Origin of the sequence: Litoreibacter janthinus, assembly GCF_900111945.1 — a bacterium.
Taxonomy (GTDB): Bacteria; Pseudomonadota; Alphaproteobacteria; order Rhodobacterales; family Rhodobacteraceae; genus Litoreibacter; species Litoreibacter janthinus.
This window is the reverse complement of record NZ_FOYO01000001.1, coordinates 1668113-1780915: the sequence shown is the minus strand read 5'-3', so window position 1 is coordinate 1780915 and position 112803 is coordinate 1668113. Positions and strand designations below refer to the sequence as shown.

The window sequence follows — 112803 nt, the reverse complement described above, 5'->3', positions numbered from 1 at the left end:
CGGCGCGCTACTTGGCGCGGTCGTGGCTAAACGCAAAGGCGGAAACCGTCTGGACATGGCGCAATATGCGGGCGGGTTCGCCATCATCTTTGGCCTCATCGGCCTGTTTGTCGCCATCTATCTGGCCCGCGCCGCCGTCGCAGCCTAATGTTCCTGCCCTTTTTCGACAATCTGCGGGCGGCTAAAATCCCTGTCAGCTTGCGCGAATATCTGGCCTTCCTCGAAGGCATGCAGGCGGGGCTTGTCACCTATGACATTGACGGATTTTACTACCTCGCCCGCACGGTGATGGTGAAGGACGAGCGGCATCTCGACCGCTTTGATCGCGCCTTTGCGCATACCTTTCAAGGGCTTGAGCAGATCAGCCCTGAAGATGTGCTGGAAGCGATGGACCTCCCCGAAGACTGGCTGCGCAAGATGGCCGAAAAGCATCTCAGCGCAAAAGAGCGCGCCGAGATCGAGGCGTTGGGCGGGTTCGACAAGCTGATGGAAACGCTGAAAAAACGGCTGGAAGAACAAAAAGGCCGTCACCAAGGCGGCAATAAATGGATCGGCACCGCTGGCACCTCCCCCTTCGGCGCCTACGGCTACAACCCCGAAGGCATTCGCATCGGCCAAGACGGCTCCCGCCATCAACGTGCAGTGAAGGTCTGGGACAAGCGCGAGTTCCGCAACCTCGACGACACGATCGAGCTGGGCACGCGCAACATCAAAGTCGCGCTGAAACGCCTGCGCAAATGGGCCCGTGACGGGGCCGCCGAAGAGCTGGATCTGAACGGCACGATCCGTGCAACAGCGGAACATGGCTATCTGGACGTTGTTACCCGCCCCGAGCGGCGCAACGCCGTCAAAGTCCTGCTGTTTCTCGATATCGGCGGCTCCATGGACCCACATATCCGTGTGGTGGAAGAACTGTTCAGCGCCGCCCGAACCGAATTCAAGCATCTGGAGCATTTCTACTTTCACAACTGCCTTTACGAAGGCGTCTGGAAGGACAATTCCCGTCGTTGGAACGATCAAATTCCGACCCATGAAATCCTGCGCACCTACGGCCCCGACTACAAATGTATCTTCGTGGGCGACGCTTCCATGTCCCCCTACGAAATCGCCTACCCCGGCGGGGCAAATGAACATATGAACGCCGAAGCCGGACAAGTCTGGCTGGAACGCGCCCGCGACCAGTGGCCCAGCCACCTGTGGATCAACCCGCTAGAGCAACGCTTCTGGCGCTACACCCAGTCGATCACCATGATCCAGCAAATCTTCGGCGCGGACCGCATGGTGCCGATGACCCTGCAAGGTATTGAGGCTGGCATGAAAGCCCTTACCCGCGGCTAAAAGCCAAGCACCGTTCAGTGCAACGGAGTTGGCTGGTGAATAATGGGTGGCCCATCATCGTAGAGTTTGGGGGAAACAGGTCGAGGTTGCCGGCTCGGGCTTCGGTTAAAGTCCGCTTTGCGGACGAAGCGGGCTTTTGCTGCTTTGGCCTCTATGTCCGCTCTACCTTTGCAATGCGGTCGACCAACTCCGCCCTGCCGTTCTATTGCCCGCTCGCCGTGTACAGCCAAATGTCTGTTCTGTTCGATGAAAATACTAACCGTTGGCTATTCATAGAAGTCAGCCTCTTGTAATATTGACAACTATTGAAGCGGCACTTTAGTCTTCTGCTCAAAAAAGTGCCTGTGAGTTCATGTATTTAGTTTTTTCTTGCCTAACTTGGTTTGCAGTTTCCTTCATTCTTTTGGGTGGTGGTGCCGAGCCGCTCGCGGTCATGTCCTTCACTATTTTGTATTTCTTTTCCTTCGGTGTATGGGGAATTCTGTGGATATTCTTAAGTGAATTGATCACACGCAGATTGGGAAGACGATGGCCTTACCCGTCCTATGCTCTTTTGGTCAGCTTACTGTACGTTTTTGGCTACGCCGTGATGGAGGACGTACCGCTAGAGGTCAGCCTGCCCTTTGTCCCAGTAATAATACTATATCTGATAAAACTGTGGAACCTCGGAAGCAGAGTTCCACAATAAGGTTATGAGTCGTATGTCAGACAGAACATGCTGCCATGAATGACCGGTATGCGCGTTTTCTGGTCATCCATGCAATGCGCAGCATCAGTCAAGCTGGGCTCAAAGCAGACACTCCGCACAAAAAAAGCCCCCCCGTTTCCGGAGGGGCCTTTGGCCTTGGGAGAAGACCATCAGGGAACTTAGTAGTTAACGCGCTCAGCGGCGGAGTCGTTGCTCAGTGCGAAGAAGGACAGCAGATCGCTGGATGTTTTGGTCGCTTGGCCAGCGGTCACGTCAACGGTGCTTTCAGCGACCGAGTCGTTGGCTTTTGCGCCAGCCAGCTGGGCTTCGTAAATGTCGCCGTTCGACGTGTCGCGGATGATGGTCTCGGCGGCAGAGTTATTGTCTGCGGCGAAGAATGCTGCGACGTCGCTGACCTGAGCTGCATAAACGGGAGCGGAGACGGACAGTGCGATTGCGGCTGCGATGATAGTTTTCATAATATGTACTCTCTTTTCATTTTGTTTTCAGGCTGTTGCCCGATGTTTGTGTTGGCGTGTTGCCGTTTGATGAGACTAATATGGGGTATCCACCTTCGCGCCTCAACGCTGATTTGTAGGATTTTCACCCCATTTCTGCGCATCTATGCACATATGAATATCTACCCCCGCGCATGACGTAACGCGCCCGTGAGAAACCGATCACGACCCGTGAGAAGGCTGAAACAGGTGTAAAATGCTCGCCTGAAAAACAAGAATCAGAACACGAAAAAGGGCCTCTGATTCCAGAGGCCCCTTCGTCACCGGCGAGGGAGGACGCCGGTATGTAGATCTATGTTACTCGATGCGTGCTGCGCGCTCGGCTGCAGAGTCTTTCGAGGTGGCGAAGAAGGACAGCAAATCCGCATCGGCGCGTGTCGCTTCATTTGCTTGGCTTTCGACCATACGCTCGGCGGCGCTTTCGTTGGCCAATGCACCGCGCAGTTGCGCTTCATACACATCGCCGGTCGAGGTTTCGTTCACAATACGCTCGGCTGCGGAGTCATTGCTCATTGCGAAGTAGGCCTCTGCGTCAGATACCTGCGCAAAAGCAGGTGCAGAAATTGTCAGGGCGATGGCGGTTGCGATAATGGTTTTCATTTTAGTACTCACTTTCGATTTGTCAGACCTGTCGCCTGCTTGATTTGGGTGAGGCGTCTTTCATCCTCGTTATGCCCCTCAACGTCGCGTTTCCGCGAAACGTTCCGCATGTGTCACACGTCTCACGGCCCTGTGAAAAAGCCCGAATTTTTCGTGACCAAACTGGACCGAAGGACGCCTCGCCCTAGGGGAATAACCTTGCCAGCCTGCCCTATGCGCCCCATATCAGTCCTATGTTGAAGCTGACGCCCATTCTGATCGCCATCATCTATGCGCTGGTGATGTATAAGTTCTCCGCTTGGAACACCGCGCGCGCGTTGGACCAGCAGTCGTCGCTTCTGAAAGATCCGGAGTTGGACAGTCTCAACCTCGACATGGCCATGGCTTTGGACCTGCCAACGATCAAGGTGCACATCTACGAGATCGAGCCGATCAACGGCCTTGCCGCACCTGACGGCCGCATCTTCATCACGCGCGGTTTTTTCAACAAGTATAAAGACGGCTCTGTCACCGCCGCCGAAATGGCGTCTGTTATCGCGCATGAGCTTGGACATGTGGCCTTGGGCCATTCGCGCCGCCGGATGATCGACTTCTCTGGCCAGAACGCCATCCGCGTGGCCCTGGCTACGGTTTTGGGCCGTTTCCTGCCCGGTGTGGGGGTCTGGATTGCAAATATGCTGACAACCATGCTCGCCGCCCGTCTGTCACGCAGTGACGAATACGAGGCCGACGCCTACGCGTCTGCCTTGCTGACCAAGGCTGGCATCGGCACGGCACCGCAAAAATCTCTGTTCAAGAAACTCGACACGCTGACGGGCAGCCTCGGCTCCGGCACACCGGCTTGGTTGCTCAGCCATCCTAAAACCAAAGAACGCATTGCCGCCATCGAGGCGCGAGAGGCGAAGTGGGGCGTCCCGCAGGCCTAACCTACTGCTTTGCCCAGCCGCGGCAGCCGCGCGCGCTTCATCAAACCGCGCAACGCCAATTCCTCGCCCGACATTTCGCAGGCAACCTTGTGCACATTGCGCACGACCTGTTCTACCGCTGCAGGTGTGTCCAACCATAGCTCCATAAGGAACTCGTCGGGGCTCTGTCGTTTGAGCCCTTCAAAGGCAAGTGTCTGGCGCGGAAAGTCCTTGGCATTCAGTGTCACGATCACATCGGCGGACCCAGCGATTGCAGCGGCCAGCACGTGAATGTCGTTCTCATCGGGCAAATGCAGACGTATCATGTCCCCATCGCGTGGGCGCACGCTGGCGTTGGGATACTGCGCTTTCAGCACGGCCACCTCGCCACGCGCCTGAACCTCGGCGTCAGCGCCCAGCTTCACGGTTGCGCGCGCCCACTCCTCCAGAATGCGCTCCGACCAGAGCGGCTCGTAAAGCCCCAGGCCCGCGCATCCCACCAGCACTTCGCGCAGCACGGTGGGATATATCACGCAGGCATCAAGCAGCGCACGCATCAGTCGAGCCGCAGGAAGATGGCCTTAAGGTATCCGCTTTCCGCCAAGGCGGGGTGCAGCGGGTGGTCGGCTCCTGCAGAGCCTGTGTGGATAATCTGTGCCTGACGTCCTGCTTTACCCACGCCCCGCAACGATGCTTGGCGGAACTTGGTCAGGTCGGCTGCATGGCTACAGGAGCACAGCACAAGATAGCCACCCGGCTTCACCAGCTTGGCCGCCATGGACCCGACGCGGCTATATGCAGTCAGACCGTTTGAGAGCGCTTGCTTGTTCGGCGCGAAGGCCGGTGGGTCGGCGACGACGACGTCGAACAATTCGCCTTCTTGGGCCAGCGCTTCCATGACTTTGAACGCGTCGCCTTTGCGGGTGGAGAACTTCTCCGCCACGCCAGAGGCCTCGGCCCCCTTTTCTGCCAAAGCCAGTGCGGGCTCGGAGCTATCAACGGCGACGGCAGAGGACGCGCCCGCCGCCAAAGCGGCCAGCGAGAAGCCCCCGACGTGAGAGAACACATCCAGCACCCGCCCGCCACGTGGCAGCTTGGCGGCCCATGCGTGATTGTCGCGTTGATCAAAGAACAGGCCGGTCTTTTGGCCTTCGACTACGTCGGCCATGTAAGTTGCGCCGTTCATCGGGACGTCGATCAGGCCTTCATGCCCGCCAACCAATGTCGTGGACACGTCGTCCAGACCTTCCAACCCGCGTGCGCGACCTGCTGCGTTTTTGATCACGGTGGTGGCACCAGTGACCTCGACCAATGCCGCAGCCAGACCGTCGCAGGCGGTCTCGGCCCACGCGGCGTTCGGTTGCATCACCAGCACATCGCCGAAGCGGTCCACAATAACGCCCGGCAGGCCGTCAGCCTCTGCATGGATCAGCCGGTAATACGGGGCGTCATAAAGATGGTCGCGCAAGGCGAGGGCGCGGCGCACGCGCGTCACGAGCCAATCCTGATCCAGCTCGGCGGCGGGATCGCGGTCCATGACGCGGCAGATGATTTTCGATTCAGAGTTGATGGTGACGACGGCGATCTGCTCGCGGTCACTATCTTCCAGGATCGCCAATGACCCGGGCTCCAGACGCCGCGTGCGGCGGTCGGTGACCAATTCGTCTGCATAGACCCAAGGGGCGCCACCACGGATGGTGTTGGCGTTGGCCTTCGGCTTCAGGCGGATTACGGGATAGGGTGAAACGGAAAAAGGGGAAGATGTCATATCCTCCCCTTAGTCGGTATTTTTGTCAGGCGAAAGCCCGCCTGTGCATCTTGACCTTACTGGATCACACCGGTGTTGATGTCGCGGCCCTTCACGGCAGAGCTGCTCACAACGCGCATTTCAACTCCACCGTTGAAGCTTTGGCGCATGATGCCAGCCAGATGGCTTTGGATGCGAACTTTCTGGGTCAGGCCCTTACGCTCTGCGGCAAAGGCTTGCTCGCCGCCATAAGCTTTCAGGTCAACTACCATTTCGATCGGGCCGTGCAGCGCCACACCGGTTGCCGCGTCAATCACCGTCAGGGTGAATACAAGGTTGTGCACGCCGCCCACAGAATAACGCGCCTTTTCCGTCAGCGCGTGGAAGCGATGCATGTTGATATCAAAGTAAACAGGGCGCGTACCGTTCAGATGCGTCAGACCAGCGGTCACGCCGTCATCGACGATTTTGGCCACTTGCGCGCGGCGATCCCCGAACGGGTCCTCGCGCCAAACAATATCCGCAACAGGATAGTAACGGTTCGCTTCGGAGACACGCAGGTCACCGCTCACTTGGACGCGCACATCGGCAAGACGCCAGTCAGCGCTTTGCGCTGTCAGCTCGGCACCCACAACCGGGGCAGCGTCAGGCGCATTCCGCGTCGGTGTTTCGGAGAGCGGGCCTGAACCGGCACAGGCGCTCAGTCCAACGGCAACAGCGAGGGCGGCGATCATCTTGGTCAATTTCATTGTCTCAGCCTTTCCAGCGCACCGTTCTGGCGCGCGTGTTTATTAGAGATTAAGGGCAGGATGACTGTGAAATCGGGCCAAAATGAGAAAATCCCGGTCCGCTTTGATGGCGGAACCGGGATTTTGAATGCGCATTGCTACGCCCCAGCGGGGCAGTTTGGCAATGGAATTAGGCGGTTTTGGAGCCGGCCAATACTGGAGTCGTGAATTTGGAAACGATCCAAGCGCGGGCAGAAGCGATCATTGCGGCGGTGTAGTCGGCACGCATTTTACGGGCTTCAAGCTCGATGGCTTCAAGGTCGATACGGGAGGAGTCAAAATCGGTCATATCTAGGGTCCTGTTTGTCTGTTCGTTGATACAAAGATAGGTCAGCGATGCTGCCTCGACACCTCCCAAAACCCGAAATGCCGCCATGCAGCATTTGCATATCTCCCGCCTAACCCTTTGACCTTACGTTATCCTTCACGCATCTGCGCTGCGGCCGCCCGCGCGCCTGATACGATCCATGACAGCTCGGACCCCAGAACGTACATGGTAAACCCATATGGTTCGAGCGAGCGACCAGTCGCGGCATCCGGCGCCCAAGTGGCATAGGTAATCCCCGCCTCGCGCGCCGCGTCACCGACTGTGGTCATGGCATTGCGCAGGTTGTCATTGTCGGTTGACGTCTCACCGTAAGACACCGACAAATCCGAAGGGCCAATGAACACGCCGTCAACGCCCTCTGCGCCCGCAATCTGTGCGATCGCGTCCACGCCTTCCGGCTCTTCGATCTGGACGATCACCACGGTTTCACGGCGGGACTGCTCCAGCACATCCGCCATAGAACGCGTCGCGTAGCCCGCCCAACGCGTAGAGCCCGCAAAGCCACGTCCGCCAAGCCCGAACCGTGTCGCCTTCGCCACCGCGCGCGCCTTCTCGGCGCTGTCCACATGGGGCACCACGACGCCCACGGCGCCTGCATCCATCGCTTTCAGGATGTCGTCGGCACCAGCCGACGGCACCCGCACCAAGGTTGGAAAGTCCAGCGCCCGCGCCACCGCGAGGCAGGCATCCATGCGCATCCGGTCCCAAGAGGAATGCTCCGCGTCCAGACAAATGAAATCCAGACCGGACACCGCTAGAACCTCGATAATCTCAACCGACGGCGTTTTGACAAACGTGCCCAGCAGCTGCTCGCCGGACAACATCCGTTCCTTAAAATTCGCAAACCCCATGTCTCGTCGCTCCCTGAAACGTTTGCCCCCATAAGAGGGATAAATCGCAGGACTGGCAACCAACCCCGTGGCTGCTACGTTGGGGGGTATGGTTATGCAATTTCGCCCCGAGGGGATTTTTTGCCCCGCTGGGGACTTCTATATCGACCCGTGGCGTCCGGTCCCCCGTGCGCTGATCACGCATGGCCATTCCGACCACGCCCGATGGGGCCATGGCAGCTACCTTGCCACCGAAGCCGCCGCCCCGGTCATGCGGCTGCGCTTGGGCGACATCACGCTTGATACGATCGCCTACGGCGTGTCCCGCCAGATTGGTGAGGCCAAGGTGTCGTTTCATCCGGCCGGCCACGTCCCCGGCTCTGCCCAAATTCGCGTTGAGGTGGCGGGTGAAGTATGGGTCGCGTCCGGCGACTACAAAACCACTGATGACGGCTTTTCCGAACCATTCGAGCCTATCCCCTGCCACGCATTCATTACCGAAAGCACGTTCGGGCTTCCGGTCTTCAAATGGGACACGCAGGACGACGTAATCGCCCAGATCAACGCATGGTGGGCGGCAAACAAGGCTGCGGGTCGCTTTTCAATCCTCGGGGCCTACGCCTTAGGTAAGGCCCAGCGCATTCTCGCGAATGTCGATACCTCAATCGGCCCGATCCTGACGCACGGCGCCATCGAGAACACCAACGAGGTGCTTCGCCTTCAGGGCTTGCGACTGCCCGAGACAATCCGCGTAACCCCTGAGACCGACCTCAAAGCCCTCCGAGGCGCTCTGGTTCTCGCCACACCGTCAGCCATGAACAACACATGGGTGCGGCGCTTCGGGCAAGCCTCCACCGCGTTTGCCTCCGGCTGGATGTCGATGCGCGGGCACCGCCGCCGCCGGTCTGCCGACAGGGGCTTTGTGATGTCGGATCACGCGGACTGGGACGGCCTGAACGCCGCCATCAAGGCCACGGGGGCGGAGCGTGTCTTTGTCACCCACGGCTACACCTCGCAATTCTCCCGCTGGCTGACCGAACAAGGCTACGATGCGGGCGTGGTCGAGACCGAATACGAGGGCGAAAGCCTGGATACGGCCGATACGACGGAGACGGAGGGCACCGAATGATTTCGCAAGAGCAAAAAGCCTTCAACGCCTTCGCGCGGTATGTGCAAAAGCCGATGTTGGCCCATATCCACAACCAACGGGTGTTGAACGGGGCTTTGACGCTCATGGCCTTCGCCATCAAACCGCTCAGCGGAACGCGGCAAGCGCATATATCGCTCGCAGGCATCCCCACTCGGCGCATGACCCCACCGCAAGCAGCCGGAAATACGCTGCTCTATATCCACGGGGGCGGCTTCACCATTGGCGCGTCGCTGAACTATCGCTGGCTGGCCGCGCGTATTGCCGACCAGATCGGCGCAACCGCCTATTTGCCCGACTACCGCCTTGGGGACCGCCACCCTTATCCGGCGGCGCCAGAGGATTGCCTATCCGCCTATCGCGCCTTGCTTGATCAAGGCGACCCCGCGACGATTGTGCTTGTCGGCGACAGTGCGGGTGGATGCCTGCTGCTCAACACCCTAACCCGCGCGCGAGACGCGGGCCTGCCGCTCCCCGCAGCGATTGGGCTCTTCTCGCCGGTAACGGATCTGTCCGGCTCTCTACCCAGCGTCAAAACTTTCCGCGATACCGACATGGTGCTGCCCGCGACATGGATCAAACGCGCGGTAAACCTGTATCTCGACGGGCATGACCCACGCGACCCGCAGGTATCCCCACATTTTGCCGACCTGACCGGCCTTCCCCCCGCACTCATTCAGGTGGCAGAGGGAGAGATATTGCGCGACGACGCGATCGCCCTGTCGGAAAAGCTGCCCAAGGCGCAACTGGACCTGTGGCACGGCGTGCCTCATGGCTGGCAACTCGCCGCAGGCCGCAGCCCGGAGGCTGATGAAGCCGTCGCGCGCATGGCTGCGTTTTTGAACGCTCAACTGCCATGAAACGCTTTGCCGACCTGTTCACTGCGCTGGACCAAACCACCAAGACCAACGCCAAGGTGGCAGCACTTGCCGCGTATTTCCGCGCCGCGCCCGACAGCGACAAGCTTTGGACCATTGCACTGCTTTCCGGTCGTCGCCCCAAGCGTGGCGTGACGACAACATTGCTGCGGGAATGGGCGGCAGAGGTCGCGGATATCCCGCTCTGGTTGTTTGAAGAAAGCTACCCCATCGTCGGGGATCTGTCAGAGACCATCGCTCTTGTCCTGCCTCCTGCAACAGGCACCAGCGACCGCTCGCTCACCGACTGGCTGGAAACCGTGCGTGATCTTGGCGGCTTGGAGCCCGAGGCCAAGAAGCAGGTGGTGCTTGATGCTTGGGCCTCCCTGCCCCCGATCGAGCGTTTTTTGTTCAACAAGCTGATCACCGGCGGGCTGCGTATCGGGGTAAGCCAGAAGCTGATGACCCGCGCGTTGGCAACGGCGACTGACATCGAGGAAGCCACCCTCGCCCACCGCCTCATGGGGGACTGGACGCCCGCCACGACCTCGTTTCACGACCTGATCGAAGCCGATGACCCCGAGGCTGACGCGTCCAAGCCCTACCCGTTTTATCTGGCTTACCAGTTGGAGGATTTCGACGCACTTGGCGCCCCTTCCGATTGGCGGGCGGAGCGCAAATGGGACGGCATTCGCGGCCAGTTGATTATCCGCCAGCGCCAACCCTACCTGTGGTCACGCGGGGAGGAGTTGATCACCGACCGCTTCCCCGAATTCGCCATCGCCCCCGATTTCATCCCAGACGGAACCGTATTCGACGGGGAGCTTTTGGCATGGGACTACGACGCCAACGCCCCGCAAAGTTTCAACGCCCTGCAAAAGCGTATCGGACGCAAGACAGTGCCCAAAAAGCTGCTGAAAGACGCGCCTGTGATCCTATACGCCTACGATTTGCTGGAACATGGCGGCGAAGATCTGCGCGCCCAGTCTCTGGATGCACGCCGTGCGCAGCTATCGGCGCTGATCGACGCCCTCCCCGCAGACGCGCCTTTGCGGCTGTCCAGGCAACTGCCATTCCAAACTTGGGGCGACCTCGCCGCCATCCGAGACACTTCGCGCGACAACCTTTCCGAAGGCTTGATGCTCAAGAAGGGCGACAGTCCGTATTTGGCGGGCCGCAAAAAAGGGGATTGGTGGAAGTGGAAGGTCGACCCGCTGACCATCGACGCGGTAATGATCTACGCGCAGGCAGGATCCGGCAGACGCGCGGGGCTATATACCGATTTCACCTTCGCAGTATGGAACGGCAACGAATTGACCCCGTTTACCAAGGCCTATTCCGGCCTGACCGACGCCGAATTCCGCAAGATCACCGCATGGGTCAAAAAGAATACGCTTCAACGCTTTGGCCCCGTGCGGCAGGTGACGCCAGAGCATGTGTTCGAGATCGCGTTCGAGGGCATCCAAGCCTCCCCCCGCCACAAGTCCGGCGTCGCCCTGCGCTTCCCGCGGATGCTGCGCTGGCGGCATGACAAACCCGTTCAAGAGGCCAATACTCTGGATGATCTCAAGGACATGCTGGCCACCTACGGATGACGCGACGTTTTTGTTGCCAAGACGGCTGACGCGGCGAAACTGACGCGAACGTCACCTTGCCGGAGCCATCCCATGACCACCCACCTCGACGCCCTTACCGCCCTTTTGCACGAAAAGGCCAAAGGCGCCATCAAAGGCACTGCCAAATTGGTGATTACCGACCAAGGATCGGTTGTGTTGTCGGAAGACGGCGCGGTGCAATCAGATGCTGATGCAGACGTCACCCTGAAAGCCAGCGAAGCAGTGTTCCGCGCCATTCTGGACGGGGATCAAAACCCGATCACCGCCGTTATGACGGGCAAACTGAAGGTGGATGGGAACCAGATGCGGGCCCTGAAGGTCAGCGAAATCCTGACCTCCTAGGCCGACCTCAGCACCTGCGGCCGCTCGCCTGCGGCCCACGCGCGGGCGGCGTCGCCGAAGGCCTTGAACAGCGGTCGCGACACAGGGTCTTCCGCCGCGCGGTACTCAGGGTGCCATTGCACCGACAGGCTGAACCCCGGCGCGTCCTTGATGTAGATCGCCTCTGGCGTGCCGTCGGGGGCCAGCCCGTCGACTACCACGCGCTCACCGGCGGTTTTGATCCCCTGCCCGTGCAGCGTGTTGGTCATCACCTCGCGCGCGCCCATCAACTGATGGAAAGGCCCGCCCTCGGTGAAGCTCACGATGTGGCGCAGTTCAAACTTTTCTTCCAGCGTGCCGTCGGGCGGCATACGGTGGTTCATCCGGCCCGGAAGATCGCGGATTTCTGGGTACAGCGTGCCGCCCATAGCGACGTTCACTTCTTGGAAGCCGCGGCAAACGCCGAAAATTGGCTGCCCACGTTCAATGCAAGCACGGATCAGCGGCAAGGCGATCCGGTCGCGTGAGCGGTCAAAGGCACCGTGGGCCTCTGTCTCCGGCTCGCCATATTCTTCGGGGTGGACGTTCGGGCGACCGCCGGTGAACAGGAACCCGTCGCAGGCGTCCAGCAGGTCTTGGACATTGGTCAGAGAGGGGCAGGACGGCACAATCATCGGCAGCGCGTCCGCGACCTCTGCAACGGCCTTGCAATTCATGCTGCCTGCGGCATGGGCCGGATATTCGTCATTAATCAGGTACGAGTTGCCAATGATGCCAACTACGGGGCGTGCCATAACTCTTTAACTCCGCTAAATCTTCACGCTCTGTCTAGCGCAAGTGACTTCGCAGGTATAGATGCGCCCGCGCACAGAAGCTCTGCACGCGGGCAATTAGCACACGTCTTAGGCAGGTGACGTTGCGGGAGCTTAGGCTTCGCCCATTAATCCGGCAGCTTCGATCCCCGCCATCGCGGCAATTGCGTCATTGTCGGAGGTGTCGCCAGTCACGCCCACGGCCCCGATCACGTCACCCTTCTTGTCGCGCAACAGCACGCCACCGGGGACCGGAATGACAGCGCCGCCAAAGACACCGTTCACCGCATTCATGAAGTAAGCCTGCTGCTCGGCCCGCGCCATTTGTGCAGAGCCGGACATGCCCAGCATCACTGCGCCGTAGGCTTTGCCGCGCGCGATATCGAAACGGCCCGGGGACGCGCCATCTTCGCGCTCGAACGCTTGGACATGACCGCCCGCATCCAGCACCACGACCGAGAGCGGTTTCAGCTCAAGTTCTTGGCCCTTTGCCAGCGCCTTGCGCACAATCGTGCGTGCCTTGTTCAGAGAAACTCCAGCCATTTCGGGCCTCCTATCAAATTGTGTATCAGGGCCGGCCCGTTACAGGCTGGCTTTCAATTCCAGACGACGAGCATGCAGCACAGGCTCGGTATAGCCGGAGGGCAGAACACGGCCCTTGAACACCAGATCGCAACACGCTTGGAACGCGATCCCGTCAAACCCAGGGGCCATTGGCGTATAGCTCGGGTCACCCGCGTTTTGCTCATCGACCACGGCGGCCATCTTCTGCATGGCGCCCATGACGGCCTCCTCGGACACCACACCGTGATGCAGCCAGTTGGCCAGCGCTTGGCTGGAAATCCGGCAGGTGGCGCGGTCTTCCATCAAGCCCACATTGTTCATATCCGGCACTTTGGAGCAGCCGACGCCCTGATCGATCCAGCGCACGACATAGCCCAGAATACCTTGGGCGTTGTTTTCGACTTCGCGCATGATCTGGTCTTCGGTCCACATCCGATAAGTGGCCAGCGGAATGTCGAGGATGGTTTCCACATGCGCACGGCGACCACCCGCTTTCAGCTTCGCCTGCACGGCAAACACATCCACCTTGTGGTAATGCAGCGCGTGCAGTGTCGCGGCGGTGGGCGACGGAACCCAAGCGCAGTTTGCGCCAGCTTTAGGATGTTCGATCTTTTGCTCCAGCATTGCCGCCATCAGGTCGGGCATGGCCCACATGCCCTTGCCGATCTGCGCGCGGCCAGACAGGCCGCATTCCAGACCGATATCGACGTTGCGGTTCTCGTAGCCGCCGATCCAAGCCTTGCGCTTGATGAAATCCTTGCGAGAGAACGGCCCCGCTTCCATTGAGGTGTGGATCTCGTCGCCCGTGCGGTCGAGAAAGCCGGTGTTAATGAACGCGACGCGCGACTTGGCGGCGCGGATGCATTGCTTGAGGTTCACCGTCGTGCGGCGCTCTTCGTCCATGATCCCCAGTTTCACGGTGTTCGCAGGCAGGCCCAGAACCTTTTCCACGCGGGTGAAAATCTCGTCGGCAAACGCCACCTCTTCCGGCCCGTGCATCTTTGGCTTCACGACATAGACGGAACCGTGATGCGAGTTGCGCAGGCCGTCGGTCTTTTGCAAATCGTGCATGGCAATCAGCGTCGTGACCATCGCATCCATCAAGCCCTCGAAGACCTCGCCGCCGTCACGGTCGAGCACGGCAGGGTTGGTCATCAGGTGGCCCACATTGCGCACCAGCATCAAGGCGCGACCTTTGACTGTCAGTTCGCCGCCATCTGGCGCGGTGTATGTCAGATCGTCGTTCAGCTTGCGGGTGATCGTTTTGCCACCCTTCTCCATGACCTCTTCAAGATCGCCCTGCATCAGGCCCAGCCAGTTGGAATAGGCTTGCACCTTATCTTCGGCGTCCACGCAGGCGACCGAGTCTTCGCAATCCATAATCGCCGACACAGCGCTTTCCATGCGGACATCAGCCAAACCTGCTTGGTCATGGCTGCCGATCAGGTGCGTTCGGTCAAATACCAGCTCCACATGCAGGCCATTGTTGCGCAGCAACACAGCGCTCGGAGCCTTAGGGTGACCTTTGTAACCCACGAACTTTGACGGATCGGCCAGTGGCATATCGTCTACAAGCAACGCGCCGCCGCTCACATGATAACGCCGCGCGTCGGCGTGGCTGGTGCCTTCCAACGGGAACGCCTCATCCAAGAAGACCCGCGCACGGGCCACGACCCTCGCGCCGCGGCCTTTATCATAGCCTCCCTTTGGCGCGGGGGTGCCCATCGCGTCGGTGCCATAGAACCCGTCATACAAGCTGCCCCAGCGCGCATTCGCAGCGTTCAGCGCGTAGCGCGCGTTGGTGATGGGCACCACCAGCTGCGGTCCGGGGACAGATGCGATTTCAGGGTCCACATTCGAAGTGTCGATCTGGAAATCGTCGCCCTCGGGCAGCAGATATCCGATTTCGGTCAGGAAGGCTTTGTAGGCGGCATGGTCATGCACCTGATTTTGGCGCGCCACATGCCAGCCGTCGATCTGCCCTTGCAGCGTTTCGCGCTTTTCGAGCAGCTCTGCGTTGCGGGGCCCCAACTCGTGGGCGATCTCCGAGAAGCCTTTCCAGAAGTCGTCAGCAGAAACCCCCGTGCCGGGAAGCGCCTTGGTTTCGATGAACTCGGCCAACTGGCTGTCCACCTTCAATCCGTGCTTGTCTTTGCGCGTAACGGAGCTTTCGGTCATCTTGGGGTCCCTTTCGCTGGGCGGGGTGAGCGCCTGAATACAGTCGTAAGCTATCTAGAAAAAAAGTTTCCGATAGGCAACAAGTTTGGTAAAATAAAATTACCAATATCAAGAGGGCTTTGAGTTCCGGTTCGTGCGACACCGGTCAGAGCAATAGCGCACCTCGTCCCAGACGGAGGCCCATTTCTTGCGCCATGCGAAGGGTTTGCCGCAGGTCGCGCAGGTTTTCACCGGCAGATCAGATTTCTTGCGCATACGGCTCATGAGACATGATTTATAACAAAAAACCGGCCTGCCAATGGCAGACCGGCCCATAGTTGCGATGATGCTCGAGGGGAACTACTCAGTCACAACCACGGATGCTTCTCCGGTGCGACCATCAATTTGAACTTCGGCGCCGTCTGGCTCCCCGCCTTGATAGACAGTCCAGCCGATCAGCGCGACGAACAGCACCCCTGCAAACAGCAGACCTGCGCCCATTCCGGATAGCGGTCCGGCGTGACGGGTTTTCTGTTTCTCCAGATTGGTGTTTGGCGACGACATTGGTGGTCTCCTTCCGTTGTATCTGTGCGGCACGCGCTATGCGGTTGCGCGGCTTGCTTCACAGACATAACGTGCCGGCGCGACATAAGTTCCCTGATTTGTCGAACGGAGCCCCCATGAAAGACGCCAGCCCTGCCACTCCCCCCTTGGAAATCTTCCTGAGCGACTACACACCGCCCGCATATCTGGTCGACACAGTAGATCTGACTTTCAAGCTGGACCCGACCGCGACCCGTGTGCTGTCGAAAATCGCATTCCGTCCAAACCCTGATGCGGTCGACAAAACGTTCTACCTGCATGGCGAACAGCTCAAACTGATCTCCGCTACCATCGATGGCAAAGACGCGCAGGCCAAAGTCACTGATCTGGGCCTGACCGCGCAAGCCCCAGATGCGCCTTTCATCTGGGAGGCCGAGGTCGAAATCAGCCCGTCCACCAACACCGCGCTGGAGGGGCTCTACATGTCGAAAGGCATGTATTGCACCCAATGCGAGGCTGAGGGTTTCCGCAAAATCACCTACTACCCCGACCGCCCCGACGTGATGGGTGTTTTCACTGTGACAATCGAGGGGTCCGAGAAGGTTAAGCTGTCCAACGGCAACGACCTAGGCGATGGGAAGTGGCACGACCCATGGCCCAAACCCGCCTATCTTTTCGCGTTGGTCGCAGGCGATCTGGTCAACTTGCACGACACGTTCACTACGAAATCGGGCCGCCATGTGGATCTGAACATCTATGTGCGCGACGGGGATCTGCACAAAACCGCGTTTGGTATGGATGCCCTGAAGCGCTCGATGACATGGGACGAAGAGGTATATGGCCGCGAATATGATCTCGACCTGTTCAACATCGTTGCTGTCGATGATTTCAATATGGGTGCAATGGAAAACAAGGGGCTGAATATCTTCAACAGCTCTGCCGTTCTGGCCTCGCCCGACACCTCGACGGATGGCAATTTCGCGCGGATCGAGACGATCATCGCACATGAGTATTTCCATAACTGGACCGGAAACCGCATCACCTGCCGCGACTGGTTCCAGCTTTGTCTGAAAGAGGGTCTGACCGTCTTCCGCGATCAACAATTCTCGGGCGACACACGCGGTCACGCGGTCGAGCGCATCAATGACGTTCTGCAATTGCGCGCCCGCCAGTTCCGCGAAGACAACGGACCGCTGGCGCACCCCGTCCGGCCCGAGAGCTTTGTCGAGATCAACAATTTCTACACCGCCACCGTCTATGAGAAAGGCGCCGAAGTGATCGGCATGCTCAAGACCCTGATCGGAGACGACGCCTATTACAAAGGCTGCGAGCTTTATTTCACCCGCCATGACGGGCAGGCCTGCACCATCGAGGACTGGCTGAAATGCTTCGAGGACACCACCGGCCGCGACCTCACCCAGTTCAAGCTGTGGTACCAACAAGCAGGCACACCGCGTGTCAAAGTCGGCGAAAGCTATAAGGACGGCACGTACACGCTGACCTTCACACAATCTACGCCCGCGACGCCCGGACAGGACACCAAGGATCCGCGCGTCATCCCAATCGCCGTGGGATTGTTGAATGACGCAGGCGAGGAAATCCAAGCGACCCGAATTTGCGAGGTCACCGACGAAATCCACAAGTTCCGCTTCACCGGTCTTGACGCAAAGCCTGTGCCTTCCATCAACCGAGGCTTCTCCGCGCCAATCATCTTGGAGCGCGACCAATCCAACGAGGAACGCGCATTTCTGCTGGCCCATGACACCGACCCGTTTAACAAATGGGAGTCTGGTCGCGCACTGGGCCGTGATGTGTTGGTCCGCATGGTCACCGAGGATGCCACGCCCGATCAAGCCTATCTTGATGCGCTGGAGGCCGTGGCCCGTGACGACACGCTCGCCCCCGACTTCAAGGCGCTGTGCTTTTCCGGTCCGTCCAATGACGACATCCAACAAGCGCTCGTTGATGCTGGCGTAACGCCGGACCCGACCAAGATTTTCCTTGCGTCCCAGACCTTCAACCTGTCCATCTCGCAATCCCTGCAAGACCTGCTGCCGCGCATCTACGCGGAGATGCAGATCGATGGGCCCTACCGCCCTGTGGCTGAGGATATGGGCAAGCGAGACTGGGGCAACGCCGCCCTCGCCATGCTGTCGCGTCTTGACGGCGGCGCGCAGGCGGCCAAGCAATTCGCAACCGCTGACAACATGACCCAGCAACTCTCGGCTTTGGGATGCTTGTTGCGCGCTGAGGTCGGCGAAGAGCAAAACCAAGCCTTCTACGACCAATGGAAGAACGACCGCCTTGTGATGGACAAGTGGTTCTCCATGCAGGTGATGTTCGCCAAGCTCGACGCCGCCCCTAAGATGGCCAAAGCACTGACCGAGCATCCCGATTTCGACATGACCAACCCCAACCGTTTCCGCGCGGTGTTCGGTGCATTGGCGGGCAACACGGCGGGCTTCCATTCGCCCGATGGCTCTGGCTACGCGCTACTGGCGGACTGGCTGATCAAGCTTGATGCCAAGAACCCGCAAACCGCCGCCCGCATGTCCACCGCCTACGAGACATGGAAACGCTATGACGCCGACCGCCAAGGCATGATGCGCGACGCACTGGAGCGGATCAAAGCCGCCCCTAAACTGAGCGGTGACCTGTCGGAAATGGTGACAAGAATTCTGAACGCCTAAGGTCTTAGTTCAGCCCAAACCCCTGTTACCGATGGCGGAACATAAGCAACGAGACGAAGAACAAGCCAGTTTTACTGGCCATTCTTGGTGCCTTGGGTGCCGTGGCCTATTGGTATTTCCGATTGCGCGGCATCAGCGATGCCGGCCGAGATTTGGTCAATGTAGCTTTTCTGGAGTTGGACGACCTCCCGTCGCAAGAGACACGCATCGCGATGGTGCGCGAGCTGCAAAACGCGGCCCATGTCAGTTTGCACGACGCCGAGGAACTGGTGATCCTTGGTCGCTGGCTGATGACGGAATGCGGCGGACCGGAGCCTGCGGTGTCCCGCCTGTCGCGAAAGCTCCACAAGTTGCGCGGGACCGAGCATCTTGCCCCGTTGATGCAAGTGATCAACGCCATCGGCACCTCCGGAAACGCGCCCTTGTCAGAGCGCCAGATCAGCGCGCTCGACGACATTAAATGCGCCTTCAAAGTTTGATCCCGCTAATTGGTGAGTCGCGCAGCCGCTTTCCTAACCCACTGAACTTGCCACTAAAGCGGACCGTGCATCCCGCTGCGATCTGTGCGATGCTGCACCGCAGCACAACTTATTCGTGGATCACGTCATGTCAGGCACAGCGATCACAATCGCCCAGCAAAAAGGTGGAAGCGGTAAAACGACGCTAACCGCAAACCTCGCAGTGGCCTTCACGCGGCTGGGTAAGCGGGTGGCGATCATCGACACCGATCCGCAAGGCAGCCTTGGGCGCTGGTTCATGGCCCGCCGCGACACGCTGGAGGACCCGGGTATGGAGTTCTCGACCGCTTCCGCATGGGGGATCGAATACGAAGTCGGCAAGATGCTGTCCGATTTCGATCTGGTCTTGGTAGACACGCCGCCAAAAGCCGATAGCGACTTGCGGCCTGCCCTGCGCAAAGCCGCCCTTACCCTTGTCCCCGTGGCCACCAGCCATCTGGACCTTTGGGCAACGGAAGGCGTGCTGGACCTTGCCCGCCGCGAAAATACGCCCGCGCTGATCGTGCTGAACCGGACGCGCTCCGGAACGCGTTTGGGCCGTGACATTGCGGAGGCAGCCGCCAAGATCGACGCGGGGCTGGCCGAGGCGAGCCTCGCCAACCGTGTCGCCTATGCAGAGACCTTCGGGAAAGGTCTCGCGGTGCAAGATATCGCAGCCAAAAGCCCCGCTGGTCTGGAAGTGGCGGCGTTGGCGGATGAGGTTCTGGCGCATCTGTCGCAATAACCCTTCGCAGTTTTCTGATGACTTGCGCCGCACGCCATAAATCCGCCAGACTTGGATTGTTGAAAGCCCTTCAGGATTGATTTCAGGAGACCCCAATGGCCCGCAAGACCAAAACCGTGCTTATCACTGGCGCAAGCTCCGGCATCGGGGCAGCGACCGCTGTGCTGGCCTCCAAAAGCGGGTATGACGTGGGCATCCACTACAATACCGACCTGAAAGGTGCGCAGCTTGTCGCCCAGATGTGTGAACAGGAAGGCGCTGTCACGCACACGTTCCAAGGCGACGTCGCCAACCCAGAGGATGTCGAACGCATCTTCGAAGAATTCGACGCCGCTTTCCCGCAAATGGACGCGTTGGTGAACAATGCCGGCATCGTGGACAAGCCGCAGCGCGTGGAAGAAATGTCCTATGAACGTCTGCGCCGCATGGTCGATGTGAACCTGATCGGCGCGATGCTGGTGGCCCAGCAGGGTGTATTGCGCATGTCGAAGGCCTTCGGTGGCGATGGCGGCGTGATCATCAACACCGGCTCTGCGGCGGCACGCTTGGGCTCTGCCGGACAATATGTGGACTACGCGGCGACCAAGGCGGGCATCGACATCTTCACCAAAGGCATAAGCGATGAAGTGGCACCGGACGGTGTGCGCGTCGTCGCGATCCGCCCTGGCCTGATCGAAACCGCGATCCACGCGAAAGGCGGCCTGCCCGACCGGTGCGACGACCTTGCCGACACCGTGCCGATGAAGCGCCCCGGCGATGCCGAGGAATGTGCCCACACCATTCTGTTTTTGATGGGCGAAGGCGCAAGCTACATCACCGGCACATCCGTCGACGTGTCAGGCGGTCGTTAAAAAACCTTCCTAACTCTGGAACTCTTGCTCCGGGCAGTCGTTGTGTTGGCAGAACCAATGCAATTGCAAAGGAGCAAGACATGCCAAATATCGAAACGTCGAAAATCCTGATTCTGTCGACCCACGGGTTCGAGCAGTCTGAACTGGAATTTCCCCGCGACCAACTGCGCGCCAAAGGTGCCACTGTCCACGTAGCCACCCCTGATGGGGCAGCCATCAAAGGCTGGAACGATGGCGACTGGGGCCGCGAGGCGGAGGCCGACCTGTCGTTCTCTGAAGTAAAGATTGAGGACTATGATTGCCTCGTTCTGCCCGGCGGCCAAATCAATCCCGACCTTCTGCGCGTCAACACTGAAGCCGTGAACTTGGTGCGCGGCTTTGTCGAGCATGACAAGATCGTCGCCGCGATCTGCCACGCGCCATGGCTGCTGATCGAAGCGGGTGTCGCTAAGGATCGTGAGATGACCAGCTACCATTCGATCCGCACGGACCTGAGGAACGCTGGTGCCAATGTGGTCGACAAAGAGGTCGCCATTTCCAACGGCATTATCACCTCCCGCAGCCCCGAGGATCTGAAGGCTTTCGTGTCCAAGATCGTTGAGGAAGTGGAAGAAGGCGAGCATCACCGCGACGCCGCCTAACGATTGATACTGAATACTCCCTGCTGAACTTGGCCTGCCTTCCTTCTTGGAGGCAGGCCCTTTTTTGTTCAACAGATCCGGTTGCGCCTAATCGGCCAGAGCTTCGGGCCGTTGGGTCGGCTCAATCTCCACGAGGCGCTGTTCCAGCGGGATACGCTGCGTGATCGACCGCGGACGCGGGATGGGCTTGGTGTCGCTGAGCAGCTTGCAGTATTTCTGCCCGCGCAACCAAGATGCCATTTCGCGGCGCTTGCCGGATTTGGTCATCGGGCCCCAATCGGCCGCTACTCCGCCCAGCCGACCATTCGCTTTTCGTGCCACCGCGTTGTCGCGCAAAACGGTGTGGGTCATGATCCGGACTGCACAGCTGAGATTGGCAGAGCCGTTCTTCAAGGCCTCCCCCGACCCTACGCGGCATTTGTAGCCCCGCGCGGTGCCGGGCAGGATCTGTGTCAGCCCGTACCATAAGCCGCCACCGCCGACAGCACGCGGCTTCCACGTGCTTTCGTGTTTGGCCAGCGCGCTCAGGAAGCCGTTCCAGAACGCCGCCCGCTTCTCCAGCCCGTTGTTCTCGTAATTCGGGCACCAATCCGCAATGTCGCGCGGCACAGTCTTGAGCAGCGGCAGGCCATGGCCCTTCAGCGCCTCTAGCGTCGTGCGTGTCCAAAGCCGCCCCTCGGATCGAAAATCCCAGCGGGCACGCGGAATGTGATCCACACGCGGGATCGGACGCACCGGCTCTGGGCGGCGGGCCGCCTGATAAGCGACTTCGACCAAAGCGGCTCCATCCACAGGGTCAACCTTGGGGAGGGGATCCTGCGCGACAGCAGATCCGGCCGCGAAACAAGCGGCAATTATAAGTGCGTGGCAGCGCATGGAGAAAATGAAAATCAGAGATCGTTAACCCTGACAACAAAATGTTCAATCCGGGCACCCATCGTTTCGATTTGGGCAACAAACCGCCGTTCTTCAAAGGGTTGTCGACTGACCTTAAGTCAATTGCGGGGGCCAAAACAGGGTCAACACACAAGACGATGTGCCGTCCTGCAAACTCAAATCCCCCGTGCCACCCCTTCGGGACAATGAGCATGAAGGGGTCTTTGTCACCTTGCCCGACCTCCGGAATTTCACTAGAACGCGGACGACCCAGTGGAGACCCCCTCATGCTAGACCTGACCTACGAGACCCCGAAGCCCAAAGTGATTGCTGGTGCAAAGCAGGATTGGGAGCTGGTGATTGGCCTTGAGGTGCACGCGCAGGTGGCCACCAACGCCAAGCTGTTCTCGGGTGCGTCGACCAAATTCGGGGCAGAGCCGAACTCCAACGTCGCCTTTGTGGACGCAGGCATGCCCGGCATGTTGCCCGTGATCAACGAGGAATGCGTCGCACAAGCCGTGCGCACCGGCCTTGGGCTGAAGGCCCAGATCAACCTTTACTCTGCCTTTGACCGGAAGAACTACTTCTACCCCGACCTGCCCCAAGGCTACCAGATTTCGCAGCTCTATCACCCCATCGTGGGCGAAGGCGAAGTGCTGGTCGATATGGGTCCGGGTGTGGCGCGTATGGTGCGCATCGAACGCATCCATTTGGAGCAGGACGCGGGCAAATCCATCCACGACATGGACCCGACGATGTCTTTTGTGGACCTCAACCGGACCGGCGTCGCGCTAATGGAAATCGTCTCCATGCCTGACATCCGTGGGCCGGAAGAGGCCGCCGCCTATGTGTCCAAGCTGCGCCAGATCATGCGCTATCTGGGCACCTGCGACGGCAACATGCAAAACGGCAACCTGCGTGCCGATGTGAACGTGTCTATCTGCACGCCGGGCGACTACGAGAAATACCAAGAGAGCGGTGACTTCGCGCATCTGGGAACACGTTGCGAGATCAAGAACATGAACTCGCTGCGTTTCATCCAGCAAGCGATTGAGGTCGAAGCCCGTCGCCAGATCGCCATCGTCGAAGGCGGCGGCAAGGTTGACCAGGAAACCCGACTCTACGATCCGGACAAGGGCGAAACGCGCTCCATGCGGTCCAAGGAAGAGGCACATGACTACCGCTACTTCCCCGACCCCGACTTGCTGCCGTTGGAGATCGAGCAGGGCTGGATCGACGACCTAGCCGCCCATCTGCCAGAGTTGCCAGATGAAAAGCGCCTGCGCTTCATCAGCGAATTCGGATTGTCGGAATATGACGCCTCCGTGTTGACCGCCGATACCGCCGATGCCGCCTATTTCGAAGAGGTTGCCCAAGGCCGCGATGGCAAGATCGCTGCGAACTGGGTGATTAACGAGCTGTTCGGCCGTCTGAAAAAGGACGACGATAAGGCCATCGGTGACAGCCCTGTCTCCCCTGCCCAACTTGGTGGCATCATTGACCTGATCGCGTCGGACGCCATTTCCGGCAAGATCGCCAAGGACCTGTTCGAGATTGTTTACTCTGAGGGCGGCGACCCTGCCGAGATCGTCGAGGCGCGCGGCATGAAGCAGGTGACCGACCTTGGCCCGATTGAAGCCGCCTTGGACGAGATCATCGCCGCCAACCCCGCGCAGGTGGAAAAGGCCAAAGAGAATCCCAAACTGGCAGGCTGGTTTGTGGGTCAGGTGATGAAGGCGACGGGCGGCAAGGCCAACCCGAAAGCCGTGAACGAGCTGGTGGCGAAGAAGCTGGCCGGTTGAGAACTCTAGACCCAGTCGCCCGACAGAGATGTTGGGCGACTGTTTTGGGTCCTAACGTACTTTTTCCAGAAGGTCGGAGGGGATTAGGGCTTTGAGCCGCAACGGTGGGCTCTAATCTTAAGAGTAGTTCGTCAAAGGATCTTGAACTGGCTGCGAATGGCGGCGTCTTGGTCGCTCGATAGGTATTCAGGATGGTGATCCGCCAAGATGCGGCGCGCGCGTTCCCGCGCTACTGTCCTCGCGTCTTTTGCTCCGTTTTCGGCCCATGTGCGTGGCTCTTCGCGATTGGCAACGGACGGATAAAAATAGTCACGTTCCATCGCAGCAATCGTGTGTTCCCCCCCAAGGAAATGACCCGGGCCAAGAACCGCCTCGTTGATCGCATCAAATCCAAGGTTTTCTTCGGATACTTCGATCCCACGCAGCGCACGATAGGTATGCGAGTGCATCTCGTCGTCTAGAATGAAGGCTTCAAAACTGGCCCCCAGCAAGGACGCGGTCATGCCTGAACTCTCGTAAATCAAATTGCCACCCGCAAGGGCCGCGGCAAGCGAGCTTATCCCCTTTTCAGCGCCGTATTGCGCGTCGATTGCTTTGGCGTCCGTCATCGAACACGCCACGCCGGATGGCAGTCCCAACCAGTTCGACAGTTGCGCCGAGGCCGCATTTAGAACAGCGCTTTCCCCGCTCCCACCCGAGAAGGCGCCAGTGCGCAGGTCAACAACCAATGGCCAGTTGGAGAAGACCATCGGAAATCCGGGTTTGATCGCGTGAACCATAACGAGACTTGCCAGCGTTTCAGCTAAGGATTGCGCCAGAAAGCCAGCCATCGTTGCAGGCGCAGTCGCACCGGCTTGGGCGGCCGTGATGCATGACATCGGAATGTTGTGCTTGATGCACTCATAGACGACATCCACCGCGTCTTCCCCGTACCGCATTGGCGAAATCACGGGGCTGATATGCGCTTTCATGAAGGGGCGTTTTGAGAATTCGCCTTCGCCACCCGCCGCGATGTCGAGCATTTTGACGATCGGATCTATGTGTTCAGCCAAGGTAAACGACGTCGCCGTGGGTTTCGTCGTATTGCGCAACAAGGCGTAGGCGGTGTTCACGTCCAGATCGAAATTGTCGGGCACATCGGTCGCAACGCAACAGCGTGTATACCAACTTACATTCGCCAACGTGTCTTGCAGTCGCGTGAAATTGTGAAGGTCGGCAAGCGTTGACGGACGGTAGATACCGTCCTCCAAATCCAGCGTTTGAACGGCGGCACCGCCGGTCCCGAAATAGACCTTGTTGCCACCCACCTCGATCGAGCGGTTGTCATCGCGACCATGCAAGGCGAATGTCTTGGCCGCTCGCGCGATTGCATCCTCAACCAGAGGTGCCGGAAAGGTCACGCGACCTTTGCCATTGTCCTGCGCGCCAGCCGCAAGAAGGTCACGCCGAAGCCTGTCCGGAACTTCTCCCATTCCAAGGTCGGACAGCAGCTTTAAGGCGGTCTTGAATATACGAGCCAGATCAACTTCGGTCAGCGGCTTATATGAGCCGCCGATCTGACCTGGCGGGCACGGATCGACAATCGGTTTGGCTGCACGTTGAATAAGGCGTTGCGCGCGACCACCGCTGCGCCTCGTGGCTTTGCCCGTGGCGTCGGTCATGTGTTTGCAACTGCTGATGGGCGGTGCTTCATAAGTTGAAATTGGTAGGGCACAGCCGATAATTTTGACAGTGTTTTTTGAGGACAGGGATTCACGACGCTCACTTCGGGTTCTGCGCAATGAACGGCGGCTTCTTCCGAACCGCTTCTCTTTGCGACCTCTGTCGAATGTCAGCGGCGGCCGGGTTGGCATGTCAATTGATGTCGGAGGTCGGGACGAGCCGAGCGGCTTGCACTGTTTGGCGTGCTTACGCGTTTGATTTGTTTCAGGATAGGTGCCATCAAACGGCATGGAATTCTTGGACGTGAGTCATAACTCGACGCTTGTCGTAGCCTCGGTGGTGATCGCCATGGCAGCGAGCTTTACCGGTTTGACACTGTCCAAAGACCTTTCCAAACAAAGCGTATTGCGTCGCAAGGGATCTGTCGCCGCGTCCGCCGTCGCCTTGGGCGGCGGCATTTGGTCGATGCATTTCGTGGCGATGCTTGGGATCCAAATGCCGATCCTGTTTTACTATGACGCGGCCATCACGCTCGCATCGGCTTTGCTGGCAATCCTGATTGTCGGGACGGCCTTGCTGCTTTTGCATTTCCGCAAAAGGACACCACTCACAGTTTGTGCGGCGGGGGCCTTGGTAGGCTGCGGCATTCTTGCGATGCACTATATCGGCATGGCGGGGCTTCAGTTGTGCCGCGCCGTGTATACGCCTTTGGGGATTGGTCTGGCGGTCATCTGTGCAATCGGGTTGTGCATCGCGGCGTTCTGGATTGCCTATGGCCAGCGGACAAATCGCAGCATCTTGCTTGGGACGCTGTGTTTTGGCTTTGCCGTCAGTGCGGTGCATTTCATCGCCATTGCCGGAACCCGTTTCGTGGCGGTCCCGACATTGAATGAGTTCGGCCCGGTGATGAGCAATGAAGTGCTCGCAATCGGAGTAATCATTTCAAGCTTCGTGATCTTCGGAGGATTCTTGTGGATGGGCGTGACATTCCTTGTCGCGACCCCGCCGCAACAGGTCTCGTCGACGGTCCCCGAACCTGTCACGCCAAAGCCAGCCGCGCCCGAAGCCGCCCCCATCGCCCTGCGCATCCCATGCGAGCGCAACGGCGTCACACTTCTGATCGACCCTGCTCAGGTTGCCTTTGTGCGGGCCGAAGGACATTACACCAATGTCTATACTAACGACGCCCAACTGTTTTGCGTCTGGCCCATCACCGAAGCGGTCACACGTCTGACCCCGCTCGGGTTTATCAGAACCCACCGCAGCTATTTGGTGAACCCGACGCATGTGAAACAGTTCGAGCGTCTGAAGGACAACGGCGTCTGCCGTTTTGCCTCTGCCGATTTGCCGTCAGTTCCGGTGAGCCGGTCGAATCTGAAAGCCGTTCGCGACGCACTCGGCCTATAGCCATTCGCAACTCGAGCGGCCAAAGGCGCAGTTCGTGCAAAACACCTTGTATTTCGGTCGATAGCGCAAGCGCCCGCATACGACTGAGTCCAGCCTGCCCTTCTGACACGAAATTGCGGAACGGGAGGCGAAGCAATGATACCAGCGGCATTCGAGTATTACAGGCCGACAGACCTAAAGGGCGTGATCGCCCTTCTTCAAGAACATGGCGATGATGCACGCGTGATGGCGGGCGGACACAGCCTCATCCCGATGATGAAACTGCGCATGGCAGAAGTGCCGCATCTGATCGACCTTCAGGGCATCGAGGGGCTGGGGGGCATTACGATTGCCGATGGCACGGTCCGCATCGGTGCGATGACCACTCAGCACGAGATCATCACCTCTGCGTCGCTCACCGCCGCCGCACCAATCATGAAAGAGGCCGCGCTTCAGATTGCGGACCCACAGGTCCGCTACATGGGCACAGTGGGCGGCAATGTGGCGAATGGCGACCCGGGCAACGACATGCCCGGCCTGATGCAATGCCTGAATGCACAGTTCCATCTGACCGGCCCTGACGGGGATCGCACCGTCGAAGCACGCGACTTCTACGAGGCGGCCTACATGACCGACCGCGAGGATGAAGAGGTCCTGACAGCTGTGACCTTCGCTGCACCCGTGGGCGGCTATGCCTATGAAAAGCAAAAGCGGAAGATCGGCGACTATGCGACGGCTGCGGCTGCCGTTCAGATCAGCAAGGAGGGCGGGAAAGTCGCCACGGCGTCCATCGCCATGACGAACCTCAGCGACACACCGATCTGGTCCGAAGCTGCGGCGGACGCACTCGTTGGAACCGATTGCGGCGAGGCCGCGATCAAGGAAGCGGTGACTGCCATGCTAGGCGACATCGACCCGACAGAGGACAACCGCGGCCCCGTCGCATTCAAACGCCACGCCGCTGGCATCGTCCTTGGCCGCGCCATCACCCGCGCTTGGTCTCGGGCATAGGGAGGAACACACCATGTCAAACAAGATGCACGTCAAATTGAACGTGAATGGCGAGGATCACGAATTCCTCGCAGAACCGCGCGAGCTGCTGATCTACGCGCTGCGCGAAAAGCTCAACATCACCGGCCCGCATGTGGGCTGTGAGACATCGCATTGCGGTGCCTGCACCGTCACGATGAACGGCAAGTCGGTGAAATCCTGCACTGTATTCGTGGCGCAAGCCAACGGAGCCGAAGTCACCACGATCGAAGGCCTCGGCTCGCCCGATGCGCTGCATGTGCTGCAAGAGAACTTCAAAGAGCATCACGGCCTTCAATGCGGGTTCTGCACACCGGGTATGATCACCCGCGCGGCCAAGCTGCTGGAAGAGAACCCGAACCCGACCGAGGAAGAGGTCCGCTTTGGCATCGCGGGCAATATCTGCCGCTGCACCGGTTACCAGAACATCGTGAAATCTATTCTGTCAGCAGCGTCTGAGATGAACGCAGCCAAGGAGGCGGCACTATGAAGGACGAAATCACACGCGAAGATCGGGTCGCTGGTCTCAAGGGCATGGGCTGCTCGCGCAAGCGGGTGGAAGACGCGCGCTTCACCCAAGGCAAGGGCAATTACGTTGACGACGTGAAGCTGCCCGGCATGTTGCATGGCGACTTCGTGCGCTCCCCCTATGCGCACGCGCGGGTCAAGTCGATCAACATCGACGCGGCAATGGCGCTGCCTGGTGTGGTTGCGGTGCTGACCGCCAAGGACCTTGAACCGCTGGGCCTGCATTGGATGCCAACGCTGGCTGGTGACAAACAGATGGTACTGGCAGACGGCAAGGTGCTGTTCCAAGGCCAAGAGGTGGCGTTCGTAGTGGCCTCTGACCGATACGTTGCCGCTGACGCGGTGGAACTGGTCGAAGTGGATTACGAAGAGCTTGAGGTGATCGTCGACCCGTTTGAGTCCCTTCAATCGGATGTCGTCCTGCGCGAAGATCTTGACCCGACTGCACCCGGTGCGCATGGCCCCCGCAAACATCACAACCATATCTTCACGTGGGAAGCGGGCGATCAGGAGGCCACCGAACAGGTGATCGACAACGCCGAAGTCGTGGCCGAGGCCGAGATGTATTACCACCGCACGCACCCGTGCCCGTTGGAGACCTGCGGAGCGGTCGCCTCAATGGACAAGGTGAACGGCAAGCTGACGGTTTACGGCACCTTCCAAGCGCCACATGTGGTGCGCACCGTGGCTTCCCTGCTGTCTGGTATCGAAGAGCACAACATCCGCGTGATCTCGCCAGATATTGGCGGCGGTTTCGGCAACAAGGTGGGCGTCTACCCCGGCTATGTCTGCGCGATCGTTGCGTCCATCGTGACGGGGGTCCCGGTGAAATGGGTCGAGGACCGGATGGAAAACCTGATGTCCACCGCCTTCGCACGCGACTACTGGATGAAGGGCAAGATCAGCGCCACCAAAGAGGGCAAGATCACCGGTCTGCATTGCCATGTGACGGCGGACCACGGTGCGTTTGATGCATGTGCCGACCCGACCAAATTCCCGGCGGGTTTCATGAACATCTGCACGGGCTCCTATGACATCCCTGTCGCCTATCTGGGCGTGGACGGCGTCTATACCAACAAGGCTCCGGGCGGTGTGTCCTATCGCTGTTCTTTCCGTGTGACCGAAGCGGTGTATTTCATCGAGCGGATGATCGAAGTCCTTGCCATCGAGTTGAACATGGATCCGGCGGAGCTGCGCTCGATCAACTTCATCAAGAAAGAACAGTTCCCCTACACGGCGGCTTTGGGCTGGGAATACGATTCCGGCGACTACCAAACCGCATGGGACAAAGCCTTGAAAGCGGTCGACTACAAGGGCCTACGCGCGGAGCAAGCCCAACGGGTTGAGGATTTCAAAGCAGGGAAAACCCGCAAGGTGATGGGCATCGGGCTGTCGTTCTTTACCGAGATCGTCGGGGCCGGACCGGTCAAGAACTGCGACATCCTCGGAATGGGGATGTTCGACAGCTGCGAAATCCGCATTCACCCCACCGGATCGGCTGTGGCGCGTCTGGGCACCATCTCTCAGGGTCAGGGCCATGCCACGACCTTCGCGCAGATACTTGCGACCGAGATCGGTCTGTCCGCTGACAGCATCACGATTGAGGAAGGCGATACAGATACGGCGCCCTATGGTCTTGGCACTTACGGGTCCCGCTCCACGCCTGTTGCGGGGGCCGCCACGGCGATGGCCGGCCGCAAAATCCGCGCCAAGGCGCAGATGATCGCCGCATATCTCCTTGAGGTTCATGACGACGACGTAGAATTCGACGTGGACCGGTTCGCAGTCAAAGGCGCGCCGGAGCGGTTCAAAACGATGAAGGAGATCGCTTACGCCGCCTACAACCAAGTCATCCCGGGTCTTGAGCCGGGTCTGGAAGCGGTCAGCTACTACGATCCGCCCAACATGACCTATCCGTTTGGTGCCTATGTTTGCGTCATGGATATCGACGTCGATACGGGCGTGCCGGAAATCCGCCGCTTCTACGCGCTGGATGATTGCGGAACGCGGATCAACCCGATGGTGATCGAGGGCCAAATCCACGGTGGTCTGACAGAAGCCCTTGCCGTCGCCTTGGGGCAGGAGATTGCCTATGACGACATGGGCAACGTCAAGACGGGGACGTTGATGGACTTCTTCCTGCCAACGGCCTGGGAAGTGCCAAACTACGAGACGGACTTCACAGTCACCCCCAGCCCGCATCACCCGATTGGGGCCAAGGGCGTCGGCGAAAGCCCGCATGTGGGCGGCGTGCCGTGCTTCTCGAACGCCGTGCAGGACGCGTTCCGCCCGTTTGGCAACCGTCACACCAACATGCCGCATGACCACTGGCGGATTTGGCAAACCGCCAACACGCTTGGCATGCACGACTAAAAGCTCAGGCGCGGGCCGCATCACGCGGCCCGCCCTTTGGGGAGGACTTCTATGACTTGGACCACGTTGCAAAAGGCGATGGCCGATCAGGGGTATATTGCCTCGGGCGATCTGGCGATGGCGCTGCACTTGTCGCTGTCACTCGGGCGGCCGCTGTTGCTTGAGGGTGCGGCTGGTGTCGGCAAGACCGAAGTGGCGCGGGTGCTGGCAGCTGTCGAGGACACCCAATTGATCCGTCTGCAATGCTACGAGGGTCTGGATGCCGCCCAGGCAATCTACGAGTGGAATTACCAACGCCAGCTGCTAGCGATCCGCGCGGCCTCCGAGGATGGCGAGACCGGCGCGAGCGTCGAGGCCCGCATTTTCTCGGACGAGTTCCTGTTGGAGCGGCCATTGCTCAAGGCAATCCGGCAAGACAAAGCGCCTGTTTTGCTGATTGACGAGATTGATCGGGCGGATGAAGAGTTCGAGGCCTATTTGCTTGAAATCCTGTCGGAGTTTCAAATCACTATTCCGGAAATGGGCACGATCACCGCGGTCACCCGCCCGATTGTGATCCTGACCGCCAACGGCACCCGCGACCTCAGCGATGCGCTGCGGCGGCGCTGTCTTTACGCTCATGTCCCCTACCCCGATCACGAGACCGAGCTGTCCATTCTGGTCACGCGCTACCCTGACATCAGCGACCGGCTTTGCGCGCAGATCGTCGGGTTCGTGCAGGCGCTTCGCAAACAGGAGCTGGAGAAGAAACCGGGCATTGCCGAAATGCTAGACTTTGCCGCCGCCTTGATGGGGCTTGGTGTGGCGGACCTGACTGACGATCCTGCGACGCTACAGGCCACCCTGACAACCCTGCTGAAAACGCAGATGGACCGCGATGCGATCCCGACGGAAATCGCTCAGCGTCTGGCAGGAAAAGCCGCATGAGCCTCGTGACCAAATTCGCGGCACGTGACCCGGGGCCCGCCGCCCGCATGGCGGGGTTCGTGGCTCATCTGCGCAACAATGGCCTGCGCCTTGGCGTGGGGGAGACAGGCATCGCCTTGGAAGCCCTCATACATATCAACGCTGCAAACCCGCATGACGCGCGCCGCGCCCTTAAATCCGTCTTCACCGGCTGCGCCGAAGAGGCGGCGCAATTTGACGGGTTATTCGACAGTTTCTGGATGAATGGCGGGCGGGTTAAAACCCGCGTGACGCCGACGATCAAGCCAAACAAAAATGAAAACGTCCATTCCTCCCGCGAGGCACGTGCGGATGGCGAAGCCAGCGACGGCGCAGGCGATATAAGCGCCCCGGACGGCGCAGAGGGCGAAGCGCAAAGCGATGGTGAGGGCAAACTGGTCGCCACCGACGTGGCCAATCTGTTCAAAAAGGACCTGCGCGACATCGTGCGGCCTGAAGATATCGAGGCGGCGGAGAAAATTGCCCTGCGGCTTGGCGCGGCCCTGCGGGATCGTAGATCGCGCCGCCGCAAAGCCGCCCGCAAAGGAGACCAAATCCATTTTCGCAAAGTCATGCGGCAAAGCTTGGCGACCGGCGGCGAGCCTTTTGCTCTGCCAAAGCGCCACCGACCTGACCGCATGTTGCGGCTGACCGCCATCTGCGATGTATCTGGGTCGATGACCGTCTATTCGCGCATTTTTCTGGCCTTCTTGGCGGGGCTGATGCGGGCGGATTCCAAAGCCGATGCCTACCTCTTCCATACGCGTTTGGTGCGGATCACCGAGGCTTTGCGCGACAAGGATGCGTTGCGCGCATTGGCGCGGTTGTCCTTGTTGGCGGACGGGTTCGCCGGTGGCTCGAAGATCGGGGAGAGCCTGAACAATTTCGCCGGCACCTATGGCCGCCGGTTTGTCGACAACCGCACCGTCGTAATAATCCTCTCGGATGGCTACGACACTGACACACCTGACGGGATTTCGGATGCGTTGATCCGCCTGAAAAAACGGGGCTGCAAGATCATCTGGCTTAACCCGCTTAAAGGCTGGGACGGCTACGCGCCGACCGCACGCGCCATGGCGGAGGCCTTGCCGCATCTTGATTTGTTTCGCGCGGCCAACACGCTGGACGACCTTGCGGCGCTTGAGCAGGAGCTGGCCAAGCTATGACACCCAAACAAATCATGGAACACGGGTTGCAAGAGGGGGAGGATTACTTCGCCGTTGCTACGATCGTCCGCACCGCAGGCACGACGGCGGCCAAGCCGGGCGCAAAAGCCTTGCTGCGCGAAGACGGGACAATCCTAGAGGGCTGGCTCGGCGGCGGATGCGTGAAGGGTGCGATCAAGGAGGCGACGTTGCGGGCCTATGCAACCGGTCAGCCGCAGTTCATCTCTGTTGCGCCGGAGGAAGACCTTGAAGTGAAAGGCGTGAAGGCTGGCGATGATGTGGATGGCGTCCGGTTTGCACGCAATGGTTGCCCGTCAAAAGGCACTATCGACATTTTCATCGAGCCGCATCTGCCCGAACCTGACCTGCTGATCTTCGGACAATCCCCTGTGGCTGCAAAGCTGCTAGAGCTGGCCCCCCAATTCGGCTGGGCGGTTGCTGCGGCGGCGTCTGACGCGCCTTTGCCGTCCCGCCTGCCCGGCCGCGCCCGATATTTGGTGATCGCGACCCAAGGACAAGGCGACCTTGCGGCACTTCAAACCGGGTTGGCTGATACAGCGGATTACGTTGCGTTTGTTGGCAGCACCAAAAAGTTCGCGACCTTGTCGGACAAATTGGCGTCCGCAGGCATAAATGCCGCGCAAATTGCGGCTGTGCACGCGCCTGCCGGCCTCAATATCGGGGCGGTTACACCGGCTGAAATCGCTCTGTCGATCCTTGCGGAACTAACACAAGCAAAGCGCGCGATTTTGGCAAAGGCTGCAACGCGATGAGAGCGTTGAAAAGGCTGCTGCGCGCAATGCGCCGCAAATCTGCGCTCACCCCAGAGCAGGCCGACACGCTTGCGTCCATTAAATTTCCCTGCTGTTGAAAAGGTAAGACCATGGAACTCAAAGACGAAATCATAATCAACGCCCCTAAGGAGCGGGTTTATGCGGCGCTGAACGACCCAGAAATTTTGCGACAGTGCATTCCGGGATGTGAAGAACTGGTCCAGCATTCCGATACGGAGCTGGAGGCCAAGATCGTGCTGAAGGTCGGGCCAGTCAAGGCGCGGTTCAGCGGTGATGTTCAACTCGACAAAAGCGGTGCGCCTGATGCGTTTTCACTGACGGGTCAAGGCAATGGCGGCGCGGCTGGCCATGCCAAAGGCGGCGCGGATGTCACGCTGGTGGCAGATGGCGACAACACGATCCTGACATATGATGCCAAAGCACAAATCGGCGGCAAGCTTGCGCAATTGGGCAGCCGCCTGATCCAGAGCACAGCCAAAAAAATCGCCGCGAAGTTCTTCAAGAATTTTGCCGAGGTGTTGGACGCGGAGCAAGTCGCCTAGCCAATCAACTGTTGAAAGCACTTGGTCGGTATAGCGATCTTAAACCGTAGCACGTGGGGCGCCTGTCGACGCACCTTCGCCCGCCAACGGCTGGCATGCCATGGCGGGGGAAAGCGTCTCGCGTTATTTTGGCGAAATGGTGGCGCCACCTGAGGCAGACGACCTGATCCATGCGGTTCCCCCAGAAGGTTTCCCCTCCAGCGGCCATTGTTTCGCGAAACGCCAGCAGCCCGAACGAACTGCCGCATGTTTCATTGTGTCTTGTGTGCAAAGGGTGTCAGCCCTTCACGCGGTACCGGCGGCAAGATATAGCGGGCAAGCGTTAGCATCTTCGAAACGCTGCGACCGCTGCACGGCGGCGCACGGTTTTCAGACACCTGTTGCTTTCGCATTGAGGCGCGGCCGGGACGCAGTGCCCCAACGTCGCCTTCACAGCTTTTCGAGTTTCGGAGTCCCGAATGGACCCCAGCACAATTTGCCAAGCCGTCGGACGATGTGGATTTGTCACCTGTCTGGTCGGCTTTACGGGAAATCAGATGGGCTGGCTTGATGGTAACAGCTGCGCCTATTGCATCAGCATCATCAACGGCGTGAGCCTTGTTCTGGTGAGCCTGTCTCATGCTTTGGCGATCAATCAAATCACTTGAATTTTGCTAGGGCTGATCGGGATGTATAGCCACTGCGGTGCCGTGGCATCAGCGCACCAATTGAGTTGAGGTTACGCTGCTTTCACTGGACTCAGATGCGGGGCTTTTGTAACACCAAATCTTCCGGTGCAGGGGGATACGTGCCATGTCGAAGTTTGAATACCAAGTTGTGCCAGCGCCGCGGAAGGGCAAATCCGTGCGCAAAGTTCGCGGCACAGAAGCCAAGTTTGCCAACACCATCAGCTCTTTGATGAACGAGATGGCAGCCGAAGGCTGGGAATACCAACGCGCCGAAACCCTGCCCTGTGAAGAGCGTCAGGGGCTGACTGGCAAGACGGTCAAATACCACTCCCTGCTGGTCTTCCGCCGCGCCCTGGCCGAAGACGTCGCCGCAGACGAAGTCGCAGCACCTGCTGTTGTGGCTGCCCCTGTTGTAGCGGCACCTGACCCCAAGCCGGAGCCTGAAGAAGCCGCGCGCGCCGAGCCCGTTCTGAGCCGTGACGCCGCCGCTGGCCCCGCTCCCGAAGGGTTCATGGAGCCGGATGAAGCCGCTGACGACGACAAACGCGGCGTCGCAGCCGAATAGAGCTAAGCGGAAATGTCCAACGCCAACGCGTGGATCCGGCCGATAAGGTCGGGGCCCAAGGCGGCATGCACCGCGCGGTGTCGTTGAATCCGCGACATGTCGGCAAAAGCCTCCGCACGGATCGCCACGTTGAAATGGCTCTCCCCGCCTTCTTGATAGCCGCCATGCCCGCGATGGCTTTCGCTGTCATCCACAACCTCTAGGAAGGTCGGCGCAAAGGCTGTGCGCAGTTTGTCGTCAATCTGTTGAGTTATACCCATATTTTTTCCAAACGGCCCTTCACCTCAGTGCTCAAAACCTTAAAGTGATTGTTCCGAGTCGAAAAGGTTAAGTCATGGCCCGCCCTCCGTTTGATCCGTTTGAATTCGATATCTCTGCAAAGAGCGACAAAGCCCGCCGTGCCAAAGGCCGTCGTGGGATGTCGGGTGCCGTGGAGACATCGCAACGGACCTGCGAAGCGCCGGATTGCCAAGAGGCGGGCAAATACCGCGCGCCCAAATCGCCCGACGTGTTGGACGACTATTACTGGTTCTGCCAGGCGCATGTCCGCGAATACAATCTGAAGTGGAATTTCTTCGAGACCCACACGCAGGAAGAAATGGAGCGGCAGATGTCTTCGGACAAGGTCTGGGAGCGTCCAACCAAACCGATGAAAAAGGGCGAGGAGCAGCGTGCTTGGTCCCGCCTTGGCGTGGACGATCCGATGGCCGTGCTGGGCGAGAACGCCACCCGCAATCCGGGGCGCAATCCAAATGGCGCGGGGCGTAAGCTGCCCGCCACCGAGCGCAAGGCACTCGAAATTCTTGAGGGCACAGTGCACATGAGCAAGCAAGACTTGCGCAAAAAGTACAAGAGCCTGATCAAAGACCTGCACCCCGACATGAACGGCGGCAACCGCGCGGATGAAGAGCAGTTGCAGCAGGTCGTCTGGGCTTGGGACCAGCTTAAAGACAGTCGCAACTTCTCGGGTTAGGGCCCCTCGCGGGCTTTCGCGCCTGCTCTATCGGAACGAAAACTTGCGCCCCTACGATTTCGTCGCAAACGACGATCTGTGGCGGGCCTTCCCCTTGCCCTTCCCCAAGATATGTTGCATCCCGATGGGGTTATTCTGAGGGAACGAAAAAATGGCCGACGGCAGCATGGATTTGAACGCGAAACCCACCGAAGATATCTCGGTTCGGGAAGTTTTTGGCATCGACAGCGACATGAAGGTCAAGGGCTTTGCCGACCGTTCGGACCGCGTCCCAGAAATCGACAGCACCTACAAGTTTGACCGCGACACGACCCTCGCGATTCTTGCTGGCTTCACTCACAATCGTCGGGTGATGATCCAAGGCTATCACGGCACAGGTAAATCCACCCATATCGAGCAAGTCGCGTCGCGCCTGAACTGGCCGTGCGTGCGTGTGAACCTCGACAGCCACATCTCTCGGATCGACCTGATCGGTAAAGACGCCATCAAGCTGAAAGACGGGATGCAGGTCACCGAATTCCAAGAGGGCATCCTACCTTGGGCGCTGCGCAACCCGACCGCCATCGTGTTTGATGAATATGACGCTGGCCGCGCCGACGTGATGTTCGTAATCCAGCGCGTGCTGGAAGTGGACGGCAAACTCACGCTGCTGGACCAGAACAAGGTGATCGAGCCGCACAAGTATTTCCGCATCTTCGCGACCGCAAACACGGTTGGCCTGGGCGACACGACCGGCCTGTATCACGGGACCCAGCAGATCAACCAAGGCCAGATGGACCGTTGGTCACTGGTGGCGACGCTGAACTACCTGTCCCATGACGCAGAAGCCGCGATCGTGCTGGCCAAGAACCCCGTGTACAACACCGAAGCGGGCCGCAAGACCGTCGGTCAAATGGTCACCGTCGCCGACCTGACGCGGACAGCCTTCATGAATGGCGACCTGTCAACACTGATGTCGCCACGGACGGTCATCGCTTGGGCCCAAAACGCGCGTATTTTCAACGATGTCGGCTACGCGTTCCGCCTGTCCTTCCTGAACAAGTGTGACGAGCTGGAGCGCGAAACCGTGGCCGAGTTCTACCAGCGCTGCTTTGACGAAGAGTTGCCAGAAAGCGCTGCGAGTGTGAGCCTTGGCTAAAAACGACAACCCCGCCGATCCATTCAAGAAGGCGCTGGCGGAGGCGACCAAGACGCTTGCCAACGACCCAGATCTGGGCGTCGCCTTCTCGGTCGACCCTCCTGGGATGACCAACGATCAGGTGCGCCTGCCGCAGGTGACGCGGCGGATGACGCGCTCCGAGGTTCTGTTGGCGCGTGGCACAGCCGATGCGTTCGCACTGCGTCGCCGGTTCCACAATGACACCACCGCCAACCGTTATTTGCCGCAGGGCAACATGGCGCGGGAGCTCTATGACGCGATGGAAACCGCGCGCTGCGAAGCCATGGGGGCACGGGTCATGCCCGGCACCGCAGGCAACATTGACGCCAAGATTGACAGCGAAGCCGAACGGAAAGGGTACGCCCAGATCACCGAAGCCGGACAAGCACCGCTTTCGGTCGCTGCGGGCTACCTGATCCGGCATCTTGCCACGGGGCGTGATTTGCCAACGGGCGCTGCGAATGTGATGAACCTGTGGAAGGACTTCATCGAAGGGGCCGCTGGTGGCACGCTGGAGAACCTTCAGGACGTGCTGTCCGATCAGACCAGATTTGCTAAATTTGCACGCCAGATTATCGATGATCTGGGGTATGGCGATCAGCTGGGCGACGATCCTGACGACATCAACGAGGATCAGGAAGACGAGGCCTCCGAGGACCAGCAGGAACAAGATCAAGACGACAACGCGAACCCTGACAAGGAAGACAACTCCGAGGATCAGGACGCCTCTGCCGAGCAATCGCAAGAGCAGCAAGACGACGCGTCGCAAGCAACTGTTCAACTCGACGACATGGCCGACGCCGAAATGGGCGACGAGGCTGAATTGCCCGAGGGCGAGGCCCCGATGGACCCGCCGCCCCCTGCCCCGCATTCCGAAGCGGACCCGAATTACGAGGTCTATTCGGTTGAGCATGACGAAGTGATCCGCGCCGAAGAACTGGCCGAACCTGCCGAGCTGGAACGCCTGCGGGCCTATCTCGACCAACAACTGGAGCCACTGAAGGGTGCCGTGTCGCGACTGGCCAACAAGCTGCAACGCCGCTTGCAGGCGCAGCAGAACCGGTCATGGGAGTTTGATCTTGAGGAAGGCACGCTGGACGCTGGTCGGCTGGCCCGCGTCGTCGCCAACCCGACAACACCGCTCAGCTTCAAGCAGGAAAAGGACATGGAGTTCCGAGACACCTGCGTGACGCTGTTGATCGACAATTCCGGCTCCATGCGGGGCCGTCCGATCTCTATCGCTGCAATTTGCGCGGATGTGCTGGCCCGCACCCTAGAGCGGTGCCAAGTGAAAACCGAAATCCTCGGCTTCACCACCCGCGCTTGGAAAGGCGGGTTGAGCCGCGAAGGTTGGCTGGCCGATGGTCGCCCGCAACAACCGGGCCGCCTGAACGACCTGCGCCACATTATCTATAAGTCTGCCGACGCGCCTTGGAGGCGGTCGCGGGACAATCTGGGCCTGATGATGAAAGAAGGCCTGCTGAAAGAGAACATCGACGGCGAGGCGCTGGAATGGGCGCATAAGCGTATGATCGGCCGCCCAGAGGCGCGTAAAATCCTGATGGTGATCTCGGACGGGGCACCGGTGGACGATTCAACTTTGTCCGTTAACCCCGCGAATTATCTGGAAAAACACCTGCGTGATGTGATCGCGATGGTGGAGAAACGTCGCGCGGTGGAACTGATCGCCGTTGGCATCGGCCATGACGTGACCCGCTACTACGAGCGCGCCGTGACTATTACCGATGTCGAACAACTGGCCGGTGCGATGACGGAGCAGCTTGCCGCTCTGTTTGACAGTGACCCGCGCGCTCGTGCGCGGGTTATGGGCATGAAGCGAGCCAGCTAAGTGGCTGTTCGTTCATATTTTTTAGCGAGTCCGTGCTTATGGATTTAGAGGCCGAGTTTCAGATATTTCTCGACGCGATTTCAGATTGCTTTCCGGCATGTGAGTTCGCGGGTTGGCGCGACCGGATCATCTTGCCGTTTTCGATGATCACCGATCACGGCCCACGCGAGTTCGAGACGGAAGACGAGCTTCGTGCCAATTTCGAACATTACCTGAGTGCCTGCCGAATTCTGCGGATCGATATGATTTACCGCAAACCGCTTGCGCTGGAATCAGGTGAAGACGGCAGGTTTCTCGGCACTTATGAGACCAATTTGCTGAGCAACGGAAAACGCGCCACTGCACCCTATACCTCGTCTGCGTTGCTGGAAATGACGCCGGAGGGGTTCAAGATGCGGTCGATCCTGAACGCTCGGGGCCATCAGGATTGGACCGGCAGCACGGGATAGCCGCAAGGGCTTGCAGCGCCCGTCGATTGATCGCAGATTGCGGCCATGTTCCAAAGCTTCAACGACGCAACGTCGCCCGACCAAGGCCCTCCCCGACTTCAAGCCCTGCGCGATGTGCTTGCAGCTGAAGGCTATGACGGCTTCCTAATTCCACGCGCGGATGCGCATCAGGGGGAATACGTGGCCCCTGCCGATGACCGTTTGGCGTGGCTGACTGGCTTCACCGGCTCGGCTGGATTTTGCGCAGCCCTAAAGGATATCGCGGGCGTGTTCATTGATGGGCGCTACCGCGTGCAGGTGAAGGCGCAAGTGGATACGGCGCATTTCACCCCTGTGCCGTGGCCCGACACCAAGCCCGGCCCGTGGTTAAAGGAGCATCTGCCAGAGACCCACAAAATGGCCTATGACCCTTGGTTGCATACCAGCTCCGAGGTCGAGGCGCTTGAGAAGGCCGGCGTCAATTTGATGGCCACCGACAATCTGGTGAACCGTATCTGGACAGACCGCCCCGCCCCGCCCATGGGCAAGATCATGGTGCACCCGATGGAACTTGCTGGCGAAAGCCACGGCGACAAGCGCGCGCGACTGGCGGACATGTTGCGTGACGCGGGCCATGACGCGGCAGTGCTGACCTTGCCGGACAGCATTGCTTGGCTGCTGAATATTCGTGGCAGTGATATTCCGCGCAATCCGGTCCCGCATTGCTTTGCTGTGCTTCATGCCGATGCAAGCGTTGATCTGTTCGTGGCCGCAGAGAAACTGACCGAGATTGGCGACCATCTTGGCGACGAAATCCGTATCCATGCGCCTGATACCTTCCTTGACGCACTTGCAGCGCTGGAAGGGACGATCCGCGTCGACAAGTCGTCGGCCCCTGTGATCGTCTCGCAAACCGTCACCGCAGAGGTTGCCTTTGACGATGATCCTTGCGTGCTGCCCAAGGCCTGCAAGAACGCGGTCGAGATTGACGGCACACGCACCGCGCATATCCGCGATGCCCATGCGATGGTGAACTTCCTTGCGTGGCTGGATACGCAAGCCCCCGGTTTGACGGAAATCGCCGTGGTGACTGCGCTTGAGGGGTTTCGCGCCCAGACCAACGCGTTGCGCGACATCAGCTTCGAGACGATTGCCGGGGCCGGACCGAACGGCGCGATCGTGCATTATCGCTGCACTAAGACCACCAATCGCGCGGTGCAGGATGGCGAACTGCTTCTGGTGGATAGCGGTGGGCAATATGTGGACGGCACCACAGACATCACCCGCACGGTCGTGATGGGAACACCCACACGCGAACAGCAGGAATGCTACACCCTTGTTTTGCAAGGGATGATTGCACTGTCCATGGCACGGTTTCCGCGCGGGGTTGCGGGGCGAGACATTGACGCTTTGGCGCGCGCGCCATTGTGGCGTCACGGGCTGGACTACGATCACGGCACGGGTCATGGCGTCGGCGCATATTTGTGTGTGCATGAAGGGCCTGCCCGCATCAGCCGTATCTCTGAAGTGCCGCTGAAACCGGGAATGATTTTGTCGAACGAGCCGGGATATTACCGCGAAGGGGCGTTTGGTATCCGCATCGAAAACCTGATCGTGGTGCAGGACGCGCCCGAACTGGGGGATAAACGGGATCAGCTGAGCTTCGAGACCCTTACATGGGTCCCACTGGACCGTCGCCTGATTGCCGTCGACATGATCTCACCAGTGGAACGCAATTGGATCGACGCCTATCACGCGAAAATCGCCCAAATTCTAGACGTTCAAGGCAGTGCCAAGGACTGGCTAATGGCTGCGACACTGCCGCTTTAAGTCATCGCTTCCCAAAGCGACATGAAAATGTAATGTTCCGCGCTCAGCATAGAACTGATCGCAACCAAAGGGGCGTGTTACCATGGCCGACACTATCAAACTGCGCAATGCACCCGGCAGCTATTCGATCCGCGCAGCGGGCGCCGTTCTGGGGGAAAGCAGCAACGTCATCGAGTTGAGCGAAGGCAACTTGGCTCCGGTTCTGTATGTGCCACGCGAAGATCTGGCGATGGCGTTCTTTGATAAGAATGACACCACCAGCCACTGCCCGCATAAGGGCGACGCGTCTTACTACACGCTTGAAGCCAAAAGTGGCCCGATCAAGGACGCGGCATGGTCTTACGAGACGCCGAATGAAGGGCTGGAGCGCATCGCGGGCCATTTGGCCTTCTACGCAGACAAAGTGACCGTCGAAGAAGTCTGACTTGGGTCAGGAATGCTCCTCTGCCGCGGTTGCGGCCAGAGCGCGGTTATATTCCTTTAACGCATCCACCTGAAAGAGCGCGCCCAGAATATCAGGAGGCTCGCCTTCAGCGCCCATAGTGACCACAGGGATAAACACGTCATTGTTGATCTCGAAGATGGGCATCGCATCTTCCAGCGTGGCATTCGGGGCAATGTGGATGCCCTTTTCGATTAGCTTCCAGATATCTTCCTCTGTCGCGGCCCACGGGTGATCCCCGTCGCGCATGACGTTGCGCACGCGAAACATCGACAGCAGATACGCCTGTGGCCCCGCCGCCAGATGCACGCCGCGCCGTTCCAGCTGCGTCAGGAAGAACGACCGATCCACCAAGCGGCTGGCGAGCGCTGTGGAGAGCGACACGGCAACCATCACGGCAAGGCCGGTTTGCCAGTCACCTGTCAGCTCGAACACAATAAGCGTTGTGGAAATCGGGGCACCCAGCACAGCAGCAGCGACCGCTCCCATTCCCGCCAGCGCGTAAAGCGTCTCGGAACCGGAGACATTGGGGAACACGCTGGTGGCAATGCCGCCGAAGGCCAAGCCTGTCAGCGCGCCCACCATCAACGACGGTGAAAACACCCCGCCGCCCATCCGGCCCGCCATGGTTATGGCCACAGCTGCCACCTTGAGGATCGCGAAGATAATTGCCTCGTGCAGCAGCAATTCCCCGGTGAGTGCGGCAGAGGTCGTGCCATATCCGACCCCGATGATGTGCGGGAACCACACAGCTATGCCCCCCAACAACGCCCCTGCGCAGGCTGGGCGCAACCAGCGCGGCATACCAGTGCGCTTTTGGATATGATTGCCGACGTCATCCGCCCAGAAGATCGCGCGCATCAAGGCCACTGCGATAAGCCCGCTGACGAGCCCCAACAGCAGGAAGGCCGGAAGTTCGACATAGAAATCGAGCGTGTTGTTGGCTGGCAGAACGAACTCGGTCACGTCCCCGAACGCCAAGCGGTTGATCACGGTGCCAGCAACGGAGGCGATCACGATCGGCGCAAAGGCGTGGACAGCGAAGTGGCGTAGAACAACTTCCAACGCGAATAGCGCACCGGCGATGGGTGCATTGAACGATGCCGAAACTGCGGCGGCGACCGCACATCCAAGCAGATCTCGGCCCGTGATGCTGTCCGCTTTGATCACCCCGCACACCCAGCTGGATATAACTGCTGCAAGGTGGACCACCGGCCCCTCTCGACCTGACGATCCGCCTGTTCCCAGCGTGATGATCGACGCCGCAGCCGAAGCTAGCCCTGCGCGTTTTTCCACCCTGCCCCCGCTTAACGCGGACCCTTCGATCACATCGGCGACCGAGCGCACGCGCCCGTCATCGGTGAACATGTGCAGGATCCAGCCCGTCAGCAAACCGCCTGCAATCGGGATCAGCACGATCCAATACCAGTCGAGGTCGGTGACAAATTCCTGCAACGCGCGGACATCTTTGGCATCGTAGGCCACGCCTTGAATGGCGGCGATGCCCTTACGGAACAACAACGCGGCCAAACCGGCAGCAATCCCGATGAGCAATGCGATGAACCAGAATTGAAGCTGCGACGGCCCACGCCTACGCATGATCCGCAACCCGTTTGCCAAGGCGCTGAGCCCGTCGTCGAGTTGCTCGCGGAGAAATCCGCGGTCTGTGTCGTCTTCTGGTGGTTGCTCGGCCATATTTCCCCGGCGCCTCGCCCTTCTTAGTAAAGTCTTAGGTCAAAGGCCAAAGGGGGTCTAGAGCGCTAGACTTTCAGCAATGACCGCGCGGCGTCCTTGGCTGCGTCCGTAACGGTGTCACCCGACACCATTCGCGCGATCTCATCGATACGCGCAGCTTCATCCAGCGGGATCACGGTCGAGAACGTCTGCTCATCGCGCACCTGCTTCTCCACCCGCCAGTGATGGCCTCCCAAAGCAGCGACTTGCGGCGAATGGGTTACGACCAACACCTGCGCACCATCAGCAAGGGATTTGAGCCTGCGCCCAACAGCATCGGCGGTAGCCCCGCCGACACCCCTGTCGATTTCGTCAAAGATCATCGTCACACCCTCAGCCGTGCCGGACAGACACACCTTGAGTGCCAGCAGAAAGCGCGAAAGCTCCCCGCCGGATGCGATTTTGTTCAAGGGCCCTGAGGGCGCACCGGGGTTGGTGGCGACGGTGAAAGACACATCGTCCTGCCCTTCGGGGCCGGCCGGTTCGGGGGTAACGTCGGTTTTGAACACCGCACGTTCCATTTTCAGTGGGGCGAGCTCGGCGCTCATGGCTTTGTCGAGCTTAGTCGCCGCTGCTTGGCGGGCCTTTGTCACGCGGTCGGCCTCTTCTTGGTAGGACGCAGTCGCGTCGGCGAGCGCCTTGCGCAGGTCGGCTAATTCCACCTCGCCGCCATCCAGCGCAGCGAGACGAAAGCGCAGCCCTTCGGCGAAACTTGCCAGATCATCAGCCAATACTTCATGCTTTCGCGCCAAACCGCGTAGCGCAAAGAGCTGTTCTTCGACCTGCTCCAGTTCCATCGGGTCGAATTGCAGGCGTTCTAGCATCGTCTCGACCCCTTGCTGGGCAACGCTCAGCTCGTTCACCGAGCGCTCTAGCGCTGAAACGGCCTCGTCCAACTGCCCCTCGGCCTGATCCGCAACCCCTTCGAGCCAACGGGACGCATCATTTACCAAGCCTTCGGCGCCGTTCAAGCCAAGGGCCTGCAAGGCCCGAGCAATATCGTCGCGAATGCGCTCGCCTGCCTGCATCTGGCGGCGTTTGACGTCAAGGTCTGCCTCTTGGCCGGGCTGTGGGTCTAAGGCGTCCAACTCTGCTACGGCATGGCGCAGGAATTCTTCCTCGGCGCGGATTTCGTCCAAGGCTTTCTGGGCGCGCTTCAATTCCCGCTTCGCGGCGGTCAGTGCCTGCCAGCGGCTGGCGAGGTTTGACAAATCCAGCCCGGCGAAACTGTCGAGCATGTCGCGGTGGGCTTTGGGATTGAGGATACCGCGGTCATCGTGCTGGCCGTGCAATTCAACCAGCGTTTCAGACAAGGCGCGCAGCAGTTCGCCGGAGGTGCGGCGGTCGTTGATATAGGCCTGCTTGCGACCGTCTGGATAGTTGGTGCGGCGCAGGATCAACTCGCCCTCATGCTCAAATCCGGCGTCTTCCAGCACTGCCCAAGCGGCGTGACCTGCGGGGAGATCGAACTGAGCGATCACTTCGCCCTTCTCTGCTCCGGTGCGGACCAGTTCGGCCCGCCCACGCCAGCCAAGAACAAAACCCAGCGAATCCAATAGGATAGATTTACCGGCCCCTGTTTCTCCGGTTAGCACATTGAGGCCGGGCTGAAACTCCAGTTCCAACCGGTCAATGATAAGCATGTCCCGAATATCAAGCGTGCGCAGCATGAGATACCACCCGTGGCACGGGGCCTACCCCGTGGCCCGTTATAGCCACTGGCCTCGGACGACCTGACGATAGATGTCCTGCAACCAGCCCTTGCCTGCAGCTTCCGGTTCCAGCCCACGCCCTTTGAGAAGGTTGTAGCTGTCCTGATAGAAGCCTGTGGACTGGAAGTTGTAGCCCAAGATGGCGCCAGCAGTCTGAGCTTCGTCGGTCAGGCCCAGCGACAGGTAGGATTCGACCAGACGGTGCAGGGCTTCGGCAGTGTGGGTGGTGGTCTGAAATTCTTCGACAACCACACGGAAGCGATTGATCGCCGCAGAATAGTGTCCACGCTTCAGGTAGTAGCGCCCGATCTCCATCTCTTTGGAGGCCAGATGGTCAAAGGCGAGATCGAACTTCAGGACAGATGACTTGGCGTACACGCTGTCTGGATACCGCTCGATCACCGTACGCAGGGCTTGAAGCGCCTGGAAGGTCAAACCTTGGTCGCGACCGACTTGGTCAATCTGGTCATAGTAGCTGATTGCCAGCAGGTACTGCGCATAGGGCGCATCTTCATCTGCCGGATAGAAGTCGATGAACCGTTGTGCACTGGCGCGGGAGTTTTCGTAGTCACGGTCGGCGTGATACGAGAACGCTTGCATGATCAGCGCGCGCTTGGCCCATTCGGAATACGGGTAGAGACGCTCAACTTCGCTGAAAAGGCGAACAGCTTCGTCAATGTCGTTGCTTTCCAGTTGGAATTCGGCGCGTTTGTAGATTTCTTCCGGCCCGAAGGTTTCAAGCGGTGCTTCGGCTTTGGAGCCCCAAAAATTAGCAAAGAACCCGTCCCCGTTGCGATTACCGCATGCTGACACACTTGCTACCAACGCGAACGCTGTGACTGTTCTTAGGATAAACCTGCTGCGCCCTGTCATTGACCGCCAACCTCATTGCTTGGCCGCCCCGGTGTCCGGTTCACGGCCTCTTTGGGCTGGTCTAACACATCTCTTTGCAGGGCAAAACGCCTTTATGTTGGTTAGGCGACCAGTGCCAAATCAGCTTTGCGTACACCCACGCCGGGCAAACGCGCTGCTTGCTCGGGCGAGCAAGGCACAAAACGGTAAGAAGACGGGTTAGCGAACAGCTTGCGCAGCAGCTTGTTGGTCATCGCATGACCAGCCTTGATGCCAGTGTAGCGGCCCAAGATCGGCGCGCCTGCCAAAGCCAAATCGCCCAAAGCGTCCAGCATTTTATGGCGCACAGCCTCATCCGCGTGGCGCAACCCACCGGGGCTGAGCACATCATCGCCATCAACGACGACCGCGTTTTCGTAGGTCCCGCCAAGCGCGAGGCCATTTTCGTGCATCATGTCGATGTCGGCCTTACGACAGAATGTGCGGCTGTCGGACAGCTCGCGCACGAACGTGCCATTGCGCATATCAAGCGCCATGTGCTGGCGACCGATCGCCGCGTCTGGGAACTCGATGTGGAAATCGATTTCAAGACCGCCCGCAGGCGTCAGCATTGCCATCGCGCCATTGTCTTCGACCATAACGGGGGACAGGACTTCGATTGCATAAAGACGCGCGGCTTGCTTGCGTGCTCCGGTTTCAACGATGGCGCGCACAAAATCAGCAGAGCAGCCATCCATGATTGGGACTTCCGGCCCATCAAGCTCGATCAGAGCATTGTGGATCCCGCAGCCTGCGAGGGCCGCCATGATGTGTTCTACAGTCGAGACACCAACACCGTCCTCGTTGGACAGTTCGCTGCACAAAGGCTTCGCGCCAACTGCGGAATAGATCGCGCGGATCATGTTGTCCGCATCGGTGACGTCGGTGCGCTTGAACCAGATGCCAAAGCGCGCCGCTGCAGGATGCACATCCATGCGAACCGGCTTGCCGGAATGAAGGCCTACGCCCTCAAAGCTGATCGTCTGTGTCAAAGTGGCTTGCACGCAAGGCCTCCGATAAAGCCGCTCGTGGGCTTCGTTATATCTATTTGTCTCTTTGGGCGGAGTAGGCCCGTCTGGATTGACTGTAAAATATGGGGGGAAGGGCCGTGTCACAACTCACTCTTTATGACCGTTTGCAACATAACTGTCATATTTCGCCGCAGCGCAGCAAGTTGTTTGAAAACAAAGGATAAAAACGAAAGAGGCCGGGCTAAACCCGGCCTCGTGACGTTGCGTTACAACGCTTTTGTTAGTTGGCTTGGCGGCGCAGGAAGGCCGGAATTTCGATCTTTTCCTGCTCTGGATCAGCCTGCGCGCGCTGCGGCTGCGGTGCAGGTGCGTGCGACACTTGAGGCTGATGGCGTTGTGGGGCCGAGTGTGACTCGCCTTCTGCGGCACCCGTCATGCGACCGATCAGGGAGTTGATCCCGAAGCGCGGCTTCTCGGCGTGAACTTCAGCTGGCTGAGGCTCGTGATGCGTGTGCTGTTGATCTTGGCCCGGAGTGCGGCTCACGGCTGCACGCAGACGCTCCATTGCTTCCGGCGTCGGAGTGCCAGCTTGACGTGACTGGAACACAGGCTGCACGGGTTCTGCTTCGGCGGCGGGCTGGAAGGCCGGCTGCGGCGCAGGGGTATAGACTGGTGCTGGAAGGCCGTCTTCTGCGACGTCTTCTTTCGGCTGCTCGATCCCTTCAAAAAGCGAAGGCTCGGACGCTGCGGTTTGCTGGTAAGCCGGAGCAGCAGGTGCTTGTGCAACTTCAGCTTCCGGCATTGGCTGCGGAGCAGGCTCTGCGCGGTCCAAGGTCAGCGGCGCGGCCAAGGAACGACGCGCGACCGGGTGCGACAGCAGTTCTTCGGACGCTTCGATACCGGTTGCCACAACCGAGACGCGCATTTTGCCGTCCATTGTGGTGTCCAGCGTGGAACCGACGATGATGTTCGCCTCTGGATCCACTTCCTCGCGGATGCGGTTGGCGGCTTCGTCGAGTTCGAACAGGGTCAGGTCGTGACCACCGGTGATGTTGATCAGCACGCCTTTGGCACCGCGAAGCGAAATTTCGTCCAGCAGCGGGTTGGCGATGGCTTTTTCGGCGGCTTGAACGGCGCGATCTTCGCCCTCTGCCTCGCCTGTGCCCATCATGGCTTTGCCCATCTCGTCCATCACAGCGCGAACGTCTGCAAAGTCGAGGTTGATCAGGCCAGGGCGCACCATCAGATCGGTGACGCCTTTGACACCTTGATACAGCACGTCATCGGCCATGGAGAATGCCTCGGTGAAGGTCGTTTTCTCGTTGGCCAGACGGAACAGGTTCTGGTTTGGAATGATGATCAGCGTGTCGACAACTTTCTGAAGGGCTTCAACGCCTTCTTCAGCTTGCTTCATGCGCTTGCCGCCCTCGAACTGGAACGGCTTGGTCACAACACCCACGGTCAGAACGCCAAGCTCACGGGCAGCTTGTGCGATGATCGGCGCGGCGCCTGTCCCCGTGCCACCGCCCATACCGGCGGTGATGAAGCACATGTGGGCGCCGGCAAGGTGGTCTACGATTTCTTCGATGGTCTCTTCGGCGGCGGCGGCACCGACCGATGGACGCGCACCCGCGCCCAGACCTTCGGTGACTTTGACACCCATCTGGATCTTCGCGGGGGCCTTGCCCTGCTGAAGCGCCTGCGCGTCAGTGTTGGCGACCACGAACTCGACACCATCAAGCTCTTTCTCGATCATGTTGTTCACGGCGTTCCCGCCTGCACCACCCACACCGAAGACGGTGATGCGTGGTTTGAGATCTGCTTGTTCTGGCATCCGAAGATTAAGTGTCATGTGCTGGTCCGCCCGTAAGAATAAGGTGTGTGTACTTTTCACGAATGAGCCATGCGGCCCTTATGATTATGCCCCGTTTCGGCAAATCCTATCGAAGGAGTTATCGGAGGTCACGCGAAAAAGGCATTTTTGCCACAAAATATGGCCAGAATCTGTCAGATATCGGCAGCATTTCGCTTAAACGCCGATATCTGGCGTAAACTCCGACCACAGACACAAGACAAAGGGAGAACACTCCGCGCGCAGCGAAGTTGCGCATGGAATCGGTTGTTATATTCGGGGGCCACTGCTCGGCCTGATTATGCCTCTTGCGGGCAATACGAAGATAATAGCCTAGCTCAAGAGGCCTGTCACCCCTGCGCGTCGCCAGATTTCAGGTCTTTTAAGGACCGCAGGAAGAGCCCGATCCCCCCGACCAGCAGCACAAGGATAACGAGCAGATCAAAGGCGCTCATCGACACCATTTGAAGGTTGATATTGGCGATGACACCGAACACCAACCCGATCAAAGATGCCGCCGCCAAGCCCCAGCCGATATAATTGCGCGCATTGTAGAAGATCAGCCCGACGCCGAACATGAACGGCACCAAGATCATTCCGGAGGTGACGGGCAGCCCGCCCACTCGGAAGGCCACCAGGCCCAGTCCGAACCGCGGGCGCACGATAATACCATTGAGCAGCATATAGCCCCCCGCACAGATCATCACGAACCCGAGCAAAAAGCTGCCCGTGCCGCCATCTGTTCCGCCTGCCCCACGTTGCGCCATAATCGTTCTCCTTACGTCTCGCCTGCCGCGAGTTTGTGCAAAACAACCATCGCGTCCTTGGCCCGATCCTCGGGGACGAACAGATGGTCGTGGTAGAAACCTGCCACGGGGTTCACACCCATCCCTTCAGCGGCGAGCACTGTGGCGATGCGGGCCATGAAGCCTACTGCCTCCAGCGAAGAATGAATGTCGAGCGTGATCATCCGTGACGGAAACTCGAAGGACAGCCCGTGGGCCTGAGCCTCCTCGCGTAGCAGGATCAGAGTTGTCCCCTCTGCCTCTTGGAACACCATGCGCGGCGCAAGACCGTCTGGGACAGATGCCACAGTGGCGAAAACATAGACGCCATCGATCAAGCTGGGCTTGAGGGAGCGGATGAGCGCGCCGAGATTGGTTTCGCCTGCCATCTACCAGTTATCTTTGAACCACTTTACCGCACGTTTCAGCGACCGCGCCGGATAGCCCTCGACAGGAATATCGAAGTCCCACCATTCGTCTTGTGGATGTGCCGCGAAGAGACAGGTACCCACGGCGGAGGCAAAACCCGGCCCCGTGACGGATTGCGGTAAGCCTTGCACACGAAGCGGGCGACCAAGGCGAACTTGCTGGCCAAGGATGCGCGAGGCCAGACCATCGAGCCCCGGAAGCTGGGACGCGCCGCCGGTCAGCACGATACGCTGGCTTGGCAGATGCTCGAAGCCAGCGGCGTCGAGGCGGACACGGACCTCTTCCAGAATTTCTTCCATGCGCGGACGCATGACACCAATCACCTCGGCACGGCTCACCGTGCGGCGGTCATGTTCCCAATCGCCCGTGTCCGAGCTGAGATCAATCATATCGCGGTCGTCCATGCCCGTCGCCTGAACCCCGCCGTAGAAGGTTTTGATCCGCTCCGCCGTTGGCATTGGAACCTGCAAGCCTTGAGAGATGTCGGAGGTGACGTGATCGCCGCCCATCCGAACTGTGTCGGCGTAGATCATGTGTTTCTTGATGAAGATCGAGATGCCGGTCGAGCCACCGCCAAGGTCGATACAGGCGGCCCCAAGCTCTTGCTCATCCTCTACCAGCGACGAAATACCAGCCGCGTAGCTGGACGACGCGATGCCGGCCAGCTCCAGATCGCAACGCTTGATACAGTAGAGCAGGTTTTCGATGGGGGCGCGATCAACGGACAGCATATGCATATCAACGGACAAGGCGTTGCCTGCCTGACCACGGGGATCGCCAAGACCAGAGCGGTGGTCCACGGCAAAGTTCACTGGTTGCGCATGCAGGATTTCGCGGTTTTCGCCATAATCCGGGATATCGCAGGAAGACAGAACGCGGGCGATGCAATTGTCAGTCACTGCGCCGTCATGCAGATCGACGCTGCCCGCAAGCCCGTAGGAGCGCGGCTTCGCACCCGCGAAACATGCGATCACATGATCAACACGCACACCTGCCATCTTTTGAGCCGCCTGAACTGCGGTGCGAATGGCGCGTTCGGTTTCGTGCATGGCGTCGATCTCGCCAAAGCGCACACCGCGCGAGCGGGTTGTGGCCGCCCCGATGACACGGAACGATGACTGACCGGCCATAGAGCCGATGCCGTCGCTGTCGCGGAAACTGTCAGGACCGTCGAAACGCAGAACCAGACATGCAATTTTTGAAGACCCCACATCCAGCACCGCAATCACCCCCCGCTGCATGGCAGCTTGGCGTTTGTTTCTCATGGCGCGTTGAGATTGGTACAAATCAGTCATGGGACGCTCGTCTCTCGTTCTAGTTGTTTTTCACTTTGATGCCCTGCATTTCGCGCATGGAGGCCAGCGCGTCAGAGGTCATCCGAAGTGTGGGACGGTCAGGGTTGCGGATATCGATATGGGTGACGTCTCGCTTCAGCAGCTCTTGCGCCTCGTTGAGCGCCAAAACGCGATCGAGTGCAGAGATGGGCTGGCGAGGTGGCAGCATGATGCGTTGGGCGCGGTCCAGAACCAGATCCCAGCGACGCTCTGATACGCGCGCGATGCCGATCACGCGGTCGCGAATTGGGGCGGCTCGCTCCAGCAAGGCCAGCGCTTCGGGGACGTCGGCATTTGCGCCCTCCCCGGCAATGAGGGGCAGATCAGGACGGGCCGCACGGCTTGCCAAAGCCGAGACACGGTGCCCGCCGACATCCAGAAGCTCCAACCCATCAGGCCCGCGCCAGACCACAGCGGGCACACGCTCTTCCACATTAATCTGCAGCAGCCCGCCCGCGCGCACGCGGACATCAACGCGCTTGACCGCATCAAGGCTTTCGACCTGCTTGCGCATCGCCTCCAGATCCAGATCGAAACTGGACAGGGGCAGATCAACAGGCATGACTTCGCGGATGGCGCTGTTCAGCTCGGGTGACGCGCCGTCAATGGCCATCAGTTTGACCATAAATTCAGGACGCTCCTCAACCGAACGGCGGATTTCGTCGAATTTCTCCGACATGACGCGTTGGCGGTCAGAATCCGTCACATAGAGCCCGACCATTGCGACGACCAGAAAGCTAGGCATCCCGACGCGCACGACCTTGCGGAACGCGGGGGTCAGCCACAGCCGTTCCATCCGGTAGGACCAGCGGCTGGGGGCGGGATCGCTACCCGACTGTTTTTTGGAGAACGGGTTCATCGGTCGCATGAGGCGTCTTCCACCATCCATTTGCACAGCTCGGCCATCGACATGCCCGTCTTCTGCGCCTGTTCCGGCGTCAGGGAGGTTGGCGTCATTCCGGGTTGGGTGTTTGTTTCAAGCAGGATCAGGCCAGCTGCACCTTTAGCTTCGTCCCACCGAAAATCCGTGCGGGACACGCCGCGACAGCCTAAAGCATCATGGGCGCGCAGGGCGTAGTCTTTGCACAGGGCTGTGATCTCGTCCGGAATATCCGCGGGCACCACGTGGCGCGAGCCGCCTTCAGCGTATTTCGCTTCGTAATCATACCAGCCGTCCGTCAGGATGTCCGTTACGATCAAGGCGCGATCGCCGATCACGGATGTTGTCAGTTCGCGACCCGGCGCGAAGACTTCGACCATCACAGTCTCTGGCATGTCGTCCGACAGCTTGGGCGGGGCATTGGCCCCCTCGTTCACCAGATAAACTCCTACGGAGGAGCCTTCGTTATAGGGCTTCACCACATATGGCGCGGGGATCACGTGGGAGGCCATGACATCCGCCTTGGACGCCAGCACGCTATAGACCACAGGCAACCCTGCCTCGCGGTAAATCTGCTTGGTGCGTTCTTTGTCCATCGCAGTGGCCGAAGCCAAGACGCCGGAATGGGTGTAGGGGATGCGCATCCATTCAAGCAGGCCCTGAACGCAGCCATCTTCGCCCCAACGACCGTGGAGTGCATTGAAGACCACATCAGGTTGAATTTCCGACAGACGCGCAGCCAGATCCGGACCCGCGTCCAGCTCCGTCACTTCATAGCCCGCCTCACGCAACGCGGTGGCGCAATCGCGCCCAGATGACAACGAAACCTCCCGCTCTGCCGAGGGGCCGCCCATCAGTACCACCACTTTGCGAATTGTCCTGCTCGACATATCCGCCTCAATTGCCCCTTTTTGGGGCTTATTTTGTGCTTGGGGCCTTTGTGACCCCTATATTTGGTTAGTGCCTGCTCAGGTTAGCGTTTTCCTACCCGAAGCACCTCCCATTGTAGCTCTATTCCGCTGTGTTTGAGAACCCTTTTCCGCACCAGCTCGCCCAAATCTTCCAGTTCTGCGGCGGTTGCACCACCAGTGTTGATCAAGAAGTTGGGATGCTTCTCGCTCATCTGCGCGCCACCCAAGCTGTGGCCGCGCAAACCTGCCTCGTCGATGACCTTCCACGCTTTCAGCTCATGCGTATCGTCATCGCGCCCCGTTGAGGAAAATCCGGCAGGATTGCGAAACGTACTGCCAGCCGTGCGATCCTTGGTGGGCTGCGTGGCGTCGCGCTTGGCGAGTTGGTCCACCATGCGTTGATGCAGCATCTCGGGATCGCCTTTTGGCGCCTCAAGGATGACCTCTACAATCACCATACCGTCTGGCAGATTGGAGGAGCGGTAGCCGAAATGCAGATCATCCGCAGACAGCGTTACCGTTTCGCCGTCGCGCGTGATCGCCGTCGCCTCCACGAACACATCCGCAATGTAGGAGCCGTAGCAGCCCGCGTTCATCCGCACCGCGCCGCCAATGGCACCCGGAATGGTGCGCAGGAATGTCAGATCAAGGCCTTGGTCGGCGGCCTTGCGCGCCACATGGGCGTCGAGCATCGCAGGCCCCACAGTGATGCGTGTGCCGTCAAATTCAATCCCGTTAAAGCCGCGTCCAAGCCGGATCACAACCGCATCAAGCCCGCCGTCCCGAACAATCAGGTTGGAGCCGACACCCATGGGAAAGACCTCGATCGCGGGATTTAGATCACGCAGGAATGCTGTCAAATCCTGCACATCTGCGGGTTGAAAAAGCGCTGTCGCGGGGCCGCCGACGCGCAACCAAGTGAGGTCCGCCAGAGGGCGATCAAGCGTCAGGGTGCCGCGGGTTTGGGGGAAATCTGTCATGGCATCGGTGCTAAATGCGAGGGGGTGTTTGGGCAAGGGGAAACGGGGATTTATGGTGTATGACTTACGTATGACACATGTATGATTTGTGTCGGAGGTTTTGTGTGAATGTGGCGGGGATTGGACTGCCAACTCGCAACCGCCCCCACACATTGGCCGCGGCTGGCCTATAAGCCGAGATCGGTGGGACGCATGCCATTAACCGTGAAACGAGGACAAACCCGATAGTACGAGATGATTGTCTCCGCGCCCGATGTGAAAACCGTAAAAACCGTGGTCCCGTCCGAAACTAGAACTGTTTTAAACAACTTCCCGCCATATTCGGATGATGTGCAAGGACAGGGTTGGGGGCGTGTAAATGGGAATGTATTAATGTCAGAGACCACAACATCTGAATTACAAACTATGACATTCGTGATCGAGGGCGACGTCAACGTCCAGGTCACGATTACAGAGCTGGCCTCAGGTGATCTGCAGTTCGACTTGCTCGTATTGGACGACACAGGATCAATCGGTGATTTGAACGGGTTGTTCTTTGACCTTGCCGATCCATCCTTGTTGGACGGACTGGTCGCTGACGGCGGAGACGTCTCGAACCAATCCTACGCCGAAGGCGATGTCTACAACTTGGGCGGCGGCGTGAATGTCAAAGGCGAGCTGACACAAGACGAAGGCTTCGATGCGGGCATCCGCCTTGGCTCGTCCGGCATGGCGAAAGACGACATCCAAGAGACGTCCTTCACCTTGTCGCATGAGAGCACCGACTTGATGCTGGAAGACTTTTACGGGGCCGACTTTGCGGTTCGCTTAACATCTGTTGGCGAAGAAGACGGCTCGCGTGACGGGTCGCTGAAGCTGGGCGGGACTGCACCTGATGCACCTGACGAGCCGGTAGACGATCCGTTTGATCCGGAAAATCAGACGGACGATCCGGTGGATGATCCCGAGGATGACCCGACAGATGACGTACCACCCATCGAAGACGATCCGTTCGGCAATGATCCGGTCGATAATGACGATCCGGTGACAGATGTCGACCCGGAGCAGCCAAATGATCCGGTCGATGAGCCTGACACCGACGTGCCGCCGATTGAAGATGATCCGTTCGGCAACGATCCCGTTGATAACGGCGATCCAGTCACTGATTTTGACCCAGAGCAGAATTTCGACCTGGTTGAAGAGCCTGTCGGCGAAGAAGAGCCACCGGTTGAAGACAATCAGGGCGATGACAGCCAAGGCGACGAAATCTTGATGCCGGACGACCCATTTGGCGAATTGGCGATGGATATGCCCGAGGAAGACTTCGAAGATGACCAAGTTGAAGACGAGTTTGATCCTTACGCGCTCGGTTAAACTGACACGATACTCAAATGAAACAGGCGCAAGAGATTGCGCCTGTTTCTTTATGTGAGGATGGGACTTGGAAGCGGCCAAGCCCATTGGCACGGCGCTTTAGTCACGGAGTTGGCGTGTGAGGCTTAGGGCCGATTACTCGGCTGGCGGGGCGGCTTTGTTTTTCACCCAGCGGCCCAGATAGCGGACGGGCCAGCGCAGGATGGACACGCCTGCGGCCAGACAGATCAGCCCGATCCATGGGCCGTTTTCGTAGGTGACCCAGCCCAGCAGCGGCACGCCAATAGCGATCAGCGCGTAGGCACGGCGCCAGTGATTGTCGCGCGAGGGCAGCATCGCCAGCAGATTTGCCGCGATAAGCCACACGAATGCCGCGATCAAAGACATGCTCATCCCACCACTACCTGACACCTAACCGTTTGTTGTTCGACTGCCCTCAGGATGACGCGGGCGGAAGCGAGATGAAAGTCAGTCATTTCCCACCTTTGCCTTCCAACCGCGCCGGAAGCCCGTTGGCCCAAGCGCTGATCGTGCCTGCGCCGAGACACACGACCATGTCGCCCTCGCGGGCTTGCTCGCGGACCAGCCGTTCCAGATCATCCTCATCAATCACTGCGCGTGCATGGCGATGGCCGTGACGCAGCAGACCTGCGACCAGATCATCGCGGGAGGCGCCCTCGATCGGGTCCTCCCCCGCCGCGAACACCTCTGCGATGCCCACAACATCTGCGTCGTTGAAGCAGGAACAGAAGTCGTCAAACAGCGAATGGAGCCGCGAATACCGGTGGGGCTGGTGGATCGCGATCACGCGGCCCTCGGTTGCCTGACGCGCAGCTTTCAGCACAGCGGCGATTTCAACCGGGTGGTGACCGTAGTCGTCAATGATCGTCACGCCGTTGACTTCGCCGACCTTCGTGAAGCGACGGTTCACACCGCCGAAGCTGGCAAGCGCTGCTTTGATTTCTTCGGCCTTCATCCCCAGATGGCGGGCCACTGCGACAGCCGACAGCGCATTCGAGACGTTGTGATCGCCGGGCATCGGCAAGGAGCAGCCTTTGATCACCATATCTTCGTTTTGCAACGCGATGTCGAAATGGGCGACGCCTGCCTTGTAGCTCAGGTTGATCGCCCGCACGTCGGCTTGGGCGTTGAAGCCGAAAGTCACCACGCGGCGGTCAGTGATCTTGCCAACCAGCGCTTGGACTTCGGGGTGATCGGTACAACAGACGGCCAGACCGTAGAACGGGATGTTGGACACAAAATCCAGAAACCCCTGACGCAGCGTGTCGAAGTCACCCCAATGCTCCATATGCTCCGGGTCGATATTGGTGACGATGCCGATGGTGGCAGGCAGGCGATTGAATGTGCCGTCACTCTCGTCGGCCTCGACCACCATCCACTCCCCCTTGCCCATGCGCGCGTTGGAGCCGTAGGCGTGGATGATGCCGCCATTGATCACAGTCGGGTCGATGCCGCCCGCGTCCAGCAAGGCCGCAACCATCGTCGTCGTCGTAGTTTTTCCGTGGGTGCCTGCAACGGCGATGTTGGATTTGAGGCGCATCAGCTCGGCCAGCATCTCGGCGCGGCGCACAACCGGCAAGCCTGTGAGGCGGGCGTGATCTAACTCTGGATTGCCGGCTTTAATCGCGGAGGAAATCACCACGACATCGGCGTTTTCCAAGTTCTCAGCGCGTTGACCCTCAAAGATTGTGGCCCCGAGTTCGGCCAGACGGTCGGTGATCTTGGACGTCTTCATGTCGGAGCCTTGAACAGTATACCCAAGGTTCAAAAGCACCTCTGCGATGCCGGACATGCCAATGCCGCCGATCCCCACAAAGTGGATGGCGCCAAGTTCTAACGGGAGTTTTGTTGCTGCTGCGTTCATGTGCTCTTCTTTGCGAGAGTTTCTACGATTTCGACCAGCCGTTCCGTCGCGTCAGGGCGAGAAACCGACAAGGCTGCCTGAACCATGCGGAGCGCCCCGTCGGGATTGCTCAGAATGCTCTCAATATTGGCGGCGAGCGTGTCGGCAGTCAGTTGGCTTTCAGGGATCATGATGGCTGCCCCGGCTTCAACCAAGCCGCGCGCATTGGCGGTTTGGTGATCCGCAGTCGCTGCGGCAAAGGGGACAAGAATAGACGGGCGCCCGATTACAGAGATATCAGCGACGGAGGATGCGCCGGAGCGGGAGATCACCAACTGCGCCTCGGCAAAGCGGCTGGGCACATCTTGGAAGAACGGCTGCACCTCGGCATCGATGCCTGCCTGCGCATAGGTCGCGGCGGCCATCTCGGCATCTTCGTCGCGGGCCTGATGGGCGACGCGCAGGTGCGATTTCATGGGTTCCGGCAATGCGGCGATTGCACTTGGAACAACTTGGCTCAGGATACGCGCGCCCTGGCTGCCGCCGATCACCACAATGCTCATCGGGTAATCACCTGGATTGATGTAGCCCGCCGAAGCGCGTTCCAGTACCGCGCCGCGCACCGGGTTGCCAGTGTATGCACCTTCAACGCCTTCAGGCAGCGCAGTTGGCCAAGTGCCACAAGCGACGGTGTTCACGCGTTTGGCGAAGAGTTGGTTCACGCGGCCTAGCACGCCGTTCTGTTCGTGGATGGCGCGGGGTAGCTTCATCAGATAGGCCGCCGATATCGCCGGAAAGCTGGGATAGCCTCCGAAGCCTACGACCACGGACGGGCGATCCTTGCGGAACCCCATCACTGCGGACAACACGCCTGCGGCCAACTTGAATGGGGCCGAGAGTTTTCCAGCAATTCCGCCACGCGCGAAGGTCGCGGATTTAAGCTGCTCGATCTCGACCGAATGCGGGAAGCCGCCAGTGTAGCGCGCGCCACGTGCATCGGTAGACAGTTTCACGCGCCAGCCACGGACCAGCATCGCCTCGGCCAGCGCTTGCGCGGGGAACATGTGCCCGCCCGTGCCGCCCGCAGCAATAACCAGAAGTGGCGCGCCGGACATTCTAGACCCTCCGGTGCTTGAGTAGGATGTCACGCATCTCGCCCTGTGGACGTTGGCGCGTAAAAGCCAGCAGCATCCCAAGGGCGATACCCCCGGCGATCAAAGACGAGCCGCCATTGGAAACGAAAGGCAACGTCATGCCTTTGGCGGGGAGCAACCGAACGGCAACGCCCATATTGATAACCGCCTGCATAGCGAACATGGCCACGAGGCCGGTCCCTGCGAGGCGGATGAACGGGTCGCGCTCTTTCATCAGACGGTGCAGGCAGCGGACAGAGAAAATTGCATAGAGGGCGATAATCGCCAGAACCATGACGAGACCATATTCCTCGGCAGCAACGGCGATGATGAAGTCGGTATGCGCATCAGGCAAAGACCATTTCACGGCCCCCTCCCCGACGCCGACACCGAAATAGCCGCCCTCGCGAATTGCGTTGGTGGCGTAGCCAAGCTGCGTGGTTGGATCGACCTCGGCGCTCAGAAAGCCGTCAATGCGGCGCGCGAAGTGTTCGGATAGCGAATAGGCGGTGACGCCCGCAAAGACAACGGCGCCAGCCATCCCCAGCAGCAAGATCATCGGGGCACCGGCGACGAAATACACAACTCCCCAGCCGAACAAGACCAGACAGGCCTGCCCGAAATCAGGTTGCATCGCGAGGAAGCCGACAACAATCAGCGTCAGGATAAATGAATAGAACTTGCCCGGAGGGCCATTGATTTCCTGACTACCTGCGATCAGCCACGCAGAGGTGACGATAAAGACAGGCTTGAGAAACTCGGACGGCTGAACAGACGCAAAGCCGAGGGAATACCATCGCGTCGCGCCCTTGCCGAAATCCGTTCCCAAGACGGGCAACAGCATCAAGGCGATCAGCATGACGACGAAAAACAAGGTCGCAAGGCGACGCACGAGATGGGTCGACATCATTGATACGGCAATCATCGTGCACATCGCAACGCAGCCAAAGAAGGCCTGACGCGACACATAATGGAAGGGATCAAGGCCGTTTTTTTCGGCCAAGGGTGGCGACGCGGCAAGCCCCAAGAGCAACCCGATCCCAAACAACGCAAAGACGCAGGTCATCGACCAACGATCCAACGTACGCCACCATTTGGGTAAAATTGGCTCGCCCGGATGTACCAGAGCGGTGCCATACACCATCTCAGTCATGAGAATTACCGCCTTAACTGCCTCAAACGCCCGATTTTTCGGGTCTATTCGCGAACTCTAACGCCAAATCGCCGTGCAATCCAGCCTCTAGTTTATGGAAATTGGGGGGGAAATCTGGGCTTAGCGCACGAAATCAGCGCGGATACGCCTACAATTGGCTTAGGCAGGCGCATCTGGCGACGACACGCCAATGAAGCCACCGGATTGGCGGGCCCAAAGCGTCGTGTAGAGCTGTCCCGCCGCCAAGAGCTCCTGATGAGTGCCGTTTTCCACAATCCGGCCTTCTTCGATCACCACGATCCGATCCATTTCGGCGATAGTTGACAGGCGGTGGGCAATGGCAATCACCGTCTTATCGCGCATGACATGTTGCAATGCGGTTTGAATTTCGGCCTCGACCTCGCTGTCGAGTGCGCTTGTTGCTTCGTCCAAGATCAGGATCGGCGCGTCCTTCAGGATCACTCGCGCGAGCGCGACGCGCTGGCGCTGCCCCCCTGACAGCTTGACGCCGCGTTCTCCGACATGCGCGTCGTAGCCGGTGCGGCCTTGGCTGTCTTGTAGGTCACAGATGAAGTCATGGGCGCGCGCCTCGCGGGCTGCGGCCTCCATCTGCTCTTGGGTGACCCCCGCCTGCCCTAAAGTGATATTGTCACGAACCGACCTATTCAAAAGCGCGGCCTGCTGGCTGACCATCCCGATCACGCGGCGCAGGCTTTGCTGGTCCACATCGCGAATGTCCTGACCGTCAATGGCAATCCGCCCGCTTTCTGGATCGTAGAAGCGCAGGATCAGGTTCACCAGCGTGGACTTGCCCGCTCCGGATGGGCCAACCAGCCCGACCTTCTCCCCCGGCCCGATGGAAAGATCGATCCCGGCAAGGCCACCCCTGCCCTTGCCGTAATGATGCTTCGCGCCCTCGATGGTAATTTCGCCCGACTTGATCTTTAGGTCTGCGGCGTCGGCTGCGAAGGGAATGGTGAGCGGCTGACTGATCGAACGCAAAGCTTCACGCACCGAGCCGACCTGCTCGAATATCGACCAGATGGCTTCCGACACCCAGTCCGCCATTGTGGTGATCCGGAAGCTCATCGCGACTGCCGCGCTGACCAAGCCGATCGTGGCTTCGCCATGCGACCAAAGCCAGACGCCGTAGCCGACGAAGCCTGCGATAATCACCCCTTCCAGCCAGACCGTTATGGTGCGCATCCCGACGCTGATCTGGCGCGACAAGAACAACGTCTCGCGGGTGTCTTCGAGGGATTTGAAGTGGTCAGCCTCAATATCTTCGCGACGGGCGAACAGACTGATCGTGTCGAAGTTCGAAAACACGTCTACCACCCCCCCGAGCAGAGCGGACTTGGAGGCCATGAAGGTCTCCATCGATCGCACGACACGCGGAATGATCAGCACCATCAGCGTGACGTAGAGCGCCAGCCAGACAAAAAGGGGTATCGCCAGCCGAATATCGATTCCCGCCATGAAGGTGACGATGCCCACCATATAGACGAGGCCAAAAGCGACGGCGTTCAGCGAATGGAAGATCACGTTGGTGGCGTAGTTGCCCATCAGGACAAGACGCGAGGCGGTGCGACCGGCCAAATCCTCCTGAAACCAGCCCACGGATTGCTTTGTCAGGTGATCATAGGCGCGCCAGCGAAACAGGTTGGCGGCGTTGCATTGTAAACCGATGTCATTCACAGAATGGCGGGCGAACTGCCCCAGCGGCCGGATCAGGATGACCATCATCGCTGCGCCAATCAGGCTCCAGCTGTGTTGTTGCCAGATTTCAGCCGGCTCCGTGTCGGCCAACATGTCAATCAACCGGCCCGCATAGCTGATTAGCCAGACTTCGATGCTTGCCGCCAGCACCGTGACGATCAGGCTCAGGGCAAGCACCCAACGCAGCGGATAAAGATGCGAACGGATATAGGGCCAAACTGTTGAAGGGGGCGGCGCACCAGACCCGTGGACGTAAGGGTCGGCTAGGCTGAGCGCCAAGCGTGTGAGCCAGTCATAGAGTTTGAACATCGATCACCCCTACCCTTTCCTTTGTCCGCACTCTGCATTTCGTTTTATGGCGTATATACATTGTCCCGCGTCAATTCGTTGAGCAGTTGCTCACCTGCCAGAAACCTCCGGTGGTTTTCTGCAATCAAATCGACAGCCCTGTCGTCTCGGTCGGGTTCGCGTGCCGAGGTGTGTGGCGTGACAATGACATTCGGCATCTGCCAGAACGGACTTTCTGCGGGCAGTGGCTCAGTCACAAAGACGTCCAGACCGGCGCCCGCAATCTGACCCGTTTGCAGCGCATGAATTAATGCTGGCTCGTCGACAACTGCACCACGGGCGACGTTCACCAGATGCGCGGTGGGTTTCATCTGCGCGAGTTCCTCTGCCCCGATCATGTTGTGGCTTTCATTGGTTAGAGGCACGGCCAAGACGACATAGTCACATTGCGCCAACATGCTTTTGAGGCTGTCGCCCCTGACCTGACTGTAAAGCTCGTGGACGCCTTGCGGTGCGGCTTCGTCGCTACGACGATATCCCAGAACGTGCATCCCCATTGCATCGCAGCGCACCGCCAGCGCTTTGCCAATATGACCCAACCCCACGATCCCTACCGACTGCTTGTAGAGACTACGTAAATGCTGCCGCCCCGCCTTTTCCCAAGAGGATTTGCGTTGCGCCTCAAAGAGGTCCTTTGAGCGGTAGGCCAACGAAAGCATGAAGAACAATGCGTGCTCCGCAAGCGCTTCCACCGAATAACCAGCCGAGCTCGACAACCGAATGCCACGGTCGAGAATGACTGGACTCGCGACGCGGTCCATCCCTGAATGGGTGATGTGAACCCATTTCAGGCGGCTACCGCGGATGTCCTCGGCGGGCAGCAATTCCTGCAAAACCGCGACTTCTGCGTGCTCGAGGGCCTGCCGAAGTGCCTCTGGATTGCCGGGGGTGATGCGAGTGACCTTAGCGTCGCCAAACACCTCGCACATCCGCGCATAGAGCGGGGCTTCGTATTCCACATTGGTTACGACGTCAGAAATCTGGGGTGGACGCGACATTGAAATCTCCGATTTCGTCTTGGCTCCTGATCAGTAGTTCCAGAGCGTTCCGTCTTCCAATCGAACGACTGGGTGGCTGCCGGGTTTGTAGCTGTAACGCGCAGCCTCGTTTTCGTCGAAGTCGACGCCCAAGCCCGGCGCATCGCTGACGTAGACCATGCCGTTTTCCATCCGATGATCCGATGGGAACAACGCGTCACATTCGGGCGTGCCCAGCACCAGATATTCCTGAATGCCGAAGTTGGGGGCCCAAGCATTCAGATGGGCCTGCGCCGCCATACACAGGGGCGAGTGGCTTGGAGCGCCATGAAACCCTGTGCGCACGCTATGAAGACCCGCCAGATCGACGATGCGTTTGACGGGGGTGATGCCGCCCGCATAGGTGACCGCGACGCGGATGAAGTCGATCAGTTCGTTCTCGATCAATTTGTTGCAGTCCCAGATCGAATTGAACACTTCGCCTATGGCGATGGGCACGGTGGAGTGTTGGCGCAGGAACCGCAGCGCGTCCTGATCTTCGGCTGGTGTTGGATCCTCAAGCCAATACAGGCCAACTGGCTCGACGGCTTTGGCAAACTCAGCGGCCTCGCGTGGCAGCAGACGGTGATGGACATCGTGCAAAATCCGAAGATCTGGGCCGAACCGGTCGCGAATTTGCGCCAGCGCGCCCGGCATGTATCGCATGTATCGGTCGGTGTCCCAGACCTCGACCTTGGGACGGATGCCAGAGAAGTCGGTGATGTAGTTCTGACCACCGCCTTTTTGCTCGGGCACTGCGTAGCTGGCGGTTGGCATGCCGGGGATGCCGCATTGTACCCTGACGGCTTTGTAGCCCTGCTCGACATAGAACGAGATCGAGTCCATCAGGTCTTCCAGATCGGCCCCTGTGGCATGGGCGTAGACCATCGCACCGTCACGGCTTTTGCCGCCGAACAGTTGATAGAGCGGCATGTTGGCGAGCTTGCCCTTGATGTCCCACAGCGCCATGTCGATGGCCCCGAATGCCGCCATGGCGATTGGGCCACGCCGGAAATAGGCCCCGCGATAGAGAAATTGCCAGATGTCTTCGCTGTTGCGCGGGTCCATCCCGATGAGGTTCGGGATCAGGTAGTCTTGCAAATATGCGGCGGGCAATGTTTCGCGATTATTGAGAGTGGCGTCGCCTAGACCGTAGACACCCTGATCGGTCATGATCTTCAGCGTGACATAATTCTTGCCGGGGCCGCCAACAAAGACTTTCGCGTCTGTGATCTTCATGGGTGAGTTCTCCGATTTGGTGGCGGGCGTCTGGTCTCAGTCTCTCTAAGGCAGCTCGGTCCAGTTGTCGTTCTTTCGGATTACGTCGATGAGCTGCTGGTACTCGCTCCCTTCCTTGAAAGTCGGGTAAGGGTCCACCTCTTCGCCTTGGATGTCCTTTACGAATTCGCGTGCGAGATAGTGCCAGCATTGCTGTGTCTCGCCAGCAATCTTCGGAACCGCTGCGGCGATGTTGTGCGGTAGAGGTTGCTCTTCCCACGCCTTGCTCGCGCTCCAAAGATACAGCTGCCCGCTGCCATAGTGACCTTTGATGTAGATCGCGCCCTTCGTGCCGTAAAAGACGATGTGATCCTCGTGAAAGCGCGGCACCAGCCCGCCATGCTTGAACAGCACAGACACCGGCTTTTCGGCGAATGGGCTCTGCATCTGTGTGAGCACCGTGTAAGACCACTCAACATTGCTCTGCCCCCATTTCAGGGCCGGATCACTGAGATCTTTGGGAATGAAATCACGCCGCGTGGTGAAGTTGTGCACGCCTTCAACGATAGGGGCGCGGCCGAGGTCATCGCGCACCTCTCCAATGACCCTGAGGATCTTGTCTCCGACCACGGAGGCCACGATCGAGAGCGTATGGGTGAAGTTGTTATTAAGACGGCCGCCGCCGTCTTCTTTGCGGTGAGACCAGCCGAACGGGATCTCCCGCTCTAGGTTGAAATGCGAAATGCACTCGACCTCGACAGGTTCTCCGATAGCGCCTTCGGCCACCAATTGTTTGGCATGCAACACGCTGGGCGCATAACGGAAGCTTGCGGCATAGGCCGTCTTGACGCCGTTGCGCTGCGCAAGCTGATAGAGTTCTGCCGCCGTGTCACCGCTATCGGTCATTGGCTTGTCGCAGAACACATGGCAGCCGTATTCAATGGCTTGTTTGATGGGCTCGTAATGCGCGCCGCCCGGCGTAGCAATCGAGACGATGTCGGGCTGGCAGCTTGTCAGTGCGTCTTGCCAGTTGGTGCCCGCGTCGGGGATCGCCATTTTGGTGGCCACTTCGCTGACAACGCTTTGAGTGCGACCGACAATTCCGACAACATTGGCGCCTGCACCGCGAAACGCTTCGGCATGACCCTGCCCTGCAAAACCAGTCCCTGCAATCAAGACGTTCAACTTGGGACTCATCCGCTCCTCCAAGGCCTTGGACTACTAGTATACTAATTTAGCAATCATGCTAGTCAATAGAGATGATACGGGTCAGTTTCGATACTCCCGTGAGGGTTAGAAATGGACTCACACGACGCAGAATGTCAGGATTATGATGCGACGGTCGCATATTTTTGGAGATTACGATGAGCTATATTCAAGGACTTCTCATTCCTGTTCCGCTGAAGAACAAGGACGCCTATTGCACAATGGCAGAGCTCGCCGCGCCGATATTCAAAGACTACGGCGCGATCAGGATCGTCGAAGCGTGGGGAGACGATGTTCCGGACGGCAAAGTGACCGACTTCAAACGGGCGGTTAAGGCAGAGGCCGATGAAACGGTCGTGTTCTCCTGGATTGAGTGGCCGGACAAGCAAACCTACGAAACCGCCGCGAAAAAGATGGAAACTGACCCGCGTTGGGCAGAAATGCCTGACATGCCGTTTGATGGGAAACGCATGATGTGGGCCGGGTTCGCGCCGATACTGGACACGAAGAGCTAGTCCACGAATTAAACCGCAATCTGCCCGACGAAATTGAACCTGCGTTCTTCGGAAGCGACGCAGTGATCGACGCTCGTCGCTATTGGGGCCAGTAAGCTCGTGCCGCCCAAGTTTTGAGAATGGCCCAGGCTGTGCTACGATTCCTCTACTAAAGGGGGATTGCGATGAGATGTCATTTTAGAACCTGCCTTGTCAGCATCGGACTCTTGGTTTTGAGTGCCTGCTCCGAGCCGGGAATTCCGACGATTGCGAAAGTCAGCACGAAAAAATTACCGGACGGCAAGATTACAATCGAAGGTACCGAATACCGGCTTAAACGCGCCATTGCTTTGAATGGCCGCAAAAAGGGAGAAGAGGTTTGGGCCATCGTCGTCACCGGCGAGACCTATTCCTGTACAACAGCCACGCAAGCCGGCTGCGAGTTTACTTTGGTTAGAGCGAAGAAAAAGCAACGCGCCGAACGCGACATGGGATATTGAACGCCTAGCGCTCAATCAGGTTACAGCGACTTAACCTGAGCGATAAAGTCATCGCCGCGTTTTTCGAAGCTGTCATACTGGTCGAAACTCGCCGCGGCGGGAGCCAGCAGGACTGTATCGCCTTTCTGGGCATCAGCGGCGGCGCGGGCAACGGCAGTGGCCATGTCGGTACATACCTCATGGGGCAGATCGCCCAATTGCATGGCGAAACTCGCAGCCTCGCGGCCGATGACATAGGCTTTGGTTACGCCGCCCAAGTGGGGCAGCAGGCCGCCCAAGCCGCCTTCTTTTTCAAGGCCGCCGCAGATCCAGCGGATGTTGCTGAACGCCTGCAACGCCTTGGCGGCGCTGTCGACATTGGTGGCCTTGCTGTCGTTGACGAATTTCACCCCGTCCTTCTCGCCCACCAGCTGGGAGCGATGTGGCAAGCCGCCGAAGCTATGGAACGCGGCCTCGATCACCCGTGGGGCAAGGCCTACAGTGCGGCAAGCGGCATAGGCAGCACAGGCGTTCTGGTGGTTATGTGCCCCCGGAAGCCCTGCAACTCCGCGCAGATCAATCGACGCCATTTGCTTGCCTTTGCGCCATTCCGCAAGAAATCCCTTCTTGGCAAACACATTCCAGCCGTCACCCGCAAGCTTACGCCCGCTTGAAATACGGATCACGCGATCATCGATGGCGCTGCCAGCCATCTGGTTGGCCAAATACTGCCCTTCATCCTCGTCCACGCCGATGACGCAGCGGTCGGGACCGCCCTCGGAGAACAGCCGGCGTTTGGCTGCGAAATACCCGCCCATGCCATGGTGGCGATCCAGATGGTCGGGTGACAGGTTGGTAAATACAGCCACATCAGGCGTAAGCGCCCGCGCAAGATCGGTTTGGTAGCTGGACAGCTCCAGCACGACAACTTCACCGTCGATTGCCGGATCCATGTCCAGCACACCGCGACCGATATTGCCCGCAAGCTGGGTGGGGCGTTGGGCGTGCGTCAAAATGTGGTGGATCAGAGCGGAGGTCGTGGATTTGCCGTTCGATCCGGTTACGGCAATGATCTTCGGGATACGCTCGAAGTTGTCCCATTCAGACGTGGCGAAGGAGCGGAAAAACAATGAGATGTCGTTGTCCACCGCGACGCCCGCGTCCCATGCGGCGCGGACCACCTTGTTGGGTTCGGGATAAAGATGCGGAATACCGGGCGAAACGATGAGTGTTGCTACCCCATCAAATGCGCCGCCTTTGGCAAGCTCGCGGGTGGTAAATCCTTCGGCTGTTGCCGCGTCACGGGCCTTTTCGTTGTCATCCCAAACAACCACATCGGCCCCGCCTTCGCGCAGCGCACGGGCAGCGGACAGGCCGGAGCGACCAAGCCCCAGAACGGCGACTGTTGCACCGGAATAGCCTTGAACCGGTATCATTGAGCTGTCCCCTGAAGATTGGCCGTGTCGTAATACGGACCGTTGAAGTCCAACTCTAGCGAGAAGGCGCAAGGCTGGTCCACGATGCCTTTCAACCCTGCCGACAAATCCGACAGCAGCGCGGTCATGAAATCCGCATCACGATGTGCCTTGGGCAGCAAAGTGATGTTGATGATGACATGGGTGTGTTGGAAATCGTCGACCTTGAAGGCGCGGGCTTTCACCGCGCCTGCCCCACTATCGTGGTTGGCAATCGTGCTTTCGATCAGCCCCATCATGGCTTGGGTATCAAGCGTCATGTCGGAGCTGTATTTGATCTCGGCATGGGGCATTTTATGTCTGTCCTAGGTTAGCGAACTTTCAGGGTCGCCAAGCCGATCATCGCGAGGATCAGCGAGATGATCCAGAAGCGGATCACGATCTGCGGCTCTGCCCAGCCCTTTTTCTCAAAGTGGTGGTGGATCGGGGCCATCAGGAAGACCCGCTTGCCGGTCTTTTTGAAGTAGAGAACTTGGATGATGACCGAGAGGGTTTCGACCACGAACAGACCGCCGACGATGCCCATGACCAGCTCGTGCTTGGTCAAAACTGCGATGGTGCCAAGCGCGCCGCCCAAGGCAAGAGAGCCAGTGTCGCCCATGAAGACCGCCGCCGGGGGCGCGTTGTACCAAAGGAAACCAAGCCCGCCACCGATGAGACCTGCCATAAAGATCAACAACTCTCCGGTGCCAGGGACGTAGTGCAAGCCCAGATATTCGGTAAAGTCGACGCGGCCCACGGCGTAGGCGATCACGCCCAACGTTGCGGCGGCGATCATCACAGGCATGATGGCGAGGCCATCCAGACCGTCGGTCAGGTTCACGGAATTGGCCGCCCCCACGATCACGAACATCGCGAAGGGGATGAACATGAAACCAAGATTGACCAGCGTGTCCTTGAAAACGGGCAGCGCCAGTTGGTTTACCAACGCGTCAGGGTGCATGATCGTCGCGAAATAGCCCGCGATGCCTGCAATAATGAAGCCTATAATCAGGCGGATGCGGGCAGACAGACCTGCGTGAGAGTTTGATGTCACCTTTGCGTAGTCATCGACGAAGCCGATTGCGCCGAAGCCCATCGTCACAGCGAGAACGATCCAGACAAAGCCATTATCCAGCCGCGCCCAGAGCAGCGTCGACAAGATCAAAGCCCCGAGGATCAGGACCCCGCCCATAGTCGGCGTGCCCTGCTTGGTGATCAGGTGGCTTTCGGGCCCGTCATCACGGATTGGCTGGCCATTACGCTGCTTGCGTTTGAGCAAATTGATCAGCGGGCGGCCAAAAAGGAATCCGAAAATCAGCGCTGTGAAGAATGCTCCCCCCGCCCGAAAAGTGATGTAGCGAAACAGGTTAAAGAAATCGCCGCCATCTGAGAACGCGGTGAGCCAATACAACATCTAGCGGTGTCCCTCTTAGTTATCGGCTACGGATTGACCCAAATTTGTGATGGCGTCAACGATCAGTGCCATTTTCATCGACAAAGATCCCTTTGCCATGACCACATCCCCTGCCCGAACCAGCGCCAAGGGGCTGCCTGCAAGCTCGGCACTTGTGGCGGCCCAAAGGCCCTGTTTGGCTTCCGGCAACGCCTCGTAAAGGTGGCGCATCAGGGGGCCGACGCAATGAACTTGCTGGATCTCTGCCATGGCAGGGTGGGTGGCAAAGCCCGCATGCAGTGCGTCTTGCGTCTCGCCCAACTCCTTCATGTCACCGAGAATCGCGACACGACGGCCCGCAGCGGCGGGTGGCGTGGCTGAGGCGAGCACATCAAGCGCTGCCCCGACAGAAGCCGGATTGGCGTTGTATGCGTCATCGAACAAATCAATTCCTTGTTCGGGCATCGCGGCGTCGAGATGGATAAACCGGCGCTGGCCGCGGCCTGAAGGCGGGGCCCAGTCACTAAGCGCGACCGCAGCACGGCCCAAATCAGCACCCGCCGCATGCGCCGCAGCCAAACAGGCCAGCCCGTTCATTGCGAAATGCCGCCCCGGCGCGCCGAGTTTGAACAGCAATATATCACCGGCGTGGCTGGCGCGGCATACGGTCGACGCATCGCCGGACGTCGCCTCGAGTAGTCGCCAGTCCGCCCTTTCAGTCTCGCCAAAGGTTTGGCAATTATGCGGGGCCAAGCTGCGCAGAAGATCGCTGGTGGGCAGGTCTGCGTTGATGATGGCAACCCCGCCGCGTTCTAGGCCGTCGAATATGGCGGCCTTCTCGCGGGCGATATCTTCGACCGAGGCGAAGGCTTCCAGATGCGCGGGGGCGACGATCGTGATCATCGCCACATGCGGGCGTGCCATTTTGGCCAGCGGAGAGATTTCGCCGGGATGGTTCATGCCGATTTCGATCACCGCGAAGTCGCTATTCTTGGGCATCCTCGCAAGCGTCAGAGGCACGCCCCAATGGTTGTTATAGCTTTTCTCTGCCGCATGAACTTCGCCTTGGCCGGTCAGCGCGGTGCGCAACATCTCTTTGGTCGAGGTTTTTCCGACGGACCCCGTGACGCCGATCACCTTCGCCTTGGTCCGCGCGCGCGCCGCATGGCCCAGAGCCTCTAGACCCGACAAAACATCGTCGACAACAAGCAGAGGTGCGTCGGCAGGCACGCCGTCGGGGATGCGGGACACCAGCGCGCAGGCAGCACCGTTCGCAAGGGCCTGTGCCACGAAATCATGCCCGTCGCGCACGTCTTTGAGGGCCACGAACATGTCGCCCGCCTCCAATGTCCGCGTGTCGATGGAGACGCCGTTGGCCTGCCATGCAACGGCAGATGTTCCTCCGGTCGCGTCAACTGCGTCTTCAGATGTCCAGAGTGTCATAACCGCCCCTCCAGCGCGGCGACTGCTACGCTTGCTTGTTCTACATCGTCAAAAGGCAAGACATCGTCGCCCACCGTCTGGCCTGTCTCATGACCTTTGCCCGCAATCAAAAGCGTGTCACCTGGCCCAAGCGCGTCCACGCCGCGCAGGATGGCTTCTGCGCGGTCGCCCACTTCGGTCGCACTTGGGACCGCCTCCATGATTGCGGCGCGTATGGAGGCGGGATCTTCGGAGCGCGGGTTGTCGTCGGTCACGAAAACCACATCGGCGTTGTCACGCGCGGCGGCCCCCATCAACGGGCGTTTGCCAGTGTCGCGGTCGCCCCCTGCTCCGAAGACCACCACAAGGCGGCCCATCACGTGCGGTCGCATGGCCTTGAGAGCGGTGGCCAGCGCGTCAGGCGTGTGGGCATAATCGACGAAGACCGCAGCGCCATTGGAGCGGGTCGCAGCCTTCTGCATTCGGCCGCGTACTGTGGTCAGCATCGGCAGCGTTTGGAACACCTCGGCAGGCTTCGCGCCTGCGCCGATGGCTAAGCCAGCCGCGACCATCACGTTGGAGGCTTGGAAGCCGCCGATCAGGTCAAGGCGGGCTTGATGGACCTCGCCGCCGAAGGAAAAGCGCAGGTCCTGACCGGTTGCATCGAAGCGTTGACCAAGCAGTTGCAGATCGCAATTGTCAGTCGTGCCCACGCGCAGCAGGCGGTGCCCACGCTCGTTGGCAATGGCCGCCATGTCTGCACCCTTCGGGTCATCCATGTTGATCACCGCCACCCCGTCCTGCGCCAACACCCGGCGGAACAGACCCGCCTTGGCGTTGAAATAGTCTTGGAAGGTGGCGTGGTAGTCGAGGTGATCTTGGGTGAAGTTTGTGAAAGCGGCGGCGATCAGGTGGACACCATCAAGGCGGCGTTGCTCCAACCCGTGAGAAGACGCTTCCATCGCGGCATGGGTTACTCCGTGGCCCGCCATCTCGGCCAACAGCTTGTGAAGAGTGATCGGCTCCGGCGTGGTATGGGTCATGGGGGCGGTAAACACCCCCTCGACGCCTGCGGTGCCGAAGTTGACGGCCTCCAACCCAAGCTCCAGCCAGATTTGACGGGTAAAGCTGGCGACAGAGGTCTTCCCGTTGGTTCCTGTCACTGCGACCATGGTGCCTGGCTGCGCGCCATACCAAAGCGCGGCAGCGTAGGCCAAGGCCTGACGGGGGTCTTCGGTCACGATCAAAGCCGCATTCGAGGCGGCAAGCTCGTCCTCGGCAATTGCAGCGCCTACAGGGTCCGTCAGGATCGCACCTGCATCCATACGCAGAGCGTATTGGATGAACTCCGCACCGTGGAATTTGGTGCCCGGCAATGCGGCGAATAGGTGTCCAGGCTTAACGAAACGACTGTCCACGGACAGCCCTGTTACCTCGGCCTCCGCCCCACCTTGGGCGGTCAGCCCTAATTCATTCAGGCTTGCGCGTGTGCGTGCCATACTGCCCCCCGGGATTATCGCCCCGAAACCCAGCCTTCAGGGCCTATCGGGACGCCGTGTTTACGACTTCGCTCAATTCACCGCGATCAAGCTCTGGCCGCAAGCCCAAAAGGGGTGCTGTGCGACGGATCATTTCAGCGGCGACCGGAACAGCTGTCCACCCTGCGGTGCGACGTGGTTTATCGCCAGAATTTTCGGATGGCTCGTCAAGGGTAACGATCAGCACATATTTCGGATCGCTCATCGGGAAGGCGGACGCGAAAGTCGCGATGACCTTGTCTTTGTAGTAGCCGCCTTTTGGCTTGGGTTTGTCTGCGGTGCCTGTTTTACCGCCGACCTCATAGCCCGGGACGCGCGCGAACGATGCGGTCCCGCGCTCGACCACCGCGCGCAGCATGGAACGCGCCTGTGCAGAAGTCCGCTCGGAAATAACGCGAGGGCCTTTTTCAACGATTTGCTGCTTCAACAAGGTCGGTTTGACCAGTGTGCCACCGTTTACGATCGAAGAATACGCCGCAGCGAGGTGAAGCGGGCTGGCCGCCATACCGTGACCGTAGGACACCGTCATTGTGTGAATGTCGGCCCATTTGCTGGGCAGGAGCGGTTTCGCACCGGGGGCTTCAACCAACTCGACAGGAGTGGCCTCGAAAAAACCCAGAGATTTGAGGAACTCTTTCTGCCGCTTCGCGCCGATATCCAGCGCCATGCGCGCGGTGCCGATATTCGATGACTTCACGATGATATCCGTCACGCTCAGCTGCGCGCCGTAATTGTGGAAATCGCGAATCTTGAAGCGACCCTTTTGCATCGGGCCTTTGGTGTTGATCATGGTGGTGGGATTTACCAGACCAAGCTCAAGCGCTTGTGCCGCCGCGAAGATTTTGAAGGTCGAGCCAAGCTCATACACACCTTGCACCGCGCGGTTGAACAGTGGGCTGTCGGATGGGTCGCCCTTGATCAAACCATTGGGCCGCGTGTTCGGATCGAAATCAGGCAGGGAGATCATCGAGATGATTTCCCCTGTTTGCACGTCCATCAAAACACTGGTGGCGCCTTTGGCGTTCATCAGCTTCATTCCGCCCTCAAGCACCTGACGTGCTGCGGCTTGAATACTCATGTCCAACGACAGGCGCAGTGGTGCACCATCCATCGCCGGATCACGCAGGTAAGCGTCGAACGCTTTTTCAACGCCTGCAGTGCCAATCACTTCTGCGGAATGAACGCCTTCGCGCCCAAAGCTAGCTCCGCCAAGAATGTGCGCTGCAAGTCGCCCGTTTGGATACAAGCGCATCTCACGCGGGCCGAACAACAAGCCGGGGTCGCCGATATCGTGGACTGCCTGCATTTGCTCTGGGCTAAGTTTTTTCTTTATCCATAGGAACTTACGGGTTCCAGTGAAGTCTTTCTTGAGGCGCTCCAGATCAAGATCAGGGAAGATCGCCACCAGCTCGGATGCCGCGCGTTCCGGCTCGATCATCAAATGGGGCTGCGCATAAAGAGAGTTGGTGATCAGGTTGGTGGCCAACATGCGACCGTTGCGGTCCACGATGTCCGAGCGTTGCGCAACGATCTTTGCACCTGAGGTCGATGCACGAGGCTCCACCGCTTCGGAGGAGGCCAGAACTGTCATCCGTGCGCCAACAAGCGAGAATGCGATGACAAAGAAGACGCCAACAAACAGCAGGCGGCTTTCGGCGCGTTGGCGCATCTTATCACGCATTTCCTCGTGCCGGGCTCGGATGTTCTCACGCTCGATCCGGTCTGGGTTCTCGCCCTTCTGTCTTGCTTGCAGAATTCGCGCCAAGGGGCGCAGCGGGGTGCGGATCATGGGTACTGCTCTCCGTCCTCGGCAAGGTAATTGCCGCGCACATCTACGGCGCTGTTGATCTCGTTGATATCCAATTCAACTTCGGGCGCGGGGAATGTGACCTGAGCTACATCGCCGAACTGGTCCGGCGTGATCGGCAGCAGTTCCAGATCGGGGAAGTTCAAGTCAGCCAGATCGCGCAGCCGCTCGGGGCGGTTCAGATAAGCCCATTCAGCAGCAAGCACCGACAAGGTCTCACGGGAGGAGCCGATTTCGCGTTGCAGGCTCGATGCGGTTCGCAGCGCGTCTTGGGTTTCGTAGTTCTCGTAATAGGCCCAGTAGCCAAGCCCCATGACCGCGAGGGCCGATACCGAGTAAAGAAGTCCACGCATTACAAAAGCTCCTGTCCTGTCAATTTGGGCAAACCCAATCCGGTCCGCCCCTTGTCTGCTGCGGGGGCGTCAGTGCGCCGCCCTACTCTCAATTTGGCCGAACGGGAGCGCGGGTTGCGGGCCAATTCGTCCTTGTCAGCTGTCACCGCTTTGCGGGTGATCAGCTCGAATGTCGGGGCGTCTGCTGCTTGCTCTGGCGCGTAACGCGAGCCGCCACCGGTGCGTCCGGCGCGGGCTTGAAGGTATTTCTTCACAATGCGGTCTTCGAGCGAATGGAACGTCACGACAGCGAGTTCTCCGCCGGGTTTCAGAGCGCGTTCCGCAGCTTCCAACCCACTGATTAATTGTCCGAATTCATCATTCACCGCGATACGGATTGCCTGAAAGCTGCGGGTCGCCGGATGGCTTTGGCCGGGCTTACCTTTGGGCAAAACGCTTTCGATCACTTCAACCAGATTGGAGGTCGTATTGATGGGGCGCGCGGCGATGATCGCTTTGGCGATGCGGCGCGACGCGCGCTCTTCGCCGTATTGAAACAGGATGTCTGCCAGCAACGCCTCGGAACCGTCATTAACCAGATCGGCAGCACTGAGGCCGTCTTGTGCCATCCGCATATCCAACGGCCCGTCGCGAAGGAAGGAGAAGCCGCGTTCTGCCTGATCGAGCTGCATGGAGGAGACGCCGAGGTCCAGCACCACGCCATCGACTAGCTCGCCCGCAAGGGTGTCGAGTTCGGAGAATGTGCCGCGTTTCAGGATCAGGTCGGGATAGTCATCCGCCCAGCTTGCAGCCATCTCAAAGACTAGCGGATCGCGGTCGATTGCGATGACTTTTGCGCCTTTGTCCAGAAATGCCTTGGTGTAGCCGCCCGCGCCGAATGTGCCATCGACCCACACACCTTGCGGCGTGACGTTGTCTAGGATTGCATCAATGAGGACCGGCAGGTGCGGCGCATCAGGGTTTGTCTCACGCGGCACTTTGGTAGACATGGGCCTACTCCGCAGCAGATGGCTCTGGAGCCATCTCCAACAACTCGAGAGGATCGAAGTCCTCGCCCTGCTCGTCGAGCCACTCTTCGATGTCCGAGTTGCGATCATCGAACGCGTCCGGCGCCCAGATCTGGAACGTATCGCCCATCGCGACGAACTTCGCCTCATTGGTAATGCCGATTTTTTCGCGCAACTTTGCGGGCAGCACAAGGCGGCCCGTGTCGTCTGGTTGCGTCGGCAGGGATTGAGAGTTGAAGATGTGCTCTAGCGCGCGACGCGGCTTGGAGCCACGTGGCAGGCGAGCGATCTTCTCGTCGACTTCTTTGATGGCCTCTTGCGTGTAGGCCTCAAGGTAATTCTGGGATTTGCCGCCATACACGATAACGACGTTTGGGCTTAGGCCTTCGGTCCAGTCCGGGTCGGACGCTTCCAGAACGCGGCGAAACAGGGCTGGGATGGACACCCTGCCCTTGCTGTCCACCTTGTGGACGCTTTCACCTCTGAACCGTTGTGCCACTGTCCGCGTCACCCTTTTCCATTTTGGCCCTTAAACGGAAAACGGCAAGTTGATCTGCTGCCACTGATCAACTCGCCGCCCTCGTTCCCGTCTAGGGAGGTGTTTGACCCGCGCCACCTGGGGGGATGTCTGCTCGCGCAGGGTCAAACGTAGTTCAATGAAGATCGGTGCCTGTATGAAACCTTTTGGTCGCCTTGGGGTTCTTGATCGCCCCTTGTTTGTCGTTCCGTCCTCATCGTGAGAACTTTGTGCCATGGGAGAATATGGTAATCAATGGGTTTCTACGGGAAACAACGGGAACCTGTGTCCATGAGAAACCTACTAACTGTAGACAATAGGCGATTTTTAGCTCAATTGGTGATCGAGCTCGAAAACGCCACTACATGTAGTAGTGCAATTTTTTCCACTTTTTTCCCATAAATTCCCATGAAACTGCGGCTTAGACGGCAATTCCCATGCGGGGCCCATGAAATCCCATCCGAATCACCGCCTTTTGAGCCGATTTTGATTCGCGACGCAAGTTATCCACAGGCTAAAAGCCAAAAACCGCGCAAAACGGGTTCTGCGCGGTTTCCTGTCGGTTTGGCTCGTTTGGTGCCCTAGGGCTCCAGGACCAGATGCGGAATCCCGTCAGAGCGCTTGCCGACACTTCTGCCAAGCGAGTCCACAGTGGCGTTGATACGACTGCGGAACGACGAGAAACTTTCGAAGGTCACGACATCCACCGCCTCATCGAGATGTAGCGTGATGTGATACCGACCGCCGGTTCCCGCCGAGAGGGACAGGATGCGTCCCGAACAAGGTTGATCGAGATAGCGGCCCCGCACGAAATCTCCCACGGCCCAAGGGGGCCTGTGGTTTGAGATTGCATTCGCTCGGGCGGACAGGGTGTTCCAATCCCGCATTCCCATTTGCTGGGCCAAAAGCTCCAGTGACTGGGAATGCGACACCGGGGTATTCAAGACAGCCAGTTGCGTGCGCAACCGTTTGGCTTGGGCCTTCAGGTCTTCGACCGAAGGCAATGGGTCATGAGTGGTCATTTGATCACCTTATACAAGATGACGCGGTTTCGGCTTGATGGAGCCCGCATTGCCATCACCCTGCGCGTCGTTTGCAGATGTGATCTTGGTCGGTACAGAATTTCACCAAAGGCCAAGCCTCGCGGGCGGCGGGCATCCTGCTGCCCTGCCGCTTCCTACGCTGCACGGCCTGTTCAGGTCAAGCCATGCCGCCTTTGACCAGCCCCTCGGCCAGCTTGGCGTAGGCTTGCGCCACAGGGCCGTCGCCTGCTGCGATGGGCGTGCCGCTGTCGCCGGACAGGCGCACGTCTATATCAAGGGGGATTTCACCAAGGAACGGGAGGCCCATCTTCTCGGCCTCGGCCCTCACGCCGCCATGACCGAAGATATGCGCCTCGGTCCCGCAGGTGGGACATATATACATAGACATGTTTTCCACGAGCCCCAGCACCGGGGTTTTGAGCGTGTTGAACATATCAATCGCCTTCTTAGCATCCAGCAAAGCCACGTCTTGCGGGGTCGAGACCACGATAGCGCCGGTTAGTTCGGACTTGGTGCAGAGCGTGAGCTGCACGTCGCCTGTTCCGGGGGGCAGATCGACGATGAGGACATCCAGCTCGCCCCATTCCACCTGCCCCAGCATTTGCTGCAAGGCCCCCATTAGCATTGGGCCGCGCCAAACGATGGCTTTGTCGGGGTCCATCATCAGACCGATCGACATCAGAGTGACGCCATGTGCTTTCAAAGGAATAATGGTTTTGCCGTCCGGGGACGCTGGGCGCTTGCTCACCCCCATCATGCGGGGTTGGGACGGACCGTATATATCGGCATCCAGCAAGCCAACACGGCGGCCTTGCTTAGCCAATGCGACAGCGAGGTTCGACGACAAGGTAGACTTGCCAACGCCGCCTTTGCCCGACGCGATAGCAAGAATACGCGCTACACCTTTGGGTTTCGTGGGCCCCGCCTGCGGCTCTGGATGTTTGCCGACCTTTAAGGATGGCGGCTTTTTGTCGGAATGGGCGGTGAGCAGCACCGATACCTTTTCGACGCCATCCATCCGCTCCACGATTTGCTGGGCGGCGGCGCGCAACGGCTCCAGATGTTTTGCCACCTCTGGTGCTGCTTCGATGACGAAACGCACATTGCCGCCTTCCACCGCCAAAGCGCGTACCATGTCTTTGGCCACGACATCTTCGCCGTCAGGCAGTTTCAAAACGCGCAAAGCGTCAAGAATCAAGTCGCGAGTCACAGTCATCGGGGCATCCTGTCATTAATCGGTTTTCGTCCGCTCCTAAGTGAGCGCACGCGCCGCCAAGGGCAACCCCCGCCGTTTAGCCCTGAAAAAGTTTTCCAAATGCCCAACTGTTTTGCATTTCGCAAAAAGCGATGGCAGCGCTAACGGATTGTCACGAGAACGTTACAAAAAAGCTGACGTAAGGTAAGCAAAACAACAGGTTAAGCCATGCGTACGCTGCATAGCAGCATTGTAAACCTGCCTCTTGTTGCAGCGCAGCATTTCCCTAAATTGAAGACAACAGAGACGAGGGCGTCAGACCGCTGACAGAGAAACCCTAGACTGAAAAGGTAAATGACAATGGCTTATACAACGAGCATCCGCACTACACCGACCCTCCTTGAGCGTCTGGTTGCATTCAAAGACGACCTGGCCGAGCGCCGTGCAAAGCACCGCGTTTATGTACAAACCCTGAACGAGCTTGAAGCCCTCAGCGGCCGCGAGCTGGCTGACTTGGGTCTGTGCCGCGCCAACCTGAAATCGATCGCTTATGAAGCGGCATATCTGAATTAAGTTCGCGTTTCCGGCTTTCCTCCTCCCTTAAGCCGGACGCGCTTGGTGGCGGCACCTTCCTCCTCCCTTAGGTGCCGCCACTGACCAGATCGGAGCAACTTCACCTCCTCCCGAGGTTGCCCCGTACCCGACAAAGACCCACCTCCTCCCGGGTCAGCGTCAAACATGAAGATCGGTACGGCACCTTCCTCCTCCCTTAGGTGTTGATACTGAGAAAAAGCGGGACAGTTTCACCTCCTCCCGAGGCTGAACCGCATTCTGGCAGAGGCCCACCTCCTCCCGGGTCCGAGCCAAACACAAAGAACGGTGATGCACCTCCTCCCGCATCACCGTTTTTTTTTGTGTCTGAATGTCAGCTTAGGTCAGGCGCGTTCGTCTTTTGGGGATCCCATAACCACGTAGGACGTGATCGAGTGAACAGCCTCCAGCGCGCCAAGAACGTCCGTATGGAAGATTTTGTAAGCAGCAAGGTCGGCACATTCGACGCGCAAGAGATACTCGATCGTGCCCGTAATGTTGTGACACTCCCGCACTTCGGGACTGCGTGAAATGGACTTCTCGAAGGCCTCCTGCGACGCTTTCGAATGATCCGACAGCCCGACCCCCACATAGGCCACGAACCCGACGCCGAGTTGCGTCCGGTCCAAAACCGCGCGGTATCCATTGATGATACCGCGACGTTCCAAGTCTTGCACGCGGCGCAAACAGGCAGAGGGCGACAGCCCGACACGATCAGCCAGTTCGAGATTGCTGATCCGACCGTCGCGGCTCAGCTCCTGCAATATCTTTTCGCTGATGGCATCCATGGCGCTCATAAGTTGCGAAATTAGACGTGAAGCGCCGCAAAACGCAACTTCAATTCGTTGATTTGCGCGTAGATTGCCCCCCATGAGCTACGATATTCTTACCGCATTGATCCTCTTTGCCTTTGTCTCCTCCATCACGCCGGGACCTAACAACTTGATGTTGATGGCATCCGGCGCGAACTTCGGCTTCCGGCGAAGCATCCCGCATATGCTGGGAATCACGTTGGGGTTCACCCTGATGGTGTTCCTTGTTGGGATCGGGCTTGTGCAGGTGTTCGACCTTTACCCCGTGACACACCTTATCCTGAAATTGATCTCGGCCGCGTATATGACGTGGCTGGCGTGGAAGATCGCCAATGCCGCGCCTCCGAAGAAGGGCGAGGTTGGAGGAACTCCGATGACGTTTCTCCAAGCTGCGGCTTTTCAATGGGTGAATCCCAAAGCGTGGGCCATGGCGTTGACAGCAATCACACTCTACGCGCCAGACCGCTCGCTATACGCGGTCGCTTTTGTGGCCCTCATCTTCGGGGCCGTAAACGGCCCGTCCGTTTCAACATGGACGATATTGGGTCAGCAGCTGCGACGTCTCTTGACCAATCCCGTTCGTCTACGCCTCTTCAACTTCGCTATGGCGGGGTTGCTTATTGCTTCACTTTACCCGCTTTTGGGGGGCGAAATTTAGGGGCATGCGTATGAACACCTATCTAGACCTAGAAAAGTTCCCGCTGGACCGACCAGATAGCCCGGCTTACGCAAACCTTGTTGCGCGTTGCAAATCTGACATGGCAACGCATGGGATGTTCAACCTAGATGCGTTCCTGCGGCCTGAATATGCGCAGGCCGAGGCTGAGGCTCTTACGCCAAAAATGGACTCCGAGAGTTTCAACCACAAACGCGCCCATAACGTGTATTTCAAGAAATCCATTCCGGGCCTTTCCGAAGACCACCCGGCCTTGAAGTTGTTCGAAACCTCGAACAACACGCTATGCAACGACCAACTCGCAGGGTCTGTGGTCGAGAAAATCTACACATGGCCCCCCTTGCAGCGGTTTCTAGCGGAAGTGATGGATAAGCCAGCCCTCTATCCGATGGACGACCCTTTGGCCGCGTTCAATGTGATGCGGTATCAAGAAGGTCAGGCCCTGAACTGGCACTTCGACCGATCCGAATTCACAGTCACGGTGTTGCTACAGGCACCCGACGAAGGCGGCCTGTTCGAATACCGCACGGATTTACGGACTGCAGATGACCCGAATTACGACGGCGTGGCGCGGCTTTTGGCTGGCGAAGACCCGCAGATGCAACAGATGAATGTCGTGCCCGGAACCCTCAATGTATTTCGGGGGGTGAATACGCCCCACCGCGTGACGCCCGTGAAAGGCGACCGCGCCCGCATGATTGCAGTGCTGACCTATTACGAGACGCCGGGGGCGCGTTTTACGCAGACCGAGCAGCTTGGGTTTTACGGCCGGACAGCGTGAGGCGATCTAAAACGGAACGTCGCCTGCACTATCCGCCGACACAAGAAACTTGCCGACCACCTTCTTGTCGCCCGCCTTGTCAAAGGACACGTCAAGCTTGTCGCCTTCCACGGCCATAATCTCTCCGTAGCCAAACTTCTGGTGGAACACGCGCTCACCAACAGTGAATGACGACACGGCTTGCGCATCGATCACCATGTTCTTGCTTTCGCGCGGCTGCGACATGCCGCGACTCGATTGACGTTCCTGCAGGCGCCGCCAACCTGGGGAGTTGTAGACATTTGCCTTCGCGGCAGCTTCGTGCAGATCGCTGCCGCCAAGCGCGTCCATCATATCGCCGACCGTGCTTGCCTGATGACCATAGAGGCCCGGTGGAGTCAGGATTTCCACGTGACGCTCTGGCAGCTCATCCACGAAACGCGAGGGCAGCGCGCTTTGCCATTGGCCATAAACGCGACGATTGCCTGCGAAAGAAATGGTGCAAAGCTCTTCGGCGCGCGTGATCCCCACATAGGCCAGCCGCCGCTCTTCCTCCAAACCCTTCAGCCCGCTCTCATCCATCGAGCGCTGCGACGGGAACAACCCGTCCTCCCAGCCCGGCAGAAACACCGCCGGAAACTCCAAGCCCTTGGCCGCGTGCAGAGTCATGATCGACACCTTTTCGGTGGCGTCCTCGCTGTCGTTATCCATGACCAAGGCGATGTGTTCCAAGAAACCTTGCAGGTTCTCGAATTGCTCCAACGCCTTGACCAATTCCTTGAGGTTGTCGAGGCGACCGGGGGCTTCGGGGGTTATCGGTATAGGAGCCGCGTCTGGATCATTAGGATCTTCAGGCTTGAAGTAACTCGCAGTATAGCCGGATTCATCAAGGATCATCTCAGCTAACTGGATATGGTTTACGTCTGGTTCACCATATTCAAACCTCTCGACGACATCATTAGCAGCCTCAGCCTCACTCACAAATACTTGCCTCAATGGGCCGCGCGTCAAACCATGCCACCGCTCAAGAGAAGCTATCAGCTTAGGAAGTTCGGATTTCGCTTTCCCTTTAAGCGCATTCGCCTCAATAGCAATTTTGGCGCCCTCAATAAGCGAAACACCATTTCCATTTGCAGCTGCGCGAATGATCTGAACTGACTTGTCAGCTAACCCACGTTTGGGAGTATTTACGATACGCTCGAACGCTAAATCGTCATCCAGAGAAACAGCCAGCCGGAAATAGGCCATGGCATCGCGGATTTCCAAACGCTCGTAGAAGCGCGGACCGCCAATGACGCGGTAGGGTAGCCCGATGGTCAGGAACCGATCCTCAAAGCTGCGCATCTGGTGCGAGGCGCGCACGAGGATGGCCATATCGTTCAGCCCGATCGGCGTCAGCCCCCGGGTTCCGCTTTGCAACGATTCAATCTCGTCGCCGATCCAGCGCGCCTCTTCTTCACCGTCCCAATGGCCGATAAGGCGGACCTTTTCACCGCCCTTAGCTTCGGTAAACAAAGTCTTACCCAAGCGTCCCTTGTTGCCAGCAATCACACCGGACGCAGCCCCAAGGATATGCTCGGTTGAGCGGTAGTTTTGTTCGAGTTTGACAATTTTCGCGCCTTCGAAGTCCTTTTCGAAGCGCAGAATGTTGCCCACCTCAGCCCCGCGCCAGCCGTAAATCGACTGGTCATCGTCGCCCACACAGCAGATGTTTCTGTGCGCAGCAGCTAAAAGGCGCAGCCACATGTACTGAGCCACATTGGTATCTTGGTATTCGTCCACCAAGATGTAGCGGAACCAGCGTTGGTATTGCTCCAGCACGTCCGGATGCTTCTGGAAGATCGTCACCATATGCAACAGCAAGTCGCCGAAGTCGCAGGCATTCAACGTGCGCAGGCGGTCTTGGTATTGGGCGTAGAGCTTGCCGCCCTTGTTGTCATAGGCCCCTGCTTCCGACGCGGGCAAAGCATCTGGCGTCCATGCACGGTTTTTCCAACTGTCGATCAACCCTGCCAGCATTCGCGCGGGCCAGCGCTTATCGTCGATGCCCTCCGCCACGATCAGCTGCTTGAGCAGGCGTATTTGGTCATCCGTGTCGAGGATGGTGAAGTTTGATTTCAGCCCGACCAGCTCAGCATGGCGGCGCAGTTGCTTCACGCAAATCGAGTGGAAGGTGCCGAGCCATGGCACGCCCTCGACCGCCTCGCCCAGCAACGCGCCAACGCGGTTTTTCATTTCGCGGGCAGCTTTGTTGGTAAAGGTCACCGCAAGGACTTCGTTGGGCCGCGCGCGCCCAGTGGTTAACAGATGCGCGATGCGAGCAGTCAAAGCTTTGGTTTTGCCCGTGCCCGCCCCGGCGAGCATCAAAACGGGACCGTCCAGCGTCTCCACCGCCTCGCGCTGTGCGGGGTTCAGCCCGTCCAGATAAGGAGTGGCACGCGCACCCATCGCTGCCCCCATAGCGCGTTGGGATAGCGGAAGGCTTGCAGCCTCGAAGGCGTCTTCTTCATCAAATTTGCTCATGGCGCGCAAGATAGCGCGAAGACACCTTCAGGGAAAGTGTTGTTCTTATTTCGTTCTGCACTTTGTGCGTAGCACGCAAGCCCTCTAGGCCTCTGCCGGTTTGAAGTCCAACGAAGCGCCGTTGATACAGTGCTTCATCCCGCCCGCAACGATAAGCAGATGCCCCAAGTGACTGCCGCATCGTCGGCAATGGACTTCAGTCAGGGCAGCGTCCTCGGACATGGCCCCATATTCCGGCACGGGTCCGTCGATTGCCGTCAGCACGGAATCCGGCTGAGAATGCTCGAAAAAGACCCAGCCTTTTTCGAGCACCACCTTCAACCGCGCATCGTAGTTATAAAGATCGCAGCCTTTGCAGTGATAGCTCCCTGGCTTCGTTTCGTCCCAAAGCGGGCTTGACTTCGGCGCTTCGGTAAGGCCCTCGCGCATGATGGCGTAACTCTGCTCCCCGAGTTGGGTGAGCCATTGGTCAACTGTGCGCTGGACCTCATATTGGAAGTCCGATGCACTTCCAGCAGCGACGCTGGCAGCAACAGGAGCACTTGCAAGGGTAAGGGCTGTGGCCCCTGTGCTCGCGAAAAAGCCGCGTCGGGAGAGCGTGTGTGGTGGATTGCGTGACATTGATACCCCTTCCAGTTTCGAGATGGTTGGCACTAGATCGAAAATCAGGCGGGCCGCATTTGTGCAGCCCGCCGTATCGGTCTCACCGTGATGGGCGAGCTTAGTTTCCGGCGGTGGACCGCACGACTTCAGAGGCCATTTCAGCGGCGCTGTTGCTGTCGCCGAACAGTTTGATGTCCTTCAAAAGTCGCTGACGCGATACAGGGTCGGCGTCAAAGAACGTCTGGCGCTCTGCGGCGCTCATGTTGCCCAATGCAAGACGAACCCGCGCGGCAGTGATGTCACCCATCGATGTCTCACGGACGATCGTTTCGGCGGCGGAGGCGTTGCTCATCGCGAACAACTCGGCGGGCGAGGTTTCGGCGAATGAAGGGGCCGCAAAGGCCATGGTGGCTACGGTAGCTGCGAGGATTGTTTTCATGATCTTGTCTCCAGTTTGATCAAAACAGCCCAAGATGGTTCAGGGCTGTGTGCGGGAAGCCAAACTGCCGATTACCCGCAGCGTGGCAAATTCCATGCCCTAAAGCGTAACTGATCTCTGCTTCGTCGGTAGTGCCATGCGTCCGGCATTCCTTGCAGGTCGTCCAATCTATCAACTGGGATCGCGCAGACGTGTTTGACCTGACGGCAACGTGCTTGCAGCGCGGCTTTGGCTCGCGCCAACTTGTTCCACCTAGCAGCTTCGTGCATAGCAGTTGATCTGCTTCTCTTTGATCAAGGGAGTATGACCGATGACATACTCGACCTCCTTGATTTGATACGCGTTCGCGGGACGGCCTGCGTCGGAGAGAACCTGACTTGGCCTTGGCGTTTCTGTCATGTGAGCGACGACCGCCTTGCGCGTTTTCAGCTCGTGCTGTCTGGCCAAACATGGATACAAATGGAGGGCAGTACAGACCGGATCGAGTTGTTTTCCGGTGACATTGTGATCATTCCGAACGGTAAGGCGCATTGCTATTTCAGTGGCAATACGCCGGATAGCGAAGAGCCAAGCGCACATTTGTTTTGCGGCTATTTCGAATTCACCGAGACAACGCCTTCCGCCATTACAACGCGGCTGCCCGACATGTTGGTGGAGCGACACGGGCACAGTGGCCGTGCGCAAAAATTCGAGTTGCTCCTGCAACTGATCAACGCCGAAGTTGGAAAACAGTCCGAACCGCAGCAGAGTGTGCTCAATCGTCTGACGGAAATACTGTGCCTCCACGCGGTCCACGACTGGCTTACGACAGCGCTATTCCATGACGAAACCCTGAAGGCCCTAGCGAGTCCGCGCATCAAGATTGTTCTCGACGAAATCCATTCGGATCCGAGCGCCGCGTGGAACGTCGAGATACTTGCGAGCATCTATGGTCAGTCTCGTACTGTATTCTCGGAGCACTTCAAACTGGCAACGGGGCTATCCCCCATCAGCTACGTTCGCCAGTGCCGCATTGGGAGCGCCTGTAAAATGCTGGAAAGCTCACGACTGCCAGTCGACGAGGTCGCATTTCAATCGGGCTACGCAGACGCAAACGCATTCAACCGTGCCTTCCGGCGCGAGACAGGGACATCACCGGGGGCGTATCGCAGGATGCAGCGCGTGTAGCTATCGCTGCTCTGTGCGCCAGTTGGGGTGAATCCAAGGCTCCGAGTTATCAGCAGGCAGCGGGTCGCGGCCAAGGATATGGTCTGCCGCCTTTTCCCCCACCATGATCGAAGGTGCGTTCAGATTGCCATTGGTGATGCGTGGGAAGATTGAGCTATCGGCGAGGCGCAAACCCTCCACACCAATCACACGGCATTCGGGATCGACGACCGCCATCGCATCATTGCTGCGCCCCATGCGCGCCGTGCCACAAGGGTGATAGGCGCTTTCGGCATGCTCGGCGATGAAGGCGTCTATCTGAGCGTCTGATTCGACACCGGCACCGGGCTGGATTTCGTGTCGCGTGTAATTTGCGAAAGCCTCTTGGCCAAAAATCTCTCGTGTCAGACGCACGCAATTTCGGAACTCTTCCCAGTCGTCGGGATGGGACATGTAGTTGAACTCGATCTTCGGCGCATCTGCCGGATCAGCGGATCGCAGCGTGACCTGTCCGCGCGATTTGGAGCGCATCGGGCCAACATGCGCCTGATACCCGTGCCCCTCTGCCGCGGCCTTGCCGTCATAGCGCACAGCGATGGGAAGGAAGTGGAACTGGATGTCAGGGTAACGCACACCTGCTTTGGACCGAATGAAGCCGCCGGATTCGAACTGGTTAGAAGCCCCAAGCCCCAGCTTAGCCAGTAGCCATTGCGTGCCGACCCAGCCCTTGCCGGGAATGTTCCAATAGCGATAGAGACTGACTGGTTTTGAGGCGGCCATTTGGAGATAGATCTCGAGATGGTCTTGCAGGTTCTGACCAACCCCAGGACGGTCTGCCACGACCTCGATGCCGTGATCTTTCAGGTGTTTTGCCGGACCGATACCCGACAGCATCAAGAGCTTGGGGCTGTTAATGGAAGATGCGGCGAGGATGACCTCTTTGCTCGCTTTGATGATTTCAACCTTGCCGCCGCGTTTAACTTCTACGCCTGTCGCGCGACCGTCTTCGACAATCACCTTTTGTGCGAATGCCTGAACAAGCGTGCAATTATTGCGTGTGAGTGCCGGGCGCAGATATGCGTTTGCCGCGGACCAGCGCCGTCCGTTCTTGATGGTCGCATCAAAGGGCCCAACGCCCTCTTGCTGCTTGCCGTTGTAATCCGGCGTGACTTGATAACCTGCCTGACGACCGGCCTCGATGAAAGCTCGGTTCAGCGGATTTGTCCCCGGCCCTCGCGTCACATTCAAAGGTCCGGACTTGCCGCGCCAATCGGGATCGCCCCCGCGCCCGCCGTCGGACCAGTTCTCCATCCGTTTGTAGTAGGGCAGCACGTGAGCGTAGGACCAGCCGTCGGCGCCCTGCTCCGCCCAATGGTCGAAGTCGCCCGCGTGACCGCGCACATAGACCATGCCGTTGATGGATGACGATCCACCGACGACTTTACCACGCGGCGTGACCAGCTTGCGGTTGTTCAAATGCGGCTCCGGTTCGGACTGGTAGCCCCAATCGTAGCGCGACATATTCATCGGGTAGCTAAGCGCTCCTGGCATCTGGATAAATGGCCCCCAATCGGTGCCGCCATGCTCGATCACCAGCACGGATTCCCCCGCCTCCGCCAAACGGTAGGCCATGGCGCAGCCTGCTGAGCCTGCACCGACAATGATGTAATCGGCTTGCATCTAGAATTGAGACTCGACCGGCGTCATGGCGACGTAAACTGTCTTCACTTCGGAATAGTGATTGATCGCCTCTTTCGAGTTCTCACGCCCCACACCCGACGCCTTGGAGCCACCGAACGGGGCCTCCACCGGCGCAAGGTTATAGGTGTTGATATAACAGGTGCCCGCCTCGAACCCGGCCACCACGCGGTGCGCACGGGTCAAGTCGTTGGTAAACACACCTGCGGCAAGGCCAAATTCGGTGTCATTGGCGCGCGCCATGACCTCTTCCTCTGTTTCGAAATCGAACACTGCCATGACGGGGCCGAAGATTTCCTCGCGCGCAATGGTCATACCGTCGGTGACGTCTGCAAACACTGTCGGTTCCACAAAGAAGCCGTCCAAATCGGCCATTTTACCGCCCGCAACCAAGGTCGCCCCCTCTTCGGTGCCCTTGTTGATATAGCCAAGAACGATGTTCATCTGGTCGGCTGAAACCATCGGCCCGAAATTGGTCGCTTCATCCAAAGGGTCACCCATGACAGCGCCCTCAAGCCGTTCTTTAAGCCGCTTGAGAAAGGCCTTTTTGATGTCCTTTTGAACGAATACGCGCGTGCCGTTAGAGCATACCTGACCAGAGGAATAGAAGTTGCCGAGAATCGCGCCGGACACGGCATTGTCAATATCAGCATCCTCAAAAATGATCAGCGGGGACTTCCCGCCCAGCTCCATCGTGACGTGCTTCATGCGCTCTGCCGCTGCTGCATAAACTTTGCGCCCTGTTGGCACCGAGCCTGTCAGCGACACCTTCGACACGCGCGGATCAATGACCAACGACGCCCCGACCGCCCCACGGCCTTGGACGACGTTGTAGACGCCTGCAGGAAGACCGGCCTCGTGCAGAATTTCCGCGATTTTCAAGGCACAGAGTGGCGTGGTCTCGGACGGCTTGAACACCATTGAGTTGCCACACGCCAAAGCAGGCGCCCCCTTCCAACATGCAATCTGCGTCGGGTAATTCCACGCACCGATCCCCACGCACACGCCTAGTGGTTCGCGGATGGTGTAGACCCAGTCCTGACCCAACTGAATGTGCTCGCCGGTTATGCTACCGGCCAAACCACCGAAATATTCCAACGCATCCGCACCAGAGGTCGCATCCGCGACGAGCGTTTCCTGCAGGGGCTTCCCCGTGTCGAGGGTCTCCAGAACCGACAATTCGCGATTGCGATCACGGATAATGTCAGCCGCGCGGCGCAGAATGCGGCCTCGCTCTGTGCCAGTCATCGCAGCCCATATCTTTTGTCCCGCTTTGGCCGCGCTCAGCGCTTGGTCAACGATCGCAGGTGTTGCCTCGTGCAGCGTTGCAATCACCTTGCCGGTCGCAGGATAGATGCACTCGATTGGCGCTCCATCGGTGTCTTCGACATAGGCGCCATTTATGAAATGACTGGCGGTGGGTTGTGCGTTTTGCATGGCTTTGGTGGCTCCGGAAGGGTGTTTAGAGAGATAGACGCAGTTCATTCCCCCCGAGGAAAGCGTTGGCTTTCTTCAAGGATGTTCAGGTCCATGTGGTTTCGCATGTAGCGTTCAGACGCCTTCTGCAAAGGCTGGTAGTCCCAAGGGTAGTAGCCGCCTTTGCGCAGCGCCTCGTAGACGACCCATCGGCCTGCCTGACTATGGCGCACAGCGGCATCAAACGCTTCAAGATCCCAACGTGCTTCAGCCTTCGCTTGCAGGGACGCCAATGTGGCGGCGTGGGCAGGTTCAGCGGAAAGGTCGTTCAGTTCATGAGGATCGGCCTCGAGATCGAACAGCTGATCGGGATCAAGGGCGCAGCGGTTGTATTTCCATTTGCCGTAGCGCAGCGATACCAAAGGGGCGTAACTGGCCTCGGCCGCGTATTCCATGGCGACGGGTGCATCGCGTTGCTCCCCTTTGCCCAAAGGAGCCACTGATTGGCCGTCCGTCCAAGGCATCACTTCTGACATATCCACCCCCGCGAGGTCGCAAAGCGTCGGGCAGAAATCGATATTCGAGACAGGATCAGAGACCAAGCCGGGTGCCATCTGGGGCGAGGACACCATGAACGGGACGCGAGATGACCCTTCGTAGAAGCTCATCTTGAACCAAAGGCCGCGCTCCCCAAGCATGTCGCCGTGATCTGACACGAACAGAATCGTAGCGTCTTGGCGCGTGGCCTTTAGCGCCTCCATCACCTCACCGATTTTGTCATCGAGGTAGGATATATTCGCGAAATACGCACGGCGCGCACGGCGGATGTGATCGTCGGTTATGTTGAAGTTGTCGCGATCATTTGCATCAAGAATGCGTTTGGAATGGGCGTCCTGCTCCTCGTAAGGGATCGGGCCGACTTCGGGCATCAGGTGTTCGCAATCCTCATACAAGTCCCAGTATTTCTTCCGCGCGACGTAGGGATCATGCGGATGGGTGAAGCTGGCCATCAAGCACCAAGGGCGCTCGTCCTTGCCACGGGCCAGATCGTAGATTTTGCGGGTCGCGTGGTAAGCAACCTCGTCATCATATTCCATCTGGTTGGTGATCTCGGCCACGCCGGCGCCCGTGACAGACCCCATGTTGTGATACCACCATTCTATCCGCTCCCCCGGCTTACGGTAGTCGGGCGTCCAGCCGAAATCCGCGGGGTAGATGTCTGTGGTCAGGCGCTCTTCAAATCCGTGTAGCTGATCGGGGCCAACAAAGTGCATCTTGCCTGACAGACAGGTTTGGTACCCCGCACGGCGCAGGTGGTGCGCGAAGGAGGGGATTGCCGAGGAAAACTCCGCCGCGTTGTCGTAAACACCGGTGCGGGACGGCAATTGGCCAGACATGAAGCTCGCCCGACCGGGCGCGCAGAGGGGTGACGCGGTGTAGGCGTTCTTGAAGCGGGTTGATTGTTCCGCCAGCTTCTTGAGGTTGGGCGCATGCAACCACTCCGCAGGGCCATCCGGAAAGAAAGTGCCGTTGAGTTGGTCAACCATGAAGATCAAGAAATTCGGACGGGTCATAACGCATCCTCAATGTGGGGGGCGGTGAAACCCAGAATTGTGGCCGCAGGATCGCGCGTCTTGGGTGCGCCAAGGGCCGCGCGAATGTAGAGCCCGTCAATAAGTGCCGCGATGGCATCGGCGAGCGCTTCCGGCTCCGTCGCGATCGGGCGCAATGCGTGGATCAGATTGGAGCGGAGCCTACGTTGATACAACCGCAAAAGGCGCATCGCTTCGGGGCTGCTATGGGCTTTGACGTAGAAATTGAGCCAAGCGCTGATCACTTCCGGATCGAAGCAAGACTGGGCAAAGCTGGCCTCCACCAGCGCTTGCAAACGGTCGCGCGGCGTTGCAGTTTTGGCGAGGCGGGTGCGCACTTCAACGGAAAACCCTGCGAGAATGTGGCGCATGGCCGCGAGGAAAATCTGGTCTTTATTGCCAAAATAGTGATGCGCTAATGCCGAAGACATTCCCGCGCGCTTCGAGATTGCGCTGACGGTCACGTCAAGTGAACCGGCCGCACCGATCTCGGCAATTGCGGCGGTGACGAGCGCCTCGCGGCGAATAGGTTCCATTCCAAGTTTTGGCATCGGTTTACGCTTGCTGGTTTTTTATTGACTCGTCAATCAATAAAAACATTGCGGAACGCTTCTGCCCTAGATGCGTTAGGGATCAAGGAGCTTAAATGCCAAACACCGTTACGGACATCATCGACGGCATCGATCAGTTGGATGGTAAGCAAACCGTTGGCGACGTGATGTCCGAGTTGGAGCATCGCGGGACCGCCCCTTTTTTGATTGTCCCTCCAATGTTGGAGTTGTCCCCTGCTGGCGCCATCCCGGGTCTACCATCAATTATCGCTGCCATTACCGCCTTGTTCGCAGCTCAAATCGCGGTTGGCCGACCCCATCTTTGGGTGCCTCATTTCCTTGCCAAGCGTCCGGTTCCGGATGGAAAGCTCGGACAAACACTTGAGTTTCTGCGCCCCTTGGCCTCTTGGCTGGACAAGCGTCTGACGGGCCAGCATTTGCAGTTCCTAGTAGGCGATCCTGCACGGCGAATGGCGGCCGCGCTTGTGATCGCCTTGTGTGTCGCCGTGCCTCCGCTGGAGGTTGTTCCCGGCGCATCGTCGCTGCCGATGATCGCCATTCTCTGCGTCGGGCTGGCCCTGTTGTTCCGCAACGGAATTCTGATGCTACTCGGATGCGGGGCGAGCGTGGCGGCCATCTACGTTGTGACGAGACTGCTGACCTAGACCTTCGTTGCAGGCACCGGCGGCGTGGTCGCGCGCTTCAATCTGGCCTCACGCCATGTGATGAAACTGACAGAGGCCAAAATGATCAGACCACCAAAAATGACCCAGCCGTCGATGCCCTCTCCAAAGACGAGCGCCCCGAGCAAAACCGCCCAGAACAATTGCAAAAACGTGACCGGCTGCGTCACCGTCACCGGCGCGGCCTGAAATGCCAGCGTCATGGTGAAGTGCCCCGCAGTCGCGAAACAGGCGAGCAGGAACATCCAGCCCAACTGCTCCAATGTCGGAGTGACCCAAACCATCGCCGCGAGCGGGGCGAGCCCAATCGTGACAGTGATCGATAACATGCCGACCACCACGGCAGGGCTGACCTCGTCTGCCATGACCTTCGCCGTGAGATAAGACCCCGCAAACATCACAGCAGTGATCAGCATTGCGAAATGACCCGGCGACAGCTCACGAAAACCGGGGCGAAGAATGACCATAGCCCCGATCAACGCAGCCACGACCGCCAAGATCCGGCGCAACGCCAGCTTCTCGCCTAAGAAGAATGCGGCCCCTATGGTGACATAAACCGGCGAGAGGTAATTCATGGCCGTGACTTCAGCGATGGAAATTTGTGTCATTGCGTAAAACCACAACGTCACACCCAACGTGTGCACCACACCTCGAAAGCCAAAGAGCTTTAACGCACGGGGTGTCAGCTTGGCCTTACGGATCGGTCCGATCATTGGGATCAAAAACACCAAGCCCAGAAGGTAACGCAAAAACGCGGATTCTGCGGCCGGCAGCTCGGACCCCACATATTTCACAATTGCCGTCACAGCCACGAACATGACGCCCGTGATCAACATCCAGATGACGCCCACGATGGGACGGTTTTGCGTTTGTGCCATGCGGCCACCTGACGCCCAAGCGGGAGGCTGTGCAACCCCTATCCGTTGAGAATTAAACTGACTGCAATCGCCCACATGGTGGCCCCCACCAGCGCATCCAGAATACGCCAAGCCTTTGGCCACGCGAAGAAAGGAGCCAGAAGACGCGCACCGAACCCGAGTAAAAAGAAAAATGTGATCGAGGCGAAAATGGCCCCTGCCCCGAATACAACGCGCTGCTCACCGTACTGAGCGGCTATGGAGCCAAGCAGAATCACGGTATCGAGATACACATGCGGGTTCAACCAGGTCAGGGCCAACAGTGTTGCAGCCACTTTCCGCCAATCGCTTCGCGCACGACCTTCGACATTCAACGCCTCGGTGCTGGTTAAGGCCGATCGGAATGCCATGACACCATAGACCAAAAGGAAAGAAGCCCCGCCGTAGCGCATGATTGGGCCAAGCCAAGGCATCTGAGCGCTCAGCACACCAAAGCTGGTCACGCCAAGCGCAATCAGCAGCGCGTCGGACACGCCGCAAATCAGCACGCAAAGCAACACGTGCTCGCGCCGCAGACCTTGGCGCAAAACGAAAGCATTCTGCGCACCGATCGCCATGATCAATGAGAAGCTCAGAAAAAACCCAGAGAAAAAGACTGCCATTTGTCACGACCTTAGACGACAAGTTGTGGTGGTGATATGCGGGCCAGAAAGAAGAGGCTAGCTAATCATTCTTAAGTCTGATTAGTTTTTCTAATGTATGAATACACCCAACTCGAAGCGCTTTGCGCCGTCATCCGCACTGGCAGCTTCGACGCCGCAGCGGGGCAGCTTGGTGTGACGCAGTCAGCAATCTCCCAACGGATCAGGCTGTTGGAAGAACGCGTGGGCACGGTGCTCGTCAAGCGCGGCCAGCCTTGCACGGGAACAGATTCTGGGAAGCGGCTTGCGACCCATACCGACCAAGTTCGTCTGATGGAAAAAGCGCTAGAATTTGGATTGCCAAGTACCGAGACGCGGACGCCGGTTCGCATCGCGGTTAACGCTGACAGCCTTGCGACTTGGCTGCTGCCCGCTTTGGCGCAGCATGACGACTTCCTCTATGACCTGATTATCGATGACCAAGATCATAGCGCTGACTGGCTGCGCGCGGGCGAGGTTGCTGCGGCAGTCACGGGGCATCCCGGTCCGGTTCAGGGCTGCGACAGCCACGCACTTGGCGCGATGCGCTACTTCGCGACTGCCTCGCCTAGCTATATGGCGCGGCATATGCCAGACGGCCCCACCTCCGAAGCACTGGAGGCATCGCCCGCCATGACCTTTAACGACAAGGACCGATTGCAGTCCGATTGGGCCAAGACCGTTGCGGGCCACACCGTGACCCTGCCCAAGCACCGCCTTGCTTCGTCGCAAGGGTTCGTCGAGGCGGCTTGTCTCGGGATCGGTTGGGGCATGAACCCAGAGAGCCTTTGCCGCGACGCAATCGCCTCGGGACACTTGGTTGAGTTGGCCCGCGAAACGCCACTTGATGTGGACCTCTACTGGCAGGTCTCACGGTTGACGGCAGAGCCGCTGCGCCCTCTTACCCGATCGGTCCTAGAGCAAGCCCGTCTTGCTCTGATCCAAACCTGAACCAGTCCAGCCCATGAAAAAGGGCGCTGCCACTAGCTGCGCCCTTTTTAATAATCATGCCGCGCCGCAAGGCGTGTCATTGAGATCAGAGTTGGTTCATCACTTCGTCGCTGGCCTCGAAATTGGCGGTGACGGTTTGCACATCATCATCGTCCTCAAGCGCGTCGATCAGCTTCATCAGCTTGGTCATGCCATCCAGATCAAGCTCTGTGGTCGTTGTCGGTTGCCAGATCAGCTTGGTCGACTCCGACTCGCCCAATTCAGCTTCCAGCGCGGTTGCGACAGTGTTCAGGTCAGTGTCCGCACAGATAATCACATGACCGTCTTCAGAGCTTTCGCAATCCTCCGCACCGGCCTCAATGGCGGCCATCATCACAGTGTCAGCATCGCCCACAGACGCCGGGTACATCACTTGCCCCTTGCGGTCGAACATGAACCCGACCGAGCCGGTTTCACCCAGATTGCCGCCATTCTTCGAGAAGGTGGAGCGCACGGTCGACGCTGTACGGTTTTTGTTGTCGGTCATCGTTTCGACGATAACTGCCACACCACCGGGGCCATATCCTTCATACCGGATTTCGTCATAGTTCTCGGCATCGCCACCTTGCGACTTCTTGATCGCGCGGTCGATCACATCCTTCGGGACGGATTGCGATTTCGCCTCTTTGACAGCCAGACGCAGGCGCGGGTTTTTATCGGGATCGGGGTCGCCCATTTTCGCCGCCACGGTAATTTCCTTGGCAAGCTTCGAGAACAGCTTCGAGCGTAGCTTATCCTGCCGCCCTTTGCGGTGTTGGATGTTTGCCCATTTTGAGTGGCCGGCCATGGGACTCTCCCCTTACATGCGGTAACGGGCCGCTTTTATGCAAGCGGCATGTCTTCTGCAAGATGTCCCATTCTTTTCCGCGCTTTCGACCCGAGACAAAGGCCGATACACATAGATGCATGACACAAGATCAAATCATTCTATTTTCGCTGTTCGGTTTCGTCTTCGCTTTGCTGCTTTGGGGGCGCTGGCGCTATGACCTTGTCGCCTTCTCCGCCCTGATGGCGGGTGTGGTGCTGGGCGTGGTGGACACCAAGCAAGCCTTCGACGGCTTTGGCCACCCTGCGACGCTGGTCGTAGCCTTGGTATTGATTGTCTCGGCGGGGCTGGTGCGCTCTGGCGCGGTATTCTTAATCACCCGCACGCTGGTGGATAGCACGCGATCTCTTGGGTCCCACATTGCGCTTATGGGGGCGATCGGCGGTGTGCTCTCGGCGTTTATGAACAACGTCGCGGCGCTTGCTTTACTTATGCCAGTGGACATCCAGACCGCCCGCAAAGCGGGGCGCGGGCCAGGGTTATCCCTGATGCCGTTGTCGTTTGCTACCATTCTGGGCGGGATGGCGACGCTGATCGGCACACCGCCAAACATCATCATCGCCTCGATCCGAGAGGACATGTTGGGAACGCCCTTCAAGATGTTCGACTTCGCCCCCGTGGGTGTCGTCACAGCGATTGCAGGCTTGCTTTTTGTCGCGCTCATCGGGTGGCGTTTGATCCCGCAGGGCAGCGACGAAGGGCGGCGCGGCGATCCGATGGACGACTATGCCGAGTACATCGCAGAACTTACCGTGCCCAAGGATTCCAAACTGATCGGGCTGCGGCTGCGTGAACTGCTCGAAGATGCAGACAAAGCCGACGTTGCCATTCTTGGCCTCGTCCGTGATGGCAAGCGCCGGTATGGCACCGGTCAGAACGTCGGCCTGCTGGCTGGCGATGCGTTGGTTCTGGAAGCCACGCCAGACGCGCTAGACGAGTTTCGCACCGCATTGTCGCTCGATTTTGCCGATGCCAAGCGCGAGGAGCATTTGCGGGCAGAAAGTGACGGGCTTAAAGTTATCGAAGTGGTCGTGACGGAGCAAAGCCGCATCAACGGAAAGACTGCGCAGAGTATTGGCCTTGCCTGGCGGCAGAGATCCGTCCTGCTGGGTATTTCTCGGCGCGGCAAAAGCATACGAAATCAAGTGCGCAAAACTGCGGTAGAGACCGGCGACATCTTGTTGCTGCTGGTTCCGCAAGACAACGCCAATGACGTCACCGAATGGCTGGGCTGCCTTCCTTTGGCGGCGCGTGGGTTGGCGGTGACCGAAGACAAAAAAACTTGGCTGGCCATTGGTCTGTTCGCAGCGGCTGTTGCAGCGGCCTCTGTGGGATTGATTTACCTTCCCGTTGCTTTGGGGATTGTCGTGGTCGCCTTTGTTCTAACGCGCATCATACCGCTGTCAGAACTCTATACCCATATTGAATGGCCCGTGGTTGTGCTGCTTGGGTCGATGATCCCGCTTGGCGCAGCGTTGGAAACGTCTGGCGGAACGGAGCTTATTGCGGGCGCTTTGGTAGGCCTGACTGAGGGGATGCCTGCTTGGGCCGTATTGACGATCCTAATGGTCGTCACCATGACCTTGTCAGACGTTCTCAACAACACAGCGACCGCGATCGTGGCGGCCCCCGTTGGGATCACCATGGCGCAGACCCTTGGCGTTAATCCTGACCCGTTCCTGATGGCCGTTGCGGTTGCTGCGTCCTGTGCGTTCCTGACGCCGATAGGCCACAAGAACAACACGCTGATCCTTGGACCGGGCGGCTATAGCTTCGGAGACTACTGGAGGATGGGCCTGCCGCTGGAAATTTTGGTGGTTGCTGTGTCAATCCCGGCGATTTTGACCTTCTGGCCACTTTAATCTCGCGGCCGCAGCAGCCTAGAAGCCCGCGCTGCTTTCAAACCGGTAAGCCTGCCCGTTCTGGTTCGTGATTGTCACAACGGCAAGCGGGCGGAAGGGCACGGCCGTCTCGTCGACGATCAGCGGGCCCAGCACCTCTTCGAGAACGACGCGTCCGGGCAGCGTGCCCGCAGCCAAGACAACCTCGTAAGTATAGGCGTATGGGCATTCGGTCAGCGTTCCGGTCCAGCCATTAGCGCTTCCCGCGGCGCCCGCGCTGCCGAGGCATTGCGTGGTGTCATCCATCCCCACAAGAACCGCATCCGAATCCAGCGCGACCAAAACGGGGCGCGTTTGGCGTTCCGGCAATGGTGCGGGCGCCTCGAAGGGTTTGCTGCGATTGAAGAAGACGTCGCGCAGAAACTCGCAACCCGACATCGAAAAAGCCATGACTGCGATCAGGCTACAGGTGGTGGCGCGCATGGAAGCTCCTCAGGGTTAACTTATCCACAGACTATACGGTCTATCCCGGGCATGGAATCCCCGAATGGCCCATCGGCGCGAAAAACCGCCCAGCCCATCCGACCTGTCACAACGGCCAGATCAACGGAATGACAAAGGAGGCAAGCAGACCTATCGACAGGTTCAGCGGGATACCAACGCGCATAAAGTCGGTGAAGCGGTAGCCGCCTGGACCGTAGACCAGCATGTTTGTCTGATACCCGATTGGCGTCGCAAAGCTGGCCGACGCCGCCACCATCACCGCCACGACCAATGCGCGCGCATCCAGCCCCATAGCCGATGCCAGCCCGATGGCGATGGGCGTCACGACGACGGCCACGGCGTTGTTTGACACAAGCTCTGTCAGCACGGAGGTCAGCAGATAGATGCCCCAGACCACAAAGAACGGCGGCAAGTTCATCATCCAAGGCGCAAGTGCCTCAACGATCAATGTCACTGCGCCGGACGCTTCGAGCGCGGCACCGATCGCAAGCATCGCAAAAATCAGAACCAGAAGGCGGCCGTCTACGTGAGAGAATGCCTCGTCCGCGTCGATGCAGCGGGTCAGCAGAACGACCGCAACGGCAAGGATCGACAGAAGGAAAATCGGGGCCACGCCCATCCCCGCAAGCGCCACCAGCGCCAGCAAAGCAACAATCGCGATCGGCGCATGAGAGCGACGGTACGCCCGTGCCGATGGGTGGGACACATCCACAAGCTCCATATCGTTCGCCAGCCGCGAGATATCTTCTTGTGCACCTTCCAGCAGCAAGGTGTCGCCAACGCGCACGACCAGATCATCCAGTTGGCGCCCGATATTCTGGTTTCTGCGGTGGACGGCCAATGGATACACACCGTAGCGCCTGCGCAGCCGCAAGGAGCCCAGCGACCGGCCGACCATTTTACAGCCCGGCGTAATCAGCACCTCAACGGTCGAGGTTTCCACCGCGGAGAGCTGGTCAACGCGCTTGAGTTCTTTGTTCCGTTGCAGGGACAATAGCTCTGTCATTTCGGTGCGCAGCACCACACGGTCGCCCGTCTGTAGCGTGACGTTCTGAAGGTTGCGCCGCAGCGATGTATCGCCTCGGATCACATCCACCAGTCGCACACCTTCGCGCTTGAACAGCTGCACGTCCAACACTTCGCGCCCGATCAAGTTGCTGTCGGGGGGGACGGCAGCTTCGGTGAAGAATTTCATCTTCGAGCGATCGGATAGCATCATTGCCATGCTGTCACGCTCTGGCAACAGACGCGGACTGATAAAGCGTAAGTAGATCATCCCCCAAGCGACCAGCACGATCCCCAAGGGCGTGACCTCAAAGATCGTGAAAGGCGCAAGCCCGTTGGCGCGAGCGACACCGTCAACCAAAAGGTTGGTCGAGGTCCCAATGAGTGTCAGCGTGCCGCCAAGAATTGCAGCATACGAAAGAGGGATCAGAAGCTTGGAAGCAGACACCCCCAAAGTGCGCGACAGTTGGACGAAGACCGGGATCATCACCACAACCACAGGTGTGTTCGACACAATGGCGGAGGCAAGAACCACGAAAGCAAACATGCCTGCCAACGCTAGAGCGGGCCGTTTCGCGGCGTTCCGATCCGCGACTTGCGTGAACCAGTCCAGCGCCCCGGTGCGCACGAGTGCGCCCATGATGAGGAACATTGCGGCGATGGTCCAGGGTGCCGGATTGGATAGCACCCCGAGCGCGGCTTCATAGGGCAAGACGCCAGTCGCCAAAAGAACAGACGCCCCTGCGATGGCGACCACCTCAGTGGGATAGGTCTCACGGACGAATAGAATGAACATGCCGACGACGACCAGCAATGCCAGTACCGCGCGCGTGTTTTGGGATAAATCGAGAAGCTCCATCAGGACTCCAGAAGTTCAGCCTTTGCGGGCTGTCGCGGTTGCACCAATGCCAGCCCGACAAGCAGTATAGCGAACGCTGCCCAGACCCAAAGCGAATAGCGCTCCCCCAGAAGCCATATGGCCCAAACAACGCCAAACGCCGTCACAAGGTAGCTTACTTGCACGGCAAAGACAGGACCGGCCCGACCGACCAGCCAAACATAGGCCGAATAAACCCCTGCGTGGATGAATGCCGATAGGACCACGGCCCATTCTGCTACACCGTATGGCCCAAGCGGATTGATGAATTGCCCGCGCCACACAGCGATAGGGCCCGAGATCATGGCAGCGATGACGCTTGCGCCAAAAAGGAGCTGCAACGGGTCCAGTCCCGCAGTGCCCCATCGCGCCACATAGTTCCCTTCCATCGCGTAGAAGAGCGGCGCGATCAAAGCCAACGGGATATAGATCACCATCGAACGATCCGGCAAGCTGGCTTCCGGCAGCACGATCAGCAGAACACCGCATAAGCCCAGCGCCAAGCCCGCGAGCCGCGACCAGACGAATGTCTCATTGCCCAAAAGAACTGCCACAGGAAAGGCAAGCATCGGAACAAGCGACAGCAAGATCGAAACAAGGCCGGAAGGCAGGTAGACCAACGCCGAATAGGACGCGGCCCCAGGCAACACAGTGCCAATCAGCGCAATGACAAGACAGGCCAGAAATTGCGGTGCACGCAGGGGAAGCGGCTTACCGCGCAACAGGCAAATGATCCCCAAAATGACACCTGAAATCGTCACCTGCCAGAAGACCAGCCCAAACTGGCGATATCCGCCGTCCACGGCCAGTTTGCCCAAAGGCTGCGTCAGGCCCCAGCCCGCGCCCATGATAATAAGCGCGCCAAACAGCCCAGTCCGGCTGTTCATTCCAGTAACGCCCCTGCCCAAGAGATTACGCAGGGAAAGACCATCTCGCTCACGCAGGACCCGCCTGTGCGAGACGCCCGCCTTGGCGCACCATTTCGATCCGTGTCGCGGCACCGGTACGATCATCGGTTTCAACATAGAGCCCTGAGAGGGTGGCCTCTTCCATCGCGGGGGTGAAACGCCCCTTGACCATGCCGGTCACAAAGCGCCGCATTGGCTCAGCCTTCTCCATCCCAATCACGGAGTTGTAGTCGCCACACATGCCAGCGTCTGACAGGTAGGCGCAGCCTTGCGGCAAAATCATCGCGTCGCTTGTGGGAACATGCGTATGGGTGCCCACGCAAACACTGGCGCGCCCGTCACACCAATGTCCCATCGCCATCTTTTCGGACGTAGCCTCGCAATGAACATCAACCAAAGAGGCTTGCACTAGACCGCCGCGCGGATGAGTTTTCAGAACCTGTTCCAGTTTGCCGAACGGGTCTTCGAACGGGCGTTTCATGAACACCTGCCCCAGCACTTGAGTGACCAAAATCTTGCGCCCGCGCCCCGCCTCGAAAATTCCATGGCCTCGTCCGGGCGCGTCCTTGGCGAAATTGATCGGGCGAATGATGCGAGGTTCTTTTTCGATGAACTGCAACATCTCGCGCTGGTCGAACGCGTGGTCGCCCAAGGTCAGGCAATCGGCACCGGCCTCCAGCAAGGTTGTCGCATGAGCAGCCGTCAGCCCTGCGCCCGAACTGGCGTTTTCGCCGTTCACAACAACGAAATCCAAGCCCCAATCCGCACGCAACTTCGGCAAGCGGTCTACGATAGCCGCGCGACCGGCGCGCCCCATCACATCTCCGAGAAACAAAATCTTCATGACCGAGACCTAGGACGATTGCCTTTCGGGCGCAACACACCCTCATCCGTTACGATGGCATCCAAGGGCTGATCCGTCTGCTCAAGCGGGATGTCGTCAGCCTCTTGCGCGGCAAACGCGTAGCCCAGCGCGGTGACTTCGCCCCTGGATCGCAAGCCTTGAAGCGTCCGGTCGTAAAAGCCGCCGCCATATCCAAGCCGCCCGCCCCGTTGATCAAACGCCACGAGCGGCACAATCAGCAGCTCTGGAACAACAAGCTCGGCCTTAGCTGGCACAAAGGTTCCAAAGCCGCCTTCAACCATCTCACAGCCGGGCTCCCAGCGATGAAACTCTAACGGTTCGCCTTTCGCTTTGATCACCGGCACACTCACCGGCCCCCACGCAGCCATTGCGGCCATAACCGGCACTGGGTCCACCTCTGTGCGAATAGGCAGATATCCCGAAATCGCTCGGCCTTTGTAGGGCAGCACCGCTTCTAGAAGATGCGCTATCGCCGCCGCATCGCGCTCGGCCGATTTCGCGTCTTTGCGACGGGCGAATGCGGCTTTGCGTGCGAGAGCTTTTGCTTGGGTCAGATCGTCCATATTGATGTTGTTGCCTGATGCATCCCTCTTGGCAAGTCCCTGCTCGCAAGCCTATCGTATTCCCATGAACCTTCTGAGATTAGATCACCTTGCTCTGTCCGCCGAGACTTTGGATGCGGGTCGGGCGCATGTGGAACACGCGCTTGGCGTGGAGTTGACCACGCGTGGCGAGCATCCACAGATGGGCACGCATAATCGTTTGCTATCCCTTGGACCTGATGTCTATTTCGAAGTAATCTCGATCAACCCCGACGCACCAGCGCCGGATCGTCCGCGCTGGTTCAACATTGACAGTTTTTCTGGGCCTCCACGACTGACCAATTGGATTCTTGCAACCGACGACCTGAATGCTGCATTGGAAGCGCTTCCGTCGGGCTTTGGCGTCCCGATGTCTTTGCAGCGTGGCGATTTTCGCTGGTCTATGGCAATTCCTGATACTGGCATCTTGCCATGGGGTGGTTGGGCGCCCGCGTTGATCCAGTGGCACGGGGAGAAGCACCCCGCGCCCAAGCTTCCGGATCAGGGTGTCCGACTGGGCTCTTTCGTGCTTCATCACCCCGACGCTGGCGAGCTAGCAGCGACCCTTGCGCCGCTCCTGCCGCGCGACACGGTTTTGTTCGAAGAAGCCGGGACGCCAAGCATTTCTGCGAGTTTTGACACCCCGCAAGGGCGACGTACACTTACATGATCAGGATTCGTGCCGCGCAACCCGCCGATGCCGAAGGCATTCTGGCAATCCTCAACCCGATCATCTCTGAAACGACGATCACTTTTTCGCCAACACTCGCGACGTCGGCGGATGTGAAAAGCGGGCTGCGAGAGCATGCGCAGCGCGGCGATCCTTACTTGGTCGCCGAGAAAGAAGGTGCGGTCTTGGGGATAGCCAAATACGGCCCGTTTCGTTCGGGCGAAGGCTATGCCAAATCTGTCGAAATCACCGTTCATCTGGCCCCAGACGCCCGTGGTAAAGGGATTGGACGCCTTTTGGTCGAAAATTTGGAAACTCATGCGCGCAACGCCGGCAAGCATAGTTTGATTGCCGGAGTGTCCGCCGAGAACCACGAGGCAGAAGCATTTCACACAAAACTTGGCTTTACCCGCGTCGGGTTAATCCCGCAGGTCGGACACAAGTTTGGCCGATATATCGACCTTTTGCTCATGCAGAAATTTGTCTGACAAGCTGAACCGCATCGTTTAGTATGTTGGCCATGTCGGTTTGGACTCGCATATCAAACGCACTCGCGGCATTGGCGTCCGGCGAAAGCCTGTCGTCTGTTTTCGAGCACCTGCGCACCCCTCCGGAGCGGCGCGTTGGCTTCACCATTGCAGTTATCGCCCTTGGGGCAAAAATGGCAAAGGCTGACGGACGTGTCACACGCGATGAGGTTACTGCGTTTCGGGAGGTATTTACCATTCCCGAAAAAGATGAGGCACAGGCAGCAAAGCTGTTCAATCTGGCCCGACAGGATGTCGCCGGATTCGACGACTACGCCCGCAAAGTTGCGGCGATGTTTGATGACAACCACGCATCGCTTTACGACTTGATGGAAGGATTGTTCCACATCGCGGTTGCGGACGGGAATTACCACCCGTTGGAAGATGACTTCCTGATGAGTGTCGCGCAAATCTTCAAGATTACCGATCAAGAGTTCCGCTGCCTTCGGGCGCGTTTCGTGCCAGATGCAACGCCAGATCCCTATGCCGTCCTGGAGGCCTCGCCAGAAATGGCGCTCGACGACATCAAACGGCGCTGGCGACAATTGGTCAAAGACAGCCACCCGGATGTGATGGCCGCGCGAGGCGTCCCGCGTGAAGCGGTAAAAATGGCCGAAAAGCGCCTGATCCGCATCAACGCCGCTTGGAACGAAATCTTGGCCGAACGCGAACCTGTTGCATGAGGTTTGCGACCTATAACGTAGAATGGTTCACCTATCTTTTCGATGACAAGAACGATTTGGTTCAGAATGGCACCTGGTCGTCACGCTACAATGTAACCAAAGCGATGCAGGCGCAGGCCTTGGGGCTAATCTTTCAAGCGATGGATGCCGATGTCGTCATGGTAATTGAGGCGCCGGACAGTTCGCCGTCCCGGTCCGGTCGCGTCGCGCTTGAGAATTTTGCAGAGCATTTTGGCCTACGCACGACGCAAGCCTTGGTCGGTTTTGCCAATGACACTCAACAAGAAATCGCGCTGCTCTATGACCCAAACGTCGTGACCGCCATTCATGACCCGCGCGATTCCGAGGCAGCGCCGCGCTTTGACGCCACCTTTCGGATGGATCTCGATATCGACGCCAAAATGGATGACGTCGTGTTTTCCAAGCCTCCCTTGGAGGTCGCGCTGACTACCAAAACGGGCGCACAGGTGCGGCTGATCGGGGCCCATTTGAAGTCGAAGGCCCCACATGGGGCGCGAAACGACGCGGATGCGATGCGCATTTCGATCGCCAACCGCCGCAAGCAACTGGCGCAGTGCATCTGGCTGCGCGCGCGGGTGAGCGAGCATTTATCGGCCGGAGAGTCAGTTATGGTTTTGGGCGACTTCAACGACGGCCCGGGGCTTGATAGCTATGAGAAGCTTTTTGGCCGCTCCGGCGTCGAGATCGTGCTGGGGCAAACCGACGATCCGCTTTTGACGCTCACCGACCCGCACGCCCAAGCTGTGATGACCCACCCGTTCGGCGCGCGCCCTACAACGTCGCGATTTTATGTTAAGCCAGAGAAGCGATACCTGAACGCTTTGCTTGATTACATCATGGTGTCGGCCGATTTGGCCGCCAAATCGCCGAACTGGCACATCTGGCATCCGTTCGATGACCCCAACTGCTGGGGCGTCCCAGAGTTGCGCGAAGCCCTGCTGATGGCGTCCGACCATTTTCCTGTGACTTTGGACATTGACCTATAGGGTTTGAAACACAGCGGGACAAAGCCCATATTGGTTGAATGAAACTACGACATGTCATCTGGGCCATTTCTCTTTCCACCCTGCCCACCACCGCGCAGGACAAAGAAGCGCCGTTCGGGCTGGGCGATCTGGCACCATTGGCCGAGAACTTTCGCGAGTTCTTCGAAGGCTTCGCGGAAGACATGATGCCGCTGATGGAACAGCTGTCCGACAAGATGTCCGACCTGAACGCCTATGAAGCCCCCGAAGTGCTTCCAAACGGTGACATTCTCATTCGCAAGAAGCCAAAACCTGAACCGGAACCGGATGCAGAGCCTAAGGCCAATCCCGATGGCAGCATTGACCTATGAGGAGATTTTTTGCCGCTGGCCTGAATTTCCCTCTTGCAGGTCACGCGCACCGTCGCTAAATCACGGCTCACCAAAGGACGCGGGCGTAGCTCAGGGGTAGAGCATAACCTTGCCAAGGTTAGGGTCGAGAGTTCGAATCTCTTCGCCCGCTCCATTTGGTCAAAAGAAAAAGCCTCGGCGAATGCCGGGGCTTTTCTGCATTTTGCGTTTGCCGAAGGCGTTTGCTCAGGCTGCCAGCACATGCGCAATAGCGCCCGACACAGTTTCACGCGCCGCGCCGCCGTAACCGTTCGGGTTTGATCGCAACTCGGGGAAGATTGCGAACAACTCCTCTCGGGCTGCATCGTGGAGGCCCGGCAAACTGTAGTCACCCGGTTGGAAGCTCTCGCTGGGCACACCATCTGCGGTGATGATTTGGTGCCGATCAAACATCACGTGGAAATATCGGACCGGACCCTTTGGCAATTGACGCACCGTAGTACCGTTCACCAAATGGCGCGCCGCGATCAGCACCTCGTCCTGTGCGAAGTATAGTTGCGCCAAGTGGCTATCATGGAGCAGGCGATGCTGCCGAGAAACACGCATGACCCGCTTATTCCCGATAGCGCCAGCGGCGAACTCCACTGGGGCATGCTGGGCATTTGCGACCATCTGGCGATGGCCCACCCACCGGATCGGCTGGGGGCCTGCGTCGCGCGTGAGTACCATGTCGCCGGGGCGCAAGGCTTCGACGGGCCGCAGACCGCTCAGCGTTTCAATCATCGCCCCCTGACAAAAGCAAATTGGTGCCGCATCAAAGGTAACAAAGGCACTGTCGGTGTTCCCGTCCGTGTCCGACACCGTGTAGCTGAACGATGTGAGGCCGGTTTGTCCGCCCGTGTTGACCAGTGTGATCGTGCCATTCGGGTTAAGCGTCACCGTTTGACCGGTATTTAATGTGACCGTTTGCCCTGACGTTACCGCCACGCCATTAATCTGGGTGATTGTCAAAATCTGCCCGTTCGGATCAGAGTCATTTGACAACACATCCACGGTCTTGGGGTTGCTTCCCCAAGTCTGGATGCCAGTATCATCAGCTGCAATTGGATCGGTGTCGGTCGTGTCGGGCACGTTGTTGGACGCAATGACGATCGCGCTGTCGTAAGACGCGTCGCCTACATCGGCAATTCCGATAAGCAGTGTCTGCGCCACGCCCGGCGTAACTGGGATATCCATAGACAGGGTAACTGTGAATCCGTCCATCTCTGTCGCATAGGCACCGCCACTATTGTCGATGTAGAGGTTGGGGTTCGCGCTGTCGAATTGCCCGTTGCCCGGATTGGGGTCATTGGCTTCCGACCCATTCGTTGGGTTCGAATTGCCGGCATCATTGATCCCATTCACCGAAATTTCGCCCGACCCGACAGAGATCGGCTGCGTCACACCATTCAGTTGAACCAGAGCGATGTCGTTGAAGTTCGAATAGACGTATTCGTTGTATTCTTCGGAATAGAACCGAAACTCAATGTTGAGCGATGTCTGCCCGGGCTCCGGCGTAAAGTTGATCTCCAAATAGGACGCATCGAACGTCCCTGAGCCAAATGGCGTGCTGTTGTCGATGCCGGCGGTGTTCGCGCTGGTGCTTCCAGAGTTGTTGTTGCCGCCGCTTGCATTGGCAAACGTCGACACGTTCCCGGTCGAGAAAATGACACCAGAATCCGATGGCAGAACTCCGGGGTTGGTCGTGTCGCCGGCGGTGTACGTCCCGGAAGAACCTGCGGCACCAGAATAGGTAGCGGTGTTTATGGTAAAACCCGCCCCCAAAATCTCTGACGCCATCGCCACAGCGCTGGCAGTTGTATCAGCATTTAATGCCGCCATCTCAACACGCTCTTCTTTCCGTCGTTGCTCTGGCAAAAAGCGTGCGTGCGTGTTCGAAATATGGCCTTAGCTTGCGCTTTTTACGGCCCGTCCCTTAAACACACCAAATATGGGTAAAGATTGAATAAATTCCCCCTTAACTGTGCCTGAATGACCTCATTCCAAATGGGTGGTTTCGACATTTTCGAAACATTTGGATTGCCACGTTTCACGCCCTATTGGCCTTCACCACCCGCCTGCGTATAAGGCAGTGAAACGCCCGAAGGAGAGCCCCATGCGGACCGCCAAAATCAAGCGCAGCACGGCTGAGACCAGTATTTCTGTCGAGATCAATCTCGACGGCACCGGCCAGTATGACAACACAACGGGCGTCGGCTTCTTTGACCACATGCTGGATCAACTGTCGCGCCACGCATTGATTGACATGACAATCCGCGCCGAAGGCGACCTTCATATCGACGATCACCACACCGTTGAAGACACTGGCATCGCCCTTGGGCAGGCCTTGTCCGAAGCGTTGGGCGACAAGCGCGGCATCCGCCGTTACGGCGAATGTCATCTTGCTATGGATGACGCGCAGGTGCGCTGCGCGCTGGATTTGTCCGCGCGCCCTTATCTGATCTGCAATTTGGACATTCCAACGCAAAAGATCGGCACGTTCGATACCGAACTTGTGCAGGAGTTCTTTCAGGCCCTGTCAACGCATGGCGGCATCACATTGCACATTGATCGCATCCACGGCTTCAACAGCCACCACATCGCGGAAGCGGCGTTCAAAGCTGTGGCACGTGCGTTGCGCGTCGCGGTTGAAACAGACCCGCGCAAATCGGAAGACGTGCCTTCTACTAAAGGCATACTTTGATCGCCGATTCAGGCGATCTGGGCCCAACACACACTAACGGAGCACCGGCATGCTGACCGTCCTCGTAGACTATGACAGCGGCAATCTTCACTCTGCCGAAAAGGCGTTCCAGCGCATGTCCTCCGAGGTAGATGGCGGGGATGTCATTGTGTCATCTTTGCCCGAAGACGTGGCACGAGCCGACCGCATCGTGCTGCCGGGCGATGGGGCGTTTCCGGCCTGCCGCAACGCCCTGACCCGCGACCGCGCTGCGTTGTTCGAGGCGATTGTGGCCGCCGTGATCGACAAGGCCCGCCCGTTCATGGGTATCTGTGTGGGCATGCAAATGATGGCCACGTGGGGCCGCGAATATGAAGACACCAAGGGATTTGACTGGGTCGGTGGGGAAATCGCGAAGATCACGCCCTCGGACCCAGTGTTGAAGGTGCCGCATATGGGCTGGAACGATCTGGTTCTGGACCCATCCGCAACAGCTCATCCTGTTTTAACCGGCATCAGAACCGGCGATCATGCTTACTTTGTGCACTCCTACAGCTTCCGCGTCGCTGATGCGGCGCATCGTCTGGCGCATGTTGAATATGGCGGGGACATCACGGCCATCGTGGGCCGTGACAATATGATCGGGATGCAATTCCACCCAGAAAAGAGCCAAACGACCGGCCTCAAGATGATTGCCAACTTCCTGAAATGGGCGCCGTAAAGTTACCAGTTCATAGCAAGCAACGGGACGCCACGTACTTCGTTATCGGCCAGTATCTGGAGCCACCCGTCAGCCCCAGCCAGCGGAATGGCCACTTCGACTGGGGAGCACCCCATCGAGACCAGCCCGACACCTATCAAAATCAAAAAAAGTTTCATTCAATCCTCCCGATATCCGGCCTTTGCAGGACCTGCGGAGATATTCAGGTGCGGAAGATAAGAATCTGTGAACCAGACACAAAAAAGGCCGAAGTATTCTCCGGCCCTTTCTTCGAGTAATAATGCCAGATCTTACTTGATGCGTGTCCAAGTCTGCTTGGAGCACAGCAGCCCGCCTGCAATGCAGCCCGCAAGTTTCAAGCTGTTTGCAGAAAGATCAATCTTCCCGATATAGATCTTGTTGTTAGACGGGCGCCAAACCTTGCCTTCGTATTTGCCACCCCCGACCGGTTTCATGGACTGCACAATCTGTTTGCCGAGATTTGGCGACTTGTACTCGCCAGTGTCGTTGAAGGTCCGCGAGATCGTGCCACAGATAGCGCTGCCGCATTCCTTGATTGTCACATGGGCATAGGCCCCGTCGTCAACTTGTGTCTTCCAGATGCCTTCGGCCGGATCGGCCATGGCCTGCCCCGTGAACGCCAAGGCGAACGCGGCCGCGAATTTAAGTGATTTCATAGCTTCCTCCCTATTTCCAAGAGCATCGTGCGAAATCCGCAGCGCAAATCAAGCGTGACGTTGGGGCGCGGATGTGGAATAGACCCCGCAAATCCAGCTTGAATGAAGGCCTGCCGCTATGATCCTGTACCCTGCAATCGACCTCAAAGACGGCAATTGCGTCCGGCTCTACAAAGGAGAAATGGAACAAGCGACGGTCTTTAACGACAACCCGGCCGCACAGGCGATGGCGTTTGTGAACGCCGGTTGTGAATGGTTGCACTTGGTTGACCTGAATGGCGCCTTCGCGGGCGAGCCGGTAAACGGCGCGGCGGTTGATGCGATTTTGGAGCAAACGAAAGTCCCGGCTCAACTGGGTGGTGGCATCCGCGATATGGCAACAATTGAACGCTGGTTAAATAAGGGTCTGGCCCGCGTTATCCTTGGGACAGTCGCAGTTGAGGATCCAGACCTTGTGCGCGAAGCTGCGCGCGCATTTCCGGGTCAAGTTGCAATTGGGCTGGATGCCCGCAACGGCTTCGTCGCCACACGCGGCTGGGCGGAAGAGACAAATATCGAGGTCACCGACCTGGCGCGGCAATTTGAGGACGCGGGCGTGGCCGCGCTGATCTACACCGATATCAATCGCGATGGGGCTATGCAGGGCCCGAACGTCGAGGCCACAGCCGCATTGGCGCGCGCCGTGTCTATCCCCGTCATTGCTTCGGGCGGCGTATCATCGCTGGACGACTTGCGTGCGCTGAAAGCAACTGGAGCTCCCTTAAATGGCGCGATTTCAGGTCGCGCACTCTATGATGGCGCAATCGACCTGAAAGAGGCGCTGGACCTATTGAAGGCCTGACGCCCTATTGCGCGGCCGCCGCAGTAAGTTTTCCAAGCGCCCCTTGCATCATTTTTACGAAAGGAGCGTCGCTTGGGATGTCGAGGCCTGACAGCATCTCTACCGGATCCTCGTAGATCAGGACCGAGCCCCCAGCCGCTTCATGCACTGCGACCTTCAACGGCAGGTAAAGAGCCGCGCGAATATCAGCGTTCATTGCGGGCGTTCCGAGCTTTGGGTTGCCGAAAATCAGCACTTGGGCTGCAGGCATCTGCAGATCGGCAGTTGCTGCTCCGGCTTGATGATCCACCCGCGCAAAGACGGTCGCGCCGGCTTGACCAACGGCCGCCTCCAGCGCATCCATCGTTGCCGCTACGGGCTTGGCGGATTGTACGGTGATCAACTCGGCATATGCTGGCATCGCAGCACTCACCAAAAGAACTAAAGTCAATGCTATCTTGCGCATGGTCGGACTCCTCTTCAATCAATTGCCCACACAACACGACACCCGCGCCGGACAGGCCAATCACATCTCTGGCATCGGCGGTCGAATGCCGCTAAACCTGCGTCGCAAACCGGAGCCTGCCTGATGCTGAAAACCAGAATTATCCCCTGTCTCGACGTCAAGGACGGACGCGTGGTCAAGGGGGTGAACTTCGTCGACTTAATCGACGCCGGCGATCCGGTCGAAGCTGCCAAGGCTTATGACGCGGCGGGCGCGGATGAGCTTTGCTTTCTGGATATCAACGCGACCCACGAAAACCGCGGCACCATGTTTGATGTTGTCACCCGCACTGCGGAGGCCTGTTACATTCCGCTGACCGTCGGCGGCGGCGTGCGCACGCATGAGGACGTGCGCAAACTGCTCTTGGCGGGTGCCGACAAGGTCAGCTTCAATTCGGCGGCTGTCGCCAATCCAGATGTCGTTGCCGAGGCTGCGGACCGCTTTGGGTCGCAATGCATCGTTGTTGCCATCGATGCCAAAACCGTCTCGCCCGGAAAATGGGAAATTTTCACCCATGGAGGACGCAAGTCGACCGGGATCGATGCTGTCGAGTTCGCCAAAACCGTGGTGGCCAAAGGCGCGGGAGAAATCCTGCTGACGTCGATGGACCGAGACGGCACACGCTCTGGCTTCAACCTGCCATTGACGCGCGCAATCGCGGATGCCGTTTCCGTCCCTGTGATTGCGTCCGGTGGCGTCGGCACACTGGACCATCTGGTCGATGGCGTGGTCGAAGGCCATGCGGATGCTGTTCTTGCGGCTTCGATTTTCCACTTTGGAGACTTCACCATAGCTGAAGCCAAGGTCCACATGGCCAAGGCAGGGCTGAACATGAGGCTGGACGCATGACACTCAACGAGTTGGAAGACATCATCGTTTCGCGCAAAACGGCTGATCCCGATAGCTCATGGACGGCCAAGCTGTTGGCCAAAGGTCCAGAGAAATGCGCCGAAAAATTTGGTGAGGAAGCAATCGAAGCAATCATCGCCGCAGTCAAGGATGACCGCGACAACCTGACTTCTGAAGCCGCCGATGTGCTCTACCATCTGCTGGTGATGCTCGCCTCGCGCGATGTGGCCTTGGCAGACGTGATGGCGGTTCTGAACGCGCGTACGCAACAGTCCGGCATCGCGGAAAAGGCCTCGCGCAGCTAGCCAGTCAACGCATCCAGAGTTTGGCGCGTTTGATCTGGTTGCGGATCGCCTGTTCTCTGCGGGGTAAGTTAGTGCGGTCAAACATGTCGCGCACTTTCAGGCCCTTCTGCTGGTAGACCATCTTCCGGATCGGCTCGTATTGTTTGAGCACCTTCTTAAGCTTGTTTGGTGCAAGAACCTCTTCCAACACACGCACAACTTCGTCCCGTTCGCGCGCATACAACAACGGCAGAACGCGGTAGTGCGAGGTCACTTCATGGTCCAGCATGTCAGATACCTCCGGCACACGACCGCCACCCAAGGAATGGATCGTCAACGGCAAAGCGACCTGATCCAGCCAAGGCTTCATCTCTTGGCACACAAGCTCTTCGGGCGGATCGTCCCGAATGGCACGGGCATATTCCAAGAAGCGGTCCCCAAACTCTTTGGGGCAACGGTAGTAGAAAAACCCTGCATTAAAATAGAGGTAGCGGCGCCAGTATTCATCGGGGTAGCTCGTATCGAGCGAGCTTTCGAAATCGAGCCCGAATTTTTTATAGAGCGAGCCCCAGATCTGGTTGTAGCCCGGACCGTATAGTTCGAGCTGGGGCCACGTGTTCTCGCGCTTCATCGACGCGGTGGGTCGATCAAAATCGAATGGAACCTTGCTCAGATCGCCCGTGATCAGTGTGTCAGTGTCAAGAAACAGAAACGGCTCGCCCTCAGGCAGTACCTTCAATGCTTCGATCTTGTTTCCATAGGGATAGCCGCACCCGAAAATCTGGTTGTCAAACGGCACAATCTCCACCCCGAGGGATTGAAGCGCGTCGCGCACATCATGGTTCGCCATCCGCGGATCTGCGTCCCAACGATGGTTAAATTGCGGCTCGGCGACGATCACGCGCCCTTTAAAATCGGGATTGGTATGGCGAAGCGACGCCACCAGCGTCAGCGCCTCGAATTGTAGGCGCCCACCCTGCCCCACCATCATAATGTTAAAGATCTGCGGCTTGACGGGTTTGGCCTTCTTGGGCTTCGCCCTTTTCGGCGCGGTTTTGCTGCTCTTTGCCATGTCTTCTCTTCTTTTACTTGCAGTCAGCATAAAGCCAAAGATGGTCCGCCGGAAGCCATATGGACGACACCATGGGAAAAGTTTGCGTCAATCTCACTTCTCGCGCGATACTGTGGTTA

Annotated in this window: 115 protein-coding genes and 1 tRNA gene (1 of these 116 running past the window's edge); 50 read left to right on the top strand and 66 right to left on the bottom strand. The window is 58.7% G+C overall.

Translation table 11 applies throughout. The features are described from left to right. Nucleotides 1-148: the 3' portion of a hypothetical protein gene (locus BM352_RS18965; RefSeq protein WP_090215562.1), read on the top strand. The gene continues 26 nt to the left of window position 1, outside the view; only the last 148 of its 174 coding nucleotides appear in the window; its start codon lies off the left edge, out of view; the stop codon is at nucleotides 146-148. Further along, entirely contained in the window at nucleotides 148-1338 is a 1191-nt protein-coding gene (locus BM352_RS08915) for a vWA domain-containing protein (RefSeq protein ID WP_090215558.1), read from the top strand. The genes BM352_RS18965 and BM352_RS08915 overlap by 1 nt, the downstream gene beginning before the upstream one ends. Before the next feature lie 867 nt (nucleotides 1339-2205). Here the strand turns inward: BM352_RS08915 and BM352_RS08905 are convergent. Together BM352_RS08905 and BM352_RS08900 are read right to left on the bottom strand one after the other, a co-directional pair. After that, nucleotides 2206-2505, bottom strand: coding sequence for a hypothetical protein (locus BM352_RS08905; RefSeq protein ID WP_090215550.1), 300 nt, complete (start codon nucleotides 2503-2505; stop codon nucleotides 2206-2208). A 336-nt stretch (nucleotides 2506-2841) separates the two neighbouring features. Then, a complete protein-coding gene (locus BM352_RS08900) occupies nucleotides 2842-3144 on the bottom strand; it encodes a hypothetical protein (RefSeq protein WP_090215545.1) in 303 nt (100 codons plus the stop codon). Nucleotides 3145-3377: 233 nt separating this feature from the next. Here BM352_RS08900 and BM352_RS08895 point away from each other — a divergent pair, with 233 nt between their 5' ends. Then, complete coding sequence (locus tag BM352_RS08895) at nucleotides 3378-4070, top strand: M48 family metallopeptidase (protein WP_090215542.1); 693 nt, start codon at nucleotides 3378-3380, stop codon at nucleotides 4068-4070. Here the strand turns inward: BM352_RS08895 and BM352_RS08890 are convergent. The 5 genes from BM352_RS08890 to BM352_RS08870 form a co-directional block, all read right to left on the bottom strand. Next, nucleotides 4067-4606: an RSP_2648 family PIN domain-containing protein gene (locus tag BM352_RS08890; RefSeq protein ID WP_090215538.1), complete on the bottom strand. Its 540-nt coding sequence runs from the start codon at nucleotides 4604-4606 to the stop codon at nucleotides 4067-4069. The two genes, BM352_RS08895 and BM352_RS08890, sit on opposite strands and share 4 nt — an antisense overlap. After that, nucleotides 4606-5817: an RSP_2647 family RNA methyltransferase gene (locus BM352_RS08885; protein ID WP_090215536.1), complete on the bottom strand. Its 1212-nt coding sequence runs from the start codon at nucleotides 5815-5817 to the stop codon at nucleotides 4606-4608. Before BM352_RS08885 ends, BM352_RS08890 begins: the two co-directional genes overlap by 1 nt. A 56-nt stretch (nucleotides 5818-5873) precedes the next feature. Next, a complete protein-coding gene (locus BM352_RS08880; RefSeq protein WP_090215531.1) occupies nucleotides 5874-6545 on the bottom strand; it encodes a DUF6778 family protein in 672 nt (223 codons plus the stop codon). 169 nt (nucleotides 6546-6714) lie between these two features. Further along, complete coding sequence (locus tag BM352_RS18960; protein WP_175500652.1) at nucleotides 6715-6873, bottom strand: RSP_7527 family protein; 159 nt, start codon at nucleotides 6871-6873, stop codon at nucleotides 6715-6717. A 128-nt stretch (nucleotides 6874-7001) separates the two neighbouring features. Further along, entirely contained in the window at nucleotides 7002-7763 is a 762-nt protein-coding gene (locus BM352_RS08870) for an HpcH/HpaI aldolase family protein (protein ID WP_090215523.1), read from the bottom strand. 88 nt (nucleotides 7764-7851) lie between these two features. Here BM352_RS08870 and BM352_RS08865 point away from each other — a divergent pair, with 88 nt between their 5' ends. The 4 genes from BM352_RS08865 to BM352_RS08850 all read left to right on the top strand — a co-directional run bounded on the left by BM352_RS08865 (nucleotide 7852) and on the right by BM352_RS08850 (nucleotide 11704). Next, nucleotides 7852-8871: a ligase-associated DNA damage response exonuclease gene (locus tag BM352_RS08865; protein ID WP_090215521.1), complete on the top strand. Its 1020-nt coding sequence runs from the start codon at nucleotides 7852-7854 to the stop codon at nucleotides 8869-8871. Then, nucleotides 8868-9749, top strand: a complete 882-nt coding sequence (locus tag BM352_RS08860; RefSeq protein WP_090215518.1) for an alpha/beta hydrolase — start codon at nucleotides 8868-8870, stop codon at nucleotides 9747-9749. The genes BM352_RS08865 and BM352_RS08860 overlap by 4 nt, the downstream gene beginning before the upstream one ends. Next, the gene (locus tag BM352_RS08855) at nucleotides 9746-11341 is read left to right on the top strand and encodes an ATP-dependent DNA ligase (protein WP_090215514.1); all 1596 of its coding nucleotides are present in this window, start codon (nucleotides 9746-9748) and stop codon (nucleotides 11339-11341) included. The genes BM352_RS08860 and BM352_RS08855 overlap by 4 nt, the downstream gene beginning before the upstream one ends. A 72-nt stretch (nucleotides 11342-11413) precedes the next feature. Next, on the top strand, nucleotides 11414-11704 hold the full coding sequence (locus BM352_RS08850; RefSeq protein WP_090215510.1) for an SCP2 sterol-binding domain-containing protein: 291 nt from the start codon (nucleotides 11414-11416) through the stop codon (nucleotides 11702-11704). Here the strand turns inward: BM352_RS08850 and BM352_RS08845 are convergent. From BM352_RS08845 to BM352_RS08825, 5 genes are all read right to left on the bottom strand, one after another. Further along, nucleotides 11701-12477, bottom strand: a complete 777-nt coding sequence (locus tag BM352_RS08845) for a gamma-glutamyl-gamma-aminobutyrate hydrolase family protein (protein ID WP_090215506.1) — start codon at nucleotides 12475-12477, stop codon at nucleotides 11701-11703. The genes BM352_RS08850 and BM352_RS08845 overlap by 4 nt on opposite strands. 132 nt (nucleotides 12478-12609) lie before the next feature. After that, on the bottom strand, nucleotides 12610-13038 hold the full coding sequence (locus tag BM352_RS08840) for a GlcG/HbpS family heme-binding protein (RefSeq protein ID WP_090215502.1): 429 nt from the start codon (nucleotides 13036-13038) through the stop codon (nucleotides 12610-12612). A gap of 39 nt (nucleotides 13039-13077) precedes the next feature. Next, nucleotides 13078-15237, bottom strand: a complete 2160-nt coding sequence (locus BM352_RS08835; protein ID WP_090215499.1) for a malate synthase G — start codon at nucleotides 15235-15237, stop codon at nucleotides 13078-13080. A 108-nt stretch (nucleotides 15238-15345) separates the two neighbouring features. After that, a complete protein-coding gene (locus tag BM352_RS08830; RefSeq protein WP_090215495.1) occupies nucleotides 15346-15501 on the bottom strand; it encodes a DUF2256 domain-containing protein in 156 nt (51 codons plus the stop codon). 75 nt (nucleotides 15502-15576) lie between these two features. Then, on the bottom strand, nucleotides 15577-15780 hold the full coding sequence (locus BM352_RS08825; RefSeq protein WP_090215493.1) for a hypothetical protein: 204 nt from the start codon (nucleotides 15778-15780) through the stop codon (nucleotides 15577-15579). 116 nt (nucleotides 15781-15896) lie between these two features. On the opposite strand from BM352_RS08825, the gene pepN reads away from it, so the two are divergent. The 5 genes from pepN (at nucleotide 15897) to BM352_RS08800 (ending at nucleotide 21183) form a co-directional block, all read left to right on the top strand. Continuing rightward, nucleotides 15897-18449 carry an aminopeptidase N gene (gene pepN / locus BM352_RS08820; protein ID WP_090215489.1) on the top strand — a complete coding sequence of 851 codons (2553 nt, stop codon included), beginning with the start codon at nucleotides 15897-15899 and terminating at the stop codon, nucleotides 18447-18449. A 101-nt stretch (nucleotides 18450-18550) separates the two neighbouring features. Further along, on the top strand, nucleotides 18551-18928 hold the full coding sequence (locus tag BM352_RS08815) for a hypothetical protein (protein WP_139229807.1): 378 nt from the start codon (nucleotides 18551-18553) through the stop codon (nucleotides 18926-18928). A 127-nt stretch (nucleotides 18929-19055) separates the two neighbouring features. Next, nucleotides 19056-19691, top strand: a complete 636-nt coding sequence (gene parA, locus BM352_RS08810; RefSeq protein WP_090215482.1) for a ParA family partition ATPase — start codon at nucleotides 19056-19058, stop codon at nucleotides 19689-19691. A 95-nt stretch (nucleotides 19692-19786) separates the two neighbouring features. After that, the gene (locus BM352_RS08805; protein WP_090215477.1) at nucleotides 19787-20542 is read left to right on the top strand and encodes an SDR family oxidoreductase; all 756 of its coding nucleotides are present in this window, start codon (nucleotides 19787-19789) and stop codon (nucleotides 20540-20542) included. 80 nt (nucleotides 20543-20622) lie between these two features. Next, nucleotides 20623-21183, top strand: a complete 561-nt coding sequence (locus tag BM352_RS08800) for a type 1 glutamine amidotransferase domain-containing protein (RefSeq protein ID WP_090215473.1) — start codon at nucleotides 20623-20625, stop codon at nucleotides 21181-21183. A gap of 87 nt (nucleotides 21184-21270) precedes the next feature. Here the strand turns inward: BM352_RS08800 and BM352_RS08795 are convergent, their stop codons facing one another. Beyond that, nucleotides 21271-21975: a transglycosylase SLT domain-containing protein gene (locus tag BM352_RS08795; RefSeq protein WP_245780944.1), complete on the bottom strand. Its 705-nt coding sequence runs from the start codon at nucleotides 21973-21975 to the stop codon at nucleotides 21271-21273. A gap of 371 nt (nucleotides 21976-22346) precedes the next feature. Between BM352_RS08795 and gatB the strand changes: the two genes are divergently transcribed. After that, entirely contained in the window at nucleotides 22347-23861 is a 1515-nt protein-coding gene (gene gatB / locus BM352_RS08790) for an Asp-tRNA(Asn)/Glu-tRNA(Gln) amidotransferase subunit GatB (RefSeq protein WP_090215466.1), read from the top strand. A 131-nt stretch (nucleotides 23862-23992) separates the two neighbouring features. Here the strand turns inward: gatB and BM352_RS08785 are convergent, their stop codons facing one another. Continuing rightward, nucleotides 23993-25522: a trimethylamine methyltransferase family protein gene (locus BM352_RS08785; RefSeq protein ID WP_090215463.1), complete on the bottom strand. Its 1530-nt coding sequence runs from the start codon at nucleotides 25520-25522 to the stop codon at nucleotides 23993-23995. A gap of 289 nt (nucleotides 25523-25811) precedes the next feature. On the opposite strand from BM352_RS08785, the gene BM352_RS08780 reads away from it, so the two are divergent. The 10 genes from BM352_RS08780 (at nucleotide 25812) to BM352_RS08735 (ending at nucleotide 35519) form a co-directional block, all read left to right on the top strand. Beyond that, nucleotides 25812-26930 (top strand): MHYT domain-containing protein, encoded by a 1119-nt coding sequence (locus tag BM352_RS08780; protein WP_090215459.1) that lies wholly within the window; start codon nucleotides 25812-25814, stop codon nucleotides 26928-26930. A gap of 135 nt (nucleotides 26931-27065) precedes the next feature. Continuing rightward, on the top strand, nucleotides 27066-27920 hold the full coding sequence (locus BM352_RS08775) for an FAD binding domain-containing protein (RefSeq protein WP_090215454.1): 855 nt from the start codon (nucleotides 27066-27068) through the stop codon (nucleotides 27918-27920). A gap of 13 nt (nucleotides 27921-27933) precedes the next feature. Beyond that, nucleotides 27934-28428: a (2Fe-2S)-binding protein gene (locus tag BM352_RS08770; protein WP_090215450.1), complete on the top strand. Its 495-nt coding sequence runs from the start codon at nucleotides 27934-27936 to the stop codon at nucleotides 28426-28428. Beyond that, a complete protein-coding gene (locus BM352_RS08765; RefSeq protein WP_090215446.1) occupies nucleotides 28425-30839 on the top strand; it encodes an aerobic carbon-monoxide dehydrogenase large subunit in 2415 nt (804 codons plus the stop codon). The genes BM352_RS08770 and BM352_RS08765 overlap by 4 nt, the downstream gene beginning before the upstream one ends. Before the next feature lie 51 nt (nucleotides 30840-30890). Next, nucleotides 30891-31766, top strand: a complete 876-nt coding sequence (locus tag BM352_RS08760) for an AAA family ATPase (protein WP_090215443.1) — start codon at nucleotides 30891-30893, stop codon at nucleotides 31764-31766. Beyond that, nucleotides 31763-32950, top strand: a complete 1188-nt coding sequence (locus BM352_RS08755) for a vWA domain-containing protein (protein ID WP_090215439.1) — start codon at nucleotides 31763-31765, stop codon at nucleotides 32948-32950. The genes BM352_RS08760 and BM352_RS08755 overlap by 4 nt, the downstream gene beginning before the upstream one ends. Further along, entirely contained in the window at nucleotides 32947-33723 is a 777-nt protein-coding gene (locus tag BM352_RS08750; RefSeq protein WP_090215435.1) for an XdhC family protein, read from the top strand. Before BM352_RS08755 ends, BM352_RS08750 begins: the two co-directional genes overlap by 4 nt. 110 nt (nucleotides 33724-33833) lie before the next feature. Beyond that, on the top strand, nucleotides 33834-34286 hold the full coding sequence (locus BM352_RS08745; RefSeq protein ID WP_090215431.1) for an SRPBCC family protein: 453 nt from the start codon (nucleotides 33834-33836) through the stop codon (nucleotides 34284-34286). Between the two features lie 458 nt (nucleotides 34287-34744). Further along, the gene (locus BM352_RS08740) at nucleotides 34745-34933 is read left to right on the top strand and encodes a CBU_0592 family membrane protein (protein ID WP_090215428.1); all 189 of its coding nucleotides are present in this window, start codon (nucleotides 34745-34747) and stop codon (nucleotides 34931-34933) included. 145 nt (nucleotides 34934-35078) lie between these two features. Beyond that, on the top strand, nucleotides 35079-35519 hold the full coding sequence (locus tag BM352_RS08735) for a DUF4177 domain-containing protein (RefSeq protein ID WP_090215424.1): 441 nt from the start codon (nucleotides 35079-35081) through the stop codon (nucleotides 35517-35519). Nucleotides 35520-35521: 2 nt separating this feature from the next. On the opposite strand, the gene BM352_RS08730 is transcribed toward BM352_RS08735, so the two are convergent. After that, nucleotides 35522-35779, bottom strand: a complete 258-nt coding sequence (locus BM352_RS08730) for a BolA family protein (RefSeq protein WP_090215421.1) — start codon at nucleotides 35777-35779, stop codon at nucleotides 35522-35524. 74 nt (nucleotides 35780-35853) lie between these two features. On the opposite strand from BM352_RS08730, the gene BM352_RS08725 reads away from it, so the two are divergent. The 6 genes from BM352_RS08725 (at nucleotide 35854) to BM352_RS08700 (ending at nucleotide 42182) form a co-directional block, all read left to right on the top strand. Continuing rightward, complete coding sequence (locus BM352_RS08725; RefSeq protein ID WP_090215418.1) at nucleotides 35854-36492, top strand: J domain-containing protein; 639 nt, start codon at nucleotides 35854-35856, stop codon at nucleotides 36490-36492. A gap of 151 nt (nucleotides 36493-36643) precedes the next feature. Continuing rightward, nucleotides 36644-37630 (top strand): cobaltochelatase subunit CobS, encoded by a 987-nt coding sequence (cobS, locus tag BM352_RS08720; RefSeq protein ID WP_090215413.1) that lies wholly within the window; start codon nucleotides 36644-36646, stop codon nucleotides 37628-37630. Continuing rightward, complete coding sequence (gene cobT / locus BM352_RS08715) at nucleotides 37623-39500, top strand: cobaltochelatase subunit CobT (protein WP_090215409.1); 1878 nt, start codon at nucleotides 37623-37625, stop codon at nucleotides 39498-39500. The genes cobS and cobT overlap by 8 nt, the downstream gene beginning before the upstream one ends. A 38-nt stretch (nucleotides 39501-39538) precedes the next feature. Beyond that, nucleotides 39539-39949: a hypothetical protein gene (locus BM352_RS08710; protein WP_090215405.1), complete on the top strand. Its 411-nt coding sequence runs from the start codon at nucleotides 39539-39541 to the stop codon at nucleotides 39947-39949. Nucleotides 39950-39994: 45 nt separating this feature from the next. Then, nucleotides 39995-41758, top strand: a complete 1764-nt coding sequence (locus BM352_RS08705; RefSeq protein ID WP_090215401.1) for an aminopeptidase P family protein — start codon at nucleotides 39995-39997, stop codon at nucleotides 41756-41758. Between the two features lie 82 nt (nucleotides 41759-41840). Then, on the top strand, nucleotides 41841-42182 hold the full coding sequence (locus tag BM352_RS08700; RefSeq protein WP_090215398.1) for a DUF427 domain-containing protein: 342 nt from the start codon (nucleotides 41841-41843) through the stop codon (nucleotides 42180-42182). Nucleotides 42183-42188: 6 nt separating this feature from the next. On the opposite strand, the gene BM352_RS08695 is transcribed toward BM352_RS08700, so the two are convergent. The 11 genes from BM352_RS08695 to murB form a co-directional block, all read right to left on the bottom strand. Beyond that, nucleotides 42189-43895 carry a chloride channel protein gene (locus BM352_RS08695; RefSeq protein WP_425434519.1) on the bottom strand — a complete coding sequence of 569 codons (1707 nt, stop codon included), beginning with the start codon at nucleotides 43893-43895 and terminating at the stop codon, nucleotides 42189-42191. A gap of 65 nt (nucleotides 43896-43960) precedes the next feature. Continuing rightward, on the bottom strand, nucleotides 43961-45604 hold the full coding sequence (gene recN, locus BM352_RS08690) for a DNA repair protein RecN (protein ID WP_090215394.1): 1644 nt from the start codon (nucleotides 45602-45604) through the stop codon (nucleotides 43961-43963). A gap of 39 nt (nucleotides 45605-45643) precedes the next feature. Next, nucleotides 45644-46519 (bottom strand): outer membrane protein assembly factor BamD, encoded by an 876-nt coding sequence (locus BM352_RS08685; protein ID WP_090215389.1) that lies wholly within the window; start codon nucleotides 46517-46519, stop codon nucleotides 45644-45646. A gap of 101 nt (nucleotides 46520-46620) precedes the next feature. Continuing rightward, complete coding sequence (gene lpxC / locus BM352_RS08680; protein WP_090215386.1) at nucleotides 46621-47541, bottom strand: UDP-3-O-acyl-N-acetylglucosamine deacetylase; 921 nt, start codon at nucleotides 47539-47541, stop codon at nucleotides 46621-46623. Nucleotides 47542-47788: 247 nt separating this feature from the next. Beyond that, entirely contained in the window at nucleotides 47789-49360 is a 1572-nt protein-coding gene (gene ftsZ, locus BM352_RS08675; protein ID WP_090215383.1) for a cell division protein FtsZ, read from the bottom strand. A 350-nt stretch (nucleotides 49361-49710) separates the two neighbouring features. Then, nucleotides 49711-50127: a hypothetical protein gene (locus BM352_RS08670; RefSeq protein WP_090215379.1), complete on the bottom strand. Its 417-nt coding sequence runs from the start codon at nucleotides 50125-50127 to the stop codon at nucleotides 49711-49713. An 11-nt stretch (nucleotides 50128-50138) separates the two neighbouring features. Continuing rightward, nucleotides 50139-50534: an ACT domain-containing protein gene (locus tag BM352_RS08665; protein WP_090215373.1), complete on the bottom strand. Its 396-nt coding sequence runs from the start codon at nucleotides 50532-50534 to the stop codon at nucleotides 50139-50141. Beyond that, nucleotides 50535-51869, bottom strand: a complete 1335-nt coding sequence (gene ftsA, locus BM352_RS08660; protein ID WP_090215365.1) for a cell division protein FtsA — start codon at nucleotides 51867-51869, stop codon at nucleotides 50535-50537. It abuts the gene before it with no gap. Nucleotides 51870-51888: 19 nt separating this feature from the next. Beyond that, nucleotides 51889-52776, bottom strand: a complete 888-nt coding sequence (locus tag BM352_RS08655) for a cell division protein FtsQ/DivIB (protein WP_245780943.1) — start codon at nucleotides 52774-52776, stop codon at nucleotides 51889-51891. Then, complete coding sequence (locus BM352_RS08650; protein WP_175500651.1) at nucleotides 52764-53678, bottom strand: D-alanine--D-alanine ligase; 915 nt, start codon at nucleotides 53676-53678, stop codon at nucleotides 52764-52766. The genes BM352_RS08655 and BM352_RS08650 overlap by 13 nt, the downstream gene beginning before the upstream one ends. 83 nt (nucleotides 53679-53761) lie before the next feature. Further along, the gene (gene murB, locus BM352_RS08645) at nucleotides 53762-54679 is read right to left on the bottom strand and encodes a UDP-N-acetylmuramate dehydrogenase (protein ID WP_090215358.1); all 918 of its coding nucleotides are present in this window, start codon (nucleotides 54677-54679) and stop codon (nucleotides 53762-53764) included. A 372-nt stretch (nucleotides 54680-55051) separates the two neighbouring features. Here murB and BM352_RS19225 point away from each other — a divergent pair, with 372 nt between their 5' ends. After that, nucleotides 55052-56032, top strand: a complete 981-nt coding sequence (locus tag BM352_RS19225) for a hypothetical protein (protein ID WP_090215355.1) — start codon at nucleotides 55052-55054, stop codon at nucleotides 56030-56032. Nucleotides 56033-56167: 135 nt separating this feature from the next. Here BM352_RS19225 and BM352_RS08635 read toward each other — a convergent pair whose 3' ends face one another. The 8 genes from BM352_RS08635 to BM352_RS08600 form a co-directional block, all read right to left on the bottom strand. Further along, on the bottom strand, nucleotides 56168-56425 hold the full coding sequence (locus BM352_RS08635; RefSeq protein WP_090215352.1) for a DUF2484 family protein: 258 nt from the start codon (nucleotides 56423-56425) through the stop codon (nucleotides 56168-56170). 79 nt (nucleotides 56426-56504) lie between these two features. Next, complete coding sequence (gene murC / locus BM352_RS08630) at nucleotides 56505-57917, bottom strand: UDP-N-acetylmuramate--L-alanine ligase (protein WP_090215347.1); 1413 nt, start codon at nucleotides 57915-57917, stop codon at nucleotides 56505-56507. Next, nucleotides 57914-59011: a UDP-N-acetylglucosamine--N-acetylmuramyl-(pentapeptide) pyrophosphoryl-undecaprenol N-acetylglucosamine transferase gene (locus tag BM352_RS08625; RefSeq protein WP_090215344.1), complete on the bottom strand. Its 1098-nt coding sequence runs from the start codon at nucleotides 59009-59011 to the stop codon at nucleotides 57914-57916. The genes murC and BM352_RS08625 overlap by 4 nt, the downstream gene beginning before the upstream one ends. 1 nt (nucleotide 59012) lies before the next feature. Further along, nucleotides 59013-60182, bottom strand: coding sequence for an FtsW/RodA/SpoVE family cell cycle protein (locus BM352_RS08620; RefSeq protein WP_090215340.1), 1170 nt, complete (start codon nucleotides 60180-60182; stop codon nucleotides 59013-59015). Between the two features lie 159 nt (nucleotides 60183-60341). Beyond that, nucleotides 60342-62210: an ABC transporter ATP-binding protein gene (locus BM352_RS08615; RefSeq protein ID WP_090215337.1), complete on the bottom strand. Its 1869-nt coding sequence runs from the start codon at nucleotides 62208-62210 to the stop codon at nucleotides 60342-60344. Between the two features lie 44 nt (nucleotides 62211-62254). Then, a complete protein-coding gene (locus BM352_RS08610; protein ID WP_090215333.1) occupies nucleotides 62255-63247 on the bottom strand; it encodes a D-2-hydroxyacid dehydrogenase in 993 nt (330 codons plus the stop codon). Between the two features lie 30 nt (nucleotides 63248-63277). Further along, on the bottom strand, nucleotides 63278-64504 hold the full coding sequence (manD, locus tag BM352_RS08605) for a D-mannonate dehydratase ManD (RefSeq protein ID WP_090215330.1): 1227 nt from the start codon (nucleotides 64502-64504) through the stop codon (nucleotides 63278-63280). A 45-nt stretch (nucleotides 64505-64549) separates the two neighbouring features. Further along, the gene (locus BM352_RS08600; RefSeq protein WP_090215325.1) at nucleotides 64550-65680 is read right to left on the bottom strand and encodes a Gfo/Idh/MocA family protein; all 1131 of its coding nucleotides are present in this window, start codon (nucleotides 65678-65680) and stop codon (nucleotides 64550-64552) included. Nucleotides 65681-65847: 167 nt separating this feature from the next. On the opposite strand from BM352_RS08600, the gene BM352_RS08595 reads away from it, so the two are divergent. Further along, nucleotides 65848-66204, top strand: coding sequence for a DUF1428 domain-containing protein (locus BM352_RS08595; RefSeq protein WP_090215320.1), 357 nt, complete (start codon nucleotides 65848-65850; stop codon nucleotides 66202-66204). A gap of 206 nt (nucleotides 66205-66410) precedes the next feature. Next, on the top strand, nucleotides 66411-66683 hold the full coding sequence (locus tag BM352_RS08590) for a hypothetical protein (RefSeq protein WP_139229806.1): 273 nt from the start codon (nucleotides 66411-66413) through the stop codon (nucleotides 66681-66683). 20 nt (nucleotides 66684-66703) lie between these two features. On the opposite strand, the gene murD is transcribed toward BM352_RS08590, so the two are convergent. From murD to BM352_RS08535, 11 genes are all read right to left on the bottom strand, one after another. Beyond that, nucleotides 66704-68098, bottom strand: coding sequence for a UDP-N-acetylmuramoyl-L-alanine--D-glutamate ligase (murD, locus tag BM352_RS08585; protein ID WP_090215313.1), 1395 nt, complete (start codon nucleotides 68096-68098; stop codon nucleotides 66704-66706). Next, a complete protein-coding gene (locus BM352_RS08580; RefSeq protein WP_090215310.1) occupies nucleotides 68095-68430 on the bottom strand; it encodes a hypothetical protein in 336 nt (111 codons plus the stop codon). Before BM352_RS08580 ends, murD begins: the two co-directional genes overlap by 4 nt. Nucleotides 68431-68447: 17 nt before the next feature. Beyond that, on the bottom strand, nucleotides 68448-69533 hold the full coding sequence (gene mraY / locus BM352_RS08575) for a phospho-N-acetylmuramoyl-pentapeptide-transferase (protein ID WP_090215306.1): 1086 nt from the start codon (nucleotides 69531-69533) through the stop codon (nucleotides 68448-68450). Between the two features lie 15 nt (nucleotides 69534-69548). Further along, nucleotides 69549-70955: a UDP-N-acetylmuramoyl-tripeptide--D-alanyl-D-alanine ligase gene (locus BM352_RS08570; RefSeq protein ID WP_090215302.1), complete on the bottom strand. Its 1407-nt coding sequence runs from the start codon at nucleotides 70953-70955 to the stop codon at nucleotides 69549-69551. Next, the gene (locus BM352_RS08565; RefSeq protein WP_090215298.1) at nucleotides 70952-72433 is read right to left on the bottom strand and encodes a UDP-N-acetylmuramoyl-L-alanyl-D-glutamate--2,6-diaminopimelate ligase; all 1482 of its coding nucleotides are present in this window, start codon (nucleotides 72431-72433) and stop codon (nucleotides 70952-70954) included. The genes BM352_RS08570 and BM352_RS08565 overlap by 4 nt, the downstream gene beginning before the upstream one ends. A gap of 43 nt (nucleotides 72434-72476) precedes the next feature. Further along, a complete protein-coding gene (locus tag BM352_RS08560) occupies nucleotides 72477-74261 on the bottom strand; it encodes a peptidoglycan D,D-transpeptidase FtsI family protein (RefSeq protein WP_090215295.1) in 1785 nt (594 codons plus the stop codon). Beyond that, a complete protein-coding gene (gene ftsL / locus BM352_RS08555) occupies nucleotides 74258-74632 on the bottom strand; it encodes a cell division protein FtsL (protein WP_090215292.1) in 375 nt (124 codons plus the stop codon). Before ftsL ends, BM352_RS08560 begins: the two co-directional genes overlap by 4 nt. Continuing rightward, nucleotides 74632-75621 (bottom strand): 16S rRNA (cytosine(1402)-N(4))-methyltransferase RsmH, encoded by a 990-nt coding sequence (rsmH, locus tag BM352_RS08550; protein WP_090215288.1) that lies wholly within the window; start codon nucleotides 75619-75621, stop codon nucleotides 74632-74634. The genes ftsL and rsmH overlap by 1 nt, the downstream gene beginning before the upstream one ends. Nucleotides 75622-75625: 4 nt before the next feature. After that, on the bottom strand, nucleotides 75626-76138 hold the full coding sequence (gene mraZ / locus BM352_RS08545) for a division/cell wall cluster transcriptional repressor MraZ (RefSeq protein ID WP_090215284.1): 513 nt from the start codon (nucleotides 76136-76138) through the stop codon (nucleotides 75626-75628). A 599-nt stretch (nucleotides 76139-76737) separates the two neighbouring features. Continuing rightward, nucleotides 76738-77178: a glyoxalase superfamily protein gene (locus BM352_RS08540; RefSeq protein ID WP_090215281.1), complete on the bottom strand. Its 441-nt coding sequence runs from the start codon at nucleotides 77176-77178 to the stop codon at nucleotides 76738-76740. Between the two features lie 178 nt (nucleotides 77179-77356). After that, nucleotides 77357-78415, bottom strand: a complete 1059-nt coding sequence (locus tag BM352_RS08535; RefSeq protein WP_090215277.1) for an Mrp/NBP35 family ATP-binding protein — start codon at nucleotides 78413-78415, stop codon at nucleotides 77357-77359. A gap of 339 nt (nucleotides 78416-78754) precedes the next feature. Here BM352_RS08535 and BM352_RS08530 point away from each other — a divergent pair, with 339 nt between their 5' ends. Next, nucleotides 78755-78967 carry a DUF1127 domain-containing protein gene (locus BM352_RS08530; RefSeq protein WP_090215271.1) on the top strand — a complete coding sequence of 71 codons (213 nt, stop codon included), beginning with the start codon at nucleotides 78755-78757 and terminating at the stop codon, nucleotides 78965-78967. A 362-nt stretch (nucleotides 78968-79329) separates the two neighbouring features. On the opposite strand, the gene BM352_RS08525 is transcribed toward BM352_RS08530, so the two are convergent. Then, the gene (locus BM352_RS08525) at nucleotides 79330-79773 is read right to left on the bottom strand and encodes an Lrp/AsnC family transcriptional regulator (RefSeq protein WP_425434518.1); all 444 of its coding nucleotides are present in this window, start codon (nucleotides 79771-79773) and stop codon (nucleotides 79330-79332) included. An 82-nt stretch (nucleotides 79774-79855) separates the two neighbouring features. Between BM352_RS08525 and BM352_RS08520 the strand changes: the two genes are divergently transcribed. Together BM352_RS08520 and BM352_RS08515 are read left to right on the top strand one after the other, a co-directional pair. Beyond that, complete coding sequence (locus tag BM352_RS08520) at nucleotides 79856-80455, top strand: LysE family translocator (protein ID WP_090215265.1); 600 nt, start codon at nucleotides 79856-79858, stop codon at nucleotides 80453-80455. A 10-nt stretch (nucleotides 80456-80465) separates the two neighbouring features. Then, the gene (locus tag BM352_RS08515) at nucleotides 80466-81254 is read left to right on the top strand and encodes a HalD/BesD family halogenase (protein WP_090215262.1); all 789 of its coding nucleotides are present in this window, start codon (nucleotides 80466-80468) and stop codon (nucleotides 81252-81254) included. A gap of 6 nt (nucleotides 81255-81260) precedes the next feature. On the opposite strand, the gene BM352_RS08510 is transcribed toward BM352_RS08515, so the two are convergent. From BM352_RS08510 to BM352_RS08500, 3 genes are all read right to left on the bottom strand, one after another. Beyond that, complete coding sequence (locus tag BM352_RS08510) at nucleotides 81261-83756, bottom strand: ATP-dependent helicase (RefSeq protein WP_090215258.1); 2496 nt, start codon at nucleotides 83754-83756, stop codon at nucleotides 81261-81263. Between the two features lie 84 nt (nucleotides 83757-83840). Then, nucleotides 83841-84377: a peptide-methionine (R)-S-oxide reductase gene (locus tag BM352_RS08505; protein ID WP_090215253.1), complete on the bottom strand. Its 537-nt coding sequence runs from the start codon at nucleotides 84375-84377 to the stop codon at nucleotides 83841-83843. Nucleotides 84378-84477: 100 nt separating this feature from the next. After that, nucleotides 84478-84798 carry a hypothetical protein gene (locus BM352_RS08500; RefSeq protein WP_090215250.1) on the bottom strand — a complete coding sequence of 107 codons (321 nt, stop codon included), beginning with the start codon at nucleotides 84796-84798 and terminating at the stop codon, nucleotides 84478-84480. Nucleotides 84799-85101: 303 nt separating this feature from the next. On the opposite strand from BM352_RS08500, the gene BM352_RS08495 reads away from it, so the two are divergent. Beyond that, nucleotides 85102-85965, top strand: a complete 864-nt coding sequence (locus BM352_RS08495; protein WP_090215247.1) for an AraC family transcriptional regulator — start codon at nucleotides 85102-85104, stop codon at nucleotides 85963-85965. Here BM352_RS08495 and betA read toward each other — a convergent pair whose 3' ends face one another. Genes betA through betI form a run of 4 tightly spaced genes read right to left on the bottom strand, consistent with a single transcriptional unit; the run spans nucleotide 85966 to nucleotide 91201 of the window. Then, complete coding sequence (gene betA, locus BM352_RS08490; protein WP_090215243.1) at nucleotides 85966-87624, bottom strand: choline dehydrogenase; 1659 nt, start codon at nucleotides 87622-87624, stop codon at nucleotides 85966-85968. Then, the gene (gene betB / locus BM352_RS08485; protein WP_090215237.1) at nucleotides 87625-89079 is read right to left on the bottom strand and encodes a betaine-aldehyde dehydrogenase; all 1455 of its coding nucleotides are present in this window, start codon (nucleotides 89077-89079) and stop codon (nucleotides 87625-87627) included. 44 nt (nucleotides 89080-89123) lie between these two features. Then, nucleotides 89124-90632, bottom strand: coding sequence for a choline-sulfatase (gene betC, locus BM352_RS08480; protein WP_090215233.1), 1509 nt, complete (start codon nucleotides 90630-90632; stop codon nucleotides 89124-89126). Continuing rightward, nucleotides 90629-91201 (bottom strand): choline-binding transcriptional repressor BetI, encoded by a 573-nt coding sequence (betI, locus tag BM352_RS08475; protein WP_090215229.1) that lies wholly within the window; start codon nucleotides 91199-91201, stop codon nucleotides 90629-90631. The genes betC and betI overlap by 4 nt, the downstream gene beginning before the upstream one ends. A gap of 95 nt (nucleotides 91202-91296) precedes the next feature. Here betI and BM352_RS08470 point away from each other — a divergent pair, with 95 nt between their 5' ends. After that, on the top strand, nucleotides 91297-91866 hold the full coding sequence (locus BM352_RS08470; protein WP_090215224.1) for an exopolysaccharide biosynthesis protein: 570 nt from the start codon (nucleotides 91297-91299) through the stop codon (nucleotides 91864-91866). Here the strand turns inward: BM352_RS08470 and BM352_RS08465 are convergent. Together BM352_RS08465 and BM352_RS08460 are read right to left on the bottom strand one after the other, a co-directional pair. Then, complete coding sequence (locus BM352_RS08465) at nucleotides 91863-92762, bottom strand: DMT family transporter (protein ID WP_090215220.1); 900 nt, start codon at nucleotides 92760-92762, stop codon at nucleotides 91863-91865. The genes BM352_RS08470 and BM352_RS08465 overlap by 4 nt on opposite strands. A gap of 38 nt (nucleotides 92763-92800) precedes the next feature. Next, nucleotides 92801-93403, bottom strand: a complete 603-nt coding sequence (locus BM352_RS08460) for a LysE/ArgO family amino acid transporter (protein ID WP_090215215.1) — start codon at nucleotides 93401-93403, stop codon at nucleotides 92801-92803. 93 nt (nucleotides 93404-93496) lie between these two features. On the opposite strand from BM352_RS08460, the gene BM352_RS08455 reads away from it, so the two are divergent. Continuing rightward, a complete protein-coding gene (locus tag BM352_RS08455) occupies nucleotides 93497-94372 on the top strand; it encodes a LysR family transcriptional regulator ArgP (protein WP_090215210.1) in 876 nt (291 codons plus the stop codon). A gap of 85 nt (nucleotides 94373-94457) precedes the next feature. Here the strand turns inward: BM352_RS08455 and BM352_RS08450 are convergent, their stop codons facing one another. Continuing rightward, nucleotides 94458-95198, bottom strand: a complete 741-nt coding sequence (locus tag BM352_RS08450) for a YebC/PmpR family DNA-binding transcriptional regulator (protein ID WP_090215206.1) — start codon at nucleotides 95196-95198, stop codon at nucleotides 94458-94460. A 119-nt stretch (nucleotides 95199-95317) separates the two neighbouring features. Here BM352_RS08450 and BM352_RS08445 point away from each other — a divergent pair, with 119 nt between their 5' ends. After that, nucleotides 95318-97099, top strand: a complete 1782-nt coding sequence (locus BM352_RS08445) for an SLC13 family permease (protein WP_090215202.1) — start codon at nucleotides 95318-95320, stop codon at nucleotides 97097-97099. A gap of 18 nt (nucleotides 97100-97117) precedes the next feature. Here BM352_RS08445 and BM352_RS08440 read toward each other — a convergent pair whose 3' ends face one another. The 5 genes from BM352_RS08440 to BM352_RS08420 form a co-directional block, all read right to left on the bottom strand. Further along, entirely contained in the window at nucleotides 97118-97561 is a 444-nt protein-coding gene (locus BM352_RS08440; protein ID WP_090215198.1) for a hypothetical protein, read from the bottom strand. 106 nt (nucleotides 97562-97667) lie between these two features. Then, entirely contained in the window at nucleotides 97668-99446 is a 1779-nt protein-coding gene (locus BM352_RS08435; protein ID WP_090215193.1) for an SLC13 family permease, read from the bottom strand. Next, complete coding sequence (locus BM352_RS08430; RefSeq protein ID WP_090215189.1) at nucleotides 99446-100351, bottom strand: DMT family transporter; 906 nt, start codon at nucleotides 100349-100351, stop codon at nucleotides 99446-99448. The genes BM352_RS08435 and BM352_RS08430 overlap by 1 nt, the downstream gene beginning before the upstream one ends. Nucleotides 100352-100400: 49 nt before the next feature. After that, complete coding sequence (locus BM352_RS08425) at nucleotides 100401-101216, bottom strand: TIGR00282 family metallophosphoesterase (RefSeq protein WP_090215186.1); 816 nt, start codon at nucleotides 101214-101216, stop codon at nucleotides 100401-100403. Next, complete coding sequence (locus BM352_RS08420; RefSeq protein ID WP_090215183.1) at nucleotides 101213-101800, bottom strand: 5-formyltetrahydrofolate cyclo-ligase; 588 nt, start codon at nucleotides 101798-101800, stop codon at nucleotides 101213-101215. Before BM352_RS08420 ends, BM352_RS08425 begins: the two co-directional genes overlap by 4 nt. A gap of 64 nt (nucleotides 101801-101864) precedes the next feature. Between BM352_RS08420 and BM352_RS08415 the strand changes: the two genes are divergently transcribed. The 6 genes from BM352_RS08415 (at nucleotide 101865) to BM352_RS08390 (ending at nucleotide 105209) form a co-directional block, all read left to right on the top strand. Further along, the gene (locus tag BM352_RS08415; RefSeq protein WP_090220013.1) at nucleotides 101865-102488 is read left to right on the top strand and encodes a VOC family protein; all 624 of its coding nucleotides are present in this window, start codon (nucleotides 101865-101867) and stop codon (nucleotides 102486-102488) included. Next, nucleotides 102485-102976, top strand: a complete 492-nt coding sequence (locus BM352_RS08410; protein ID WP_245780942.1) for a GNAT family N-acetyltransferase — start codon at nucleotides 102485-102487, stop codon at nucleotides 102974-102976. Before BM352_RS08415 ends, BM352_RS08410 begins: the two co-directional genes overlap by 4 nt. Before the next feature lie 32 nt (nucleotides 102977-103008). Beyond that, the gene (locus BM352_RS08405; protein ID WP_090220004.1) at nucleotides 103009-103698 is read left to right on the top strand and encodes a molecular chaperone DjiA; all 690 of its coding nucleotides are present in this window, start codon (nucleotides 103009-103011) and stop codon (nucleotides 103696-103698) included. Next, nucleotides 103695-104705: an endonuclease/exonuclease/phosphatase family protein gene (locus BM352_RS08400; RefSeq protein ID WP_090215173.1), complete on the top strand. Its 1011-nt coding sequence runs from the start codon at nucleotides 103695-103697 to the stop codon at nucleotides 104703-104705. Before BM352_RS08405 ends, BM352_RS08400 begins: the two co-directional genes overlap by 4 nt. Before the next feature lie 38 nt (nucleotides 104706-104743). Further along, nucleotides 104744-105055, top strand: a complete 312-nt coding sequence (locus tag BM352_RS08395; RefSeq protein ID WP_090215170.1) for a hypothetical protein — start codon at nucleotides 104744-104746, stop codon at nucleotides 105053-105055. Nucleotides 105056-105134: 79 nt separating this feature from the next. Next, nucleotides 105135-105209, top strand: a tRNA-Gly gene (locus BM352_RS08390). 71 nt (nucleotides 105210-105280) lie between these two features. On the opposite strand, the gene BM352_RS08385 is transcribed toward BM352_RS08390, so the two are convergent. Beyond that, nucleotides 105281-106915: a Hint domain-containing protein gene (locus BM352_RS08385; RefSeq protein WP_090215166.1), complete on the bottom strand. Its 1635-nt coding sequence runs from the start codon at nucleotides 106913-106915 to the stop codon at nucleotides 105281-105283. A 274-nt stretch (nucleotides 106916-107189) separates the two neighbouring features. On the opposite strand from BM352_RS08385, the gene hisB reads away from it, so the two are divergent. Beyond that, complete coding sequence (gene hisB, locus BM352_RS08380; protein ID WP_090215162.1) at nucleotides 107190-107777, top strand: imidazoleglycerol-phosphate dehydratase HisB; 588 nt, start codon at nucleotides 107190-107192, stop codon at nucleotides 107775-107777. 49 nt (nucleotides 107778-107826) lie between these two features. Further along, nucleotides 107827-108477 (top strand): imidazole glycerol phosphate synthase subunit HisH, encoded by a 651-nt coding sequence (gene hisH, locus BM352_RS08375; protein WP_090215157.1) that lies wholly within the window; start codon nucleotides 107827-107829, stop codon nucleotides 108475-108477. A gap of 2 nt (nucleotides 108478-108479) precedes the next feature. Here hisH and BM352_RS18955 read toward each other — a convergent pair whose 3' ends face one another. Then, a complete protein-coding gene (locus BM352_RS18955) occupies nucleotides 108480-108635 on the bottom strand; it encodes a hypothetical protein (RefSeq protein WP_175500650.1) in 156 nt (51 codons plus the stop codon). A gap of 132 nt (nucleotides 108636-108767) precedes the next feature. Next, nucleotides 108768-109154 carry a DUF2147 domain-containing protein gene (locus BM352_RS08370; RefSeq protein ID WP_090215152.1) on the bottom strand — a complete coding sequence of 129 codons (387 nt, stop codon included), beginning with the start codon at nucleotides 109152-109154 and terminating at the stop codon, nucleotides 108768-108770. 118 nt (nucleotides 109155-109272) lie between these two features. Here BM352_RS08370 and hisA point away from each other — a divergent pair, with 118 nt between their 5' ends. Continuing rightward, a complete protein-coding gene (gene hisA / locus BM352_RS08365; RefSeq protein WP_090215148.1) occupies nucleotides 109273-109995 on the top strand; it encodes a 1-(5-phosphoribosyl)-5-[(5-phosphoribosylamino)methylideneamino]imidazole-4-carboxamide isomerase in 723 nt (240 codons plus the stop codon). A 4-nt stretch (nucleotides 109996-109999) separates the two neighbouring features. Here hisA and BM352_RS08360 read toward each other — a convergent pair whose 3' ends face one another. Continuing rightward, entirely contained in the window at nucleotides 110000-110440 is a 441-nt protein-coding gene (locus tag BM352_RS08360) for a DUF302 domain-containing protein (protein WP_090215145.1), read from the bottom strand. 123 nt (nucleotides 110441-110563) lie between these two features. Between BM352_RS08360 and hisF the strand changes: the two genes are divergently transcribed. After that, nucleotides 110564-111328: an imidazole glycerol phosphate synthase subunit HisF gene (hisF, locus tag BM352_RS08355; protein ID WP_090215141.1), complete on the top strand. Its 765-nt coding sequence runs from the start codon at nucleotides 110564-110566 to the stop codon at nucleotides 111326-111328. Beyond that, on the top strand, nucleotides 111325-111633 hold the full coding sequence (locus tag BM352_RS08350; protein WP_090215138.1) for a phosphoribosyl-ATP diphosphatase: 309 nt from the start codon (nucleotides 111325-111327) through the stop codon (nucleotides 111631-111633). The genes hisF and BM352_RS08350 overlap by 4 nt, the downstream gene beginning before the upstream one ends. 4 nt (nucleotides 111634-111637) lie before the next feature. On the opposite strand, the gene BM352_RS08345 is transcribed toward BM352_RS08350, so the two are convergent. Then, on the bottom strand, nucleotides 111638-112684 hold the full coding sequence (locus BM352_RS08345) for a hypothetical protein (RefSeq protein ID WP_425434517.1): 1047 nt from the start codon (nucleotides 112682-112684) through the stop codon (nucleotides 111638-111640). Nucleotides 112685-112803: the final 119 nt, after the last annotated feature.

Bases quoted from the DNA above. Each gene is read 5' to 3' on its own strand.
- BM352_RS08915 (WP_090215558.1), top strand. From the start codon at position 148: ATGTTCCTGCCCTTTTTCGACAATCTGCGGGCGGCTAAAATCCCTGTC.
- BM352_RS08905 (WP_090215550.1), bottom strand. From the start codon at position 2,505: ATGAAAACTATCATCGCAGCCGCAATCGCACTGTCCGTCTCCGCTCCC.
- BM352_RS08900 (WP_090215545.1), bottom strand. From the start codon at position 3,144: ATGAAAACCATTATCGCAACCGCCATCGCCCTGACAATTTCTGCACCT.
- BM352_RS08895 (WP_090215542.1), top strand. From the start codon at position 3,378: ATGTTGAAGCTGACGCCCATTCTGATCGCCATCATCTATGCGCTGGTG.
- BM352_RS08890 (WP_090215538.1), bottom strand. From the start codon at position 4,606: ATGCGTGCGCTGCTTGATGCCTGCGTGATATATCCCACCGTGCTGCGC.
- BM352_RS08885 (WP_090215536.1), bottom strand. From the start codon at position 5,817: ATGACATCTTCCCCTTTTTCCGTTTCACCCTATCCCGTAATCCGCCTG.
- BM352_RS08880 (WP_090215531.1), bottom strand. From the start codon at position 6,545: ATGAAATTGACCAAGATGATCGCCGCCCTCGCTGTTGCCGTTGGACTG.
- BM352_RS18960 (WP_175500652.1), bottom strand. From the start codon at position 6,873: ATGACCGATTTTGACTCCTCCCGTATCGACCTTGAAGCCATCGAGCTT.
- BM352_RS08870 (WP_090215523.1), bottom strand. From the start codon at position 7,763: ATGGGGTTTGCGAATTTTAAGGAACGGATGTTGTCCGGCGAGCAGCTG.
- BM352_RS08865 (WP_090215521.1), top strand. From the start codon at position 7,852: ATGGTTATGCAATTTCGCCCCGAGGGGATTTTTTGCCCCGCTGGGGAC.
- BM352_RS08860 (WP_090215518.1), top strand. From the start codon at position 8,868: ATGATTTCGCAAGAGCAAAAAGCCTTCAACGCCTTCGCGCGGTATGTG.
- BM352_RS08855 (WP_090215514.1), top strand. From the start codon at position 9,746: ATGAAACGCTTTGCCGACCTGTTCACTGCGCTGGACCAAACCACCAAG.
- BM352_RS08850 (WP_090215510.1), top strand. From the start codon at position 11,414: ATGACCACCCACCTCGACGCCCTTACCGCCCTTTTGCACGAAAAGGCC.
- BM352_RS08845 (WP_090215506.1), bottom strand. From the start codon at position 12,477: ATGGCACGCCCCGTAGTTGGCATCATTGGCAACTCGTACCTGATTAAT.
- BM352_RS08840 (WP_090215502.1), bottom strand. From the start codon at position 13,038: ATGGCTGGAGTTTCTCTGAACAAGGCACGCACGATTGTGCGCAAGGCG.
- BM352_RS08835 (WP_090215499.1), bottom strand. From the start codon at position 15,237: ATGACCGAAAGCTCCGTTACGCGCAAAGACAAGCACGGATTGAAGGTG.
- BM352_RS08830 (WP_090215495.1), bottom strand. From the start codon at position 15,501: ATGAGCCGTATGCGCAAGAAATCTGATCTGCCGGTGAAAACCTGCGCG.
- BM352_RS08825 (WP_090215493.1), bottom strand. From the start codon at position 15,780: ATGTCGTCGCCAAACACCAATCTGGAGAAACAGAAAACCCGTCACGCC.
- pepN (WP_090215489.1), top strand. From the start codon at position 15,897: ATGAAAGACGCCAGCCCTGCCACTCCCCCCTTGGAAATCTTCCTGAGC.
- parA (WP_090215482.1), top strand. From the start codon at position 19,056: ATGTCAGGCACAGCGATCACAATCGCCCAGCAAAAAGGTGGAAGCGGT.
- BM352_RS08805 (WP_090215477.1), top strand. From the start codon at position 19,787: ATGGCCCGCAAGACCAAAACCGTGCTTATCACTGGCGCAAGCTCCGGC.
- BM352_RS08800 (WP_090215473.1), top strand. From the start codon at position 20,623: ATGCCAAATATCGAAACGTCGAAAATCCTGATTCTGTCGACCCACGGG.
- gatB (WP_090215466.1), top strand. From the start codon at position 22,347: ATGCTAGACCTGACCTACGAGACCCCGAAGCCCAAAGTGATTGCTGGT.
- BM352_RS08785 (WP_090215463.1), bottom strand. From the start codon at position 25,522: ATGACCGACGCCACGGGCAAAGCCACGAGGCGCAGCGGTGGTCGCGCG.
- BM352_RS08780 (WP_090215459.1), top strand. From the start codon at position 25,812: ATGGAATTCTTGGACGTGAGTCATAACTCGACGCTTGTCGTAGCCTCG.
- BM352_RS08775 (WP_090215454.1), top strand. From the start codon at position 27,066: ATGATACCAGCGGCATTCGAGTATTACAGGCCGACAGACCTAAAGGGC.
- BM352_RS08770 (WP_090215450.1), top strand. From the start codon at position 27,934: ATGTCAAACAAGATGCACGTCAAATTGAACGTGAATGGCGAGGATCAC.
- BM352_RS08765 (WP_090215446.1), top strand. From the start codon at position 28,425: ATGAAGGACGAAATCACACGCGAAGATCGGGTCGCTGGTCTCAAGGGC.
- BM352_RS08760 (WP_090215443.1), top strand. From the start codon at position 30,891: ATGACTTGGACCACGTTGCAAAAGGCGATGGCCGATCAGGGGTATATT.
- BM352_RS08755 (WP_090215439.1), top strand. From the start codon at position 31,763: ATGAGCCTCGTGACCAAATTCGCGGCACGTGACCCGGGGCCCGCCGCC.
- BM352_RS08750 (WP_090215435.1), top strand. From the start codon at position 32,947: ATGACACCCAAACAAATCATGGAACACGGGTTGCAAGAGGGGGAGGAT.
- BM352_RS08745 (WP_090215431.1), top strand. From the start codon at position 33,834: ATGGAACTCAAAGACGAAATCATAATCAACGCCCCTAAGGAGCGGGTT.
- BM352_RS08740 (WP_090215428.1), top strand. From the start codon at position 34,745: ATGGACCCCAGCACAATTTGCCAAGCCGTCGGACGATGTGGATTTGTC.
- BM352_RS08735 (WP_090215424.1), top strand. From the start codon at position 35,079: ATGTCGAAGTTTGAATACCAAGTTGTGCCAGCGCCGCGGAAGGGCAAA.
- BM352_RS08730 (WP_090215421.1), bottom strand. From the start codon at position 35,779: ATGGGTATAACTCAACAGATTGACGACAAACTGCGCACAGCCTTTGCG.
- BM352_RS08725 (WP_090215418.1), top strand. From the start codon at position 35,854: ATGGCCCGCCCTCCGTTTGATCCGTTTGAATTCGATATCTCTGCAAAG.
- cobS (WP_090215413.1), top strand. From the start codon at position 36,644: ATGGCCGACGGCAGCATGGATTTGAACGCGAAACCCACCGAAGATATC.
- BM352_RS08710 (WP_090215405.1), top strand. From the start codon at position 39,539: ATGGATTTAGAGGCCGAGTTTCAGATATTTCTCGACGCGATTTCAGAT.
- BM352_RS08705 (WP_090215401.1), top strand. From the start codon at position 39,995: ATGTTCCAAAGCTTCAACGACGCAACGTCGCCCGACCAAGGCCCTCCC.
- BM352_RS08700 (WP_090215398.1), top strand. From the start codon at position 41,841: ATGGCCGACACTATCAAACTGCGCAATGCACCCGGCAGCTATTCGATC.
- BM352_RS08695 (WP_425434519.1), bottom strand. From the start codon at position 43,895: ATGGCCGAGCAACCACCAGAAGACGACACAGACCGCGGATTTCTCCGC.
- recN (WP_090215394.1), bottom strand. From the start codon at position 45,604: ATGCTGCGCACGCTTGATATTCGGGACATGCTTATCATTGACCGGTTG.
- BM352_RS08685 (WP_090215389.1), bottom strand. From the start codon at position 46,519: ATGACAGGGCGCAGCAGGTTTATCCTAAGAACAGTCACAGCGTTCGCG.
- ftsZ (WP_090215383.1), bottom strand. From the start codon at position 49,360: ATGACACTTAATCTTCGGATGCCAGAACAAGCAGATCTCAAACCACGC.
- BM352_RS08670 (WP_090215379.1), bottom strand. From the start codon at position 50,127: ATGGCGCAACGTGGGGCAGGCGGAACAGATGGCGGCACGGGCAGCTTT.
- BM352_RS08665 (WP_090215373.1), bottom strand. From the start codon at position 50,534: ATGGCAGGCGAAACCAATCTCGGCGCGCTCATCCGCTCCCTCAAGCCC.
- ftsA (WP_090215365.1), bottom strand. From the start codon at position 51,869: ATGACTGATTTGTACCAATCTCAACGCGCCATGAGAAACAAACGCCAA.
- BM352_RS08655 (WP_245780943.1), bottom strand. From the start codon at position 52,776: ATGCGACCGATGAACCCGTTCTCCAAAAAACAGTCGGGTAGCGATCCC.
- BM352_RS08650 (WP_175500651.1), bottom strand. From the start codon at position 53,678: ATGTCGAGCAGGACAATTCGCAAAGTGGTGGTACTGATGGGCGGCCCC.
- murB (WP_090215358.1), bottom strand. From the start codon at position 54,679: ATGACAGATTTCCCCCAAACCCGCGGCACCCTGACGCTTGATCGCCCT.
- BM352_RS19225 (WP_090215355.1), top strand. From the start codon at position 55,052: ATGTCAGAGACCACAACATCTGAATTACAAACTATGACATTCGTGATC.
- BM352_RS08635 (WP_090215352.1), bottom strand. From the start codon at position 56,425: ATGAGCATGTCTTTGATCGCGGCATTCGTGTGGCTTATCGCGGCAAAT.
- murC (WP_090215347.1), bottom strand. From the start codon at position 57,917: ATGAACGCAGCAGCAACAAAACTCCCGTTAGAACTTGGCGCCATCCAC.
- BM352_RS08625 (WP_090215344.1), bottom strand. From the start codon at position 59,011: ATGTCCGGCGCGCCACTTCTGGTTATTGCTGCGGGCGGCACGGGCGGG.
- BM352_RS08620 (WP_090215340.1), bottom strand. From the start codon at position 60,182: ATGACTGAGATGGTGTATGGCACCGCTCTGGTACATCCGGGCGAGCCA.
- BM352_RS08615 (WP_090215337.1), bottom strand. From the start codon at position 62,210: ATGTTCAAACTCTATGACTGGCTCACACGCTTGGCGCTCAGCCTAGCC.
- BM352_RS08610 (WP_090215333.1), bottom strand. From the start codon at position 63,247: ATGTCGCGTCCACCCCAGATTTCTGACGTCGTAACCAATGTGGAATAC.
- manD (WP_090215330.1), bottom strand. From the start codon at position 64,504: ATGAAGATCACAGACGCGAAAGTCTTTGTTGGCGGCCCCGGCAAGAAT.
- BM352_RS08600 (WP_090215325.1), bottom strand. From the start codon at position 65,680: ATGAGTCCCAAGTTGAACGTCTTGATTGCAGGGACTGGTTTTGCAGGG.
- BM352_RS08595 (WP_090215320.1), top strand. From the start codon at position 65,848: ATGAGCTATATTCAAGGACTTCTCATTCCTGTTCCGCTGAAGAACAAG.
- murD (WP_090215313.1), bottom strand. From the start codon at position 68,098: ATGATACCGGTTCAAGGCTATTCCGGTGCAACAGTCGCCGTTCTGGGG.
- BM352_RS08580 (WP_090215310.1), bottom strand. From the start codon at position 68,430: ATGCCCCATGCCGAGATCAAATACAGCTCCGACATGACGCTTGATACC.
- mraY (WP_090215306.1), bottom strand. From the start codon at position 69,533: ATGTTGTATTGGCTCACCGCGTTCTCAGATGGCGGCGATTTCTTTAAC.
- BM352_RS08570 (WP_090215302.1), bottom strand. From the start codon at position 70,955: ATGACACTCTGGACATCTGAAGACGCAGTTGACGCGACCGGAGGAACA.
- BM352_RS08565 (WP_090215298.1), bottom strand. From the start codon at position 72,433: ATGGCACGCACACGCGCAAGCCTGAATGAATTAGGGCTGACCGCCCAA.
- BM352_RS08560 (WP_090215295.1), bottom strand. From the start codon at position 74,261: ATGATCCGCACCCCGCTGCGCCCCTTGGCGCGAATTCTGCAAGCAAGA.
- ftsL (WP_090215292.1), bottom strand. From the start codon at position 74,632: ATGCGTGGACTTCTTTACTCGGTATCGGCCCTCGCGGTCATGGGGCTT.
- rsmH (WP_090215288.1), bottom strand. From the start codon at position 75,621: ATGTCTACCAAAGTGCCGCGTGAGACAAACCCTGATGCGCCGCACCTG.
- BM352_RS08540 (WP_090215281.1), bottom strand. From the start codon at position 77,178: ATGACCACTCATGACCCATTGCCTTCGGTCGAAGACCTGAAGGCCCAA.
- BM352_RS08535 (WP_090215277.1), bottom strand. From the start codon at position 78,415: ATGACTGTGACTCGCGACTTGATTCTTGACGCTTTGCGCGTTTTGAAA.
- BM352_RS08530 (WP_090215271.1), top strand. From the start codon at position 78,755: ATGGCTTATACAACGAGCATCCGCACTACACCGACCCTCCTTGAGCGT.
- BM352_RS08525 (WP_425434518.1), bottom strand. From the start codon at position 79,773: ATGGATGCCATCAGCGAAAAGATATTGCAGGAGCTGAGCCGCGACGGT.
- BM352_RS08520 (WP_090215265.1), top strand. From the start codon at position 79,856: ATGAGCTACGATATTCTTACCGCATTGATCCTCTTTGCCTTTGTCTCC.
- BM352_RS08515 (WP_090215262.1), top strand. From the start codon at position 80,466: ATGAACACCTATCTAGACCTAGAAAAGTTCCCGCTGGACCGACCAGAT.
- BM352_RS08510 (WP_090215258.1), bottom strand. From the start codon at position 83,756: ATGAGCAAATTTGATGAAGAAGACGCCTTCGAGGCTGCAAGCCTTCCG.
- BM352_RS08505 (WP_090215253.1), bottom strand. From the start codon at position 84,377: ATGTCACGCAATCCACCACACACGCTCTCCCGACGCGGCTTTTTCGCG.
- BM352_RS08500 (WP_090215250.1), bottom strand. From the start codon at position 84,798: ATGAAAACAATCCTCGCAGCTACCGTAGCCACCATGGCCTTTGCGGCC.
- BM352_RS08495 (WP_090215247.1), top strand. From the start codon at position 85,102: ATGACCGATGACATACTCGACCTCCTTGATTTGATACGCGTTCGCGGG.
- betA (WP_090215243.1), bottom strand. From the start codon at position 87,624: ATGCAAGCCGATTACATCATTGTCGGTGCAGGCTCAGCAGGCTGCGCC.
- betB (WP_090215237.1), bottom strand. From the start codon at position 89,079: ATGCAAAACGCACAACCCACCGCCAGTCATTTCATAAATGGCGCCTAT.
- betC (WP_090215233.1), bottom strand. From the start codon at position 90,632: ATGACCCGTCCGAATTTCTTGATCTTCATGGTTGACCAACTCAACGGC.
- betI (WP_090215229.1), bottom strand. From the start codon at position 91,201: ATGCCAAAACTTGGAATGGAACCTATTCGCCGCGAGGCGCTCGTCACC.
- BM352_RS08470 (WP_090215224.1), top strand. From the start codon at position 91,297: ATGCCAAACACCGTTACGGACATCATCGACGGCATCGATCAGTTGGAT.
- BM352_RS08465 (WP_090215220.1), bottom strand. From the start codon at position 92,762: ATGGCACAAACGCAAAACCGTCCCATCGTGGGCGTCATCTGGATGTTG.
- BM352_RS08460 (WP_090215215.1), bottom strand. From the start codon at position 93,403: ATGGCAGTCTTTTTCTCTGGGTTTTTTCTGAGCTTCTCATTGATCATG.
- BM352_RS08455 (WP_090215210.1), top strand. From the start codon at position 93,497: ATGTATGAATACACCCAACTCGAAGCGCTTTGCGCCGTCATCCGCACT.
- BM352_RS08450 (WP_090215206.1), bottom strand. From the start codon at position 95,198: ATGGCCGGCCACTCAAAATGGGCAAACATCCAACACCGCAAAGGGCGG.
- BM352_RS08445 (WP_090215202.1), top strand. From the start codon at position 95,318: ATGACACAAGATCAAATCATTCTATTTTCGCTGTTCGGTTTCGTCTTC.
- BM352_RS08440 (WP_090215198.1), bottom strand. From the start codon at position 97,561: ATGCGCGCCACCACCTGTAGCCTGATCGCAGTCATGGCTTTTTCGATG.
- BM352_RS08435 (WP_090215193.1), bottom strand. From the start codon at position 99,446: ATGGAGCTTCTCGATTTATCCCAAAACACGCGCGCGGTACTGGCATTG.
- BM352_RS08430 (WP_090215189.1), bottom strand. From the start codon at position 100,351: ATGAACAGCCGGACTGGGCTGTTTGGCGCGCTTATTATCATGGGCGCG.
- BM352_RS08425 (WP_090215186.1), bottom strand. From the start codon at position 101,216: ATGAAGATTTTGTTTCTCGGAGATGTGATGGGGCGCGCCGGTCGCGCG.
- BM352_RS08420 (WP_090215183.1), bottom strand. From the start codon at position 101,800: ATGGACGATCTGACCCAAGCAAAAGCTCTCGCACGCAAAGCCGCATTC.
- BM352_RS08415 (WP_090220013.1), top strand. From the start codon at position 101,865: ATGAACCTTCTGAGATTAGATCACCTTGCTCTGTCCGCCGAGACTTTG.
- BM352_RS08410 (WP_245780942.1), top strand. From the start codon at position 102,485: ATGATCAGGATTCGTGCCGCGCAACCCGCCGATGCCGAAGGCATTCTG.
- BM352_RS08405 (WP_090220004.1), top strand. From the start codon at position 103,009: ATGTCGGTTTGGACTCGCATATCAAACGCACTCGCGGCATTGGCGTCC.
- BM352_RS08400 (WP_090215173.1), top strand. From the start codon at position 103,695: ATGAGGTTTGCGACCTATAACGTAGAATGGTTCACCTATCTTTTCGAT.
- BM352_RS08395 (WP_090215170.1), top strand. From the start codon at position 104,744: ATGAAACTACGACATGTCATCTGGGCCATTTCTCTTTCCACCCTGCCC.
- BM352_RS08385 (WP_090215166.1), bottom strand. From the start codon at position 106,915: ATGGCGGCATTAAATGCTGATACAACTGCCAGCGCTGTGGCGATGGCG.
- hisB (WP_090215162.1), top strand. From the start codon at position 107,190: ATGCGGACCGCCAAAATCAAGCGCAGCACGGCTGAGACCAGTATTTCT.
- hisH (WP_090215157.1), top strand. From the start codon at position 107,827: ATGCTGACCGTCCTCGTAGACTATGACAGCGGCAATCTTCACTCTGCC.
- BM352_RS18955 (WP_175500650.1), bottom strand. From the start codon at position 108,635: ATGAAACTTTTTTTGATTTTGATAGGTGTCGGGCTGGTCTCGATGGGG.
- BM352_RS08370 (WP_090215152.1), bottom strand. From the start codon at position 109,154: ATGAAATCACTTAAATTCGCGGCCGCGTTCGCCTTGGCGTTCACGGGG.
- hisA (WP_090215148.1), top strand. From the start codon at position 109,273: ATGATCCTGTACCCTGCAATCGACCTCAAAGACGGCAATTGCGTCCGG.
- BM352_RS08360 (WP_090215145.1), bottom strand. From the start codon at position 110,440: ATGCGCAAGATAGCATTGACTTTAGTTCTTTTGGTGAGTGCTGCGATG.
- hisF (WP_090215141.1), top strand. From the start codon at position 110,564: ATGCTGAAAACCAGAATTATCCCCTGTCTCGACGTCAAGGACGGACGC.
- BM352_RS08350 (WP_090215138.1), top strand. From the start codon at position 111,325: ATGACACTCAACGAGTTGGAAGACATCATCGTTTCGCGCAAAACGGCT.
- BM352_RS08345 (WP_425434517.1), bottom strand. From the start codon at position 112,684: ATGGCAAAGAGCAGCAAAACCGCGCCGAAAAGGGCGAAGCCCAAGAAG.